General features: G+C 58.0%; 65 protein-coding genes. 37 read left to right on the forward strand and 28 right to left on the reverse strand.

Annotated elements, in window-relative coordinates; genetic code table 11:
* Nucleotides 1-967 precede the first annotated feature (967 nt).
* Nucleotides 968-1,336, forward strand: a complete 369-nt coding sequence (gene ybjM, locus GRH90_RS08965; RefSeq protein ID WP_162365601.1) for an inner membrane protein YbjM — start codon at nt 968-970, stop codon at nt 1,334-1,336.
* Nucleotides 1,337-1,423: 87 nt separating this feature from the next.
* Here ybjM and GRH90_RS08970 read toward each other — a convergent pair whose 3' ends face one another.
* Nucleotides 1,424-1,693: a GrxA family glutaredoxin gene (locus GRH90_RS08970; protein WP_162365602.1), complete on the reverse strand. Its 270-nt coding sequence runs from the start codon at nt 1,691-1,693 to the stop codon at nt 1,424-1,426.
* Nucleotides 1,694-1,937: 244 nt separating this feature from the next.
* Here GRH90_RS08970 and rimK point away from each other — a divergent pair, with 244 nt between their 5' ends.
* The 8 genes from rimK to rlmC all read left to right on the forward strand — a co-directional run bounded on the left by rimK (nt 1,938) and on the right by rlmC (nt 9,943).
* Nucleotides 1,938-2,840, forward strand: a complete 903-nt coding sequence (gene rimK, locus GRH90_RS08975) for a 30S ribosomal protein S6--L-glutamate ligase (protein WP_162365603.1) — start codon at nt 1,938-1,940, stop codon at nt 2,838-2,840.
* Between the two features lie 269 nt (nt 2,841-3,109).
* Nucleotides 3,110-3,589, forward strand: a complete 480-nt coding sequence (locus GRH90_RS08980; protein ID WP_162365604.1) for a type III secretion system chaperone family protein — start codon at nt 3,110-3,112, stop codon at nt 3,587-3,589.
* Between the two features lie 386 nt (nt 3,590-3,975).
* Nucleotides 3,976-5,088 (forward strand): spermidine/putrescine ABC transporter substrate-binding protein PotF, encoded by a 1,113-nt coding sequence (gene potF, locus GRH90_RS08985; protein WP_162365605.1) that lies wholly within the window; start codon nt 3,976-3,978, stop codon nt 5,086-5,088.
* Nucleotides 5,089-5,212: 124 nt separating this feature from the next.
* Nucleotides 5,213-6,346, forward strand: coding sequence for a putrescine ABC transporter ATP-binding subunit PotG (gene potG, locus GRH90_RS08990; RefSeq protein WP_162365606.1), 1,134 nt, complete (start codon nt 5,213-5,215; stop codon nt 6,344-6,346).
* Between the two features lie 14 nt (nt 6,347-6,360).
* Nucleotides 6,361-7,323: a putrescine ABC transporter permease PotH gene (gene potH / locus GRH90_RS08995; protein ID WP_281352741.1), complete on the forward strand. Its 963-nt coding sequence runs from the start codon at nt 6,361-6,363 to the stop codon at nt 7,321-7,323.
* The gene (gene potI / locus GRH90_RS09000; protein WP_162365607.1) at nt 7,320-8,165 is read left to right on the forward strand and encodes a putrescine ABC transporter permease PotI; all 846 of its coding nucleotides are present in this window, start codon (nt 7,320-7,322) and stop codon (nt 8,163-8,165) included. The genes potH and potI overlap by 4 nt, the downstream gene beginning before the upstream one ends.
* A gap of 71 nt (nt 8,166-8,236) precedes the next feature.
* Nucleotides 8,237-8,761 carry a YbjO family protein gene (locus GRH90_RS09005; protein ID WP_162365608.1) on the forward strand — a complete coding sequence of 175 codons (525 nt, stop codon included), beginning with the start codon at nt 8,237-8,239 and terminating at the stop codon, nt 8,759-8,761.
* Nucleotides 8,762-8,815: 54 nt separating this feature from the next.
* Nucleotides 8,816-9,943, forward strand: coding sequence for a 23S rRNA (uracil(747)-C(5))-methyltransferase RlmC (rlmC, locus tag GRH90_RS09010; RefSeq protein ID WP_162365609.1), 1,128 nt, complete (start codon nt 8,816-8,818; stop codon nt 9,941-9,943).
* Here rlmC and artM read toward each other — a convergent pair.
* The 6 genes from artM to GRH90_RS09040 all read right to left on the reverse strand — a co-directional run bounded on the left by artM (nt 9,940) and on the right by GRH90_RS09040 (nt 14,848).
* Nucleotides 9,940-10,608, reverse strand: coding sequence for an arginine ABC transporter permease ArtM (gene artM / locus GRH90_RS09015; RefSeq protein WP_162365610.1), 669 nt, complete (start codon nt 10,606-10,608; stop codon nt 9,940-9,942). The two genes, rlmC and artM, sit on opposite strands and share 4 nt — an antisense overlap.
* Nucleotides 10,608-11,324 (reverse strand): arginine ABC transporter permease ArtQ, encoded by a 717-nt coding sequence (artQ, locus tag GRH90_RS09020; protein ID WP_162365611.1) that lies wholly within the window; start codon nt 11,322-11,324, stop codon nt 10,608-10,610. Before artQ ends, artM begins: the two co-directional genes overlap by 1 nt.
* 11 nt (nt 11,325-11,335) lie before the next feature.
* Entirely contained in the window at nt 11,336-12,067 is a 732-nt protein-coding gene (artJ, locus tag GRH90_RS09025; protein WP_162365612.1) for an arginine ABC transporter substrate-binding protein, read from the reverse strand.
* A gap of 20 nt (nt 12,068-12,087) precedes the next feature.
* The gene (gene artP, locus GRH90_RS09030; RefSeq protein ID WP_178113079.1) at nt 12,088-12,816 is read right to left on the reverse strand and encodes an arginine ABC transporter ATP-binding protein ArtP; all 729 of its coding nucleotides are present in this window, start codon (nt 12,814-12,816) and stop codon (nt 12,088-12,090) included.
* Nucleotides 12,817-13,045: 229 nt separating this feature from the next.
* A complete protein-coding gene (locus GRH90_RS09035; protein ID WP_162365614.1) occupies nt 13,046-13,597 on the reverse strand; it encodes a lipoprotein in 552 nt (183 codons plus the stop codon).
* 180 nt (nt 13,598-13,777) lie between these two features.
* A complete protein-coding gene (locus tag GRH90_RS09040; RefSeq protein ID WP_162365615.1) occupies nt 13,778-14,848 on the reverse strand; it encodes a hypothetical protein in 1,071 nt (356 codons plus the stop codon).
* A gap of 283 nt (nt 14,849-15,131) precedes the next feature.
* On the opposite strand from GRH90_RS09040, the gene GRH90_RS09045 reads away from it, so the two are divergent.
* Complete coding sequence (locus tag GRH90_RS09045; RefSeq protein WP_162365616.1) at nt 15,132-15,956, forward strand: N-acetylmuramoyl-L-alanine amidase; 825 nt, start codon at nt 15,132-15,134, stop codon at nt 15,954-15,956.
* Here the strand turns inward: GRH90_RS09045 and ltaE are convergent.
* The 5 genes from ltaE to cspD form a co-directional block, all read right to left on the reverse strand.
* Nucleotides 15,918-16,970, reverse strand: coding sequence for a low-specificity L-threonine aldolase (gene ltaE / locus GRH90_RS09050; RefSeq protein WP_162365617.1), 1,053 nt, complete (start codon nt 16,968-16,970; stop codon nt 15,918-15,920). The genes GRH90_RS09045 and ltaE overlap by 39 nt on opposite strands.
* An 89-nt stretch (nt 16,971-17,059) precedes the next feature.
* Nucleotides 17,060-18,781, reverse strand: a complete 1,722-nt coding sequence (poxB, locus tag GRH90_RS09055) for a ubiquinone-dependent pyruvate dehydrogenase (protein WP_162365618.1) — start codon at nt 18,779-18,781, stop codon at nt 17,060-17,062.
* A gap of 96 nt (nt 18,782-18,877) precedes the next feature.
* Nucleotides 18,878-19,777, reverse strand: a complete 900-nt coding sequence (locus GRH90_RS09060; protein WP_162365619.1) for a LysO family transporter — start codon at nt 19,775-19,777, stop codon at nt 18,878-18,880.
* Between the two features lie 170 nt (nt 19,778-19,947).
* A complete protein-coding gene (locus GRH90_RS09065; protein ID WP_162365620.1) occupies nt 19,948-20,898 on the reverse strand; it encodes a VirK/YbjX family protein in 951 nt (316 codons plus the stop codon).
* A gap of 352 nt (nt 20,899-21,250) precedes the next feature.
* On the reverse strand, nt 21,251-21,472 hold the full coding sequence (cspD, locus tag GRH90_RS09070) for a cold shock-like protein CspD (RefSeq protein WP_162365621.1): 222 nt from the start codon (nt 21,470-21,472) through the stop codon (nt 21,251-21,253).
* Between the two features lie 367 nt (nt 21,473-21,839).
* On the opposite strand from cspD, the gene clpS reads away from it, so the two are divergent.
* Complete coding sequence (clpS, locus tag GRH90_RS09075) at nt 21,840-22,160, forward strand: ATP-dependent Clp protease adapter ClpS (protein WP_162365622.1); 321 nt, start codon at nt 21,840-21,842, stop codon at nt 22,158-22,160.
* A 27-nt stretch (nt 22,161-22,187) separates the two neighbouring features.
* A complete protein-coding gene (gene clpA, locus GRH90_RS09080) occupies nt 22,188-24,461 on the forward strand; it encodes an ATP-dependent Clp protease ATP-binding subunit ClpA (RefSeq protein ID WP_162365623.1) in 2,274 nt (757 codons plus the stop codon).
* Between the two features lie 221 nt (nt 24,462-24,682).
* Here the strand turns inward: clpA and infA are convergent, their stop codons facing one another.
* The 6 genes from infA to trxB all read right to left on the reverse strand — a co-directional run bounded on the left by infA (nt 24,683) and on the right by trxB (nt 31,267).
* The gene (infA, locus tag GRH90_RS09085) at nt 24,683-24,901 is read right to left on the reverse strand and encodes a translation initiation factor IF-1 (protein ID WP_002211347.1); all 219 of its coding nucleotides are present in this window, start codon (nt 24,899-24,901) and stop codon (nt 24,683-24,685) included.
* 92 nt (nt 24,902-24,993) lie between these two features.
* Entirely contained in the window at nt 24,994-25,722 is a 729-nt protein-coding gene (gene aat / locus GRH90_RS09090) for a leucyl/phenylalanyl-tRNA--protein transferase (RefSeq protein WP_162365624.1), read from the reverse strand.
* A gap of 44 nt (nt 25,723-25,766) precedes the next feature.
* Nucleotides 25,767-27,494 carry a heme ABC transporter ATP-binding protein/permease CydC gene (gene cydC / locus GRH90_RS09095; protein ID WP_162365625.1) on the reverse strand — a complete coding sequence of 576 codons (1,728 nt, stop codon included), beginning with the start codon at nt 27,492-27,494 and terminating at the stop codon, nt 25,767-25,769.
* A gap of 2 nt (nt 27,495-27,496) precedes the next feature.
* Nucleotides 27,497-29,260 carry a heme ABC transporter permease/ATP-binding protein CydD gene (gene cydD, locus GRH90_RS09100; RefSeq protein WP_162365626.1) on the reverse strand — a complete coding sequence of 588 codons (1,764 nt, stop codon included), beginning with the start codon at nt 29,258-29,260 and terminating at the stop codon, nt 27,497-27,499.
* Nucleotides 29,261-29,454: 194 nt separating this feature from the next.
* Nucleotides 29,455-30,201 (reverse strand): SDR family oxidoreductase, encoded by a 747-nt coding sequence (locus tag GRH90_RS09105; RefSeq protein WP_162365627.1) that lies wholly within the window; start codon nt 30,199-30,201, stop codon nt 29,455-29,457.
* A 97-nt stretch (nt 30,202-30,298) separates the two neighbouring features.
* The gene (gene trxB / locus GRH90_RS09110; RefSeq protein WP_162365628.1) at nt 30,299-31,267 is read right to left on the reverse strand and encodes a thioredoxin-disulfide reductase; all 969 of its coding nucleotides are present in this window, start codon (nt 31,265-31,267) and stop codon (nt 30,299-30,301) included.
* Nucleotides 31,268-31,696: 429 nt separating this feature from the next.
* On the opposite strand from trxB, the gene lrp reads away from it, so the two are divergent.
* The 6 genes from lrp to GRH90_RS09140 all read left to right on the forward strand — a co-directional run bounded on the left by lrp (nt 31,697) and on the right by GRH90_RS09140 (nt 40,729).
* A complete protein-coding gene (gene lrp / locus GRH90_RS09115) occupies nt 31,697-32,191 on the forward strand; it encodes a leucine-responsive transcriptional regulator Lrp (protein ID WP_005287608.1) in 495 nt (164 codons plus the stop codon).
* Nucleotides 32,192-32,332: 141 nt separating this feature from the next.
* Complete coding sequence (locus tag GRH90_RS09120) at nt 32,333-35,755, forward strand: DNA translocase FtsK 4TM domain-containing protein (protein ID WP_162365629.1); 3,423 nt, start codon at nt 32,333-32,335, stop codon at nt 35,753-35,755.
* Nucleotides 35,756-35,944: 189 nt separating this feature from the next.
* Nucleotides 35,945-36,556: an outer membrane lipoprotein periplasmic chaperone LolA gene (lolA, locus tag GRH90_RS09125; RefSeq protein WP_162365630.1), complete on the forward strand. Its 612-nt coding sequence runs from the start codon at nt 35,945-35,947 to the stop codon at nt 36,554-36,556.
* Nucleotides 36,557-36,563: 7 nt separating this feature from the next.
* Entirely contained in the window at nt 36,564-37,907 is a 1,344-nt protein-coding gene (locus GRH90_RS09130; RefSeq protein WP_162365631.1) for a replication-associated recombination protein A, read from the forward strand.
* Between the two features lie 109 nt (nt 37,908-38,016).
* The gene (serS, locus tag GRH90_RS09135) at nt 38,017-39,309 is read left to right on the forward strand and encodes a serine--tRNA ligase (RefSeq protein ID WP_162365632.1); all 1,293 of its coding nucleotides are present in this window, start codon (nt 38,017-38,019) and stop codon (nt 39,307-39,309) included.
* A gap of 274 nt (nt 39,310-39,583) precedes the next feature.
* Entirely contained in the window at nt 39,584-40,729 is a 1,146-nt protein-coding gene (locus GRH90_RS09140; protein ID WP_162365633.1) for an MFS transporter, read from the forward strand.
* 418 nt (nt 40,730-41,147) lie between these two features.
* Here the strand turns inward: GRH90_RS09140 and GRH90_RS09145 are convergent, their stop codons facing one another.
* The 5 genes from GRH90_RS09145 to ycaO all read right to left on the reverse strand — a co-directional run bounded on the left by GRH90_RS09145 (nt 41,148) and on the right by ycaO (nt 49,572).
* The gene (locus GRH90_RS09145; protein WP_162365634.1) at nt 41,148-42,893 is read right to left on the reverse strand and encodes an ABC transporter ATP-binding protein/permease; all 1,746 of its coding nucleotides are present in this window, start codon (nt 42,891-42,893) and stop codon (nt 41,148-41,150) included.
* A gap of 328 nt (nt 42,894-43,221) precedes the next feature.
* Nucleotides 43,222-43,962 carry a pyruvate formate lyase 1-activating protein gene (gene pflA, locus GRH90_RS09150; protein WP_162365635.1) on the reverse strand — a complete coding sequence of 247 codons (741 nt, stop codon included), beginning with the start codon at nt 43,960-43,962 and terminating at the stop codon, nt 43,222-43,224.
* 173 nt (nt 43,963-44,135) lie between these two features.
* Nucleotides 44,136-46,418, reverse strand: a complete 2,283-nt coding sequence (gene pflB / locus GRH90_RS09155; protein WP_162365636.1) for a formate C-acetyltransferase — start codon at nt 46,416-46,418, stop codon at nt 44,136-44,138.
* Nucleotides 46,419-46,480: 62 nt separating this feature from the next.
* Nucleotides 46,481-47,338 carry a formate transporter FocA gene (gene focA, locus GRH90_RS09160; protein ID WP_162365637.1) on the reverse strand — a complete coding sequence of 286 codons (858 nt, stop codon included), beginning with the start codon at nt 47,336-47,338 and terminating at the stop codon, nt 46,481-46,483.
* A gap of 470 nt (nt 47,339-47,808) precedes the next feature.
* Nucleotides 47,809-49,572 (reverse strand): 30S ribosomal protein S12 methylthiotransferase accessory factor YcaO, encoded by a 1,764-nt coding sequence (ycaO, locus tag GRH90_RS09165; protein WP_162365638.1) that lies wholly within the window; start codon nt 49,570-49,572, stop codon nt 47,809-47,811.
* 249 nt (nt 49,573-49,821) lie between these two features.
* Here ycaO and serC point away from each other — a divergent pair, with 249 nt between their 5' ends.
* From serC to GRH90_RS09220, 11 genes are all read left to right on the forward strand, one after another.
* Nucleotides 49,822-50,907 carry a 3-phosphoserine/phosphohydroxythreonine transaminase gene (serC, locus tag GRH90_RS09170; RefSeq protein WP_162365639.1) on the forward strand — a complete coding sequence of 362 codons (1,086 nt, stop codon included), beginning with the start codon at nt 49,822-49,824 and terminating at the stop codon, nt 50,905-50,907.
* 130 nt (nt 50,908-51,037) lie between these two features.
* Nucleotides 51,038-52,327 carry a 3-phosphoshikimate 1-carboxyvinyltransferase gene (gene aroA / locus GRH90_RS09175; RefSeq protein WP_162365640.1) on the forward strand — a complete coding sequence of 430 codons (1,290 nt, stop codon included), beginning with the start codon at nt 51,038-51,040 and terminating at the stop codon, nt 52,325-52,327.
* Between the two features lie 181 nt (nt 52,328-52,508).
* Complete coding sequence (cmk, locus tag GRH90_RS09180) at nt 52,509-53,192, forward strand: (d)CMP kinase (protein WP_162365641.1); 684 nt, start codon at nt 52,509-52,511, stop codon at nt 53,190-53,192.
* 111 nt (nt 53,193-53,303) lie between these two features.
* Complete coding sequence (gene rpsA, locus GRH90_RS09185) at nt 53,304-54,986, forward strand: 30S ribosomal protein S1 (RefSeq protein ID WP_162365642.1); 1,683 nt, start codon at nt 53,304-53,306, stop codon at nt 54,984-54,986.
* Between the two features lie 93 nt (nt 54,987-55,079).
* Nucleotides 55,080-55,367 (forward strand): integration host factor subunit beta, encoded by a 288-nt coding sequence (ihfB, locus tag GRH90_RS09190; RefSeq protein WP_162365643.1) that lies wholly within the window; start codon nt 55,080-55,082, stop codon nt 55,365-55,367.
* A 292-nt stretch (nt 55,368-55,659) separates the two neighbouring features.
* Nucleotides 55,660-58,008, forward strand: coding sequence for a ComEC family protein (locus GRH90_RS09195; RefSeq protein WP_312857177.1), 2,349 nt, complete (start codon nt 55,660-55,662; stop codon nt 58,006-58,008).
* Nucleotides 58,009-58,046: 38 nt separating this feature from the next.
* Nucleotides 58,047-59,798 (forward strand): lipid A ABC transporter ATP-binding protein/permease MsbA, encoded by a 1,752-nt coding sequence (msbA, locus tag GRH90_RS09200; protein WP_162365644.1) that lies wholly within the window; start codon nt 58,047-58,049, stop codon nt 59,796-59,798.
* A complete protein-coding gene (gene lpxK, locus GRH90_RS09205; protein ID WP_162365645.1) occupies nt 59,791-60,837 on the forward strand; it encodes a tetraacyldisaccharide 4'-kinase in 1,047 nt (348 codons plus the stop codon). Before msbA ends, lpxK begins: the two co-directional genes overlap by 8 nt.
* Before the next feature lie 360 nt (nt 60,838-61,197).
* A complete protein-coding gene (locus GRH90_RS09210; RefSeq protein WP_162365646.1) occupies nt 61,198-61,380 on the forward strand; it encodes a Trm112 family protein in 183 nt (60 codons plus the stop codon).
* A complete protein-coding gene (gene kdsB / locus GRH90_RS09215; RefSeq protein ID WP_162365647.1) occupies nt 61,377-62,132 on the forward strand; it encodes a 3-deoxy-manno-octulosonate cytidylyltransferase in 756 nt (251 codons plus the stop codon). The genes GRH90_RS09210 and kdsB overlap by 4 nt, the downstream gene beginning before the upstream one ends.
* A 299-nt stretch (nt 62,133-62,431) precedes the next feature.
* A complete protein-coding gene (locus GRH90_RS09220; protein WP_162365648.1) occupies nt 62,432-63,325 on the forward strand; it encodes a YcbJ family phosphotransferase in 894 nt (297 codons plus the stop codon).
* Nucleotides 63,326-63,352: 27 nt separating this feature from the next.
* Here the strand turns inward: GRH90_RS09220 and elyC are convergent, their stop codons facing one another.
* Complete coding sequence (gene elyC, locus GRH90_RS09225; RefSeq protein WP_162365649.1) at nt 63,353-64,150, reverse strand: envelope biogenesis factor ElyC; 798 nt, start codon at nt 64,148-64,150, stop codon at nt 63,353-63,355.
* A 152-nt stretch (nt 64,151-64,302) separates the two neighbouring features.
* On the opposite strand from elyC, the gene cmoM reads away from it, so the two are divergent.
* The 7 genes from cmoM (at nt 64,303) to GRH90_RS09260 (ending at nt 75,132) form a co-directional block, all read left to right on the forward strand.
* Entirely contained in the window at nt 64,303-65,085 is a 783-nt protein-coding gene (gene cmoM / locus GRH90_RS09230; RefSeq protein WP_162365650.1) for a tRNA uridine 5-oxyacetic acid(34) methyltransferase CmoM, read from the forward strand.
* Complete coding sequence (gene mukF, locus GRH90_RS09235; protein WP_162365651.1) at nt 65,082-66,404, forward strand: chromosome partition protein MukF; 1,323 nt, start codon at nt 65,082-65,084, stop codon at nt 66,402-66,404. Before cmoM ends, mukF begins: the two co-directional genes overlap by 4 nt.
* The gene (mukE, locus tag GRH90_RS09240; RefSeq protein ID WP_162365652.1) at nt 66,385-67,116 is read left to right on the forward strand and encodes a chromosome partition protein MukE; all 732 of its coding nucleotides are present in this window, start codon (nt 66,385-66,387) and stop codon (nt 67,114-67,116) included. The genes mukF and mukE overlap by 20 nt, the downstream gene beginning before the upstream one ends.
* Complete coding sequence (gene mukB / locus GRH90_RS09245; protein WP_162365653.1) at nt 67,113-71,567, forward strand: chromosome partition protein MukB; 4,455 nt, start codon at nt 67,113-67,115, stop codon at nt 71,565-71,567. The genes mukE and mukB overlap by 4 nt, the downstream gene beginning before the upstream one ends.
* A 342-nt stretch (nt 71,568-71,909) precedes the next feature.
* On the forward strand, nt 71,910-73,709 hold the full coding sequence (locus GRH90_RS09250; RefSeq protein WP_162365654.1) for a L,D-transpeptidase LdtD: 1,800 nt from the start codon (nt 71,910-71,912) through the stop codon (nt 73,707-73,709).
* 183 nt (nt 73,710-73,892) lie between these two features.
* Nucleotides 73,893-74,441, forward strand: a complete 549-nt coding sequence (gene mepK / locus GRH90_RS09255) for a peptidoglycan L,D-endopeptidase MepK (protein WP_162365655.1) — start codon at nt 73,893-73,895, stop codon at nt 74,439-74,441.
* 61 nt (nt 74,442-74,502) lie between these two features.
* Nucleotides 74,503-75,132, forward strand: a complete 630-nt coding sequence (locus GRH90_RS09260) for an MBL fold metallo-hydrolase (RefSeq protein ID WP_162365656.1) — start codon at nt 74,503-74,505, stop codon at nt 75,130-75,132.
* A gap of 39 nt (nt 75,133-75,171) precedes the next feature.
* Here GRH90_RS09260 and GRH90_RS09265 read toward each other — a convergent pair whose 3' ends face one another.
* From GRH90_RS09265 to pncB, 4 genes are all read right to left on the reverse strand, one after another.
* Nucleotides 75,172-76,362 (reverse strand): amino acid aminotransferase, encoded by a 1,191-nt coding sequence (locus GRH90_RS09265; RefSeq protein ID WP_162365657.1) that lies wholly within the window; start codon nt 76,360-76,362, stop codon nt 75,172-75,174.
* 228 nt (nt 76,363-76,590) lie between these two features.
* Nucleotides 76,591-77,709: a porin OmpF gene (ompF, locus tag GRH90_RS09270; RefSeq protein ID WP_162365658.1), complete on the reverse strand. Its 1,119-nt coding sequence runs from the start codon at nt 77,707-77,709 to the stop codon at nt 76,591-76,593.
* Between the two features lie 300 nt (nt 77,710-78,009).
* Nucleotides 78,010-79,410: an asparagine--tRNA ligase gene (gene asnS, locus GRH90_RS09275; protein WP_162365659.1), complete on the reverse strand. Its 1,401-nt coding sequence runs from the start codon at nt 79,408-79,410 to the stop codon at nt 78,010-78,012.
* 212 nt (nt 79,411-79,622) lie between these two features.
* Nucleotides 79,623-80,828, reverse strand: a complete 1,206-nt coding sequence (gene pncB, locus GRH90_RS09280) for a nicotinate phosphoribosyltransferase (protein ID WP_162365660.1) — start codon at nt 80,826-80,828, stop codon at nt 79,623-79,625.
* Between the two features lie 306 nt (nt 80,829-81,134).
* Between pncB and pepN the strand changes: the two genes are divergently transcribed.
* Nucleotides 81,135-83,747: an aminopeptidase N gene (gene pepN, locus GRH90_RS09285; RefSeq protein WP_162365661.1), complete on the forward strand. Its 2,613-nt coding sequence runs from the start codon at nt 81,135-81,137 to the stop codon at nt 83,745-83,747.
* Nucleotides 83,748-84,476: the final 729 nt, after the last annotated feature.

Consider the following 84,476-nt stretch of genomic DNA (forward strand, 5'->3'; position numbering starts at 1 on the left):
GGTTTATCGGCCCATACCGGCCATAACGGTAACGGAAGGCCGCTATTGAACTGCGTTGAAGGGGGAATTTCGGCGGCGGGTCCGGACACTTTGGACAATAAAAAACCCGAAAGTCTTGAACCTAAAAGGCGGGACGATCGGGCTCCTCAATTTGGGGACATCAAAGAAAAGCAGTGGCACTAATTCAGACTGCGGGTATAAGGGAAAGTTCTGCGTAACATCAAAAAAATTTCTTATATCGGCTTCCGGCCATGCGGCGCCCGGGCGGCGCTTTATCAAACAGGCGGCGCGACGCCCCGCCTGGCGTCGATCCGTGGATGATTGCCCGGTAGCGGACCGGGTGTCGGGTCGTTCCGGCGTCTTCACCTATGAACAAGATTAATGTTATATGCGTGGCGAAACCGCCGTCACCATAGGAAAAAACTGAAATTGAACATTGTCGCCGTCGCGCGGGCAATATAAATCCTCCGCTCCGACTCCGTTAAGTTTTTGGCTTAAACCATGCCCCCGCAGCGGGAATAATTATTTTTACTAGAAAAACTCCTGTTTAATGACTGGGTTGAGTCAAATCCGGCTTTATTTTTCGACTTTTGGGACGCGATTTCCATCCCACAATTAATAACAAAGTTTCATCCATACTTAACAACTTAGCCACGTTAATATTCATGGGTGATAACTTTATTGCTACCAGCAACTATTTGATAATTATGAGTTTATAAAGTATATTTGGCCGGAGATAACCCGAGTTGATACCCCTATTGCCAGCAGGAAACCGTGCCGGGATTTGAATCGCTTATGGCCTTAGCCTCTGTTGTTGCTCCACCCAATGCCCACTGGGAAATAATCGTTATTTTATTCCAGTAAGTATTTTTTTTGGCCATGGAGAGGTCCTGATGACGTAAATCATCGGGCAATGATGGATTTTCCTCGCGGAATTTTGTCACAGCGTTAATTATGGGAGGCAAAAATGGCATTTTACCGGCAGTGGGCTGGAACCATAAGCAGTGCTGTACTGTTTGGCGTCATCTTTGCCTGCCAGATGGGCGGCTTCGCGGTGATGAACGAGGAGAATCACGGCGCGGCCTTGGGGCTGCTGCTGTTTTTGCTGCCCGGCCTGGTAGGGAGCCTGCTGACGCACGCGAATAAAATCATCAGGCCGATTTTCGGCGCCTTGCTCGCCTCGCCGCTCTGCCTGCTGTTGTTTTATCTCGGACATGGTTTGTCCATCAGCTTATGGTATCAGCTCGCCTATGTGCTGAGCGCGGTGTTCTGGTGCGCGTGCGGGGCGTTGGGATGCTATTTTGCCGGCGTCATGTTCAAGGGCGCGGCGCATTGACGACGGCGCCTTAACGTAGCCGGCGACGCAAAAATAAAGCCAGCTCAGGCTGGCTTATGACGGGTAGGACAACCGACAACCGCCGGATTATTGCTGTTGGTAAAGGCTGAGGTTTTCTTTAGCGTAAGCTTCAAAATCCGTGCAACCGCCGATATGGACCTGATCGACAAAAATCTGCGGCACGGTTTCAACGGGTTTGCCAACGGTTTTAGACAGATCGGCCTTTGAGATGCCTTCCGCATGGATATCGACATAACGGTAGGAGAAATCGTCCCGTTCGGCGGTCAGTTTTTCAGCCAGTTCTTTAGCGCGCACACAATAAGGACAGCCCGGACGTCCGAAAATGACAGCAAACATATACACTCCTTAACGCATGAAAGTGGAATCGAAACGAATTTATGTACTCTGTTACGCTTCTTGTTGATGACTACTATGCCTGTGACCTGCGTCAAAAAAAAGCAGAAATTACCTTTCGGTCCAATGCCCCCCGCCTATCTTTTTTGCCGCGCGCGATCCGCATTCCGGGCGCTAAACTTTTCTCGACCAGCGCCGACGGGCGGATTATTATGAGCCGGTCCACCATGACCAGGCAGGGTAAAGCGTGAAAATAGCCATTTTATCCCGGGACGGCACACTGTTTTCTTGCAAGCGATTGCGGGAAGCGGCCGAGTCCCGTCGCCATAGCGTGGATGTTATCGATCCGCTGTCCTGTTACATGAACATTAACTGTGACGCGCCTTCCATCCATTACCGCGGCAAGCGCCTGTCCCATTATGATGCGGTTATTCCGCGTATCGGCACCGCCATCACCTTTTATGGCACCGCGGTATTACGCCAGTTTGAAATGCTCGGCAGCTATCCGCTGAACGATTCGTCCGCCATCACCCGCGCCAGGGATAAGCTGCATTCATTACAGCTGCTGGCAAAAGAAGGGATAGATCTGCCGGTCACCGGTTTTGCCGATTCCCCCGACGATACCGGCGATCTGATTGCCATGGTGGGCGGGGCGCCTCTGGTGGTCAAGCTGGTGGAAGGCACCCAGGGCATCGGCGTGGTGCTGGCGGAAACCCAGCAGGCCGCCAAGAGTGTTATCGACGCCTTTCGCGGACTGAAAGCGCAATTCCTGGTGCAGGAATATATCCAGGAGGCGGAGGGCCGCGATATCCGCTGCCTGGTGGTGGGAAACCGGGTGGTGGCGGCTATCGAACGCCAGGCCGGGGCGGGCGAGTTTCGCTCCAATCTGCACCGGGGCGGTTCGGCGCGCAAAATCGCCATTACGCCCCGGGAACGGGCGGTGGCCATCAAAGCGGTAACCACCCTGGGGCTTCATGTGGCCGGCGTCGATATCCTGCGGGCGGAGCGCGGACCGCTGGTGATGGAGGTCAACGCCTCGCCGGGCCTGGAAGGCGTGGAAACCGCCACCGGCATCGATATTGCCGGCATGATGATCGAATATATCGAACAGCACGGCCAGAAAGCGTTAAAACGGGTCAATTCACTGTAAGTCCACCGTTGCCCCGGCAAAACGAATATTTTCAGATTTTGCCCGGTCGGGCCGATATTAGCCTTAACTATGGCGACGTGCCTGGCAGCTATCCATTAAAAATCAATACGATGATATTGGCCGTCCCGCGCCAGGGCAGCGGCGGGAGCGCCCGCGCCGGAAAGCCGGCCGATAGTTAAAATAATTTCCTGCGTTTGTCCATGGCGCCTTTGCCGATTATTCCGTAAGCTATGCCCCGTTTCGCATTTTACACTTAGAGGTTGGCCTTCATGGATTCACTTGTTGTCCCGGATCTGGACATCCTGAGACGCTGGCTGGAAAAGCTCAGTCTTTCGTTTTTTGAGTGTGACTCCTGTCAGGCGTTGCATCTGCCGCATATGCAAAATTTTGACGGTATCTTTGATGCTAAAGTTGATCTGGTTGACAATGTCATCTTGTTTTCCGCCCTGGCAGAGGTGCGTCCGACCGCGCTGATTGCGCTGGTGGGGGATTTGAGCCAGATAAACGCCAGTTCGCTGACGGTAAAGGCTTTTATCGATATCCAGGACGATAACCTGCCCAAGCTGGTAGCCTGCCAGGCATTGTGCATCGAGGTGGGGGTGACCTTCGGTCAGTTCAAGCATTTCATGCAGCAGTCCGAAGAACAGATCTCCATGCTGATCCTGGAAGCGCGCGCCAATGATTTACTGTTTATTGACGGAGAAGAACAGCCCGCCGAGCAAAAACATACCCTCCCGGTGATCCATTGACAGGCTGCCGCCCGCCCCGGGCGGCGCCATGCTCATCACGACGTGGCACCCGCCGTCATTTATGCTGTTGTTGTGCCTGTTCGAGCGAAGATCCTTTGTGGTTTAAGCATTGCATACCAGATTAGATAGCTAATTAGTGAATAATTAATCGATTAAAGCCATTTTTTTTGCGGATCGCTGGCGTAGCCCTTGCGCTGCGGTTATGCTTGCGAGGCTGCGCTTGAACCGTTGAGTAACCGTCTATTTAGCGTTATATCCTCCGGTGTGTCCGCGGGAGACGGTTATCAACGGTGCCGCCGACGGCCGCTGCGCTTATTCAAGCACTGTATACCGGCGACGCTATACAGAAATATCTTTTATTGACTGGGATTTGGAGGAAGCAACGGATGTTCACCCAACGTAAAAAATGGCTGTCGGGTGTAGTCGCCGGCTTGCTGATGGCCGCGTCTGTCACCGCATCGGGCGCGGAACAAAAAACGCTGCATGTTTATAACTGGTCGGATTATATCGCGCCGAATACGGTGCCGGATTTTGAAAAACAAACCGGCATCAAAGTGGTCTATGATGTTTTCGATTCCAATGAAGTGCTGGAAGGTAAACTGATGGCCGGCAGCACCGGCTTTGACGTGGTAGTGCCTTCCGCCAGTTTCCTTGAGCGCCAGTTAACCGCCGGGGTATTCCAGCCGCTGGATAAAAGCAAACTGCCGAATTATAAAAACCTGGATCCGGAACTGCTGAAACTTATCAGCCAGCACGATCCCGATAACAAATATGCGGTTCCTTATATGTGGGCCACTACCGGCATTGCTTATAACGTCGATAAAGTAAAAGCCATATTAGGCCAGGATGCGCCGGTGAACAGCTGGGATCTGGTGTTAAAACCGGAAAACCTGGCGAAACTGAAAAGCTGCGGCGTCTCGTTCCTGGATGCGCCGGCGGAGATTTTCGCCACCGTCCTGAATTACCTCGGTAAAGATCCTAACAGCGCCAATGCCGCCGATTACACCGGTCCGGCCACCGATCTGCTGTTAAAATTACGTCCCAGCATCCGTTATTTTCATTCTTCGCAATATATCAACGACTTGGCCAATGGCGACATTTGCGTGGCGATCGGTTGGGCCGGCGACGTGATGCAGGCGGCAAATCGCGCTAAAGAAGCGAAGAACGGCGTCAATATTGCCTATAGTATTCCCAAAGAAGGGGCACTGGCGTTTTTTGACGTGTTGGCTATTCCGGCCGATGCCAAAAATACCGACCAGGCCTATCAGTTCCTGAATTATCTGATGGATCCGCAGGTTATTGCCCAGGTCAGCAACCAGATTTTTTATGCCAACGGTAATAAAGCGGCCACGCCGCTGGTCAGTGAAGAGGTACGTAATAATCCCGGCATTTATCCGCCGCCCGATGTGCGTGCCAAACTGTTCACGCTTAAAGTCCAGCCACCTCAAATCGACCGGGTTATCACCCGCGCCTGGACCAAGGTGAAAAGCGGCAAATAATCCTTTTGCCGCCGGCTTAAAATCATCCTAACCAACAGGCGGTCCAATACCGCCTGTTATGCTATTTCAGAGACGCAATCCGAGGGTGGATTGTCCGTTTCGCCAGTTCCGGAGAGTGATGTCAGTGAACGAAGCAACACCCCGCCCACAGCCCAAAAACCAGAAAATGGTGACGCCATTACTGGAGATCCGCAATTTGACCAAAACGTTCGACGGCCAGTCGGCGGTCGATGATGTCAGCTTGACGATCTATAAAGGGGAAATGTTCGCTTTATTGGGGGCGTCCGGCTGTGGTAAATCCACGCTGTTACGAATGCTGGCGGGATTTGAACAACCGACCCATGGCCAAATCGTGCTCGACGGCCAGGATTTATCCCATATGCCGCCTTATCAGCGGCCCATCAATATGATGTTCCAGTCCTACGCGCTTTTCCCGCATATGACGGTGGAACAGAATATTGCCTTCGGACTGAAGCAGGATAAACTGCCGCGCGCCGAGATTAAGCAGCGCGTGGCGGAAATGCTGGCGATGGTGCATATGCAGGAGTTCGCCGCCCGCAAGCCCCATCAGCTCTCCGGCGGGCAGCGCCAGCGCGTCGCCCTGGCTCGCAGCCTGGCTAAACGGCCGAAATTGCTGCTGCTCGACGAGCCTATGGGCGCGCTGGATAAAAAGCTGCGCGACCGCATGCAGCTCGAGGTGGTGGATATCCTGGAACGCGTCGGGGTGACCTGCGTCATGGTCACCCACGATCAGGAAGAAGCCATGACCATGGCCGGACGCATCGCCATTATGAATCGGGGCAAGTTTGTGCAAATCGGCGAGCCGGAAGAAATTTACGAGCATCCCAACAGCTGCTTCAGCGCCGAATTCATCGGCTCGGTGAATATGTTCGACGGCCTGCTGGTGGAGCGCCACGATGACGCGCTGATTATCCAAAGTCCCGGCCTGCTGCACCCGCTGCAGGTGAACTCCGATGTCTCGGTGGTCGACGGCGTGCCGGTGCATGTGGCGCTGCGCCCGGAAAAAATCATGTTGTGCGATGAGGTGCCGGCGGACGGCTTTAACTTTGCCGTCGGCGAGGTGGTGAACATTGCCTACCTCGGCGATCTCTCCATTTACCATGTGCTGCTGCAAAGCGGCCAGACCATCAGCGCGCAGTTGCAAAATGCGCACCGTTACCGCAAAGGCACGCCGACCTGGGGAGATGAAGTGCGTCTCTGTTGGGATGCGGACAGCTGCGTGGTGCTGACGGTATAGGCGGAGGAAATATCATGTCTGTAGCTGATGACAAATTGCCGCCCCGGCCGGCAGCCGGCCCGGTCAAGACCCCGCGCTGGCTAACCCGGCTGCAAATGCGCCATGGCCGCAAGGCGGTGATTTTTTTGCCTTACCTGTGGCTGCTGCTGCTGTTTATGCTGCCGTTCCTTATCGTCTTCAAGATAAGCCTGGCGGAGATGGCCCGCGCAATCCCGCCTTATACCGATCTGGTCAGCTGGATGGACGGTAAGCTGGATATTTCGCTGAACCTGGCCAACTTTTCGCAGCTGCTGGACGATCCGTTGTATATCGAGGCCTATTTGCAATCACTGCAGGTGGCGGCGATCTCGACCTTTTTCTGCCTGCTGATCGGTTACCCGATGGCCTGGGCGGTGGCGCACAGCAAGTCCTCGACGCGCAATATCCTGCTGTTGCTGGTGATCCTGCCGTCCTGGACCTCATTTTTGATTCGGGTCTACGCCTGGATGGGGATCCTGAAAAATAACGGTATTCTTAATAATGTCCTGCTCTGGCTCGGCGTTATCGATCGGCCTTTGGTTATCCTGCATACCAACCTGGCGGTGTATATCGGCGTGGTATATGCCTATCTGCCGTTTATGATCCTGCCGATTTACACCGCGCTGACCCGGCTGGATTATTCGCTGGTGGAGGCGTCGCTGGATCTCGGCGCCCGCCCGCTGAAAACTTTTTTCCAGGTGATCGTTCCCTTGACCAAAGGCGGCATTATCGCCGGCTCGATGCTGGTGTTTATCCCGGCGGTGGGCGAGTACGTGATCCCGGAACTGCTTGGCGGCCCCGACAGCATTATGATCGGGCGGATCTTATGGCAGGAATTTTTCAATAACCGTGATTGGCCGGTGGCGTCGGCGGTAGCGGTCATCATGCTGCTGCTGCTGATCGTGCCGATCATGTGGTTCCATAAACATCAGAACAAAACCCTGGGGGATCGGGCATGAATACGTTACCTGTCGTGCGCTCTCCCTGGCGCATCGCGATTTTGATTGCCGGTTTTACCTTTTTGTACGCGCCGATGCTGATGCTGGTCATCTATTCGTTCAACAGCTCGAAACTGGTGACGGTGTGGGCCGGATGGTCGACGCAGTGGTACGGGGTGCTGATCAATGACCAGGCGATGCTTGGCGCCGTGTCCTTAAGCCTGACGCTGGCGGCCGCCACCGCCACCATGGCGGTGATCCTCGGTACCCTGGCGGCGGTGGTGATCGTGCGTTTCGGCCGGTTTCGCGGCTCAAACGGCTTTGCCTTTATGCTGACCGCACCGCTGGTGATGCCGGATGTGATCACCGGCCTGTCGCTGCTGCTGCTGTTCGTGGCCATGGGCCACGCCATCGGTTGGCCGGCGGAGCGCGGTATGTTTACCATCTGGCTGGCGCACGTGACGTTTTGTACCGCCTACGTGGCGGTGGTGGTGAATTCCAGGCTGCGCGAGCTGGATGAATCCATCGAGGAAGCCGCTCTGGATCTCGGCGCCACGCCCATTAAGGTGTTTTTTATTATCACCCTGCCGATGATCGCGCCGGCGATTGTGTCCGGCTGGCTGCTGGCTTTTACCCTGTCGCTGGACGATTTGGTGATTGCCAGTTTTGTCGCGGGGCCGGGATCCACCACCTTGCCGATGCTGGTGTTCTCAAGCGTGCGGATGGGGGTAAATCCGGAGATCAATGCCCTGGCCACCATTATCCTGGGGGTGGTGGGTTTTATCGGCCTGATCGCCTGGTGGCTGATGGCCCGCGGCGAAAAACAGCGCCAGCGGGACCGTCAGCGGGCGGCCCGTGGCTGATTGCGCCGATAACTGCTAGTCTTTATCCGTGCGTCGCCGTTTAACGCGGCGTGATAACAAGGAGAAAGGCCATGTCGGATATCCTGAGGGGCGTCAATACGGACCGAATGCCTTTGCGCCTGCTGAAGCGAATCGCGGCGGAACGGGCGCGCTGGCGCGGCAACACGCCGGTGGCGGTGCTGATTGCCGGTATCGCCATCATCGCCACCCGCTGCATGGGCATGCTGATGTTAACCAATAACCTGGGAGTGGAAGGACTACGCAGTTTTATTGATACCAGCAGCCGCTCATGGGATTTGACGCTGCTGTTCCTGGCAAGCCTGGCGGTGCTGTTTGCGGAATTACGCTGCGGTTTCGCGGTAATGCGCGGGTATGCCTGGGCACGCTGGTGCTTCGTCGCATGCCAGGTCCTCAGCGCCGGTTATTTATTCCTGGCCACCTGGAACGGTTTTTACCCTGAAATGTTCGCCCTGTCGGGCGATAGCGCGATGGAGATTTCCAGCGAGCTGTTGATGCATAAACTGCCGGATATCCTGATCGTGCTGCTGCTGTTTGCGCCACTCTCCAGCCGGCGGTTTTTTCTACGCGGCCGGTGATTTTTAACCGCGACCGATGGTACAATGCGCGCCCGTTTAACCGGCCACAATTATATGTATTGCGAACTTTTCAGCGCCGATCGTTGCCATTCCTGCCAATGGCTGGATAAGCCCTATCCGCGACAGCTGGCGGACAAACAGGCTGCGCTTGCCGGGTTATTGTCCGCAATGCCGGTGGAACAATGGCTGGCGCCCGTCGCCTCATTGGAAACGGCGTTTCGCAATAAAGCCAAAATGGTGGTCAGCGGCAGCGTCGAGCGGCCGCTGCTGGGGATTGTGGCGCGCAACGGGCAACCGCTGGACCTGTGCGCCTGTCCGCTTTATCCCCCGACTTTCGGCGCGGTATTCGACGTGCTTAAGGTGTTTATCGCCCGTGCCGGCCTGACGCCTTATAACGTGGCGCGCCGGCGGGGCGAGTTAAAATTCCTGCTGCTGACGGAAAGCCACCACAACGGCGCGATGATGCTGCGCTTCGTGCTGCGCTCGGACACCAAGCTGGCCGCGCTGCGCGCCCAGCTGCCCTGGCTGCGGGCGCGATTGCCCCAGCTGCGGGTGATATCGGTAAATCTCCAGCCGGTGCATATGGCCATACTGGAAGGCGACACCGAAATTATCCTGACCGATGAAACCGCGCTGGCGGAACGGCTTAACGATGTGCCGCTGTTTATCCGTCCGCGCGGCTTTTTCCAGACCAATCCGGCGATCGCCGCCCGCCTGTACGCCACCGCCCGCCGGTGGGTGGGCGAGTTGGCCATAACCAGCCTGTGGGATCTGTTTTGCGGGGTGGGGGGCTTTGGTTTGCACTGCGCGGGTCCGGATATTCGCCTGACCGGTATTGAAATCAGCGCCGAGGCCATCGCCAGCGCGCGGCAGTCGGCACAGCTGATGGGGTTGGGCCAGGTGGCGTTCCAGGCGCTGGATTCCACCCGGTTCGCGCGCTCGCGCGACGACGTGCCCGACCTGGTGCTGGTCAATCCCCCCCGGCGCGGCATCGGAGCGGAGTTATGCGACTACCTGGACGGCATGGCGCCGCCCTATATTCTCTACTCCAGCTGCCAGGCGGAAAGCCTGGCCAGGGACCTGCTAACCTTGCCGGCGTATCGCATCGTCAAGGCGCAGCTGTTTGATATGTTTGCGCACACCGCCCATTATGAAACGCTGGTATTGCTTAAACGCGCTTAGCCGCGTCGTTCGAATCGCAGCGCCCGGTGTTCGATCAACCGCATCAGCAGGGTCAGCACGCCGTTGACGCACAGATAGATAATGCCCGCGGCGCCAAACACCATCACATCATAGGTGCGGCCATACATGAGCTGCCCGTGCCCCATGATATCCATCAGGGTAATGGTGTAGGCCAGCGAGGTGCTTTTGAATACCAGCACCACTTCGTTGGAGTAGGACGACAGCGCCCGCTTGATGGCGAACGGCATCAATATGCGCAGGGATTGCAGGCGCGACATGCCGAGCGCCGCGCAGGACTGCCATTGTCCGGCGGGGATGGCGCGCATGGCGCCGGTGAACAGCTGGGTGCTGTAGGCGGCGCTGTTGAGCGCCAGCGCCACCATGGCGCACAGCCAGGGCTGCGAGACCAGCGCCCATAACCACGGAATGGCGCGCAGGGCGGCAAATTGTCCCGGCCCGTAATAAATCAAAAAAATCTGCACCAGCAGCGGCGTGCCGGTAAACAGGGTGATGTAGATTTTGATCAGCGGCGTCAGGATCGGCGTTTTCAGGCTGATCACCAGGGTAAACAACAGCGCCAGCAGCAGGGCTATCCAGATGGCGCACAGCGTCAGCGTCAGGCTGGTGGGCAGCCCCTTGAGCAGTTCGGGCAGGTAGGCCAGCATCAGGACGCCCCCGTTTCAAAGCGGGTGGAACGACGTTCGAACATCCGCAGGATGACCTGGCTGAGCAGGGTGATGACCAGATATACCGCCGCGGCTATCAGATACCAGGTAAACGGCTGCTGGGTAAAACTGACAATGCTTTTGGTTTGCAGCATTAAATCATTAACGCTTATCAATGAGACCAGCGCGGTGTCCTTTAATAGCACCAGCCATTGGTTACCCAGGCCGGGCAACGCGTGGCGCCACATCTGCGGCATCACCAGGCGGAAAAAAACCGTGCTTTTTTTCATGCCCAGCGCCTGGCCTGACTCCCACTGCCCCTGCGGGATGGCTTTCAGCGCGCCGCGCAGCGTTTGCGACGCATAGGCGGCGTAGAGCAATGCCAGGGCAATGACGCCGCAGACAAAAGGACTGATGTTAAAATTATCGACCGGCAGGCGCACCGGGATGCGCACCAGGTAAAGATCGAGGCTAAAGCCGTCGGCAAGCGAAACCAGCAGCTGTGATGCGCCGAAATAAATAAACAGCACCACCAGTATTTCCGGCAGGCCGCGCAATAGCGTCACCACGCCGGTGCCGAGCAGCCCCAGCCACTTCCAGCGGGAGGATTCCCAGCCGGCAAAACACATGGCCAGGAACAGGCCGGCCACCAGCGCGCATAACGCCAGCCCGACGGTGGTCCCGGCGGCGCTGGCTATAGGTTGAAATTGATTCATGGAGGGCGCGATTACTGCTTAAACCATTTCTGGAAGATAGCCTGGTAGGTGCCGTCTTGTTTGACTTTATCCAACGCGGTATTGAACCGCTCGCGCAGTTCGTTATTATTCAGCCGCATGGCGATGCCCAGCCCGGTGCCGAAATAGGCTTTATCGGCGATCTTATCGCCCACGGTGGCCAGGTCGGCGTCTTTCTTCAGCCATTCATTGACCACGGCGGTGTCGCCGAAGACGGCGTCCAGACGGCCGTTTTTCAGATCCAGAATGGCATTCTGGTAGCTATCGTAAGGCACGGCGGTGATTTCCGGATGTTTATCCAGCAGGAATTTCTGGTGCGTCGATCCGTTTTGCATGCCGACACGTTTGTCCTTCAGGCCGGCAAGATCGGTGAATTTACCTTTTTGCGCCACGAAAATAGCGGAGTTTTCATAATACGGCTGGCTAAAGGTCACCTGCTGCAAACGTTCCGGGGTAATATCCATACCGGAGACAACCGCGTCGAAACGGCGGAACTTGAGGCTTGGGATCAGGCTGTCGAAGGCCTGGTTGGTGAAGGTGCATTCCGCCTGCATTTGTTTGCACAGCGCGTTGGCCAGATCGATATCAAAACCCTGGATTTTGTTATCGGCATCGACAAATTCAAACGGAGGGTAGGATGCCTCGGTGGCGAAGCGAATAGTCCCGGCCGCGCCGGCGGAAGCCGTCATCCCGGCCAGCACTGCGGCTAATATCAGTTTTTTCATTTTTTTTAATCCACAATTAATTAATGCGACAAATAGTGAGCAAATGCCTCGGTGCGGGGCTTGGCGAAATGCGACGCATCGCCTTGTTCCACAATGTGACCGTTTTCCATATACACAATGCGACTGGCAGTCTTGCGCGCTACCTCAACTTCGTGCGTCACGATCACCTGCGTGATGCCGGTTTCGGCCAGCTCGCGGATGATGCTGACGATTTGTGCGGTAATTTCCGGGTCCAACGCTGCGGTCGGCTCATCAAATAACAAGACCTGCGGCTCCATCATCAGCGCCCGCGCTATCGCTACCCGCTGCTGCTGCCCGCCGGACAGATGCAGAGGGAAACGATCGGCGAAATCGGTTAAACGCAGGCGATCGAGCAGTTTATCCGCCCGGGCATTGGCCAGCGTGCGCGACAGGGCCAGCACCCGGCAGGGCGCCTCGATCAAATTCTGGCGCACGGTTAAATGCGGCCAGAGATTATATTGCTGGAATACCATGCCGACGTTCTGGCGCAGTTCCCGGATGGCTTTTTCGCCCGGCGCCTGTTTAAAATCAAACTGGTTGCCGGCGATGGTCAATCGACCGGCGCGCGGCATCTCCAACAGGTTGAGTACCCGCAGTAATGAACTTTTACCCGCGCCGCTTGGGCCGAGCAGCACCAGCGTTTCACCCGCCGGGCAGTCAAGGGTGATATCGAACAGCGCCTGGTTGGCGCCATAAAAACAGTCAATGCGGTTTAGTTGAATACTCATGCGAAGAAACTGAATAACCATTAAGGCGGCAGATGTTAACGTCGACAGCCGGTCGATGCAATCTGCCGTGATTAAAATTTACATTTAGGGGGGTAATGATATCATGAACAGCACAAAACGTCATTGCTCAAGGCCCAATCGCCGCGATGTGCTGAATATTCACCTAAACAGGCCGTGGACATAGCGCCCGGTGTTGTTGCCGGCAGCCGGTCCTGCTGCCGGCGGGTTGCTAGCGTTCTTCCAGCGTCTGGCGCAGGGTGCCGGCCGGGGCGGGGGAGGCCCTGCCCAGGTAGCGCACGTCGTCCAGTACCCAGCAGGCGCCTTCGCGGATCATCAGCACTTCATCCTGCCAATGCGCGGCCTGGCCGTCGTCGCCCTGGCTGCGCGACAGGTCGACGCGCAGCGGAATATTTTTCGCATCGGTATTCAGGATGCGCGATGCGCTGCTGACGTCGGCCGAGGTCGGGCCTTCGGCCTTGCTGCTGAAGATATCCCCGGCCGGCAGGGCGGTCAGTTTGGCCTGTGCCTTGCGGTCGGCGGTCAGCACCTGGAACAGCCGTTCGCTGAGATAGGGCCGGTATTGCGCCAGCTGCGCGGGGCTTGGTTTTCCCTGCACAGGTTGCGCCAGACGCAGATTGTAGAATGCCTGGGCCACCTGGTCCGGTCCACCGTCGACGCAGGGAGCGCTGCGCGTGCCAATATCCTTGAACGCCGGTTCTACCCGGGTACAGGCGCCGATTAACAGGGCCAGCGGCAATAGGGCATAAAGCTTATTTTTCATTATTTACCTTCATAAGAGAAGTTGGCGGTCAGTCAGTATCATCGAGTATAGTTAAAAATCATATGGTTGTGTCATAGTTGGCACGTTTGGCTACAGCCCCGATGATCAAATATGGCAGAACGCGTTTCCCATGGTGATGCGCCATGGGAGTAACTGCCCCTGGACAGCCCATGGACCGGTTTATCGGAGCATGGCGTCGAGGAACCGGCGACGCGCCTTATTGCCCGATTCCCGGCCGGGGCTGTTGTCCGCGCGCGCAGTAGGTTTCTCCAGTTTTGGCAAACCGGATTGCCCATGTCCCGGCAAGCCGGGTTTCCCTGGCGCCGATAAAAAAGATTTATCCAGGGCCTGCAAATACTTATCGCTTTCCTCAAGGATTCTTTCGGGCGAGGGCATATCTTTAAATATCCTGCTGTAGACCTTATTGCTCGCCTGCCAGATATATATTTTATCATTGACCCTTTTAGGATGGGTGCTGTCCATGCCTGGATGGTAAAAGTACTCAAAAACGGCTTTGTAAATCGTAGGGTTGGCCAGAATATGTATGTCGTTTTTATGCTCCGCCCGGCTGTCTAATCCAAGGATTTTATATATTTCATTGCTCCATATCTCTTTAGGCCCATCCTTGGTTAAGGTGGGTTTGCAATTCTCAGAATATATCTTGAATATTTTAACTCCTTGCGGTTGATTTATGAAATCATCAATTCTTTTATTGATTAATGCGCCAATGTAGGTTCTTGATTCCTGGCGTTTCCACTCGTTGAATGCCTTCTCGTCATTTTTTATGGTCTTGAGATGCTTATTTAACAGGTCTTCATGCACTTTCCTGATATGGAAGTCATTGACGGCAATGGTAAGTTTAGAACGCCGGTTCTGCGCCGCGCTAAGCGTTTTCTGGTAATCCGCAAAACTATTTTCCGGCAACAGCGGGGAGAAAACTTCAGTGATGCTATTTCTCACCTGGCGATAATTATCGGCCATGCGGCCCATGCATTTTTTTAATAATGACCGTTTTTCATTATGGGCAAGGCCTGGCGCTGAGGTAAAGGGACCCGCCACGCGATCTGGATTTTCTGTGAGATCGTAATTATAATTTTTTGAAGTGTTTCCCAATTTGACGCCGGCATCACTTACCGCCGTTATTTTATCAAAAAAACGGCGGTAAGACATGCCGCCGGAAATAGTGGGATGAAAGGATATAATCCCGTAGGCCATGGTCGTTCTTAATGAAATATCAATATTTTTAAACATGCTAAAGCCTTCCTTATGGGTAAGGGGCGCTATTATCATGCACGGCGTTTAATCAAATCATAAACAGGATCACCTGCCTGATGGCGCCTGTCCGTTGTTGCGGCAAAAAAACTGGCGCGGGTGGATAATCGATGATTAACATCCGGCTTCATCAGGCTGCATTGCCCACGCATGCTATTACAGGCATTATAGGGTGAAACCTCCAATAAGCGATGGAATTATGGGCAGCGGGATGCCGGGATATTCGGCCGGCAAAATGACGGCAAGGGCGTCATGGTGGTTGATGGGCCTGTTATGTGTAAGTTGTGCCGGCCGGCAGGCGGTAAAACCACCGGACGCGCAGGCGGCTTACCGTATCGACAGTTCCCGCCGGGCGAGCGGCGCCGATGAACGGGTGCAGTTTTTAGTGATTCATTATACCGCCGAAGATTTCGCCTCGTCGCTGACCACCCTAACCGCCGAACAGGTCAGCGCCCATTATTTAATTCCGGCGCAATCAGCCGATGGCCGGGAGATGCCCACGGCGCTGCAATTGGTCGACGAATCCCGCCGCGCCTGGCATGCGGGCGAGAGCTTTTGGCGCGGACGCACGCATCTCAACGATACGTCCGTCGGTATTGAAATAGAAAACCAGGGTTACTACCGTACCCTGACGGGATATCGCGCGACGCCTTATCCGTCCGGACAGATAGCCCTGGTCATCGCCCTGAGCCGGGACATTATCCGCCGTTATCATCTCCAGCCGGGCAACGTGGTGGGGCACAGCGATATCGCCTGGCGACGCAAACAGGACCCCGGTCCGTTATTCCCCTGGCAACAATTGGCGGCGGCCGGTGTCGGCGTCTGGCCGGATAAACAGCGGGTAGGCTATTACCTTGGCGGGCGCGACCCCTGCTCCCCGGTGGCCATGGCGGGCATTATGACGCGGATGGCGGATTACGGTTACGATGTGTCGCCGCAGATGCCGGCGGCGTTACAGCAAAAAGCGCTGGCGGCGTTCCAAATGCATTTTCGGCCTCATGATTTCCGCGGCCTGGCGGACGCGGAAACCGAGGCTATCCTGGATGCGTTACTGGAAATACACGCCGGTGAGCGGGGCGCCGGATAATTGAGCATGATGCTGCAGGAAGGCTTGCCAGCAGCTCACCACTTTTTCCAGGTCCGCGCGACTGACATTTAAATGGGTGACCAGACGGGTCACCGCGCCGGCGGCAATCACAATGTCATGCCGTTTCATCCAGGGACCGAGCTTGGCGGCTAATTCCGCCGGTTGGCGGATAAACAGCATATTGGTCTGCGCGCCCGGGGCCATGATCTCGACCCCCAGCGCGGATAACCGTTGCTCCAGCCATTGGGCGTTGTCATGATCATCACGCAGCCGCTGTACGTTATGCTCCAGCGCATAGCGGCCGGCGGCCGCCAGGATGCCGGACTGGCGCATACCGCCGCCCACCATTTTGCGCCAGCGCCTGGCTTGCAGGATATAGTCCGCGTTGCCGCACAATAGCGAACCCACCGGCGCTCCCAGCCCTTTTGACAAACAGATGGTCAGGGTATCGCAGTATTGCGTAATGTCGCTCAGCGGAATTTGCAGTGCCGCCACCGCGTTAAAAATGCGCGCGCCGTCGATATGCAGCGCCAGGTGATGGTCGCGGGTGAACTGCCAGGCCTTGCGCAGATATTCCTGCGGCAGCACTTTGCCGTTATGGGTATTTTCCAGGCTTAACAGCCGGGTGCGGGCAAAATGGAAGTCATCCGGCTTGATGGCCGCCGCCACTTTATCCAGCGGCAGGGTGCCGTCGGCATCGGCGTCCAGCGGCTGTGGCTGGATGCTGCCCAGCACCGCGGCGCCGCCGGCCTCGAAGCGGTAATTATGCGCCTGCTGGCCGACGATATACTCTTCCCCACGCTGGCAGTGGGCCAGCAAGGCCACCAGGTTGGCCTGGGTGCCGCTGGGGAAAAACAGCGCCGCATCTTTCGCGCTGAGCCGTGCGCCATCTGCTTCCAGCGCCGCCACGGTGGGATCATCGCCATAAACATCATCGCCGACCTCGGCTTGCGCCATCAGCCGGCGCATGGCGTCGCTTGGCAAGGTCACGGTATCACTGCGTAGATCAATCATGCTCACTCCGTTACGTTCTAGATACGGGCGTTAAAGGACCTGCGCCGCCCGGCGCAGGTGTTCCCGATACGGGCGGAAAATGCCGGGCCTTAGCGCAGCCAGTTGGTTTTTGCCAACTCTACCACTTCATCGCCGCGGCCGTTGATAATGGCCCGCAGCATATACAGGCTAAAGCCTTTCGCCTGCTCGAATTTAATCTGCGGCGGCATGGCCAGCTCTTCCTTGGCGGTGATGACATCCACCACCACCGGCCCATCGGTGGCAAAAGCGTCTTCCAGCGCGGCGTTCAGATCGGTGGATTTCTCCACACGGATGCCTTTGATGCCGGCGGCGCGGGCAATAGCGGCAAAATCAGGATTTTGCAGGTCGGTGCCGTCGGTCAGGTAGCCGCCGGCCTTCATTTCCATCGCCACGAAACCTAGCACGCTATTGTTAAAAATCACGATCTTGACCGGCAATTTCATTTGCGCCATGGATAAAAAATCGCCCATCAGCATGGTGAAACCGCCGTCGCCGCACAGGGCGACTACCTGGCGCTTTGGATACGCCGCCTGCGCGCCCAAGGCCTGGGGCATGGCGTTAGCCATGGAGCCATGGTTAAACGATCCGATAAGACGACGTTGGCCGTTCATTTCCAGGTAGCGGGCAGCCCATACGGTAGGCGTGCCCACATCGCAGGTGAAAATGGCGTCGCGAGCCGCCTGGCGGCTTACCTGCTGTGCCACGTACTGTGGGTGAATGGGCTGGTTGTCGTTGGGTTTGGCCAGCGCGTCGAGATCACGCCGCGTCTCGTGATAGTGCTCCAGCGCCTGATCGAGATGATGGCGGCCGGTTTTTTCCTTGAGACGCGGCAACAGGACCGCCAGGGTGGACTTAACATCGCCCACCAGCGCCATATTTACCGCGCAATGGGCGCCAAGGCTGCCCGGGTCGATATCAATCTGGATAATATTGGCGTTGGTGGGATAAAAGGCGCGGTAGGGGAAACGGGTCCCCAGCAGGACCAGCGTGTCGGCGTTCATCATGGCATGATAGCCGGAGGAGAAGCCAATCAGGCCGGTCATGCCGACGTCGTAGGGATTGTCCCACTCCAGATGCTCCTTACCCCTGAGCGCATGGACGATCGGCGCCTTCAGCAGCCCGGCCAGCTCGACCACCTCGTCATGGGCGTCGGCACAGCCGCAGCCGCACATCAGGGTGATGTTTTCCGCCTGGTCCAGCACCGCGGCCAGCTTTTCCAATTCTCCCACCGGCGGTACGCTTAAGGACGGCTGTGGGGTATACCAGACCGGCTTATCGTCTTCCGGCGCCGGTTTCAGCGCCACGTCGCCGGGCAATACAATCACCGAGACGCCGCGGTTGAGGATGGCCTTGCGCATGGCGATGCCCAGCACCTGTGGAAGCTGTTCCGGATTGGATATCAGTTCGCAATAGTGGCTGCACTCGCGGAACAGCTCCTCGGGGTGGGTTTCCTGGAAGTAGCCGCTGCCGATTTCGCTGGAGGGAATATGGGCGGCGATGGCCAGCACCGGCACCTGGTTGCGATGGCAGTCATATAAACCGTTGATCAAATGCAGGTTGCCCGGCCCGCAGGAACCGGCGCAAACCGCCAGCTGCCCGGTAACATGGGCTTCCGCGCCCGCGGCGAAAGCGGCCACCTCTTCATGGCGGGTGCCCATCCATTGAATGGTGCCCATGCGATTGAGGCTGTCGCTTAAGCCGTTGAGAGAGTCGCCGGTGACCCCCCAGATACGCTTGACGCCGGCTTGCTCAAGGGTTTTGGCAATCGATGACGCAACGGTTTGTTTCATGGCTTTCCCCCTTAAAATGAGTCAGGACTAAGATAAAAAGTTCCCATGCCGGTAAAGCTTAGTCCTTTTGAACGGGGATTGGCAGTGCCTGGAGCGTCAGGCTGAAAACAGCGCGATAAGGATTGGCGCCAGCAGGCTCAGTAAAAAGCCGTGGACAATGGCCGCCGGCACCACCTCCAGGCCGCCGCTGCGTTGCAGTACCGGCAAGGTGAAATCCATCGACGTGGCGCCGCACAATCCCAGGGCGACGCTGCGGCTGCGGCGCATGAGTCCCGGGATCAGCATGATGGCCAGCAGTTCGCGCACCAAATCGTTAAAGAAGGCGGCGCTGCCCACCACCGGTCCAAACGCGTCGGTCATTAGAATACCCGACAGCGAGTACCAGCCGAACGCCGACGCCATGGCCAGGCCGGTAGCGATTGGCAATCCCAGGATGAGTGCCGTAACCGCGCCGCCCATCAGCGCGCTGGCCGCCACCACCAGCGCGATGATGGTGCCGCGCCGGTTCAGGATAATTTGCCGCAGCGTCATGCCGCCGTTGCGCAGCTGGATGCCCACCAGCAGCAGCAGCAGGATCAGGGCGAATTCGCTGGCTCGCGAGGCGACGCTAAGCCAGTGCCACTGCGTCAGGCCGATAAGGAACCCGGCGACCACCACCAGGCAGAGCTTAAAAGAATCCATGGCCATGCGCAGCCGGGAAGGGAGCGCGTCCTGATGGGTCGGTGCCGGCCAGGGGCAACGTTTTTCCAGCCACCACAGCGCGATGCCGTTGACCGTCAGGATGCAAACGGCGCTGACGCCGGCGTACCAGGCAATCAACAGCAGATTGGCGGTCAGATTATCCAGGAATGCCAGGCTGATGCCCATGAAGAACAGGATGATATAAACCATGGCGCTTAGCAGGCGATTGACCGCCCGCATTACGCCCTGGCGCAGAGGCGGCAAGGCATAGCCCAGCACCAGAGGGATGAGGATAATTAACAGGCCGGAATACATAACGAGGACACATCCTTTTGCAGGGCGTAAAAAAGCTGCCTTAAACTAACGAAAACCGGGATTCCTGTAAAGCCGGCGTGAACGTATCCCGGTTTATGCCTGTACTCCTTTTTTGTTGACGTTCAAGACGTTAATTTCCCCCGGTATCGACCTGTGGGCGGAAACGGCGGTTATGCCTGGCCGAAATGCGCGTTTATTTGCCGGGTAAGCTGATCCAGTACGTCATAGCGGCGGCGGTATTCGGCGCGTTTTTTACTGGGCAATGTCTCAATGGGCTTACGGGGAATGCTTAAAGGCAGTTGGAAATAGCCCTGTTCCTGGCATTGGCCGTTCAGCGATAACCAGAAGCTATCGTAATCCGCATGCAGGAACCGCTTATTTTTATAAAAATAGCGCCGCCCCTGGTACATATGGGTACGGTTGCCGACGGCGAGGATCCGGGGGATGCCCAGGTTTGCCGCCAGCAGCATGACCGCCTCGAGCACCAGCCGTTTAGGGAACAGGCCGTGGCAGGACTTGGTGGCCAGGTGTATCGACTCATGGGGCACCTGCCGCGTGGCGCCCTGCAGGCCGCCGATAAACAGGGTAGCCCCCTGTTCCGGGGTGATGGCAAAGGTCATTTCGGCCAGCATCAGGCCCCGATCGTCGGTAAACAGCACGGTGGTCTCGCCTTCGCGGTTCAGGTTGTCCAGCGAGTCGAGGCGCAGATAAAAACGCTGGCCGTTCCTGGCGTCGAGCTCCGCGAGGGTAAAACCCGCGCGCGCCAGGTGTCCGTTGAGCAGCGGCTTGGGGAAATATTTCTGGATATAATCGTAGTGATACATCAGGGCCGCGAGCTGCTGCCGATGGTTCATGTTGGCCGCCAGGTAGGGGCGATGCAGCTTGCACGGCAGGCCGGGCTGAGAAGCCAGCATTTGCGGCAGCAGCGGGGAATGGGCCAGATGCTCCAGCCAGGGAGCGGAGTAGCGCAAGGTGCAGCAATAACGGAGCATAAACTTGCAGCGATAGAACGCGCGTTGCCATGCCATTCCCGGCATCAGCCTGCCGCGAAACAGGGCGAGCGCCAATTGCCAACCGGTTAACGAATCCGGTTTTTCCAGACTGGATGCAAGCTGTGACATGTCAATATGCCTTGGTTTAGACAAAAATCTATTTCACCAAGGTGTAGTTAAACAGCAGTTCAATATAAATTCGGGATAAACCAGAGATAATAAGATGTTTACTGTTGGTTTATATTAGCGGTAGCGAGGATCGTTTTGCGCGGCCTCAACCGCTGGCAAGCCCGCTCGGGGGCAACGGCCAGGCATGGGTAAACAAGTAAGCAAGATAGTGATTGCCGCGCGTATAATTATGCTTGCGTCTTAAAAGAAAAATGTTATACCTTGAGTATGCAGGGACCGGCGGCAGAAAAAAATGCCAGCAATTCACTGGCATTTCACTAGCATCATTAGGCATTAATCGCGAGGCGAGTCATCAGGCAACAGTCTCGGTTTCAACAGGCACAATCAGACTCGCGTGGTTCCCCTTGGGACCTTGATGAACATCGAATCTGACAATTTGCCCGGCTTTGAGCGTGCGATAACCGTCCATTTGGATTGTTGAGTAATGCGCAAATATATCCTCGCCGCCGCTTTCAGGACAGATAAACCCAAAACCTTTGGCGTTATTGAACCATTTAACTTTACCCGTCTCCATGCTTCTACATCCCTCGCAACCGAATCTTATATGTGATGAGGATTGTTGACGTCGTAAGCCTGATTGGTCAAAACAGCAGCGGCTTACGCAAGTACACTCTAGAGGATAGCAAGCGCAGGTCAAGAGGATGCTGGAGGAGTTGGCGGATGACATTTCTAAACTTTGAAGCAGGTAACGCTATTGACGCTTTTTTGACAAAATCTCAAGGTGCCGGCTGCGATCAAACTCCTATTATTATTATAGGTTATAGCAGGCAGCGGTTTTGAACATCTAATGGTAGACTGATTATCATGATGGGGTTGCGCCACCGGGAGCCAAGCGGTCGCAACGATATATCAAGAAAGAGAAACGTACCGACGGAAAGACGATGGGCAACACAAGTGAAAGGCCGGGCGAGCAGAATTTTGCCGAGGACCTATTGAAAGATGCGGTAAAACCCCCATCAATGTATAAAGTTATACTTATCAATGATGACTACACTCCGATGGAATTTGTCATTGACGTGCTGCAAAAGTTCTTTTCTTATGATGTTGAACGTGCAACGCAACTGATGCTTACGGTTCATTATCAGGGCAAGGCTATCTGCGGAGTCTATACCGCCGAAGTCGCTGAAACCAAGGCCGCCCATGTTAATCGTTATGCCCGCGAAAATGAGCATCCGTTGCTTTGTACGCTGGAAAAGGCCTGAACGGGCAATCAATTTGGGGAGGTGCCAATGCTCAATCAAGAACTGGAACTCAGTTTAAATATGGCTTTCGCCAGAGCGCGTGAGCACCGGCATGAGTTTATGACCGTGGAACATTTGCTGCTGGCGCTGCTCAGCAACCCTTCGGCGCGGGAAGCGCTTGAGGCGTGCACGGTCGACCTGGTGGCGTTACGCCAGGAGCTCGAAGCATTCATCGAACAGACCACACCTACCTTACCGACCAGTGATGAAGAGCGCGATACGCAGCCCACGCTCAGTTTCCAGCGCGTATTGCAGCGCGCGGTATTCCACGTCCAGTCCTCCGGGCGCAGCGAAGTCTCGGGAGCCAACGTCCTGGTCGCCATCTTTAGCGAACAGGAGTCGCAGGCGGCTTATCTGCTGCGTAAGCATGATGTCAGCCGGCTTGACGTAGTGAACTTCATCTCCCACGGTACCCGTAAAGATGAAACGCAGGCACCCGGCCCTGAAAATCCGGTTAACGAAGAGCAGGCAGGCGGGGAGGAGCGTATGGAAAACTTCACTACCAATCTTAACCAACTCGCCCGTGTGGGTGGGATCGATCCCCTGATTGGCCGTGAGCGGGAGCTGGAACGTACCGTGCAGGTATTATGCCGTCGCCGTAAAAACAATCCGCTGCTGGTGGGTGAGTCCGGCGTCGGTAAAACGGCCATTGCCGAAGGGCTGGCCTGGCGTATCGTGCAGGGCGACGTGCCGGAAGTTATCGCGGATTGCACCATTTATTCCCTGGATATCGGGTCGCTGCTGGCCGGCACCAAATACCGCGGTGACTTCGAGAAGCGTTTCAAAGCGCTGCTCAAGCAGCTCGAGTCGGATAAGAACAGTATCCTGTTTATCGATGAAATCCACACCATCATCGGTGCCGGCGCCGCCTCCGGCGGGCAGGTCGATGCGGCTAACCTGATTAAACCGCTGCTCTCAAGCGGCAAGATCCGGGTGATGGGTTCCACGACGTACCAGGAATTCAGTAATATTTTTGAAAAGGATCGCGCGCTGGCGCGTCGTTTCCAGAAAATTGATATTACCGAGCCGTCGGTGGAAGAAACGGTGCAGATTTTGACCGGCCTCAAACCCAAATATGAAGCCCACCATGACGTGCGTTACACCGCCAAGGCGGTGCGCGCGGCGGTTGAACTGGCGGTAAAATATATTAACGATCGCCACCTGCCCGACAAGGCGATTGACGTTATCGACGAAGCCGGCGCCCGCAGCCGCCTGATGCCGGTGAGCAAACGCAAGAAGACCGTTAACGTGGCCGACATCGAATCGGTGGTGGCCAGGATCGCGCGTATCCCGGAAAAAACCGTGTCGTCCAGCGATCGCGATGTGCTGAAGCATCTGAACGAACGCCTGAAAATGCTGGTGTTCGGACAGGATAAGGCCATCGAGGCGCTCACCGAGGCGATCAAGATGAGCCGCGCCGGACTGGGCCAAGATCACAAGCCGGTAGGCTCCTTCCTGTTCGCGGGTCCGACGGGGGTGGGTAAAACCGAAGTCACGGTACAGCTGGCGAAAGCGCTGGATATTGAATTACTGCGCTTTGATATGTCCGAATATATGGAGCGCCACACGGTCAGCCGCCTGATTGGCGCGCCTCCGGGATATGTGGGCTACGACCAGGGCGGCCTGTTGACCGACGCGGTCCTCAAGCATCCGCACTCTGTCCTGCTGCTTGATGAAATCGAGAAGGCGCATCCGGATGTCTTTAACCTGCTGCTGCAGGTGATGGACAACGGTACCCTGACCGATAACAACGGCCGTAAGGCGGACTTCCGCAACGTGATTGTGGTCATGACCACCAATGCCGGGGTGCAGGAAACGACGCGCCAGTCCATCGGCATGATCCAGCAGGATAACAGTACGGACGCCATGGGCGAGATCAAGAAGATCTTTACCCCGGAATTCCGTAACCGCCTGGACAACGTGATTTGGTTTAATCACCTGGCGCCGGAAATCATCCAACTGGTGGTGGACAAATTTATCGTGGAACTGCAGGCGCAGCTGGACGCCAAGGGTGTTTCGCTGGAGGTCAGCGACGAGGCCCGCGACTGGCTATCCGCCAAGGGCTACGACAAGGCGATGGGCGCCCGGCCGATGGCCAGGGTGATGCAGGAAAACCTGAAGAAACCTTTGGCCAACGAACTGCTGTTCGGTTCACTGGTCGACGGCGGCTCCGTGACCGTAGAGCTGGACAAAGACAAAAAGCAGCTTAACTACCACTTCCTCAGCGCGCAAAAACGCAAGGCGGAAGGCGTGGTCCACTAAACCCGGATCCGCCGGTGGCTGGCACAGTAAAAAGGCGATGCTTAGCATCGCCTTTTTTATTAGCCACGGCGTAACGGCATGGTGCCTGCCTACGTCATGCACCGGGCCGTTTTGCGGCACCGGTGGGTTTCATTTTTATGTTATCTGTGCGGTGTCATCTATCGCACGGCATATCATGTGCGGCAAACGCCCGGACGGCGGAGATCAGCGGAGGAAGCCTATCAGCGGCTACGGAAGACAATGCGGCCTTTGCTCAGGTCGTACGGGGTCAGCTCTACAGTGACTTTGTCGCCCGTCAGGATGCGGATATAGTTTTTACGCATTTTACCGGAGATATGAGCGGTTACCACGTGCCCGTTTTCCAATTCCACACGGAACATGGTGTTAGGCAATGTATCCAGTACCGTGCCTTGCATTTCAATATTGTCTTCTTTGGCCATCGAATCCTCTAGGTTTAAATACCATAGTTTTTAACCGGCAAGATAATGCCGAAAAACCCTCATTATGTAAAGAAGTGATGAAGAACGCCGCATCATTCACAGCGATCGGGGTCGCTGTCAACGCTCACGGCAGAGAGGGTTTGCGGTTGCCAGCAATCGGGTGCCAGCGTTAAAGGTTGTAACTGACTCAGCAGGGTCAGATAGTCGCGCCGCGGGATTTCCCGTGCGCCTAACGAGGCCGTGTGTGAGTTCAATACCTGACAGTCTATCAGTTTTCCCCCTTGTTGCCTAAAGAAACGGCAAAAAGTCAGCAATGCCGCCTTGGAGGCATTATCCCGGCGGCTGAACATGGATTCACCGCAGAACAGCGCGCCCTGCGACACCCCGTACATGCCGCCGACCAGCTCATCCCCTTGCCAGACTTCCACCGAGTGCGCCTGGCCGAGCGCATGCAGCCGGCGGTAGGCCAGTTCAACCTCCGGCCCAATCCAGGTTCCCGCCATGCCCCGTTCCGCGCAGGCGGCAATCACCTCGGCGAACGCCTGGTTCAGCGTAACGCGGAAGGGGCTGCGCCTGAAAAAACGTTTCAGGCTACGGCTGATATGGAATTCCTCCGGATACAGCACCGCCCGGGGGTCGGGCGACCACCATAAAATAGCGTCGCCGGGCGAATACCAGGGAAAGATACCCATATGATAAGCGGTCAGCAGCCGCTCCGGCGACAAATCCCCGCCGAAGGCCAACAGTCCGTTGGGATCATGCAGCGCGGACGTCGGCGGGGGAAACCGCAGTGAATCCGGAGACAGCCTGTATAGTCGCATGGCGTTGATTTTCTTGTTCCCCTAACCCTTCCGTATAGCGGTAATTATACGCCACCCGGGGAATGATAACGAAAATAACGGCCTTTTCCCGCCATCAGCGCCGGGTGAGTCCCCTGTTCGGCAATTCCGCCCTTATCCATGACATAGATTTTATCCATCATGTCAAGGCCCTGCAGCCGGTGGGTGATGATAATGACCGTCTTGCCGCGGCCCAGTTGGTGTAGAACATCGAGGATCCGTCGTTCGGTGGCGGCGTCCAGTCCTTCGGTCGGTTCGTCAAGCAACAGCAGGGGGGCGTCGTGAAGCAGGGCGCGGGCGATGCCGATCCGCCGTTGTTCACCGCCGGACAACTGCCGTCCGCCTTCGCCCAGCCAGGCGTCGAGGCCCTCTTTTTCCCGCAACTTATCCAGCCCCATCCGCGCGAGCATAGAGTCCAGCCGCGCGTCGTCCGCCTTAGGCGCGCCCAGCAGCAGATTGTCGCGCAACGTGGCGTTGAAGATATGGACCCGCTGGGGCACCACGCTCATCATGGCGCGCAGCGCCGGTTCGCTCCATAACGTAAGCGGCCGGCCGTTTAACAGGATTTGTCCGCGATCGACGTCCCAGGCGCGGGTCAGCAGTTGCAGCAGGGTGGATTTACCGCTGCCGGTATGGCCCAGTATGGCGATATGCTCCCCGGCGTCTACCCGCAGCGACAAATCGGTGACCGCCGGCTGCGGCTGGTCGGGATAGCTGAAGCCGATGTTGCCTATCTCCAGGGCGGCATCGCCGCCGGCCGCCGGACCGGTGTCCGGGAAGGTGACCGCCGGCGCGCGGTTGATGATATCGGCGATGCGCCCGGCGGAGGCAATGACCTGGCCGAGATGCTGGAAGGCGCCGGCCACGGGGCCCAGCGCTTCAAACGCCGCCAGCGCGGTAAAGACAAAGAGCGCGATCGGCGCGCCGGGATGGCGATCGCCGCCGATGCCGTCGGCGGCAAGCCATAAAATAAGGGTCGCCGCCAGGCCGGTCACCAGCATCAGTAGCCCTTGGGCCATGGCGGTGAGGTTGGCCTGCCGCTGCTGGCGTTGCTGCCAGTGCCGCTCGGTATCGTCCAATTGCCCGCGATAGCGCGCGGCGGCGGCGTAGACCGTCAGTTCCGCATTGCCCTGCAGCCAGGTGGCCAGGTGCTGCCGGTAAAGGGCGCGCAGCCGGGTTAGATCTTCTCCCAGCGGTTTGCCCGCCCGATAGAACAGGGGAGGGATAACCAGCAATACCGCCAGCATGATACCGCCCAGCGTCAGGGCCAGGGAGACGTCGAGCAGGCATAACCCGAGGGTGACCACCAGGATCACCACCAAAGCGCCTAGCAGGGGCGACAGCACCCGTAGATAGAGATGATCAAGGGTATCGACATCCGCCACCAGCCGGTTAAGCAGTTCCGCCTGGCGGAAACGGTCAATCACGCCGGGAGACAGCGGCAGGATCTTCTGGAACGTATAAATACGCAGATGCTGCAAAACGCGGAAGGTGGCGTCATGGCTCACCACCCGTTCCGCCCATCGGCCCGCGGTGCGGGTGATGGCGGCGCCGCGCACTCCGGCGGCCGGCAGCATATAGTTAAAACTGTACAATCCCGCCGCGCCGGCCAGCGCCGAACCGGCCAGGAACCAGCCGGACAGGCTCAGCAGGCCGATGCTGGCCAGCAGCGTGACGATAGCCAGCGCCATGCCCAGGACCATCTGCCAGGCGTGGCGGCGATAGAGGGCCAGGAAGGGTAATAATACGCGCATAATCAGAGCTCTCCGCGACGATGGGCCAACAGGTCGGCAAAGGGGCCGGGTAAGGCCGCCAACTGCGCATAGCGTCCCTGCTGCACGATTTGGCCGCTCCCCATCACCCAGATATCATCGAAGTCGCGGATGTCCCCCAACTGGTGCGTGACCAGCACCGTGGTGTGGCGGCGGGACGCGCGGTCCAGCGCGGCGGTGACCAACCCTTCGCTATGGGCGTCCAGGCTGGCGGTCGGCTCGTCGAGCAGCATCAGCGACGGTGATTGCAGCAGCGCGCGCGCCAGCGCGACGCGCTGCGCCTGGCCTACCGACAACCGCGCGGCGTTGTCGCCAAGCGGGGTATCCAGCCCCAGCGGCAGCAGCGGCAGAAACTCGCTGACATAGGCCTGCTCGATAGCCTGCGCCAGGGCGGATTCATCCGCGTCGGGCGAGCCGAGCAGGATATTATCCCTGAGCGTTGGCGCTGGCAGGAAGGGGTTCTGGCTGATCCAGCTTAGCTGCCGGCGCCAGTGCGGCGGCGACAGGTCGCGCAGCTCGTGGCCATTGATGCGCAACGAACCCCGGTAGGGCAGAAATCCCAGCAGCACATTTAGCAACGAGCTTTTGCCGGCCCCGCTTTGGCCGACTATCGCCAGGCGCCGGCCGGCGTTCAGGGTAAAATTCAGCGGGCCGGCAAGCGCGGTACCGTCCGGCGCCATGACCACCAGCTGTTCGGCGCTGATGCCGATGGGCCCGAAGTCCGGGGTCTCGGTACCCGCGCCCTGCAGTTGGATATCGGCGTCCAGGAAGGTGACCAGCGATTCCGCCGCGCCCACCGCCTGGGCCTTGGCATGGTAGAAGGCGCCTAAATCCCGCAGCGGCTGGAAAAATTCCGGCGCCAGGATCAATACCAGGAAGCCGGCAAACAAGGTGACGCCGTTGCCGTAGCTGCCGAAGTGCAGCTCGCCCAGATAGGAGAAGCCAAAATATACCGCCACCACCGCGATGGAAATCGAGGCAAAGAACTCCAGCACGCCGGAGGAAAGAAACGCCAGCCGCAGGACCTCCATGGTCCGCAGGCGAAAATCGTTGGTGGAGCGGCGGATATGATCGGTTTCCGCCTGCGCCCGATCGAACAGCCGCAGCGTATCCAGGCCGCGCAGCCGGTCGAGGAAATACCCCGACAGCCGCGCCAGCGCCAGGAAATTGCGCCGGTTGGCGTCGGCGGCGCCCATCCCGACCAGCGCCATGAACAGCGGGATCAGCGGCGCGGTGCAAAACAAAATCAGCCCGGCCATCCAGTTCACCGGGAACACCACGATCAAAATCAGCAGCGGCACCAGGCCCGCCAGATACATCTGCGGCAGATAGCGCGCATAATAATCCTGCATATCCTCAATCTGCTCAAGCAGCAGGCTGCTCCAGCTGCCGGCGGGCTTGCCCTGGATCCAGGCCGGTCCGAGCAGCTCCAGCCGATCCAGCACCTGGCGGCGAATTTCCCGCCTGAGAGCCTGCCCGGCGATAAACCCGACCCGCTCGCGCAGCCAGCCCGCCAGCGCGCGCGCGATGAACAGCGCCGCCATGGCGATAAACCACCCCGCCAGCGTCGCGCGCGGCTGCTGCTCGATTATCAGCGCCTGCAGCAGATGGGCCAGCACCCAGGCCTGGGCGACGATCACCAGGCCGCTCAGCAGGCCCAGCAATAAGGAGAGGCGAAGCCAGCGCTTCACCAGCGCGCTTTGCGATTTAAGCCAGCGGACAAGCACTTGCTGTCGGTTTTTATTCATTGAAGACAATTTCAGCCGGTGTGGTTTGCATGTAAGGCGAAAATCCCACTTTGGGACGCTAAAGGCCGGAAAACAACCTGCGTGGTCCGGCGTGCCGACATATTACCCTGTTGAGGCGGAGGTGAAAATAATAATGGCAACTATCGTGCGGTTATCGGCCGCCGCCCCAGACGGCGGACGGACCGCGACCATGGCTACTTTCCGCCGGCCAGATCCATAAAGTTTCCCGTGACATAAGACGCTTCATCAGACATCAGCCATGCAATGGCCTGCGCCACTTCCCCGGGTTGTCCGCCGCGTTGCATTGGCAACGTATCCTTGATGCGGTCAACCCGGCCGGGCTCGCCGCCGTCGGCATGCATATCGGTGTAGATAAATCCGGGTCGAACGCCGTTGACCCTGATGCCCTGCGCCGCCACTTCCCTGGCAAGCCCGATGGTCAGCGTGTCCAGCGCGCCTTTTGACGCGGCGTAATCGATGTATTCGTGCGGCGAGCCCAGCCGCGCCGCCGCCGATGAAACGTTCACAATGGCTCCACCCTGGCCGCCATGGCGCAGGGACATGCGTTTCACCGCTTCCCTGGCGCACAGGAAACTGCCGGTTACATTGGTGGCGAAAATCGCATTCAGGCGTGCGGCGGTCAGTTGTTCGATAGTGGCCTGGGGTTTGAGGATCGCGGCATTGTTTACCAGTCCGGTCATCGCCCCCAACTCGCGATCGATGCGCTGAAATAGCGCGTTTACCTGTTGTTCGTCCGCAATATCCGCCTGCACGGCCATGGCTCGCACGCCCAGGCGGCGAAGCGTTTCCACCACCTCCAGGGCCTGGTCCTCGCGGCTACGGTATGCGATGCAGATATCATGCCCGCGCTGCGCCAGGCAAATAGCGCTGGCGCGGCCGATGCCGCGCGACCCGCCGGTAATCAAGGTGACTTTTTGCATAGTGCAGGTTTCCGTTCCCGGTGGTGTAAAAAAGGCGGCCGGTGGCCGCCTCCGCGATTGCTGATAAACCCGCGCAGATGTTAAGGCGGATTTGTCGTCACCGATCGTTTACCGGCGCCAGCCCGTCCAGGTAACGTTCGGCGTCCAGCGCCGCCATGCACCCGGTGCCGGCGGAGGTTATGGCCTGGCGATAGATATGATCCATCACGTCGCCCGCGGCGAATACGCCGGGAATGCTGGTTTGGGTGGCGTTGCCGCCAATACCGGACTGTACGCGGATATAGCCGTTTTCCAGCTCAAGCTGATGGCCGAAAATCGCGGTATTGGGATGATGGCCGATGGCGATAAATACCCCGGCAACCTCCAGCGGCTCGATGTCGCCGGTGACGACATTTTTCAACCGCACGCCGGTTACGCCCATTTCGTCGCCCACCACTTCCTCCAGGGTCCGGCCGGTATGCAGCACGATATTGCCGCTGCCGACCTTCTCCATCAGCCGGTCGATCAGGATTTTTTCCGACCGGAAAATATCGCGTCGATGGATCAGATGCACCTCGGCGGCGATGTTGGACAGATAGAGCGCTTCTTCCACGGCGGTATTGCCGCCGCCGACCACCGCGACCTTCTGCTGGCGATAAAAGAAGCCGTCGCAGGTGGCGCAGGCGGAGACGCCCTTGCCTTTATAGGCCTCTTCGGAAGGCAGGCCGAGATAGCGCGCCGAAGCGCCGGTGGCGATAATCAGCGCGTCGCAGGTGAATTCGCCGGTGTCGCCGGTTAAGCGAAACGGACGGCTTTGCAGGTCGACCTGGTTAATATGATCAAAGATGATTTCGGTATTGAACTTGGCGGCGTGGGCGTACATGCGCTCCATAAGCAGGGGACCGGTCAGTCCTTCCGGGTCGCCCGGCCAGTTCTCGACCTCGGTGGTGGTGGTGAGCTGGCCGCCCTGTTCCATGCCGGTGACCAGCACCGGATGCAGGTTGGCGCGGGCAGCATAGACCGCCGCGGTATAACCCGCCGGCCCGGACCCCAGGATAAGCAATTTACTGTGTTTCGCCGTTGACATGTTTTCCTCGTTTAACCGCGCAAATCTTGACTCGTCGATTGTAAGAAAATAACCAGACTCTGAACAGTATGCAAAGAGTTGTTAACGATTTTTATCATCGCTATGGACTATCGATAGGCGGACTTTACCATTAAATAGGACATAATCGGGTTAAAAAGTGCCCTTAAGGCCCTGGCATCGCGCCGCCGTGGGAATTAATCGGCATGTTGTTCTGATTTTTGTCGTTTTACTTTGACAATCCGCTGCGCTTTTGCGAAAACATCAGGGTAGGGAAAAATTATGCGTTGGGTTTGGACAGGCAGTAAGCAAGGCAGTTGAAACAGTCGGCCCTAAAATAAAACAGACAACGGGTCTTAAAACAAACCCTGATACATTGAAGTCGGCAGGGGTGTGGCAAGCGCAGGGAAGGTCTTAAGAGAGACAATAATAATGGTAGACAATAAAAAACGCCCGGGAAAGGATCTCGATCGTATTGACCGCAATATCCTTAATGAGCTGCAAAAGGATGGGCGGATATCAAACGTCGAACTTTCTAAACGGGTTGGTTTATCTCCGACTCCTTGTCTGGAACGTGTGCGCCGTCTTGAGCGGCAGGGTTTCATTCAAGGGTATACCGCTTTACTTAATCCACATTACCTGGACGCGTCTTTACTGGTGTTTGTAGAGATTACCCTCAACCGGGGGGCGCCCGATGTGTTTGAGCAATTCAATACCGCCGTGCAAAAGCTGGAAGAAATTCAGGAATGCCATTTGGTTTCGGGCGATTTCGACTATCTGCTGAAGACGCGGGTGCCCGATATGTCGGCCTATCGTAAACTGCTTGGCGAGACGCTGCTGCGTTTACCGGGCGTGAACGATACCCGTACCTATGTGGTCATGGAAGAAGTGAAACAGAGCAACCGGCTGGTGATTAAGACACGCTAAGTCATAACACAGGTGCAAAATCCGCGTTTTATGGTTACACTCCTGTGCATTCATACAGTTTCAGCGCCGGGCGACATGGTCGGCGCTGTTATTAAGCTATTATATCGGTTATACCGGCATAGATAACCTGGAGAGCCTTTCTTGAGCCAGGAATATACAGAAGATAAAGAAGTTGAATTAAAAACGCTCAGCAGCAGCCGCCGGTTACTCGAGGCTGTTCTGATTGTCATGGCTATTTTTGCCCTCTATTTAATGATTTCCCTGGTCAGTTTCAATCCTTCCGACCCCAGTTGGTCGCAAACTGCCTGGCATGGTCCTATCCATAACCTGGGTGGCGGCGTCGGCGCGTGGTTTGCCGATACGCTGTTTTTCACCTTCGGCGTACTGGCCTACGCGCTGCCGCCGATTATGCTGATCTTCTGCTGGACGTCGTTCCGCCAGCGCGAAGAGCAGGATTACGTGGATTATTTTGCCCTGTCGTTGCGGCTGATCGGCTCCCTGGCGCTGATCCTGACCTCCTGCGGCCTGGCCGCGCTGAATATCGACGACCTGTATTACTTCGCTTCCGGCGGCGTTATCGGCAGCCTGCTCAGCAATGCGATGCTGCCCTGGTTCAACGGTATCGGCGCCACCCTGACCCTGCTGTGCGTCTGGGCCTCGGGCCTCACCCTGTTTACCGGCTGGTCCTGGCTGACCATTGCTGAAAAAATCGGCGGCGTGGTCATGGGCGGCCTGACCTTTATGTCGAACCGCTCGCGGCGCGACGACGAGCAGGGCTATGACGACCATTACGATGACGATGACCTCGATATCGCCGGAGAAGACGACGCCGATCGGCCGGACGCGACGGATGCCCTTGACCCGCTGCTGGCGACGCCCGGCTTAACCGCCAAGCCGCAGGCTGGAACGGCCGCGGCGCCTATCGGTGCGGTCGCGGGGCTGGCCGCCTCGTCCGCCCATGCGGAAACCGCCGAACAGTCCGGCGAACAGCTGGCCGCCTCGCAGCCCGGCGCGCCGTCGCCTGGGCCCGTAACGCCGGTGGCCTCCCCAGCCGCCGGTCCGGCGCCTGAGGCCGCCTACTCGCAGCAGTCCGCCGCGCAAGAGGCGCCGGCGCCGGCCGCGCAGCCCCTTCCGCAGTATCGTTTCGAACTGCCCGGCGAACAGCCGGTGCCTTCCCATGACGATTATCCTGAGGAGGAAGATGACGGCCCGCGTATGGGTAACTGGCAGCTTGACGGCGAAGAGGCGCATACGCCCTATGACTTCAGCGTGGCGCAACGCAGCAGCGGGCAACTGCCCGGCGCCGCGCCCGCCTATGACGCCGCCGCGCTGACCTTTATGCCGGCGTTCAGCGCCACCGGCGATGAAAATCCGCAGGTTAAGCAGGGCATTGGACCCGAACTGCCGCGTCCCAATCCGGTGCGCATCCCGACCCGCAGGGAACTTGCCTCGTATGGCATCAAGCTGCCGTCGCAACGCAACGCCGCCGGGCATTCATCCGCGCCGCTGTCCGATGAAGAACAGGCGGCCGCCCAGCAGGCGGCGCTGCATCAGGAGTTCCAGCGGCAGCAGGAACAGCGCTATGGCGAAAACGATACCGACGGCGATGATGAGGAAGCCCGGCAACAGCAGCGTCTGGCCGAGGAATTCCAGCGCCGGCAGGAGATGCGTTATGTGGCGGGCGACGAGGAACAGCCTTCCCCTGGTTCCCCGCCGGTTTCACCCCCGCCCGGTACCGACGCGCGTCCGGTGTTTGGCGCCGCGCCGCCGGCGGACCCGGGGGACGACGCTTGCGTCGAACCGCCGTTCGCCCCGCCCGCGCGGCATGGGCAGGGATTCGACGCCGGTGCGCAAACGACCGCCGGTTATGCCCCGGACGGACGGGCGGATGACCTGTCCGACGACGATGGCATGCCTGACGAATACGCCCGGCCGCCGGCGTCGCACGAGCCTTTCGCCGCCGAAGCGCCCGACCTCCGGCCCGCCGTCGCGCGGCCGGTGGTCCAGCACGCTGCGCCGGCCATGGACAGCCTGATCCATCCTTTCCTGATGCGCAATGAGCAGCCGCTGCATAAACCCACCACGCCGCTGCCGACGCTGGATTTATTGACCTCGCCGCCGGTAGAGGACGAGCCGGTGGATATGTTTGCGCTTGAGCAGACCGCACGGCTGGTCGAGGCCCGCCTGGCCGATTATCGGGTCAAGGCCGATGTGGTCGGCATTTCTCCCGGCCCGGTTATCACCCGCTTTGAGCTGGATCTGGCGCCGGGCGTGAAAGCGGCGCGCATCTCCAATTTGTCGCGGGATCTGGCGCGTTCCCTGTCGGCGGTGGCGGTGCGGGTAGTCGAAGTGATCCCCGGCAAGCCGTATGTCGGCTTGGAATTGCCCAACAAGCGTCGCCAGACGGTATACCTGCGCGAAGTGCTCGATTGCGAGAAATTCCGCGAGACCGTCTCGCCGCTGGCCATCGTGCTGGGCAAGGATATTGCCGGCCAGCCGGTGATAGCCGATCTGGCAAAAATGCCCCATCTGCTGGTTGCCGGCACCACCGGCTCGGGTAAATCCGTGGGGGTCAACGCCATGATCCTCAGCATGCTGTATAAAGCGACGCCGGAAGAGGTGCGCTTTATTATGATTGACCCGAAAATGCTGGAATTATCAGTCTACGAAGGCATCCCCCATCTGCTGACCGAAGTGGTCACCGATATGAAAGACGCCGCCAACGCGCTGCGCTGGTGCGTGGGCGAGATGGAACGCCGCTATAAGCTGATGTCGGCGCTTGGGGTACGTAACCTGGCCGGTTATAACGAACGTATCGAGCAGGCTATCGCCATGGGCCGCCCGGTACCGGATCCGTTCTGGAAACCGGGCGACGGCATGGCCGATTCGCCGCCGATGCTGGAGAAATTGCCTTATATCGTGGTGCTGGTGGACGAGTTCGCCGATCTGATGATGGCGGTAGGCAAAAAGGTGGAGGAGCTGATTGCCCGCCTGGCCCAGAAGGCCCGCGCCGCCGGTATCCACCTGGTGCTGGCGACCCAGCGTCCGTCGGTGGATGTGATCACCGGTTTAATCAAAGCCAATATCCCGACCCGGATCGCCTTTACCGTGTCCAGTAAGATCGACTCCCGCACCATTCTCGATCAATCGGGGGCGGAATCGCTGCTCGGCATGGGCGATATGCTGTACCTGGCGCCCAACTCCTCGATACCGGTACGAGTGCACGGCGCCTTTGTGCGCGATCAGGAAGTCCACGCGGTGGTCAGCGATTGGAAAGCCCGCGGCCGGCCGCAGTATATCGACAGCATTACCAGCGCCGGTGAGGAAGGCGAACCCGGGATCGGCAGTCTGGACGACGATAATGAGCTCGACCCGCTATTTGATCAGGTCGTGCAGTTTGTGGTCGATAAGCGCCGCGCCTCCATATCCGGCGTGCAACGCCAGTTCCGCATCGGCTATAACCGCGCCGCCAGGATCATTGAACAAATGGAAATACAGGGTATCGTCAGCTCGCAGGGCCATAACGGCAACCGCGAAGTCCTGGCTCCGCCTCCTGCAGGCTGACCCACGGCGGCGCGGGGCGCTGATGCCCTGTGTGCCGTAAAGCCTAAGATGGCAGGTTTTCAGAGGATTGGCCTATGCCTTCCCGCCATTGTTCCGATAAAGTTAAACCTACCAGGGGGCCGTCCGTTAGCGGGTTCATGTGCCGCCGGCCCGGACGCCGCGCCCTTCATTTTCCAAGGAATGCTTATAATGAATAAAAGGTTAATTGCCGCCTGCCTGTTTAGCGCCGTGGCCGCCGCTCCGGCATTTGCCGATGATGCCGGCGCGCTGCAAACCCGCCTGAACCAGGTCAACAGTTTCCACGCCAGTTTTACCCAGAAAGTGACCAGCGCCGACGGCGGCGCGGTGCAGGAAGGGGAAGGCGAACTGTGGGTCAAACGTCCTAATCTGTTTAACTGGCATATGACCACGCCGGACGAAAGCCTGCTGATTTCCGACGGTAAAACATTATGGTTCTATAACCCGTTTGTGGAGCAGGCGACCGCCACCTGGCTGAAAAATGCCACCGGCAATACGCCGTTTATGCTGATAACCCGCAACAGTCCGGACGACTGGCGGCAGTATAACGTCAAGCAAAACAACGACAGGTTTGAGCTGACGCCGAAAACCGCCAGCGGCAACCTGAAGCAATTCACCATCAACGTCAGCGCCAGCGGCACCATCAACGGCTTTACCGCCGTGGAGCAGGACGGGCAGCGCAGCGCCTATCAGCTGAAAAGCCAGAATAACGGCCAGATTGACGCCGCCAAATTCCGTTTTACCCCTCCTAAGGGCGTGACGCTGGACGATCAGCGCCAGTGAGGTAAAAATGAGCAATATGTCGCTTGATTTTTCCCATAACGAATTCCAGCCGCTGGCCGCGCGCATGCGTCCCAGGACACTGGAAGAGTATGTCGGGCAGCAGCATCTGCTGGCGCCGGGCAAACCGCTGCCGCGGGCCATCCAGAACGGGCAACTGCACTCGATGATCCTGTGGGGGCCGCCCGGCACCGGGAAAACCACGCTGGCGGAGCTTATTGCGCGTTATGGCAACGCCGATGTCGAGCGTATCTCGGCGGTGACCTCCGGCATCAAGGAAATCCGTGAGGCGATTGAGCGCGCCCGCCACAATCGCGATGCCGGCCGGCGCACCATATTGTTCGTCGATGAAGTGCACCGCTTTAACAAAAGCCAGCAGGACGCATTCTTGCCGCACGTGGAGGAGGGCACCATCACCCTGATTGGCGCCACCACCGAAAACCCCTCGTTCGAGCTTAACTCCGCGCTGCTTTCACGCGCCAAGGTTTATTTGCTTAAGGCGCTTACCGCCGGGGATATCGAACAGGTGCTGACCCAGGCCATGACCGATAAAGAGCGCGGTTACGGCGGCCAGAATATCGTGCTGCCGGAAGAGACCCGCCGGCTGCTGGCGGAATGGGTGAACGGCGATGCCCGCCGCGCGCTCAACAGCCTGGAAATGATGGCGGATATGGCGGAAACTGACGCCCAGGGCAAACGAGTGCTGACGCCGCTGCTGCTCAAGGAGATTTCCGGTGAACGCAACGCCCGTTTCGATAACAAAGGCGACCGCTATTATGATTTGATTTCGGCGCTGCATAAATCGGTGCGCGGCTCAGCGCCGGACGCGGCGTTGTACTGGTACGCGCGGATTATCACCGCCGGCGGCGATCCGCTCTATGTGGCGCGCCGCCTGCTGGCTATCGCCTCGGAAGATGTGGGCAACGCCGATCCGCGCGGCATGCAGGTGGCGCTGGCGGCTTGGGATTGTTTCACCCGCGTCGGCCCGGCGGAAGGCGAGCGGGCCATTGCCCAGGCGATTGTCTACCTGGCCTGCGCGCCAAAAAGCAACGCGGTTTATACCGCCTTTAAAGCCGCCATGCACGATGCCCGGGAAAACGCCGATTATGATGTGCCCGAGCATTTGCGCAACGCCCCCACTAAACTGATGAAAGAGATGGGACTGGGCGCCGAATACCGCTACGCCCATGACGAACCGAACGCCTATGCCGCCGGGGAAGACTATTTTCCCGAGCAGATGGCCCGGACCCGCTACTACTATCCAAGCCCGCGCGGACTGGAAGGAAAAATTGGCGAAAAGCTCGCCTGGCTTAGCGCCCAGGATCAAAATAGCCCAACAAAACGCTACCGATAAACAGGCTGTTGCGGTAAGGTTAGCGCTAGAAAATCCGTTGCCGCGATAGTCTCCGACGGCGTCGCGAAGTCATAAACATCAATCTGATAACAACAAGCACAGGACTAGCATGCTCGATCCCAATCTACTGCGCAATGAGCTAGACGCAGTTGCCGAGAAACTGGCTCGCAGACATTTTACGCTGGATGTCGATACGCTGCGCAAACACGAAGAACGGCGTAAGGTGTTGCAGGTCGAAACCGAAACCCTGCAGGCCGAGCGTAATTCCCGATCCAAACTGATTGGCGCGGCAAAAGCCCGTGGCGAGGATATCGAGCCGCTGCGCCAGGAAGTCAGCAGGTTGGGCGATCGCCTTGAGGCGGCCAAATCCGAACTGGATATTTTACAAGCCGCCATCCGCGACGTGGCCCTGTCGTTGCCCAATATCCCTGACGATCGGGTGCCAAGCGGCAAGGATGAAACCGAAAACGAAGAGATCAGCCGCTGGGGCGAGCCGCGCCATTACGATTTTGCCGTCCGCGATCACGTCTCCCTCGGTGAAATGGCCGGCGGACTGGATTTTGCCGCCGCGGTCAAGCTGACCGGCGCGCGTTTTGTGGTCATGAAAGGCCAGATTGCCCGCCTGCACCGCGCGCTAACGCAGTTTATGCTCGACCTGCATACCGAACAGCACGGCTACCAGGAAAACTACGTCCCTTACCTGGTGAACCATGCGTCGCTGTACGGCACCGGCCAACTGCCGAAATTCTCCGAGGACCTGTTTCATACCAAACCCCTGGGCGAAGAAGCCGACACCAGCGCCTATGCCCTGATCCCCACGGCGGAAGTGCCGCTGACCAACCTGGTGCGCGACGAGATCATCGACGAAGACCAGTTGCCGCTGAAGATGACCGCCCATACCCCGTGTTTCCGCTCCGAGGCCGGTTCCTACGGCCGCGATACCCGCGGTTTGATCCGGATGCACCAGTTTGACAAAGTCGAGCTGGTGCAGGTGGTGAAACCGGAAGACTCCATGCGCGCGCTGGAAGAGCTGACAGGCCATGCCGAGAAGGTGCTGCAACTGCTCAACCTGCCGTATCGCAAGATCCTGCTGTGTACCGGCGACATGGGCTTCGGTTCATGCAAGACCTACGATCTGGAAGTCTGGCTGCCGGCACAGGATACCTATCGGGAAATTTCCTCGTGCTCGAATATGGGCGATTTCCAGGCGCGGCGCATGCAGGCGCGTTACCGCGGCAAAGTGGATAAAAAACCCGTGTTGGTGCATACCCTGAACGGCTCCGGCCTGGCGGTGGGGCGCACGCTGGTGGCGGTAATGGAAAACTGCCAGCTGGCCGACGGGCGCATTGAAATCCCGGCGGTGCTGGTCCCTTATATGAAGGGGTTGACCCATATCGGTTGACCGTCCGGTCAATACGTAGTGTGGGCCCGGCGTTTGCGGGCCTACCGCGCCATGGGTACCCGGGCGGCCTGAGGCGGCCGCTTCGACCCCATTGCGCGCCCTCCTTTTAACACGTCTTGCCTACGCCCAGCGATCGCGTGCCTCTCCTGTCATTAGACCGCCAAGCGCCTGAGCGCAAACAAAAAATGCTGGCGGTTATTTAGCCTGATTGACTTTTTTTACCGTAGTGGCATGATGCGCGCAATTCCTGCGCGTTGAGTCCGGTTTACCTATCATGTCCGTCTATTCTCGTCCGGTGGTAATGTTACTCACCGGGTTGTTGTCATTGACGATTTCCATCGCGGTATTAAATACGCTGGTCCCGTTGTGGCTGTCCCATGAGTCCATGCCCACCTGGCAAATCGGGCTGGTCGGCTCATCCTATTTTACCGGTAACCTGCTGGGCACCCTGTTGGCCGGAGCGCTAATCAAGACGGTGGGTTTTAACCGCAGCTACCAGTATTCATGCCTGCTGTTTGCCGTCGCTACCCTGGGGCTCGGGCTCTCCGTCGGCTTTGGCGGCTGGGTGATGTTCCGTTTCCTGGCCGGCATCGCCTGCGCGCTGATTTGGGTGGTGGTGGAAAGCGCCCTGATGCGCAGCGGCACCCCGCACACCCGCGGCCAGCTGCTGGCGGCGTATATGATGGTGTATTATATGGGTACGGTGATTGGCCAACTGCTGCTCAGCGGCGTTTCCACCGTCTTAATGTCGGTATTGCCCTGGGCGACCACGCTGATGATCGTGGCGGTGCTGCCACTGTTGTTCAACCGTATCGACGCGCAGGGCACCGAGGCGCCGCGTATCGCCATCTGGCCGATGTTGCGCCGTCGCAATGCCCGCCTGGGCATCAACGGCTGTATCATCTCGGGCGTGGTGCTGGGGTCGCTGTACGGCCTGCTGCCGCTCTATCTGTCCCACCTTGGACTCAGCGACGGCAACGTGGGGTACTGGATGGCGCTGCTGGTCAGCGCGGGTATTCTCGGCCAGTGGCCCATCGGCCGGCTGGCCGATCGCTATGGCCGCCTGATGATCCTGCGGATACAGATATTTATGGTGATTATCGGCAGCCTGTCGATGCTCAGCCACGCGGCCATGGCGCCGGCGCTGTTCCTGCTCGGCTGCTCGGGCTTTACCCTCTATCCGGTGGCGATGTCATGGGCCTGCGAGAAGGTCAGCCCGGATGAACTGGTGGCGATGAACCAGGCATTACTGCTGAGCTATACGCTAGGCAGCCTGCTGGGGCCGAGCACCACCGCACTGCTGATGCAACGCTATTCCGATCGCCTGCTGTTCGTAATGATTGCGGTAGTGGCGCTGGTCTACCTGGCGATGCTGCTGCGCAAACCAGACCAGCATCAAACCCCGGTGGCCACCGCCTGAAATGAACAAGCCCCCATTCGGGGCCTTCAGATTGTTGAGAAACTCGCCCGTTGGCTTTGCGTTCCGGCGTAATATGTTAAAGGGTTTCGATACTATGGCTGTCTCATGGATGATTTAGCGCAGGGGCTGGCGGTAAGGTTTATGTCGCCTTGGTGGAGGTTTTGCTTGCGGTAGGCTTTATGTCGCCCCGGTGGGAGTTTGACTTGCGGTAGGCTTTATGTCGCCCCGGCGAGGGTTTCGCTTGCAACACGTTTGGCGGATATATGTATTGCCCGGCGCGAGCAAGCGACAAGGAGGGTGTTTCGCGACACCCCAACTCCCACCGAGGCGACATAACCTTACCGCAAGCTAAAACTTCCACCAAGGAAACATAAGGAAGAAGATGAGGTTGCCAACAGTCTGAGGCCCTCAACTGCCCTTAACTGCCCTGCGGCAACGGACTCAGTTTGAGCACCGCGCTGTCCATATCCTCGCGGCGTTCGAAGCGCCAGCAGCGGGTATGGTAACGGGCAACGCTGTTACGGTGGGCTACGCTGACCAGCGTAACGCCCGGCAACGACTCCGTCAGCAGGCGGTACATCAGTTGCTCGGTCTCGTCGTCCAGCGCGCTGGTGGCCTCGTCCAGGAACAGGATATCCGGTTTGATCAATAACGCGCGGGCAAACGCCAGCCGCTGCTGCTCGCCGGGCGACAGCCAGTGGCTCCAGTTGGCCTGCTGATGCAGCATCGGCTGCAAATGGCCCAGACGGCACAGATCCAGCATCGAACGCATCTGTTCCTCGGTAAAGCGATCAGGCGCTTCCGGATAGCATAACGCCTCGAGCAGATTACCGATGGGGATATAGCTGCGCTGCGGTAAAAATAATATCCGCTTGCCCGACTGCAGGCCGATATCACCGGCGCCGTACGGCCAGATGCCGGCAATGGCGCGCAGCAGGGTAGACTTGCCGCAGCCGGACGGTCCGGCGATCAACACCCGGTCGCCGGGCGCGATGGACCGGGTGGCGGCCTGAAACAGCACGCGGCCCGAGGGAATACATAGACTCAGCCCGGTAAGCTCCAGCGCGGCATCCGTGACATCCTGGCGCCTGATGGCGGTTTTCTGGCTGCTGTGCCGTTCCACGGCGGCGTTAAAACCCGCCAGACGGTTAATGCAGGCCTTCCAATTAGCCAACTGGTTAAACGCATCGATAAACCATGACAGCGCGCCCTGGATTTCGCCAAACGCCGATGAAATCTGCATCAGCGTACCCAACTGGATGGCACCGGAAAAATAGCGCGGCGCCGCCACCAGAATGGGGAAGATAATGGCGAACTGGCCGTAGAAATTACTGGCCACATTCAGCCGCCGGCTCACGCGCATAATCGACCACCAGTTGGCGCGGATGGATTCAAACTTGTTATCCAGCAGCTTTGCCTCCCTCGGCTCGCCCTGGTAAAGCGCAATGGCGTCGTTATTCTCGCGAATACGAATCAGGCCAAAACGGAAATTAGCCTCAAATTTTTCCTGCTCGAAGCCTAGGCGCACCAATGGCCGGCCCACATACCAGATCAGCAGCGATCCCAGGCCGGCATATAATATGGCGAACCACACCATATAACCCGGTACGGTAAACTGATGCCCGCTCAGGGTAAACGACAGCGGCCCGCTTACCGACCATAAAATGGAAATAAAGGAAACAAAGGTCACCACGCTTGAGAGCAGGCCCAACGTCAGCGACAGCGTGCCGCTGGTGAGCGCGTTCAGGTCTTCGGCGATGCGCTGATCCGGGTTATCGACGGTTTGCTGTTGCTCGGTATGGTAGTAGGCGTGATGCTGCAGCCATTTATCCATATATTGACGGGTCATCCAGCGCCGCCAATACATCTGCAGCCCCTGCGTCAGGTAAATTTTATAAATGGATATCAGGATAAATAATAATGCCAGCCAGGTGAACCTGATCAGCTGACTTTTGAATACCGCAAAATTTTTATTCTGCAGGGCATCATAGAACACCCGGTTCCATTCGTTGAACAAAACGCTGATATAGACGGTGGACAATGAGAGGATAATAATAACCGCCAGCATTCCCCAGGCTCGCCATTTTTCCTCGGAACGCCAAAACGGCTTAATCAACTGCCAAATTTCCCGCCAGCGCGCGGCTTTGATGGGTGTTGCTTTCATAGGTGACGTGTCATTTCATTGCTCAAAAATATAATAATACGTCATAAGAGATCAGTTCTCTAAAACTAATGAGCCTGTTTGGTAAGTAAAGGTGTAACAACTCCTGTCGTGCAAAATGATGACCTTACATAAGCCATTACCTTAATGGACATCACGGCGAGGAGGGCAACACAGTATTAGCGCAAAGCAGGCACGGTCTGGAGCGATAACGGGGAAAGAGGACAAGGCGCGAACGCCCGGCCCGGAGGGCCCTGTAGCCCCGTACGGCCGCTGGCGGGCGGGCCGGCGGCCGATGGTATTCACCGGGAGCGGAAGGGGAATTACATTGTCAATACATCACTTTGTGACCATAGCCGGCCAGGATATCCTTGACGCGCTCCATGGTTTCCGTGGACGGCGGTTTGACCCCGTCGAGCTTGTACTCTTCGCCCATGGCAATCCATTTATGTTTACCCAGCTCATGATAAGGCAGCAGCTCGATTTTTTCGATATTGGCCATGTCCTTGGTAAACTCGCCGAGCATGTGCACCGATTTATCGTCGTCCGACCAGCCCGGCACCACCACATAACGGAGCCAGGTGCGCTTGTTGATCTTTTGCAGATACCGGGCGAAATCCAGCGTACGATGGTTTGACACGCCTACCAGGTTCTGGTGGATATCGTCGTTCATTTCTTTGATATCCAGCATCACCAGGTCGGTGACGTCAAGCAGTTCGTCAATCACCGGATCGTAGCGCCGGACATAACCGTTGGTATCCAGGCAGGTGGTAATGCCTTCGGCATGGCACGCGCGAAACCAGTCGCGCACGAATTCCGCCTGCAGTATGGCTTCGCCGCCGGAGGCGGTAACGCCGCCGCCGGACGCGTTCATAAAATGCCGGTAGGCCACCGTTTCCTTCATGATTTCTTCTACCGTGATTTCCTTGCCGGCATGGGTATCCCAGGTGTCCCGGTTATGGCAGTAGAGACAGCGCATCAGGCAGCCCTGGAAAAAAATGATAAAACGAATGCCGGGGCCGTCGACGGTACCACAGGATTCAAACGAATGGATGCGGCCAAGAACTGACATTGCGGGGTTTTCTCCATCTTTTGCGGGAAATATGTTTTGGTTGCCGGCCCTATATCGATAGCCGGCAGCCAAAGCAAATTGACCAAAACGGGCAACAGGCCTGGCGAAGGTGATTAAAAAGGCCCCACTTTCGTGGAGCCTTTATTTTACGCCTTTTCAGACGGTGAGGGAAATTACATTGACGCGGTGAAGGTACGGGTAATAACGTCCTTCTGCTGTTCTTTGGTCAATGAGTTGAAGCGTACCGCATAGCCGGACACACGGATGGTCAGGTTAGGGTAATCTTCGGGATGTTCCATGGCCTGCACCAGCATTTCACGGTTCATCACGTTGACGTTCAGATGCTGACCGCCTTCGACGCCGGCTTCATGATGGAAGTAACCGTCCATCAGGCCGGCCAGGTTGGCTTTACGTACATCTTCGTCTTTACCCAGTGCCTTCGGCACGATGGAGAAGGTGTAGGAAATACCGTCTTTAGCGTAGGCAAACGGCAGTTTGGCAACCGAAGTCAAAGAAGCGACGGCGCCTTTCTGGTCACGACCGTGCATCGGGTTGGCACCAGGTCCGAACGGCGCGCCTGAACGGCGTCCGTCAGGGGTGTTGCCGGTCTTCTTGCCATAGACCACATTCGAGGTAATGGTCAGGATCGACTGGGTCGGAACGGCGTTACGATAGGTCGGCAGTTTCTGGATTTTCTTCATGAAACGTTCAACCAGGTCGCAGGCGATATCATCGACGCGCGAGTCGTTGTTACCGAACTGCGGGTATTCGCCTTCGATATCGAAGTCAACGGCCATGCCGTCGGCGTCACGAACCGGTTTAACCTTGGCGTACTTGATGGCGGACAGGGAGTCGGCGGCAACGGACAAGCCGGCGATGCCACAGGCCATGGTACGGTATACGTCACGGTCGTGCAGCGCCATCAGCGCGGCTTCGTAGCTATACTTGTCATGCATATAATGGATGACGTTCAGCGCGGTGACATACTGTTTAGCCAGCCAGTCCATGAAATGGTCCATGCTGCTTAGCACGGTATCATAGTCAAGCACGGCATCCATGATCGGCGCGGTTTTCGGGCCGACCTGGATTTTGGCTTTTTCGTCCATGCCGCCGTTGATTGCGTACAGGACCATTTTAGCCAGGTTGGCGCGGGCGCCGAAGAACTGCATTTGTTTACCGACCACCATCGGGCTTACGCAACAGGCAATAGCGTAATCGTCGTTGTTGAAATCGGGACGCATCAGGTCATCGTTTTCATACTGGACGGAAGACGTATCGATGGACACCTTGGCGGTGAACTTTTTCCAGCTGATCGGCAGCTTTTCCGACCACAGGATGGTCATGTTCGGTTCAGGCGCCGGTCCCATGGTGTACAGGGTGTTCAGGAAACGGAAGCTGTTTTTGGAAACCAGCGTACGTCCGTCAACGCCCATGCCGCCCAGGGATTCAGTTGCCCAAATCGGATCGCCGGAGAACAGTTCATCATATTCAGGCGTACGCAGGAAACGTACCATACGCAGTTTCATGACCAGGTGGTCAATCAATTCCTGCGCTTGTTCTTCCGTGATCTTGCCGGCTTTCAGGTCGCGTTCGATAAAGATATCAAGGAACGTCGAGGTACGGCCGAAGGACATGGCGGCGCCGTTCTGGGATTTAACCGCGGCCAGGTAGCCGAAGTAAGTCCACTGTACGGCTTGCTGTGCGGACGTTGCCGGGCCGGAGATGTCGCAACCATATTTGGCGGCCATTTCCTTGATTTGCGCCAGGGCGCGATGCTGTTCGGCGATTTCTTCACGCAGACGGATAGTCGCTTCCAGATCTTCGCCGTTTTCCATTTTGCTTTGCAAAGAGGTGAACTGGGCGAATTTATCCTTCATCAGATAATCGATGCCGTACAGCGCGACACGGCGGTAGTCGCCGATGATGCGGCCGCGGCCGTAGGCGTCGGGCAAACCGGTCAGGGCGCCGGTTTTACGGCATTTCAGGATGTCGGGAGTATAGACATCAAACACGCCCTGGTTATGGGTCTTGCGGTATTCGGTGAAGATTTTCTTGATTTCCGGATCCAGTTCGCGGTCATACGCTTTGCAGGAGCTTTCAACCATCTTGATGCCGCCGAACGGGATAAGCGCGCGTTTCAACGGAGCATCAGTCTGCAGACCGACGATTTTTTCCAGGTCTTTAGCGATATAACCGGCGTCATGGGACGTAATGGTGGCGGCAACATCCGTATCGAAATCAACCGGCGCATGAGTGCGGTTTTCGATTTTGATGCCGTCCAATACCTTGCTCCACAGTTCAGTGGTGGCGGGAGTAGCCCCGGCCAGGAAGGCTTCATTGCCTTCATACGGAGTATAGTTTTTCTGGATAAAGTCACGGACATTGACTTCATTCTGCCAGTCGCCTTTGCTAAAACCTTCCCAAGCAGTGGCTAGTTTTGTGTTCAGATCGGTCATTTTATACCTACCTTCTAATGTGGATTTCTTAAAACCCGGCTTTACGGGGGGTGCCAGCCAACTTAATGCTGATGCCCACCGCGCAGATAAATCATCCAGTACGTCAATCCTACCAGTAAACCTCCGCCGATAATGTTGCCGATGGTAACCGGTATTAAATTATCGATGATAAAGTTGCTAATAGTCAGATGCGAGAACTGTTCAGGCGCCAACCCAACGGCCTGCCAGAATTCCGGCGTGGCGAAATGCCTAATCACGATGCCCAGCGGGATCATAAACATGTTGGCGATGCTATGTTCAAAACCGCTGGCGACAAACATGGCGACCGGGAAAATCATGGCGAACATTTTATCCATCAGGCTGCGGCCGGAATAACTCATCCACACCGCCAGGCAGACCATCAGGTTAGCCAGGATCCCCAGGCATACCGCTTCAATAAAAGTATGGTGTAATTTGTGATCGGCCGTCTGCAGGACATTCAGTCCCCAGCCGCCGTTCGCCACCATATGCTCACCGGAGAACCAGATCAGGGCCACGAAAAACAGCGCGCCCACCAGATTGCCGATATAGACATTAATCCAATTACGAATCAGCTGTCCCCAGGTGATGCGTCCGCTGGCCTTGGCCACCATGATCAGCACCGTCGAGGTAAACAGGTCGGCGCCGCACACCACGACCAGCATCAATCCCAATGAAAAACAAATCCCGCCGATAAGTTTTGCCATGCCGTACGGCATGGTGCCGGCACCGGTGGTTGCTGTAATATAGAACGCAAAAGCGATGGAGATAAAAACGCCGGCGGTGATGGCCGAAAAAAATGTTTTTGATGGTTGCTTGGTAGCTTTATAGACACCGGCCTCTTCAGCAACTTTCGCCATGGCATCGGGTAGTTTCAGGTCAAAAGGGTTGTCAGACTTCACACAAACTCTCTCGTTGGATTAATTAACGACCTAATTCTAACAAACCAGTATAGAGCAAAAATTGATATAGATCATAATGGCCCAAACTTAATACCCCTTGACAGGCCCTGAAACGGAACGGATTAATTATAATCTATTGATAATTATAATAAAAATAAATTTTAATTATTGCACGAAGATTTGAAGACCACATTTTTTGTACATTTTACGTCGTTATGTAATAGCTATTAATGTGGGGTATTTGTTTCAAAGGGCCAGAATATTCTGCCTGATTTCACCTTTATGAAACATTAGCGCCAATTTGGCTACGTTGGTAAAGACGCTATTTTATTACCGATACTTTATTATTTTTTGTGGAACCATTATGCGCTAATGACATAAAAAAAGCAGGGTTATATTGCCACCCGACCGCGCGGCGGGACGTAATCCGCGCAGGCCGGCGTGGCGGCGGTATTATACCCGCCGGTGGGTTATGCCTGTTGCCAATAGCGGCGCTTGGCCGCCTGCAGCTTGTCATATGCGGCGAGCAGGGCGCGATGGGCGGGCAGGGCGCGCAGGTCGCTATCGATATCGAACAGACCCTGGAAGCAGTTCTCCCCGTTCAGCGCGGCCCGGGCATTGTCAAGCGTGGCCCGGCCGTACATCCGCGCGAACGCGGCGAAATACTGCGCCGGTTCGCGGTCCGGCTCCTGGGCCAGCAACAGCAGGCTGTGCAGGCAGCGGTAAAAATTCTCACGCTCGGGTGTAAAGACCGACGCGTTGAAGTCCCGGGTCCATTCGGTCCACATCAGCGCCTGCTCCAGATCGCCGCCCGCCAGCGCCAGCATGACCTTGAGCTCGCCAACCCGCAGGGTAAACCAGCCGTTGTCCTTGCCGGTCGCCAGCCCCAGCAGTTCCCTGACGCGGGTGAAATCATCCAGGCCTTCGTCGTCCAGTCGTTCGATCAGCGCCAGATATTGCTCCTTGGGCCACCGGCTGCCGGGCAGGCTGGTCAGGGTGGCGCGCAGGTGGGCGGCCATGGTGTTATTGGCCAGCAGCAAATCCTCCACCGGATAGATGTCCGACATGCCGGGCACCAGGATCCGGCAGGCATACACCTCCAGGTGCTGGTAATCGGCGATATAAACCTCGGCGCGCAGGCGCTGGAAAATACCCATCAGGGTAGTGAATTCGTCGCCGGTGCTGCCGCTGAAATCCCAATCGGCAAAGTCGTAATCGGCGTCCTGCTTAAACAGATCCCAGGAAATCAGGCCGCTGGAGTCGATAAAATGGGTCTCCAGGTTGGTCTGCTCGGCCACTTCCTCGTCGTCAAAGGTCGGCGGGGTGAACACATCCAGATCTTTCAGGCTGCGGCCTTGCAATAATTCGGTCACCGTGCGCTCCAGCGCCACGCCGAAATCCGGATGCGCGCCAAAAGAGGCGAAACAGGTACCGTTGGCGGGATTAAACAGCACCACGCAGATGACGGGGTATAATCCGCCCAGCGACGCGTCATAGGCCAGGATGGGAAAACCTTCCGCCTCCAGGCGGTCGATGGCCTCGACCACGCCGGGGTAACGCGCCAGCACCGCCGGCGGGATGGCCGGCAGGCTTATTGATTCGGCGATAATCCGGTTCTTGATATGGCGCTCGAACACTTCCGATAGCGCCTGCACCCGCGCTTCATTGGCGGTATTGCCCGCCGACATGCCGTTGGAGACATAGAGGTTGCCGATGATATTTATCGGAATATATACCGTCCCCCGGTCGGACTGGCGCTCAAACGGCAGGGCGCAGATGCCCCGCGCGGCATTGCCCGATTGCAGGTCTACCAGCGCGGCGGCGGTCAGTTCCTGGTCCGGATCGTAAAACGCCAGCAGGCGATCGTCGAGAATGCCCGCGGGCAACCGGCCGTCGGCGGGCGGCGCGAACCATTCCTCGTTGGGATAATGCACGAAGTCGCCGTTGGCGATGCTGTCGCCGAGATAAAAATCGGCAAAAAAGTAGTTGGTGGACAGCCGCTCGAAATATTCGCCCAGCGCCGAGGCCAGCGCGGCCTTTTTGCTGGCGCCTTTACCGTTGGTAAAACACAGCGGACAGTCGCGATCGCGAATATGCACCGACCAGACATGGGGGACCGGGTTCAGCCAGGAGGCCTCTTCAATATTAAACCCCAGCGCGCCAAGCTGTTGATAAAAGCGGGCGATGGAATCCTCTAGGGCGGCGTCTTTACCGGGAATAAATGTTAATGACATGCAGGCTCTCTTTATTATTGTCTTGAAAGGCCCATAATACGGTGTTTTCTATGCCGGCTCCACGTATTATCCCGATCGCGCCGCGGGCGTTGGGCAATTTTACCCCCGGTTGCGCCGCTGCCGCCGGGCGCGGGCGCGGGGGCTGAAATTGCTGAAGATAATCAATAACCGTTGCGACGTCCGGATGTGAGTGATAAAAACGATAGAATTGTTATTCACAAATTTTTTTAGCCAACGTGGTGAGTGGAAATGAATCAGGTGTTTAATTTTAGCGCCGGTCCGGCAATGATTCCGGTGGAAGTCTTGCGGCGCGCGGAGCAGGAACTGCGCAACTGGCATGGGTTGGGAACGTCGGTGATGGAGATCAGCCATCGCAGTAAAGAGTTTATCGAGGTGGCCAAGGAGTCCGAACAGGATCTGCGCGACCTGCTGAACATTCCCGAAAACTATAAAGTGCTGTTCAGTCACGGCGGCGCGCGGGCGCAGTTTGCCGCGGTGCCGCTTAACCTGTTGGGCGACAGCGCCAGCGCCGACTATATCGACGGCGGTTACTGGGCGCACAGCGCCGTTAGCGAAGCGCAAAAATATTGCGATCCGAAGGTGATTGACGTCAAAACCCGCATTGACGGCCTGCGCGCGGTAAAACCCATGGGCGAATGGGCCCTGTCTGCCGACAGCGCCTACGTGCATTACTGTCCGAACGAAACCATCGACGGCCTGGCCATCGATGAACTGCCTGATTTCGGCGACAAGGTGGTGGTGGCTGATTATTCCTCCACTATTTTGTCACGTCCGCTGGACGTCAGCCGTTTTGGCGTGATCTACGCCGGCGCGCAGAAAAATATCGGACCGGCCGGCCTGACGCTGGTGATTGTGCGTGACGATCTGCTGGGCAAGGCGCGGCGTGAACTGCCGTCGGTGCTGGATTACCAGGTGCTGGCGGAAAATGACTCGATGTTCAATACGCCGCCGACCTTTGCCTGGTATCTGTCCGGCCTGGTGTTTAAATGGCTGAAGGAGCAGGGCGGTTTGGTGGAAATGGACAAACGCAACCAGGCCAAGGCGGATACGCTGTATCAGTACATCGATAACAGCGGCTTCTATCGCAACGATGTCTCCCCGGCCAACCGTTCGCGCATGAACGTGCCCTTTTTGCTGGCGGACGCCGCGCTGGATAAACTGTTCCTGGATGAATCGTACGCGGCGGGCCTGCATGCGCTGAAAGGCCATCGCGTGGTGGGCGGGATGCGCGCTTCCCTGTATAACGCCATGCCGCTGGCGGGCGTCGAGGCGCTGGTGTCCTTTATGGACGGGTTTGCCCGGCGTCACGGCTAATTCCTCCTCCCTTAGGGGGGCACGCCTTGCCGAGCCATCGGTGACCCTTTCCCCGTGACCCTGGCGTAAAAGCCGGGGTCACTGCTGTTATATTATTATATTGTTCTATTTGCTGGAGAACGCGTTTCACATGCAGGAATCCCTGACCCTACAACCGGTGGCACATATCGATGGCACCATTAATCTTCCCGGCTCGAAAAGCGTCTCGAACCGGGCGCTGCTGCTGGCGGCCCTGGCCGACGGCACGACGCGCCTGACCAATCTGCTCGACAGCGACGATGTGCGCCATATGCTCGATGCGCTGGTCGCGCTCGGGGTCACCTGCCGCTTAAGCGCCGATCGCCGGCAGTGCGAGATCGACGGCCTGGGGCGGGCCTTCACCGCGCCGGAGCCGCTTTCGCTGTTCCTCGGCAACGCCGGCACCGCCATGCGCCCCCTGGCCGCCGTACTGTGCCTGGGCCGGCATGATATTACCCTGACCGGCGAACCGCGCATGAAAGAGCGACCCATCGGCCATCTGGTGGATGCCCTGCGCCAGGGCGGCGCGGATATCGACTACCTGGAGCAGGAAAACTACCCGCCGCTGCGCCTGCGCGGCGGCTTTCGCGGCGGCGATATTACCGTTGACGGCAGCGTGTCCAGCCAGTTCCTGACCGCCTTGCTGATGGCGGCGCCGCTGGCCGCCGGGGATACGGTAATCCGCATCAAAGGCGAACTGGTCTCCAAGCCGTATATAGATATCACCCTGGCGCTGATGGCCAGCTTCGGCATCCAGGTGCGCCATGACAATTACCGGGTGTTTTACCTGCAAGGCGGCCGGGGTTACCGATCGCCGGGCGATTACCTGGTGGAGGGCGACGCCTCGTCCGCCTCGTATTTCCTGGCGGCGGCGGCCATCAGGGGCGGCACGGTGCGGGTCACCGGTATCGGCAAGAACAGTGTGCAGGGCGACATCCGCTTTGCCGACGTGCTGGAACGCATGGGCGCGATCGTTCGCTGGGGCGATGATTTTATCGAATGCAGCCGGGGCGAGCTGCGCGCCATCGATATGGATATGAACCATATTCCCGACGCCGCCATGACCATCGCCACCACCGCGCTGTTTGCCAGCGGCGGCACCACCACGCTGCGCAACATCTATAACTGGCGCGTCAAGGAAACCGACCGGCTGGCGGCCATGGCCGCCGAACTGCGCAAAGTGGGCGCCGACGTGGTGGAGGGCGAGGACTATATTGCCATTACGCCGCCGTCCAGGCTGCGATCCGCCGACATCGGCACCTATAACGATCACCGCATGGCCATGTGCTTCTCGCTCGTGGCGCTTTCCGATACCCCGGTGACCATCCTCGATCCGCAATGCACCAATAAAACCTTTCCGGATTATTTCCAGCAGCTGGCCGCCATCAGCACCCTTGCGTAATCCGTTTTTCCCCCCCGTTCACCGGCGGTTTACCGCGCCGGTGAATGAAAATGCCGCGGAGATGTCTTAATTTCACGTTCCTGGCGCCGAAGGGTAACCTTTGTTCCTTATGATGCGTATAATGCATCACAGTAAATTTTTTATTATGGAACCAGAATCAGACCGCTGAGAGGAGAAAACAATGACGGCAGTAGTCCCGGTGATCACCATCGACGGACCGAGCGGTGCAGGGAAAGGCACGCTGTGTAAAGCATTGGCGGAAGCGTTAGGCTGGCATCTGCTGGATTCAGGGGCGATTTACCGCGTACTGGCGCTGGCGGCGTTGCATCACCAGGTCGACATCAACGCCGAAGGGGCGCTGGTGCCGCTGGCGGCGCACCTGGACGTGCGCTTCAAGGTCCAGGCGGGCGAGCTGGAAATCATCCTCGAGGGCGAGGACGTCAGCGGTGAAATCCGTAATGAGAACGTGGGCAACACCGCTTCCAAGATTGCCGCGTTTCCCCGGGTGCGCGAGGCGCTGCTGCGCCGGCAGCGGGCATTTCGCGAGGCGCCCGGCCTGATTGCCGACGGGCGCGATATGGGCACCGTGGTGTTTGCCGAGGCGCCGGTGAAGATTTTTCTCGACGCGTCGTCGGAAGAAAGAGCGCACCGCCGCATGCGGCAGTTGCAGGAAAAGGGCTTTAGTGTTAACTTTGAACGCCTTTTATCCGAGATAAAGGAAAGGGACGAACGCGACAGGAGTCGCCCGGTGGCGCCGCTGGTTCCGGCATCAGATGCTCTGGTACTGGATTCCACCCGCATGACTATCGACGAAGTGATAGCTCAGGCGTTGGCGCACTCACGGCGTATACTGGCGTTGTCGTAGCTTTAGAAACAACTACCCCGTTGCAGGGACTGGCAATGGGGCGTGTATAACAACCCCATCGAGCAGGATGCCGGATGGACGTTAATCAAAAACACCTGAAGATTATCAAATATGACAGAATCTTTTGCTCAACTCTTTGAAGAATCCCTGAAAGAAATCGAAACCCGTCCTGGTTCCATCGTGCGCGGTACCGTTGTTTCCATTGATAAAGACGTAGTACTGGTTGACGCCGGTCTGAAATCTGAATCCGCCATTCCTATCGAGCAGTTTAAAAATGCCCAGGGCGAGCTGGAAATCAAGGTTGGCGATCAGGTCGACGTCGCGCTTGACGCGGTGGAAGACGGTTTCGGTGAGACCCTGCTGTCTCGCGAAAAAGCCAAGCGCCATGAAGCCTGGCTGATGCTGGAAAAAGCCTACGAAGAAGCCGCGACCGTTACCGGCATCATCAACGGCAAAGTGAAGGGCGGTTTCACCGTCGAACTGAACGGCATTCGTGCGTTCCTGCCGGGTTCGCTGGTTGACGTACGTCCGGTACGCGATACCCTGCATCTGGAAGGCAAAGAGCTTGAGTTTAAAGTTATCAAGCTGGACCAGAAACGTAACAACGTGGTGGTTTCCCGTCGTGCGGTGATTGAATCCGAAAACAGCGCGGAACGCGATCAGCTGCTGGAAAACCTGCAGGAAGGCATGGAAGTTAAGGGTATCGTCAAGAACCTTACCGACTATGGCGCGTTTGTTGACCTGGGCGGCGTAGATGGCTTGCTGCATATTACCGATATGGCCTGGAAGCGTGTTAAGCATCCGAGCGAAATCGTGAATGTCGGCGATGAAATCACCGTTAAAGTCCTGAAATTCGACCGTGAACGTACCCGCGTCTCCCTGGGCCTGAAACAGCTCGGCGAAGATCCTTGGGTGGCTATCGCCAAACGTTACCCGGAAGGCACCCGCCTGACCGGTCGCGTGACCAACCTGACCGATTACGGCTGCTTCGTTGAAATCGAGGAAGGCGTTGAAGGCCTGGTTCACGTTTCCGAAATGGATTGGACCAACAAAAATATCCATCCGTCCAAGGTTGTCAACGTGGGCGACGTGGTTGAAGTCATGGTTCTGGATATCGACGAAGAACGTCGCCGTATCTCCCTGGGCCTGAAACAGTGTAAAGCCAACCCATGGCAGCAGTTCGCCGAAACCCATAACAAGGGTGACCGCGTCGAAGGCAAGATCAAGTCAATCACTGACTTTGGTATCTTCATCGGCCTGGAAGGCGGCATCGACGGCCTGGTTCATCTGTCCGACATTTCCTGGAACGTTGCCGGTGAAGAAGCCGTGCGCGAATACAAGAAAGGCGACGAAATCGCGGCCGTGGTCCTGCAGGTTGACGCGGAACGCGAACGTATTTCACTGGGCGTGAAGCAACTGGCTGAAGATCCGTTTAATAACTACCTGTCTTTGAACAAGAAAGGTACCATTGTTACCGGTAAAGTTACTGCAGTTGACGCGAAAGGTGCTACAGTTGAATTAGCTGGCGGCGTTGAAGGTTACCTGCGTGCTTCCGAAGCCTCGCGTGACCGCATTGAAGACGCTACCCTGGTTCTGAACGTGGGCGACGACGTTGAAGCCAAATTCACCGGCGTCGATCGTAAAAACCGCGTTGTCAGCCTGTCCGTTCGTGCTAAGGATGAAGCTGATGAGAAAGATGCTATCGCCACTGTGAACAGCACCAACAAGCAGGAAGATACCAGCAACTTCTCCAGTGCAATGGCTGAAGCGTTCAAGGCAGCTAAAGGCGAATAATAATGGGGGGGCGGCGTTATGGCCGCTCCCGGACGGTAGCTAAGTTGGGTCGTGCCCCCGCCTTGACTGTGGGAACACGCACTTGGAGGAACTATGACCAAGTCTGAACTTATTGAAAGACTAGCTGGACAGCACGCTCATATCCCGGCAAAAATCGTCGAGGATGCTGTGAAAGAGATGCTCGAACATATGGCGACCACACTCGCCAGCGGTGAGCGCATTGAAATCCGTGGTTTCGGCAGTTTTTCACTTCACTACCGTGCGCCGCGTGTCGGACGCAACCCGAAAACCGGGGATAAGGTTGAATTGGAAGGCAAATATGTCCCCCATTTCAAGCCAGGCAAAGAGCTGCGTGACCGCGCCAATATTTATGGCGCATAACGCCGCGTTGCGTTAATGCGCGGACGTTATAGCCAGTCGCAATAAAGACACCTTCGGGTGTCTTTTTTTTGTCTTCACGCCAGCGGCGGCGAAAATTCCGTCGGCTGCCCGACTGCCGACAGGCCGTCCCGGAACGCCTTAAGCGGGGGGGGGGGGTTAGGCCACAGGCCGCACCCTGTGTCCGCCAGGGCAAATTGCGTGTCCGCCCGCAGCCCGCCGCACTTGTCTGTAATCCCCTCTCATTATTTCGAAGCGATATCGACAAATCCACAACCGGCGGTGGCGGCAGTCGATGGCGCGGATAACAATCGGCGCTAACGCCTTGCTGCCAGGATTGATCGCCGATGATTGCCGGATCCACGAACTGATGCCGTTATCCATAAACCATGTTGCGTTATGCGCGATTGCCGGCATCCTGCCCTTGGGCTTTTTGCCCGCATTGCCGGCGGCCACTACGCTATATGGCATCGTGCTGGCCGGCTGGTTATTGTGGTTGACGCGCGCGCCGGGCTGCCGTTTAGCCGCCATAACCCTGGCCGCTTTCGCCTGGGGATGCCTTTGCGCCACGCAAATACTGCAGCAAACGTCGGTGTTATCGCAGCCCCGGGCTATCGTGCGCGCGCATATCGTCAGTATCCACCACGCGGACAGCACCCGGTCGCGCGCGGTGATCAAGATCACCCAAGCGGGGGGCGCGCGGGTCTTCCCGCCGGTATATGCCGCGGTGAGTTGGCAATCACTGCCTGAGCGCTGGTGCGCCGGGCAGCGGTGGAAAATGATGATAAAACTGCGGCCTCAGCACAGCCGGCTCAATGAGGGCGGTTTCGACAGCCAGCGCTGGGCCGTTGCCAACCACCAGCCGCTGGTGGGGCGGGTGATCAAAGCCAAGGTGGAGGATGCGCGCTGCGGCCTGCGGCAACGGCTGATCGACAGCGCCGCCGGCCGGTTCACCGATCTGAGCTGGCCAGCCATTTTACTGGCGCTGGCGTTTGGCGAAAGCCGGGGCATGCCCGAGGAACTGCGCCTGCTGTTACAGCAAACCGGTACCGCCCATCTTATGGCCATTTCCGGCCTGCATATTTCGCTGGCGGCCCTGTTCGGCTGGCTGGTGGCGCGCGGCGGTCAATTTTTCCTGCCCCTGCGTTTAGTGAGCCCGGTATTACCGCTGGCGGTAAGCTGGCTGAGCGCGGCGGGTTATGTCTGGATTTCCGGCGTTAACTTCCCGGCGGTGCGTGCGCTGCTGGCGCTGTCGCTGTGGATCCTGCTGCGTATGCGCGGCGTGCACTGCGGCGCCTGGCAGGTCTGGCTATGGTGCGTGGCGCTCATCCTGGTTACCGATCCGCTCAGCGTCCTGTCCAGCAGCCTGTGGTTATCATGCCTGGCGGTGGCGGCGCTGGTTTTCTGGTTTCAGTGGGCGCCCCTGCCGCCGCGTTTTCAATCCGGACTGCGCTGGGCGTGGCTGCGCTGGCTGCACCTGCAGTGCGGCATGACCCTGCTGCTGCTGCCGCTGCAATGGGGATTGTTCCATGGCGTCAATCCGCTGTCGCTGCCGGCCAATCTGTGGGCGGTGCCGCTGGTGTCTTTTATTACCACTCCCCTGATCCTGGCGGCGATTTGCCTCGGCATGCTGCCGGCGGTCAGCCGGCTGCTGTGGTATCTGGCCGATCAATCGCTGACGCTGGTATTCTGGCCGCTGGCGCCGTTACAGCAGGGGTGGCGCGAACTGGCGGAAACCGGCATCCTGTGCAGCATCGGCGGCTGGCTGGCGGTCATTATCTGGCGCTTCGGCTGGTGGCATACCTATCGGCTGAACATCGTGGTGCTGGCCGCGCTGCTGCTTGCTCCACGGGATAGGGCGGATCGGCCGCGCTGGCGGGTGGATATGCTTGATGTCGGCCATGGGTTGGCGGTGTCGGTGGAGCGTGACGGCAAAGCGCTGTTATATGACACCGGCGCCGGCTGGCAGGGCGGTGATATCGGCAAAGCCGAGATCGTGCCCTATCTTGCGTGGCGCGGTTTAACGCCGGAGGGTATTTTCCTCAGTCACAGCCACCAGGATCATATCGGCGGGCTGGGCACCCTTAAACGGTTGTTTCCCGGGGTGCCGGTATCGAGTTCCTATCGCAGCCCCGGACATCTTCCCTGCCTTCGCGGACAGCAATGGCACTGGCAGGGGCTGCGGTTCAGCGTGCTGTGGCCGCCGGGCCAGGTCAAAAAAGCCGGTAACGACGATTCATGCGTCATCAAGATCGAAGACGGCACGTTTAGCATATTGTTAACCGGCGATATCGAGGCACCGGCCGAGCGGGCCTTGCTCAAGACAGCGCGGGCGCGGCTGCGCGCCGATATCCTGCAGGTGCCGCATCACGGCAGCAAAACCTCCTCCACTCGCGCATTTTTACGCGCGGTGCGTCCCACTGCGGCGCTGGCGTCGGCCGGCCGCTTTAGCCCGTGGCGCCTGCCCGCGCCGGCAATCAGGGAGCGCTACCGCCGGGAAGGCGTAACCTGGCACGATACCGCTCGTTCCGGCCAGGTCAGTATCCATTTTTATGACACGCATTGGATGATAAAAGGGTATCGGGAACAAATTATGCCACGCTGGTATCACCAGTGGTTTGGCGTCCAAGCCGATAATGAGTAGAATGGTCGGCTATTTAGGACTAAGCGCTGGTTAATTGCATGCTCAATGATAAAGATCTCTCCACCTGGCAGACGTTTCGTCGCCTATGGCCGATGATCTCCCCTTTTAAGGCGGGCCTGATAGTTTCCGCCATCGCCCTGATCCTCAACGCCGCCAGTGATACCCTGATGCTGTCGTTGCTCAAGCCGCTGCTGGACGAAGGCTTTGGCAAAAGCAATAACAGCATCCTGGTATGGATGCCGCTGGCCGTTATCGGCCTGATGGTGGTGCGGGGAACAACCGGTTTTGTTTCCAGCTATTGTGTGTCATGGGTATCGGGCAAAGTGGTCATGCAAATGCGCCGCCGGTTATTCAGCCATATGATGGGCATGCCGGTGTCCTTTTTCGATCAGCAATCCACCGGCACCCTGTTGTCGCGTATTACCTATGATTCGGAACAGGTGGCGTCATCGTCGTCCAGCGCGCTGATTACCGTTATCCGCGAAACCGCCTCGATCATCGGCCTGTTTATCATGATGTTCTATTACAGCTGGCAGCTGTCGCTGATCCTGGTGGTTATCGCGCCCATCGTTTCCATTGCTATCCGGCAGGTGTCAAAACGCTTTCGCAATATCAGCAAGAATATGCAAAACACCATGGGACAGGTCACCACCAGCGCCGAGCAGATGCTGAAGGGCCACAAGGAAGTGCTGATCTTTGGCGGCCAGAAGGTTGAGAACGAGCGCTTTAACCAGGTCAGCAACCGTATGCGCCAGCAGGGCATGAAAATGGTTTCCGCCTCGTCGGTGTCCGACCCGGTGATCCAGTTTATCGCGTCCCTGGCCCTGGCGTTTGTCCTCTATGCCGCCAGCTTCCCGAGCGTCATGCAAAACCTGACCGCCGGCACCATCACCGTGGTGTTCTCGTCCATGATTGCGCTGATGCGCCCGCTGAAATCGCTGACCAACGTTAACTCCCAGTTCCAGCGGGGCATGGCCGCCTGCCAGACCCTGTTCGCCATCCTTGATATGGAACAAGAGCAGGACACCGGCACCCTGGCGATCGACCGCGCCGAAGGCAACGTCGAATTCCGTGATGTGACCTTCTTTTATCCCGGCAAGGAAACGCCGTCGCTTGAGCATATCAGCCTGACCATCCCGGCCGGCAAGACGGTGGCGCTGGTCGGACGCTCCGGGTCCGGCAAATCCACCATCGCCAATTTGCTGACCCGGTTTTACGATGTGCAGCAGGGCGCGGTGTTGCTGGACGGTCACGATCTAAGGGAATATACCCTCTCCTCGCTGCGCGATCAGGTGGCGCTGGTATCGCAAAATGTGCATTTATTTAACGATACCATTGCCAACAATATCGCTTATGCCCGCAAGGACCGCTTTTCGCGCGATGAAGTTGAAAACGCGGCCCGCATGGCGTACGCCATGGATTTTATCGCCAAAATGGATAAAGGGCTGGATACGGTGATCGGCGAAAACGGCGTACTGCTCTCCGGCGGACAGCGGCAGCGCATCGCAATCGCCCGCGCGTTGCTGCGCGATTGCCCGATACTGGTCCTGGACGAAGCCACCTCGGCGCTGGATACCGAATCGGAACGCGCCATCCAGAAGGCGCTTGACGCCCTGCAGAAAAACCGCACCTCGCTGGTGATTGCCCATAGGCTGTCGACCATCGAAAAAGCGGATGAAATCCTGGTGGTCGAAGACGGACGCATCGTGGAGCGCGGGTCGCATCAGGACCTGCTGGCGCGGAAAGGCGCTTATGCCCAATTACACCGGATGCAGTTCGGTAATGATTGATCGCATCTGGTTCGGCGGATCCCGGCTGTTTTGGCTGCTGCTGCCGCTGTCCTGGATCTATGGCCTGGCAAGCCTGCTAATCAAGCTCGGCTATCGCCTGGGATGGCGCAAGATATACCGGTTTCCGGTGCCGGTGGTGGTGGTGGGCAACCTGACCGCCGGCGGTAACGGCAAAACGCCTGTGGTGTTATGGCTGGTCGAGCAGCTGCAGCGGCGCGGCTGGCGGGTAGGCGTGGTATCCCGCGGTTACGGCGGGCGCGCCGAACGCTACCCGCTGCTGCTGGACGACACGACCACCAGCCGGCAGGCGGGGGATGAGCCGGTGCTGATTTTCCAGCGCACCCGCGCCGCGGTGGCCGTGGCGCCTAAGCGCGCGCAGGCGGTGGCGGCGTTGCTCGAACGGCAGCCGCTGGATGTCATCATTACCGATGACGGCCTGCAGCACCATGCGCTGGCGCGCGACATCGAATGGGTGGTGGTGGACGGCCACCGACGTTTCGGCAACGGCTGGTGGCTGCCAGCCGGTCCGATGCGCGAGCGGGCGGGCCGTTTAGACAGCGTCTCCGCGGTGATCGTCAACGGCGGCGATGCGTTGCCGGGGGAAGTGCCCATGCGTCTGGTGCCGGGAGACGCGGTCAATTTAACCAGCGGCGACACCCGGCCGGCTGGACAGTTGCCCGCCGTGGTGGCCATGGCGGGCATCGGTCATCCGCCGCGTTTTTTCGCCACGCTGCGCGCCCTTGGGGTGGTTGCCGAACGTGAGGTTCCCTTCGGCGATCATCAGGCTTATCGCGCGGAACAGCTGATACCGCTGGCTTTGCCGCACCAAACGCTGTTGATGACGGAAAAAGACGCGGTGAAGTGCCATGCCTTCGCCCAGGCAAACTGGTGGTATCTGCCGGTAAACGCCCAGTTGCCGGAGCAGGAGACGTCAAGGCTGCTGGCGCCGATAGAACAGGCCATTAAAACTTTCGGCGCAAAGAGCGGGACAATCGCCGCCGGCCTCGCGGCGGATAACGATGTAACGACGCGGGGCTAGCTCCGGCGGCAGGTTTTAGTCCCGCGGAAAAACAATCGGCCCGGTCATCAACGATGATCGGGCCGAGAGAGCGATGTATTTTTTTGCTTAGCGGCTAAAATTAGCGAACAGAGCAATAATTTTATTTAATGTTTTCATGGCAGGCTTGTCTCTTAAATATTTAAAGTGTGATGTAGCTCACAAAAAATAGTACGCCGTTCCTGTTCGGTTATCAACTCTATTTTACACAAATGTTAATAGCTTTCGTCAATCGCTGTGAAGCCAATTGCAGCTTGTCGCCGTAACCATTCCCGCCCACTATCGCATTATGCTATTCTCTGGCCCATCGACGCATCGCAGGGTGTGTATGCTGGAGGAAACATGGATCATCGTTTATTGGAAATCGTGGCGTGCCCGGTCTGTAACGGCAAGCTGTATTTTAATAAAGAAAAACAGGAACTCATCTGTAAATCGGACGCCCTGGCGTATCCGGTTCGGGACGGTATCCCGGTATTACTGGAGAGCGAGGCCCGCGCGCTGACGCTGGACGAGACAAATCAATGAGTTTCGTGGCTATTATCCCCGCGCGATTTGCCTCGAGCCGCCTGCCGGGCAAACCCCTGGCGGACATTGACGGCAAGCCCATGGTGGTGCACGTGATGGAGCGCGCGCAGGAGTCCGGCGCTGACCGGGTTATCGTGGCAACCGACCACCCGGGCGTGGTGGACGCCGTGCGCCAGGCGGGCGGCGAGGTGTGCATGACGCGCCCCGATCACCACTCCGGCACCGAACGGCTGGCGGAAGTCATCGATCGCTACCAATTCCCCGATGACCAGATCGTGGTCAATGTCCAGGGTGACGAGCCGCTGATTCCCCCGGTCATTGTACGGCAGGTTGCCGATAACCTGGCGCATTGCCAGGCGGGCATGGCGACGCTTGCGGTACCCATCGCCACCGCCGAGGAAGCCTTTAATCCCAACGCGGTAAAGGTGGTGATGGACGCGCAGGGTTTCGCGCTTTATTTTTCCCGCGCCGCCATACCCTGGGAACGGGAACGATTTACCCATTCCCGGGAATCGATCGGCGACACCTTTTTGCGCCATATCGGCATCTATGCCTACCGCGCCGGTTTTATCCGCCGTTACGTGGGCTGGCAGCCCAGCCAGCTGGAGCAGATTGAAATGCTCGAGCAACTACGGGTACTATGGTACGGAGAAAAGATTCATGTCGCGGTGGCCAGGGAAGTGCCGGGCATCGGCGTCGATACCCCGGAGGAGCTGGCGCGGGTCCGCGAGCTGATGCGCTGCAATCGCTGATTTAACGCAGGCATGGCCGGCGGCCTGCCATGCTGAACCCGGCCGGCGCCAGTGCCGGCCGGCAATGCCGGGCACTGGCGGACCCGCCGCAACCCGCTCCGCGCGGCCGGCCTCCGTCGCGCGCGATGTTATCCCCGCCGCGGCATGTTCCGCCCGCCGAAAACCGGCAGGCGCGAAGCCACCGCGTTTTTTTCCCGCTAAAGCTTGATCTGAAACGAAGAAGTTTGCCGATGAAGCCAGCATGATGACCCGTGTTTGATATTTACACGTTGCCTATCCAATTAAAGGTTGAGTCTGTCATGGAACAATTGAAAGCCGAGCTAAGCGCAGTGTTGGGCGAATCGCTGAGCCGCTTGGAGCGGATCAGCGAACAGCCTTATGCGCACCTTTATGCTATGTATGATAAGGAAGGACATCCGCTTTCATTGCTGGCGAAAAGTTATATCTGCCAGGGCATCGCGCAGCAGGAGGCCTATAAGCTATCCATGCTGGCCCGCGAGGGCGAGGTCAGGCTGCCGACGGTCTACGGCCTGGTGGTCACCCAGCAGGCGCCTTATAAAGAGCTGCTGCTGATGGAGCGCCTGCGCGGCGTATCTGCGGAAGCCCCCACCCGCACGCCGCAGCGCTGGCGCCTGCTTCAAGATCAAATCGTCGAAAGCGTGCTGGCCTGGCACCGTATCGACAGTCACGGTTTGGTCGGCACGGTGGACAGCACACAGGAAAATACCTGGCCCAACTGGTACGCGCAGCGCATCGAGGTCATCTGGTCGACGCTGCTGAAAGTCTCCGCGCCGCTGTTGACCTATCAGGATCGTAATCTGCTGTTCCGCACCCGCCAAAGCCGTGACAGGCTGTTTGCCGATTATCAGGAAAACTGCGTGCTGGTGCACGGCAATCTGACGCTGCGCAGCATGCTCAAGGATCAGCGCACCGACCAACTGCTCGCCATGCTCAATCCCGGCACCATGCTGTGGGCGCCGCGCGAGTATGACCTGTTCCGCCTGTGCGAAGACGGCATGGCCACGGATCTGCTCTACCATTACCTGAGCAAGGCGCCGGTGTCGGAGGCGTTCCTTTACCGGCGCTGGTTATACGGTATCTGGGAGGCGGCGGCGCGTTATATCCATACCGGGTTACTGGACCGCACGGTATTTGATCTGGCCGCCCCCGAGCTGGTCCCCTGGCTTGATTAGGCGGGCAGGACGCCGGCGTCGACGGCCTTACTGCGATGAAGACGGCTCAGGGCTCTGATCCGCCGCGCCGCCGGTAATTTTCTGCCAGGCGCGGCCCAGGGTTTCATACCAGGCGCGATCGGCGTGCCCCAGCCAGAGCGGGGATGGCATAACCTTTTCCCAAAGATTGAGCGGACTGTCGATGGCCAGCTGGTTGGCCGGGGCGGGGATCGGCGCGAGCCCCTGCGCCCGGAAAAACCCCATGGCGCGCGGCAGATGATTGGCCGACGTCACCAGCAGGAACGGCGCCTTGCCCACCAGCGCGCCCACGCTCGCCGCTTCCTGGCGGGTGTCGCGCGGCTGGTCCAGCACGATAATATCCCCCGCCGGCACCCCGAGGCTTTGCGCCACTTCCGACGCCGTCTCGGCGCTGCTGACCGGGTTGCCGCCCGCCGCCGCGCCGGTAAACACTATTTTAGCGCCGGGGTGCCCACGGTAAAGACGGATGCCTTCGGCCACCCGCGGCAGGCTGTTATTGATCAGATTGGAGCTGGGTGCCCACGACGGATTAAACGTATAGCCGCCGCCCAGCACCACCACATAGGCGATGCCCGGTTGACGCCCGCGATAGGTGGGATAGGTCGCCTCCATCGGGGCCAGCAGCCTGTCGGCCACCGGCTGCAGGCTTAATAGCAGCAAACATAACCAGCTCAGGGTCACTATGCCTTTACCGGTTCGCTGCCAGCGCGTCAGCCACAGCAGCAGCAGGCCCGCTCCCATGAGCAAAATCAGCAGCGGCAGCGGCAATAACAGCCCGCCGACGATTTTTTTAAGGGCAAAAAGCATCGGAAAACGCTCCAATTGGACGAAATGTAATCAACCAGGCGCGATCCGGCGCCAGAAAGATTCATTCTAAGTCAGCCTGTGACAAAATAGTCGATTCACGGCAGGTTTATGGTAAAAACGCCTTTTCCGTCGCCGTGCCCGGAGCATCGATTATGCAGGACCGCAATTTTGACGATATCGCTGAAAAATTCGCGCGCAATATTTACGGCACGACCAAAGGGCAAATCCGCCAGGCGGTGGTCTGGCAGGATGTAGAGGGCTTACTGACGCGCCTGCCCGGACGCCCGCTGTATATCCTTGACGCCGGCGGCGGCGAAGGGCGCATGGCGTGCCAACTGGCGGCGCTGGGACACCGGGTGCTGTTGTGCGATCTCTCGGCGGGCATGATTGAGCGGGCACGGCAAGCGGCGCAGCGGCACTCTGTGATAGAGCACATGCAATTTGTGCAAAGCGCCGCGCAGGATATCGCTTCCCATTTGGAAAGGCCGGCCGATCTGATATTGTTGCATGCGGTATTGGAATGGGTCGCCCAACCGCGCGAATTGTTGCAGGGGCTGTATGATTGCCTGGCCCCGGGTGGCGCTCTGTCGTTAATGTTTTACAATAAGCACGGTCTGGTGATGCGCAATATGATCCTGGGCAATATTGAATTTGTGGCGGCCGGGATGCCGAAACGGAAAAAACGCTCCCTGATGCCGCTCTATCCCTGCGATCCCGGACAGGTATTCGGCTGGCTGGCCGATATGGGCATGACGTTCAGCGGCAAAAGCGGCGTGCGGGTGTTTCATGACTATCTGCAGAACAAGCAGCAGCAACAGGATGATTTTCCTGCCTTATTGGCGATGGAGCAACGTTATTGCCGACAGGAACCCTTTATCAGCATGGGGCGCTACATCCACGTCATGGCGCATAAACCCCTGAAGGATGAATTATGAGTGAATTTTCCCAGACTGTACCGGAACTGGTCGCCTGGGCCCGGAAAAATGACTTCTCGCTGTCGCTGCCTATCGAGCGGCTTGCTTTTGTGCTGGCTATCGCCACCCTTAACAGCGAGCGCATGGACGGCGAAATGAGCGAAGGCGAGCTGGTGGATGCCTTTCGTCACGTCTGCAAGGGGTTTGAACAGACCCAGGAGACGGTGGCGGTGCGGGCCAACAATGCCATCAACGATCTAGTGCGCCAGCGTCTGCTCAACCGTTTTGTCAGCGAACTGGCCGACGGCAACGCCATCTATCGCCTGACGCCGCTGGGTATCGGCATCAGCGACTACTATATTCGTCAGCGTGAATTCTCCACCCTGCGTCTGTCGGTGCAGTTGTCCATCGTGGCCCAGGAACTGCAGCGGGCGGCCGAGGCGGCTGAGGAGGATGGCGATGAGTTTCACTGGCACCGCAATGTGTTCGCCCCGCTGAAGTATTCGGTGGCGGAAATATTCGACAGCATCGATATGACCCAGCGCATCATGGACGAACAGCAGCAGTCGGTGAAGGACGACATCGCGGCCCTGCTCAACCAGGACTGGCGCGCCGCCATCGCCAACTGTGAATTACTGCTGTCGGAAACCTCCGGCACCCTGCGCGAATTGCAGGATACACTGGAGGCGGCGGGGGATAAACTGCAGGCCAACCTGTTGCGCATCCAGGATGCGACCCTCGGCCATCAGCAGCTGACCTTTATCGACAAGCTGGTTTTCGATTTGCAGAATAAGCTCGACCGCATCACCAGTTGGGGACAGCAGGCGATAGACTTGTGGATCGGTTACGATCGCCACGTGCACCGTTTTATCCGTACCGCCATCGATATGGATAAGAACCGGGTATTTGCCCAGCGACTGCGCCAGTCGGTACAGAACTATTTTGATCATCCCTGGGCGCTCACCTACGCCAACGCCGACCGTCTGCTGGACATGCGCGACGAAGAGCTGATGCTGCGCAGCGAAGAGGTCACCGGCGAACTACCGCCGGATATGGAATACGAAGAATTCAATGAAATCCGCGAGCAGCTGACCGCCATGATCGACGAGGCGCTGGCACAGTATAAACAGCAGCATCTGCCGCTGGATCTCGGCCGGGTCATGCGTGATTACCTGGCCCGGTTTCCGCGCGCGCGCCATTTTGACGTCGCGCGTATTTTAGTTGATCAGGCGGTGCGTCTGGGTGTCGCCGGATCGGACTTTTCCGGATTGCCGCCACAATGGCAGGCAATCAACGATTACGGTGCTAAGGTACAGGCCCATGTCATCGATAAGTATTGAAGAAACCATGCCGGTCAAGCTGGCAAAAGCCCTGTCGAACCCGATATTCCCGGCGCTCGACAGCGCGTTACGCTCCGGTCGCCATATCGGCGTCGAAGAGCTGGATAATCATGCGTTCCTGATGGATTTCCAGGAAGAGCTTGAGAGCTTTTATCGCCGCTATAATGTGGAGCTGGTGCGCGCGCCGGAAGGATTTTTTTATCTGCGGCCGCGTTCCACCACGCTGATCCCGCGTTCGGTGCTGTCCGAGCTGGATATGATGGTGGGTAAAATCCTGTGTTATCTTTATCTCAGCCCCGAACGCCTGGCCCATGAGGGTATATTCACCCAGCAGGAACTCTATGATGAGCTGCTTGGCCTGGCGGATGAAAACAAACTGCTTAAGCTGGTCAACCAGCGCTCAACCGGCTCCGATCTCGACCGGCAAAAGCTGCAGGAAAAAGTGCGCACGTCGCTTAACCGCCTGCGCCGGCTGGGCATGGTGTGGTTTATGGGCAACGATGCCTCGAAGTTTCGCATTACCGAGTCGGTATTCCGCTTCGGCGCCGACGTGCGCAGCGGTGACGATGCGCGCGAAGCGCAGCTGCGCATGATTCGCGACGGCGAGGCGATGCCTATCGAACAGGCCTTATCGCTTAATGACGAGCAGGATGACGATAATGGCAATCTTAATGACGGATCGTCGGAAAGCGCCGAGGATGAACTGGCATGATTGAACGTGGTAAATTTCGCTCACTGACATTGGTTAACTGGAACGGTTTTTTTGCCCGGACCTTCGATCTGGACGGCTTGGTGACCACCCTGTCCGGCGGCAACGGCGCGGGGAAATCCACCACCATGGCGGCCTTTATCACCGCCCTGATCCCCGATCTTACGCTGCTGCATTTCCGTAACACCACCGAAGCCGGCGCCACCAGCGGTTCCCGCGACAAGGGGCTGCACGGCAAGCTGCGCGCCGGCGTCTGTTACGCCGCCCTGGACGTGGTCAATTCACGCCACCAGCGGGTGCTGGTCGGCGTGCGGTTGCAGCAAATCGCCGGGCGCGACCGCAAAGTCGATATCAAACCCTTTATGATCCAGGGGCTGCCCGTCGCGGTGCAGCCGACGGAAATCCTGACCGAGGCGGTTGGCGAGCGCCAGGCGCGGGTGCTGAGCCTGCAGGAGCTCAAGGAGCGGGTGGAGGAGACGGAAGGCGTGCAGTTCAAGGTCTTCAACTCCATTACCGACTATCACTCCCTGATGTTCGATTTGGGCGTTATTCCACGCCGCCTGCGCTCGGCCGCCGATCGCAGCAAATATTACCGGCTGATTGAAGCCTCGCTGTACGGCGGCATTTCCAGCGCCATTACCCGTTCGCTGCGCGATTACCTGCTGCCGGAGAACGGCGGCGTGCGCAAGGCGTTCCAGGATATGGAAGCGGCGCTGCGCGAAAACCGCATGACCCTGGAGGCGATACGGGTTACCCAGTCCGATCGCGATCTGTTCAAGCACCTGATTTCCGAAGCCACGTCCTATGTGGCGGCGGACTATATGCGCCATGCCAACGAACGGCGCATCCATCTTGATCAGGCGCTGACCCTGCGCCGCGATCTGCTCGGCAGCCGCAAACAGCTGGCGGTGGAGCAGTTCCGCCATGTGGACATGGCCCGCGAACTGGAGGAAACCACCGGCAGCGAATCGGATCTGGAGACGGATTACCAGGCGGCCAGCGACCATTTGAACCTGGTGCAGACCGCCATGCGCCAGCAGGATAAAATCACCCGCTATCGCGACGATATCGACGAGCTGACCTGCCGGCTGGAAGAACAAAACGAAGTGGTGGCCGAGGCCCAGGACCTCCACCAGGACAACGAGGCGCGCGCCGAAGCCGCCGAGCTGGAAGTGGACGAACTGAAAAGCCAGCTGGCGGATTACCAGCAGGCGCTGGACGTGCAACAAACGCGCGCCATCCAGTACCAGCAGGCATTGCAGGCGCTCGAACGCGCCCGCGAGCTGTGCGGCCTGTCCGAACTAAGCGCAGACGGCGCCGAGCGGGAGCTGGACCTTTTCCAGGCCCGGGAGCAGGAAGCCACCGACGTCCTGCTCGGACTGGAACAGAAACTGAGCGTGGCGCAGGCGGCGCGCGGGCAGTTTGAACAAGCCTTCAAACTGGTGACTCAGGTCGCCGGCCAGGTTGCGCGCAGTGAAGCCTGGCAGACCGCCCGTGAGCTGCTGCGCGACGCCGCGTCATTGCAGCATCAGGCCGACCGGCTGCAGCCGTTGCGCAGCCAGCTCGACGAACTGGAGCAACGCCTGCGCGAACAGCAGGAAGCCCAGCGCCTGCTGGCGGAATTCGGCAAACGTACCGGCGCCGAATACCAGCCGGAAGATCTGGACGCGGCGCAGCAAGAGCTGGAAGCGCGGGTCGAAACGTTGTCGGCCAGCGTCTCCGAGGCCGGGGAGCGGCGCATGGGATTGCGCCAGGAGCTGGATCAGATCCTGCAGCGGCTGCAGCGGCTGACGCAGCGCGCGCCGGCCTGGCTGGCGGCGCAGGACGCGTTGACCGCGCTTGAGGAACAAAGCGGCGAGACGTTGGAAAGCGGCTCGCAGGTCACCGAGGTTATGCAGCAGTTGCTGGAGCGCGAGCGCGAGACCACCGTGGAGCGCGATGAGGTCGCGGGCCGCAAGCGCGCGCTGGAAGACCAGATTGAGCGGCTGAGCCATCCGGGCGGCGGCGAGGATCCGCGCCTGGCCGCCCTGGCGGAACGGTTTGGCGGCGTGCTGTTATCGGAAATCTATGACGACGTCACCTTTGACGACGCCCCTTATTTCTCGGCATTGTACGGTCCGTCGCGCCACGCCATCGTGGTACCGGATTTGTCGCGCATCCGCGATCAGCTGGACGGCCTGGACGAGTGCCCCGACGATCTCTACCTGATCGAGGGCGACCCGCAGTCCTTTGATGACAGCGTATTCGGCATCGAAGAGCTGGAAAGGGCGGTCTTGGTGAAAGTGGCCGATCGCCAGTGGCGGTACTCCCGGTTCCCGGCGGTGCCGCTGTTTGGGCGCGCGGCGCGCGAGAATCGCCTTGAGATCCTGAACGAAGAGCGCGACGCGCTGGCGGAACGTTATGCCACCCTGTCGTTTGATGTGCAAAAAATACAGCGTTTGCACCAGGCTTTCGGACGCTTTGTCGGCGCCCATCTGGCCGTGGCGTTTGAAGACGATCCCGAGGCGGAAATCCGCGGCATGGGCAGCCGGCGCGGCGAGCTGGAACGCCTGCTGAGCGATCATGAAGGCCAGAACCAGCAGCAGCGCCAGCAGTACGAGCAGGCGCGCGAGGGATTGGGCCTGCTGAACCGCCTGATACCGCGTATCAGCCTGCTGGGCGACGATACGCTGGCGGATCGCCTCGAAACCGTACGGGCGGAATGGGAAGATGCCCAGGACGCGGTGCGTTATCTGCAACGCCATCGCGACGCCTTGGATCAGCTGGAGCCGCTGTTGGCGGTATTGCAAAGCGATCCCGAGCAGCACGAACAGCTGCAGGCGGATTACCAGCAGGCGCAGCAGGCGCAGCGCCAGGCCAAGCAGCAGGCGTTTGCCCTGACCGAGGTGGTGCAGCGCCGCGCTCATTTCAGCTATTCCGATTCCGCCGGCATGCTGACGGAAAACTCGGATCTCAACGACAAGCTGCGCCAGCGGCTGGAGCAGGCGGAAGCCGAGCGCAGCCGGGCGCGTGACGCATTGCGCCAGCATCAGGCGCAGCTGACCCAACTGACCCAGGTGCTGGCCTCGCTGAAGAGCGCCTACGACGCCAAACGCGATATGTTCGCCGAGCTCACGCAGGAATTGCAGGATATCGGCGTACAGGCCGACGCCAGCGCCGAGGCCCGCGCCAAGGAGCGCCGCGACCAGTTGCACGCTTCCCTGAGCCAGAACCGCAGCCGGCGCAACCAGTTGGAGAAACAGCTGACCTTCTGTGAAACCGAAATGGACGCCCTGCAGAAAAAGCTGAACAAGCTGGAGCGCGAATATCACCAGGTACGTGAACAGGTGGTGACGGCCAAGGCCGGCTGGTGCGCGGTCATGCGCCTGGTGCGGGATAACGGCGTCGAACGCCGGCTGCACCGCCGCGAACTGGCCTATCTGGAGGCGGAAGAACTGCGTTCCATGTCCGATAAGGCCCTGGGCGCACTGCGCCTGGCGGTGGCGGATAACGAACATTTGCGCGATGTGCTCAGGCTGTCGGAAGATCCGAAACGTCCGGAGAAAAAAATCCAGTTCTTTATCGCCGTCTACCAGCATCTGCGCGAGCGCATCCGCCAGGATATTATCCGTACCGACGACCCGGTGGACGCCATCGAACAGATGGAGATCGAGCTGGGCCGCCTGACCGAGGAATTAACCGCCCGCGAGCAGAAGCTGGCCATCAGTTCCAAAAGCGTGGCGAATATCATTCGCAAGACCATCCAGCGCGAGCAAAACCGTATCCGCATGCTTAACCAGGGGCTGCAGGCGGTAAGCTTCGGCCAGGTGAAAAGCGTGCGGTTGAATGTGAACGTGCGCGAGGCCCACGCCACCCTGCTCGACGTGCTGAGCGAACAGCAGGAACAGCATCAGGATCTGTTCAGCAGCAACCGGCTGACCTTCTCCGAAGCGTTGGCGAAACTGTACCAGCGGCTGAATCCGCATATCGACATGGGACAGCGCACGCCGCAGACCATCGGCGAAGAGCTGCTGGACTATCGCAACTACCTGGAAATGGAAGTGGAGGTCAACCGCGGCGCCGACGGCTGGCTGCGCGCCGAGAGCGGGGCGTTGTCGACCGGCGAGGCCATCGGCACCGGCATGTCGATCCTGGTGATGGTGGTGCAGAGCTGGGAAGAAGAGTCCAGCCGCCTGCGCGGCAAGGATATTTCACCCTGCCGGCTGCTATTCCTGGATGAGGCGGCGCGTCTTGACGCCAAATCCATCGCCACGCTGTTTGAACTGTGCGACCGGCTGCAGATGCAGTTGATTATCGCCGCGCCGGAAAACATCAGTCCGGAAAAGGGCACTACCTATAAGCTGGTGCGTAAGGTGTTCAATAACCAGGAACATGTGCATGTGGTGGGGCTGCGCGGCTTTGGCGCGGATATCCCGCCGGTGCCCGCGGCCGTCCCGGCGCAGGAAGCCTCCTGAGGCGTGAGCTCCCTTTAACGCGCCGAATTTAAGCGTGGTGCCGGCGGGCGTGCCATGCCATGGGGCGCCCTGGCGGGCAGAAAAACCATGCCCGCTTCGACCCCATCGGCATGCCCTCCCTTTAACACGCCGGATATAAGGCCGGTGTAGTGCTGAAATTCCTGTCGCCTTCAGGGCGGTTTTTTTTGCCGCGGCGGCATAACGGGCGAAGCGGCTAAATGATTACACTTTTCGCCACATACCGACAGCGCAGAGTTGGCTTTCTGCTTATATACTAAGGTAAAGTTGGGTGTAAAAAATAAGACGAAAATAATTAACAATTCTGCAAACAGGGGACAAGGGATGTTACTGACCAATTCTGTGTTATGGCGACGTACGCTTATCGGTTGTCTGCTGGTATCGAGCCTGATACCGCTGATGGCCGCCCGGGCGCAGGTGGCCACAGCCCCTATCATGCCGGATACCAAGACGCTGGGGCACAGCCATGCCGCACTGGCGGCGGTGCTGCCCGCCGGCATCAAGCCTTATTACGCATCCGAGTTGACCGCGCTGTATGCCGCCCGGCACAACCAGCCCTTGTGGCAGGACAGGGACGCCATCCAGCAGTTCCAGCAACAGCTGGCCGAACTGGCGTTATCCGGGGTCCAGCCGCAGTTTATCACCTGGGCGCAGTGGCTCACCAATCCTGATATCAGCGCAATGGCGCGGGACGTGATATTGTCCGACGCCATGCTGGGGTATCTGCAGTTTGTCACCGGAGTTGAGCAAAACGGCGAGAACTGGCTCTACAACGGCAAGCCTTACCGCCTGGCATCGCCGCCGGCATTGGCGGTCGAGCACTGGCAGCATGCGGTTAACGACGGCAGTATCCTGCGCTTCGTGGCCGGGCTGGCGCCGCAACATCCGCAATACCTGAAAATGCGCCAGGCGTTAAAAACCATGATGACGGATAATCATCCCTGGCCGCAGCTGAACGGCAGCGAAAGCCTGCGCCCCGGCCAGTTAAGCGATGATATTCCGGCCCTGCGCGAAATATTACGCCGCAGCGGCATGATAAGCCCGGCGCCCGCCACGCCGTTGCCCACCGCCGACAACATGCCGGCGGACGTGCGCACCCCGCCTCCGGTAACGGCCGCGCAGCAATCGGCGGTGGTCAGCCCGGCCGCCGATTCGCTCAGGCCGTCCGCCTCCACCTCCGATCCGGCGGTGGTGGCCACGGTCGACCCGCAGGATAAAGTTTTCACTCCGGATCTGGTCGATGCGGTAAAACGTTTCCAGAGCTGGCAGGGATTGACCGCTGACGGCGTTATCGGCCGCCAGACCAGGGATTGGCTCAATGTTTCGCCGCAAACCCGGGTGACGCTGCTGGCGCTGAATATCCAGCGCCTGCGCCTGCTTAACAACCGTATCAACACCGGCATCCAGGTGAATATTCCCAACTTTTCGCTGGTCTATTACCAGCAGGGCGCCGAAGTGCTGTCCTCGCGGGTGATCGTCGGCCGGCCGAGCCGCAAGACACCGCTGATGCGCAGCGCGCTCAGCAGCGTGGTGCTTAATCCGCCGTGGAATGTGCCTACCTCCCTGGTGCGCCAGGATATCGTGCCCAAGGCGATGCACGATCCGGGCTACCTGCAGCGTAACGGCTTTACCGTGCTGTCGGGCTGGAGCAGCGACGCCGAGGTTATCGACCCCGGCACCCTGGACTGGGGCATGATAACGCCGACCCATTTTCCTTTCCGGCTGCGCCAGAACCCGGGCGTCAACAACGCCCTGGGGCGTTATAAATTTAATATGCCCAGCTCGGACGCCATCTATCTGCATGACACCCCGAACCATAATCTGTTCCTTAGCGATATGCGCGCGCTAAGCTCGGGCTGCGTGCGGGTGAATAAAGCGTCCGATCTGGCCAATATGCTGTTGCAGGATGCCGGCTGGGGCGATAGCCGGGTCAGCGCCACGCTTAAGCAGGGCAATACCACCTATGTGCCGATTCGTCATCAAATACCGGTAAACCTGTTTTATCTTACCGCCTGGGTGGCGGATGACGGAAAACCCCAATTTCGTACAGATATTTACAATTATGATTCCACCATAAAAGTTGGGGTCAAAAGCCTGGCCAATGCGCAGCGGCTGCTGCAATAAGCCGCTGAACGAATGAGAATTATTTATCATCGGGTCGGCATCGATCCGGCGGCGTAATTTGTGAGTCTTTGCAAAACTTGACATTGCGTTGGTTGACTGCGCCAATCACTGCGGTTATGGTTCCCGACGGTGCGCTTATGTGCAATTCGTTTGTTTCCCCTACGCCGATTGGTTATTTCGCTCATGGATCATATAAATCATCACCGCCGCAAACTCTTGACCTTAAGCTGTGCCGCCATGGGTATCGCCTTGCTGCCCAGCACATCTTTCGCCATGCTTTCCACGCCCCGGCCGCGGATTCTTTCGCTGAATAACCTGAATACCGGCGAAACGTTAAAAGCCGAATTTTTTAACGGTAAAGGGTATAATGCCGGGGAGCTGTCGCGGCTTAATCATTTTTTCCGTGATTACCGCGCCAATAAGGTGACGAGTATCGATCCGCGCTTGTTTGATCATATTTATCGCCTGCAAACGATGCTCGACACCAACAAGCCGGTGCAATTGATTTCAGGTTATCGTTCGGTGGACACCAATAATGAACTGCGCGCGCACAGTTCCGGGGTGGCCAAGCACAGCTACCATACGCTGGGTAAAGCGATGGATTTTCATATTGAAGGCGTGCAGCTGGGCAACGTCCGCAAGGCGGCGATGAAAATGCGGATGGGCGGGGTAGGTTATTATCCCAGCAGTAACTTTGTCCATATTGATACCGGTCCGGTAAGAGCCTGGTGAATGTGTTTTCGCCCGGCCCGGGTTCCGTGCGGCAGGCGATAACAGAGTATTATGGAGAGTTATGAAATACCACATTGTGCCGGTTACCGCCTTCAGCCAGAACTGTTCACTGGTTTGGTGCGAGAAAACCGGTGAAGCGGCGCTGGTCGATCCCGGCGGCGACGCGGCAAGGCTTATCGCGGCGGTGGCGGAAAAACCCGTAACGATAAAACAGATCCTGCTAACCCACGGCCATCTTGACCATGTTGGCGCCGCCGCCGAGCTTGCGGCGCACTATGGCGTGCCCATCGTCGGGCCGCAGCGCGAAGATCTTTTTTTACTGGCGGGACTGCCGGAGCAAAGTCGGATGTTCGGCCTGGACGACTGCCCGCCGCTTACCCCGGATCGCTGGCTGGAGGAAGGGGAGGAGGTATTGGTCGGCGAAGAGCGTTTTGCCATCCTGCACTGCCCGGGGCATACCCCGGGACATATCGTGTTTTATAACGCCGCCGCGCATTTTATCCTGATGGGCGATGTGCTGTTTTACGGCGGCGTCGGCCGCAGTGATTTCCCGCGCGGCAACCATCGGGATCTGATCGATTCCATCCGCACCAAGCTGCTGCCCCTGGGCGACGATATTGACTTTCTGCCCGGCCATGGCCCTATGTCCACCCTCGGCCATGAACGCCTGACCAACCCCTTCCTGCGATAAAAAAACCGCCGTTTAGGCGGTTTTATAGGTATTGATGAATTAAAGCACCGCCACTATGGCTTCGCACAGCTGCGCCATATTCTCGGTGGTCATGCCCGCCACGTTAACCCGGCCGGAATTTACCGCGTAGACGCCGAACTCGCTGCGCAGCCGCAGTACCTGCTCCTTGGTCAAGCCGCTGAACGAGAACATGCCGTTTTGCGTATTGATAAACTCGAAATCCTGCTGGGCGCCTTTATCGCGCAGGGTACTGACGAACAGCTGGCGCATGCGCCGTATGCGCTGGCGCATTTCAGTCAGTTCCTGCTCCCATAACGCCTTCAGCGCCTCATTGCCTAAAATGGTGGCGACGATGGCGGCGCCGTGGGCCGGCGGGTTGGAGTAGTTGGCGCGGATACAGGATTTCAGCTGGCTGAATATTTTGTCGGCGGTTTCGGCATCCGTCCCCACCAGGGTACAGGCGCCGACGCGTTCGTTATATAGTCCGAAGTTTTTTGAATAAGAACTGGCAATAATCATTTCCGCATGATTATCGGCAAAAATACGCAGGCCCTGCGCGTCCTCTTCCAGCCCACGGGCAAAACCCTGGTAGGCGAAATCAAACAGCGGCAGCCAGCCTTTGCTGTGCGACAGCTCGGCCAGGGCATGCCACTGGGCCTCTGTCGGGTCGATGCCGGTGGGATTATGGCAGCAGCCGTGGAACAGCACCACGTCGCCGGCCTCGGCCTGCTCAAGGCTTGCCAGCATGCCGTCGAAGTCCAGCGAGTGTTCGGCGGCGTCGTAATAGTTATAGTCCGCCGTCTCCAGGCCGACCGCGGCGAAGATATTTTTATGGTTCGGCCAGGTCGGGGTGCTGATCCATACACGCCGGGTGGCGGTGTTTTTTGCCAGGAAATCGGCGGCAACTCGCAGCCCGCCGGTGCCGCCGGGCGTTTGCGCGGTGCGGGCGCGGTTAGCGGCAATCACCGCGCTGTCCGACCCGAACAGCAGCGTTTGCGTACAGTGGCCGAAGGCGGGCAAACCGTCGATGCCCAGGTAATTTTTAGTGACTTCGTTTTCCAGCAGCAACTGCTCGGCTTTTTTGACGCTGGTCAGTACCGGCGTCTGGCCGGTTTCGTCTTTATAGACGCCGATGCCCAGGTTGATTTTATTCAGGCGATCGTCGGCGCGAAAAATGTCAAGCAAACCAAGAATAGGATCGGCGGCAGCCAGTGGGATATGTTCAAACATTGTGAAGGGTTCCAGAAGGTAACTTAAGGTGAGCACAGAGTGTTATCAGGTTACCGCCAGAAGCACGCTTTGCCAACAGTCTGGGGAAAAAATCGCTGTGACGCCGCAAGGGAATTTGCCAGAAAACAGCGAAAAAAAATATTGCGGGATTTCGCCAATAAAAAAGGCAGGGTATAAACCCTGCCTCTTCTTTCCATACTTACCGCGGCTAAGCGCGGCAGCGCCGACTTAGAACTGGTAAACCAGGCCCAGTGCAACGGTGTCGTCGGTAGGCAGGCCCAGTTTGTTGTCATCATCGATACGGTTGATGATGTAGTCAACATAGGTGGACATGTTTTTGTTGAAGTAGTAGGTAGCGCCGACTTCGTAGTACTTGATCAGGTCAACGTCGCCAATGCCGTTATCAACATCTTTGGCTTTGGACTGGCCGTAAGCGATGGACGGACGCAGACCGAAGTCGAACTGATACTGGGCAACCAACAGGATGTCCTGGGTTTTGTTGGCAAAACCGGTCGCGTCGGTAGCAACGCCGTTCAGGTTAGCGGTGCCGCTGAAGTAGGTCGCGTTACGGGTTTCGCCGTAGGTAGCCGCCAGGTAGATATTGTTGGCGTCATATTTAACAGACGTTGCCCATTGTTCAGCGCGTTCGCCGTTGCCGTATACGGTATCGGTATTTTGTTCGTTGGTGCGGTCAGATGACGCATAAGCACCTACGATACCCAGGCCGATCGGGGAAACGTAAGATACTGAACCACCGTAGCCGTCGCCGTTAGCGCGGCGATAGTCATCGGTACGCTCGTTTTTACCCTGGTATTGCAGGGCAAAGTCCAGGCCATCGGCCAGGCCGAAGAAGTTGGTGTTACGATAGGTAGCCACGCCGGTGGTGCGGCCAACCATGAAGTTGTCGGTGTATGCGGTATCACCACCGAATTCCGGCAGCATATCGGTCCAGCCCAGTGCGTCATACACTACGCCGTAGTTACGGCCGTAATCGAATGAACCGTAGTCGCCGAATTTCAAGCCGGCAAAGCCCAGACGGGTTTTGTTACCGGATTGCGCGTCGGAACCGCCTTCAGTGTGGTTGGCGTTGAACTGGTATTCCCACTGGCCGTAACCGGTCAGCTGGTCGTTAATCTGGGTTTCGCCTTTAAAGCCAAGACGAGCATAGGTCTGGTCGCCGTCGCCGGCAAAGCTGTTGTCGTTGTCATCGGAGAAGTAATGCAGGCCGACAGCTTTACCATACAAATCCAGCTTGTTGCCGTCTTTATTATAAACTTCGGCTGCGTTTGCCGCGCCCGCAGCCAACAAGGCCGGAATTACCACTGCAAGAAGATTGCGCTTCATCATTATTACTACCCTCATTGGTGTTATTCGGACACCTGCCACTGCCGCTAATATTTCTAGATGAAACATTATTGAGAGTTTGGTGTCTTCCTGTGTCTGCACGCAGTGTTCCATTCGTGGACCTGTTAATCCACATGGAAAATGCTACAAAGGTCGCAATAATGTTTCAGTGGGAAACGGTGTGTTTCAAAATGTAAATTTCACGGAACTTTGTGAGAGAACTCAAACTTTGAAAAGATAAAGGCCAGCATAGCTGGCCTTTACATCTTATATATATGTTTTTCTTATATTTTAAGAAGAAATTTAGAAGTTCGCGTTGCGCGGGCTTCTGGGGAAGGGGATTACATCACGAATATTTTGCATTCCTGTGACATAAACGATCAAACGTTCAAAGCCGAGTCCGAAACCGGAATGCGGCACGGTGCCGTAACGGCGAAGATCACGATACCACCAGTAATCCTCTTTGTTCAAACCCATTTCAGCCAAACGGTCATCAAGCCGGTCCAGGCGCTCTTCACGCTGCGAACCGCCGATGATTTCGCCGATGCCCGGCGCCAGCACGTCCATGGCGGCAACCGTTTGGCCATCGTCGTTCTGGCGCATATAAAACGCCTTGATATCCTTAGGATAATTCTTAACCACCACCGGCGCTTTAAAATGTTTCTCCGCCAGGTAACGCTCATGTTCGGACGACAGATCTATCCCCCAGGACACCGGATTTTCGAAGCTCTGGCCCGAGGCGATTAGAATTTCCACCGCTTCGGTATAATCGACCTGGGCGAAATCGGATGAAACAAACTGCTCCAAACGGGTGATGGCTTCTTTATCGACCCGCTCGGCAAAAAATTTCATATCATCGGCGCGTTCGGTCAGTACCGCCTGGAACACATATTTCAGCAAGTCCTCGGCCAGGCCGGCGATATCATCCAGGCTGGCGAAGGCCACTTCCGGCTCCATCATCCAGAATTCGGCCAGGTGGCGCGTGGTATTGGAGTTTTCGGCGCGGAAGGTCGGGCCGAAGGTGTAGACCCTGGAGAGCGCGCAGGCATAGGTTTCGGCGTTCAGCTGGCCGGAGACGGTAAGAAACGCTTCCTTGCCGAAGAAGTCCTGCTCGAAATTTACCTTGCCCTGTGGGGTGCGCGGCAGGTTTTCCAGATCCAGGGTGGAGACCCGGAACATTTCACCGGCGCCCTCGGCGTCGGAAGCGGTGATAAGCGGCGTGGAAAGCCAGAAAAAACCGCGTTCATCCATAAAGCGGTGGATAGCCTGGGCCAGCGTGTGGCGTACCCGGGCAACGGCGCCGATCATATTGGTGCGCGGGCGCAGATGCGCCACTTCACGCAGGTATTCCACACTATGTCGTTTAGCCGCCATCGGGTAGGTGTCGGGATCGTCCACCCAGCCCAATACCTCAACCTTGTCCGCCTGGATTTCAAAGCGCTGGCCGCCGCCCTGGGATTCCGCCACCCGGCCGGTGACCGCCACCGAGCAGCCGGTGGTCAGGCGCAGAATATCGGTCTTGTAATTAGGCAGAGTATTATTTATGACAGCCTGTAACGGATCAAAGCAGGAACCGTCATAGACGGCGAGAAAGGAGATACCGGCTTTAGAATCTCTCCGGGTACGCACCCAACCATATACAGTGACTTCACTGTCAGCCGGTATGCGCCCATGCAGTACGTCGACTACAGGCACTACGCTCATAAATGACTCTCTTAACTCATTGTGATGTGGGATTAGGCATTATCGCCGCGGCGAAAGCTGTAATATGTTACTTGGCGGAAGGAAGGACACAAGCGAAAATCTTCGTTTTGACGACATATTTCGCGTTCAGGCGCAAACAAAAGCCCGGCAACCGGGGAAGGGCGTTGCAATAAACGCGCCGGACGGGCATCCGGCGCGGGATAGGGGCAATATCAGCTGGCTTTTTTTACCAGCGGTAAATCGAACGCCTTGCGCAATTCCCTGACGAACTCCTGGTCCTGGCACATGCTTTTACCAGGACTGTCGGAGAGTTTAGCCACCGGTTTGCCGTTGCATTCCACCAGCTTAATCACGATGTTCAGGGGCCGGACGCCCGGGATATCGCACGTCAGGCGGGTGCCGATGCCGAATACCAGGTTAATGCGCTGCCAGAAATGGCGATAAAGGACCAGCGCCTTATCAAAATCGAGGCTGTCGGAAAATACCAGAGTCTTGGTCATCGGATCGATGCCCAGCTTGCGGTAATGGGCAATGGCCTTTTCGCCCCATTCCATGGGGTCGCCGGAATCATGGCGCAGTCCCTGGTAACGCGTGGCGAATTGTGCGCCAAAATCGCGCAGGAACGCATCCATGGTAATACAATCGGTCAGCGCGATGCCCAGCCGATCGGGATATTCATCCAGCCAGGCCCGCAGCGCGGCGCGTTGGCTGTTGGCCAGCACCGGGCTTATCTGCTGGTGGGCCTGGAACCATTCATGGGCCTGGGTGCCCACCGGCGTTAACGACAGCCGTCGGGCCAAATCGTAGTTACTGGTGCCGATAAGATTGGGAAAGTCACGCTGCAGTTCGCCGACCACGTCGAACTGTACCTGGCGCGAGAAGCGCCGGCGGGTGCCGAAATCCATCAGTTTGAAACGGGAAATATCCACGTCCCGGCTGCTGTCGCGAAAATGCCGCAATTTTTGCCGTAGCTGCGTCAGCGCCATCTCGCGAATGTTAAACGGCTGACGCCGGCGATGGACCACTTCGCTTATCACCGCCAGCAACGGCACTTCCCACAGGATCACTTCCCGCCAGGGGCCGGTGATGCGGATATCGAGCTTGCCGTTGTGATCGCGCACCCGCACCTGGCGCGGGTCGAACCTGAATTCGCGCAGCCAGGCCAGGTAATCCTGATGGAAAAACGGCAGGTCGGAGAGAAAGGAAAATTCCTCGTCGCTCAGCGCCAGGTCGCGCATCAGGTCGATTTGCGCGCTGATATCGGCGGCATATTCACCCAACATATCGTCGCCGCGGCAGCGAAACTCGGCGGTACCGGTAACATCATGGTAACGATGATAAACCGCCTGCTGCATGTGCAGTTTGTAGGCATCTGTGTCGAGTATCGACGTTAAAATCGGGTCTATGGCTAAATTCATGGCGCGTTACAGCATCCTCTTACGACACATATATACAGTCGTATAAATGGCGTTACGACTGAAGTGTACCCGGCTTGTCCTGTAAGTGTAGTCACATCAAATCATAAATGGCGCTGTAACGTCGAGGCTTAAACGTGCCGTCCCGGATGAAACAACGGTATATAAGCTTGTGAATTTTCTCGTTGGCCTTTTTTCATCCGCCCGCGCGCGCATTTTAACGGACCGCGCCGCTTAACAATGGCAACATGGTCTTAACAGGAATAGACTTATCACAGAGAAATCAATGACGATGCCAAAAGGTTAACTATGACTCAACAGCCGCTAGCAAAATACCGCCATGATTATCGTGCGCCGGATTATACCATTACCGATATCAGCCTGGAATTTGATCTTAACGCCGACACCACCACGGTAACGGCGGTCAGTAACGTTGTCGGGCAGGGACCGGCGGGAGCGCCGCTGATATTGAACGGCGAAGAGCTGGAGCTGCTGGCCATCAGCATCGACGGCCAGCCGTGGCCGCATTACCGCCAGGAAGGTCCGCTGCTGGTGATTGAACAACTGCCCGGCGCGTTCACCTTAACCATCATTAATGTGATTCATCCGGCGCGGAACTCGGCGCTGGAAGGGTTGTATCTATCCGGTGACGCCCTGTGTACCCAGTGCGAGGCGGAAGGGTTCCGCCATATTACCTATTACCTGGACCGTCCCGACGTGCTGGCGCGTTTTACCACCCGCATTACCGCCGACAAGACGCGCTATCCCTACCTGCTGTCCAACGGCAACCGTATTGACGGTGGTGAAATGGCCGACGGACGCCACTGGGTAGTCTGGCAGGATCCCTTCCCCAAGCCTTGCTATCTGTTTGCCCTGGTGGCCGGCGATTTTGATGTGCTGCGCGATAGTTTTACCACCCGTTCCGGCCGCGAGGTGGCGCTGGAGCTGTTTGTCGATCGCGGCAACCTGGATCGCGCCGACTGGGCCATGACATCGCTGAAACAGTCCATGCGCTGGGATGAAACCCGCTTCGGCCTGGAGTACGATCTCGATATCTTCATGATAGTCGCCGTTGACTTCTTTAATATGGGCGCCATGGAAAATAAAGGGTTGAATGTCTTTAACTCCAAATATGTGCTGGCCAGGGCGGAGACCGCCACCGATGTGGATTACCTGAATATCGAGCGGGTGATCGGCCATGAGTATTTCCATAACTGGACCGGCAACCGTATTACCTGCCGGGATTGGTTCCAGCTTAGCCTGAAGGAAGGACTGACGGTATTCCGCGACCAGGAGTTCAGCGCCGATCTGGGTTCGCGCCCGGTTAACCGTATCGGCAACGTGCGCGTGATGCGCGGCTCGCAGTTTGCCGAGGACGCAAGCCCGATGGCCCACCCGATTCGTCCCGATAAGGTTATCGAGATGAATAACTTCTATACCGTGACGGTGTATGAGAAGGGCGCGGAAGTAATCCGAATGCTGCATACCCTGTTGGGCGAAGAGAAGTTCCAGGCCGGAATGCGCCTGTATGTTGAGCGCCATGACGGCAGCGCCGCCACCTGCGATGATTTTGTCGACGCGATGGAACAGGCCTCTGGCATCGACCTGGCCCAGTTCCGCCGCTGGTATAGCCAGTCCGGTACGCCGGTGCTGTCGGTGCGTGATGATTACAATCCCGAGCTGGGGCAATATCAGCTGCACGTCAGCCAGATGACCCCGCCGACCGCCGACCAGATCGAGAAACTGCCGCTGCATATTCCGCTCGATATCGAGCTTTATGATGTCGAGGGCCGGGTTATTCCTTTACGGCGCGACGGCCAGGCGGTCGATAATGTGCTTAATATTACCGACTCGGTGCAGACCTTTATTTTTGACGAGGTGCCGTCGCTGCCGGTGCCGTCGCTGCTGCGCGGTTTCTCCGCGCCGGTTAAACTCGATTATCCGTACAGCGATCAGCAGCTTACCCTGCTGATGCGTTTTGCCACCGACCAATTTTCCCGCTGGGATGCCGCGCAGAGCCTGTTGTCGATCTATATTCGCCTGAGTGTCGCGCGCGTCACCCAGGGACAGCCGCTGACCCTGCCGCTGCACGTCGCCGATGCCTTCCGCGGCGTGTTGCTCGATGCCAATCTCGATCCGGCGCTGGCGGCGCAGATCCTGACGCTGCCCAGTGAGAACGAGATGGCCGAATTATTCAGCATTATCGATCCGGCGGCGATTCACGAGGTGCACCAGGCGTTGATTCGTTGCCTGGCGACGGAACTGGCCGATGAGCTGCTGGCGGTGTACCTGGCGAACAAGACGCCGGTGTATCGCGTCGAGCACGAGGATATCGGCAAGCGCGCGCTGCGCAATATTTGCCTGTTTTACCTGGCGTTCGGCGAGCACGACCGGGCCGTCAGGATGGCCACCGCGCAATATCACGCGGCGGACAATATGACCGATGCGCTGGCGGCGATTTCCGCCGCGGTGGCGGCGCGGTTGCCGTGCCAGGCGACGCTGCTGGCCGAGTTTGACGAGCGCTGGCATCATGACGGCCTGGTGATGGACAAATGGTTTACCCTGCAGGCCGCCAGTCCGGCCGGCGATGTGCTCGCCCAGGTGAAGTCCTTGTTGAACCATCGTTCCTTCAGCCTGAATAATCCGAACCGCATCCGGGCGCTGATCGGCGCGTTCAGCGCCGGGAATCCGTCGGCGTTCCATGCCGCCGACGGCAGCGGCTACCGGTTCCTGGTGGAGATCCTGACCGAGCTGAACACGCGTAATCCGCAGGTGGCGTCAAGGCTTATCGAGCCGCTGATTCGGCTGCGGCGCTACGATGAGGCGCGTCAGGCATTGATGCGCAAGGCGTTGGCAACGTTGCAGGCATTGCCGAACCTGTCCGGGGATTTGTACGAAAAAATCACCAAGGCGTTGGGTTAGCCCGCTTGCGGTGGGCTTGATGTCGCCTCGGTGACGGTTTCGCTTGCGGTGGGCTTGATGTCGCCTCGGTGATGGTTTCGCTTGCGGTGGGCTTTATGTCGTCTCGGTGATGGTTTCGCTTGCGGTGGGCTTTATGTCGCCTCGGTGATGGTTTCGCTTGCGGTGGGCTTTATGTCGCCTCGGTGATGGTTTTGCTTGCGGTGGGCTTTATGTTGCCTCGGTGGGGATTTCGCTTGCGGTGGGCTTTATGTTGCCTCGGTGACGGTTTCGCTTGCCATGCGTTAGGTTGTTATATGTAATGCCGGGTGCCGGCAAGCGACAAGGAGGGCGTTTTCGCGACGCCCTCCTTGACCTCCGCGCGTCCGGCAGGTCGTGCGCCGCTGCGCGGTCCCCTGCATCGCGGCATCCCGGCTTTTGGACCGCCCGGGATGCGCTCCCGGCGCAACCCGGGCTTGCGCCGCTCCCGGCGGCTCATCCAGCCGTGATTTGCTCCGCCGGCGCACTCTATGCCGGCACAAGGTCAACACCATGGTCTGCAGGAGAAGGTGTTTTTTGTTTGTTGATAGGAATATGCATATACCGGGAAAAAAAACGGCGGTAATTTTTGGCTAAAGGCTAAAGGCTAAAGGCTAAAGGCTAAAGGCTAAAGGCTAAAGGCTAAAGGCTAAAGGCTAAAGGCTAAAGGCTAAAGGCTAAAGGCTAAAGGCTAAAGGCTAAAGGCTAAAGGCT

Source organism: Acerihabitans arboris, assembly GCF_010131535.1.
Classification (GTDB): domain Bacteria; phylum Pseudomonadota; class Gammaproteobacteria; order Enterobacterales; family Enterobacteriaceae; genus Acerihabitans; species Acerihabitans arboris.

Coding starts and splice junctions, on each gene's coding strand:
- ybjM (WP_162365601.1), top strand. CDS start 968: ATGGCATTTTACCGGCAGTGGGCTGGAACCATAAGCAGTGCTGTACTG.
- GRH90_RS08970 (WP_162365602.1), bottom strand. CDS start 1,693: ATGTTTGCTGTCATTTTCGGACGTCCGGGCTGTCCTTATTGTGTGCGC.
- GRH90_RS08980 (WP_162365604.1), top strand. CDS start 3,110: ATGGATTCACTTGTTGTCCCGGATCTGGACATCCTGAGACGCTGGCTG.
- potF (WP_162365605.1), top strand. CDS start 3,976: ATGTTCACCCAACGTAAAAAATGGCTGTCGGGTGTAGTCGCCGGCTTG.
- potH (WP_281352741.1), top strand. CDS start 6,361: ATGTCTGTAGCTGATGACAAATTGCCGCCCCGGCCGGCAGCCGGCCCG.
- potI (WP_162365607.1), top strand. CDS start 7,320: ATGAATACGTTACCTGTCGTGCGCTCTCCCTGGCGCATCGCGATTTTG.
- GRH90_RS09005 (WP_162365608.1), top strand. CDS start 8,237: ATGTCGGATATCCTGAGGGGCGTCAATACGGACCGAATGCCTTTGCGC.
- rlmC (WP_162365609.1), top strand. CDS start 8,816: ATGTATTGCGAACTTTTCAGCGCCGATCGTTGCCATTCCTGCCAATGG.
- artM (WP_162365610.1), bottom strand. CDS start 10,608: ATGCTGGCCTACCTGCCCGAACTGCTCAAGGGGCTGCCCACCAGCCTG.
- artQ (WP_162365611.1), bottom strand. CDS start 11,324: ATGAATCAATTTCAACCTATAGCCAGCGCCGCCGGGACCACCGTCGGG.
- artJ (WP_162365612.1), bottom strand. CDS start 12,067: ATGAAAAAACTGATATTAGCCGCAGTGCTGGCCGGGATGACGGCTTCC.
- artP (WP_178113079.1), bottom strand. CDS start 12,816: ATGAGTATTCAACTAAACCGCATTGACTGTTTTTATGGCGCCAACCAG.
- GRH90_RS09035 (WP_162365614.1), bottom strand. CDS start 13,597: ATGAAAAATAAGCTTTATGCCCTATTGCCGCTGGCCCTGTTAATCGGC.
- GRH90_RS09040 (WP_162365615.1), bottom strand. CDS start 14,848: ATGTTTAAAAATATTGATATTTCATTAAGAACGACCATGGCCTACGGG.
- GRH90_RS09045 (WP_162365616.1), top strand. CDS start 15,132: ATGGGCCTGTTATGTGTAAGTTGTGCCGGCCGGCAGGCGGTAAAACCA.
- ltaE (WP_162365617.1), bottom strand. CDS start 16,970: ATGATTGATCTACGCAGTGATACCGTGACCTTGCCAAGCGACGCCATG.
- poxB (WP_162365618.1), bottom strand. CDS start 18,781: ATGAAACAAACCGTTGCGTCATCGATTGCCAAAACCCTTGAGCAAGCC.
- GRH90_RS09060 (WP_162365619.1), bottom strand. CDS start 19,777: ATGTATTCCGGCCTGTTAATTATCCTCATCCCTCTGGTGCTGGGCTAT.
- GRH90_RS09065 (WP_162365620.1), bottom strand. CDS start 20,898: ATGTCACAGCTTGCATCCAGTCTGGAAAAACCGGATTCGTTAACCGGT.
- cspD (WP_162365621.1), bottom strand. CDS start 21,472: ATGGAGACGGGTAAAGTTAAATGGTTCAATAACGCCAAAGGTTTTGGG.
- clpS (WP_162365622.1), top strand. CDS start 21,840: ATGGGCAACACAAGTGAAAGGCCGGGCGAGCAGAATTTTGCCGAGGAC.
- clpA (WP_162365623.1), top strand. CDS start 22,188: ATGCTCAATCAAGAACTGGAACTCAGTTTAAATATGGCTTTCGCCAGA.
- infA (WP_002211347.1), bottom strand. CDS start 24,901: ATGGCCAAAGAAGACAATATTGAAATGCAAGGCACGGTACTGGATACA.
- aat (WP_162365624.1), bottom strand. CDS start 25,722: ATGCGACTATACAGGCTGTCTCCGGATTCACTGCGGTTTCCCCCGCCG.
- cydC (WP_162365625.1), bottom strand. CDS start 27,494: ATGCGCGTATTATTACCCTTCCTGGCCCTCTATCGCCGCCACGCCTGG.
- cydD (WP_162365626.1), bottom strand. CDS start 29,260: ATGAATAAAAACCGACAGCAAGTGCTTGTCCGCTGGCTTAAATCGCAA.
- GRH90_RS09105 (WP_162365627.1), bottom strand. CDS start 30,201: ATGCAAAAAGTCACCTTGATTACCGGCGGGTCGCGCGGCATCGGCCGC.
- trxB (WP_162365628.1), bottom strand. CDS start 31,267: ATGTCAACGGCGAAACACAGTAAATTGCTTATCCTGGGGTCCGGGCCG.
- lrp (WP_005287608.1), top strand. CDS start 31,697: ATGGTAGACAATAAAAAACGCCCGGGAAAGGATCTCGATCGTATTGAC.
- lolA (WP_162365630.1), top strand. CDS start 35,945: ATGAATAAAAGGTTAATTGCCGCCTGCCTGTTTAGCGCCGTGGCCGCC.
- GRH90_RS09130 (WP_162365631.1), top strand. CDS start 36,564: ATGAGCAATATGTCGCTTGATTTTTCCCATAACGAATTCCAGCCGCTG.
- serS (WP_162365632.1), top strand. CDS start 38,017: ATGCTCGATCCCAATCTACTGCGCAATGAGCTAGACGCAGTTGCCGAG.
- GRH90_RS09140 (WP_162365633.1), top strand. CDS start 39,584: ATGTCCGTCTATTCTCGTCCGGTGGTAATGTTACTCACCGGGTTGTTG.
- GRH90_RS09145 (WP_162365634.1), bottom strand. CDS start 42,893: ATGAAAGCAACACCCATCAAAGCCGCGCGCTGGCGGGAAATTTGGCAG.
- pflA (WP_162365635.1), bottom strand. CDS start 43,962: ATGTCAGTTCTTGGCCGCATCCATTCGTTTGAATCCTGTGGTACCGTC.
- pflB (WP_162365636.1), bottom strand. CDS start 46,418: ATGACCGATCTGAACACAAAACTAGCCACTGCTTGGGAAGGTTTTAGC.
- ycaO (WP_162365638.1), bottom strand. CDS start 49,572: ATGTCATTAACATTTATTCCCGGTAAAGACGCCGCCCTAGAGGATTCC.
- serC (WP_162365639.1), top strand. CDS start 49,822: ATGAATCAGGTGTTTAATTTTAGCGCCGGTCCGGCAATGATTCCGGTG.
- aroA (WP_162365640.1), top strand. CDS start 51,038: ATGCAGGAATCCCTGACCCTACAACCGGTGGCACATATCGATGGCACC.
- cmk (WP_162365641.1), top strand. CDS start 52,509: ATGACGGCAGTAGTCCCGGTGATCACCATCGACGGACCGAGCGGTGCA.
- rpsA (WP_162365642.1), top strand. CDS start 53,304: ATGACAGAATCTTTTGCTCAACTCTTTGAAGAATCCCTGAAAGAAATC.
- ihfB (WP_162365643.1), top strand. CDS start 55,080: ATGACCAAGTCTGAACTTATTGAAAGACTAGCTGGACAGCACGCTCAT.
- GRH90_RS09195 (WP_312857177.1), top strand. CDS start 55,660: ATGGCGCGGATAACAATCGGCGCTAACGCCTTGCTGCCAGGATTGATC.
- msbA (WP_162365644.1), top strand. CDS start 58,047: ATGCTCAATGATAAAGATCTCTCCACCTGGCAGACGTTTCGTCGCCTA.
- lpxK (WP_162365645.1), top strand. CDS start 59,791: ATGATTGATCGCATCTGGTTCGGCGGATCCCGGCTGTTTTGGCTGCTG.
- GRH90_RS09210 (WP_162365646.1), top strand. CDS start 61,198: ATGGATCATCGTTTATTGGAAATCGTGGCGTGCCCGGTCTGTAACGGC.
- kdsB (WP_162365647.1), top strand. CDS start 61,377: ATGAGTTTCGTGGCTATTATCCCCGCGCGATTTGCCTCGAGCCGCCTG.
- GRH90_RS09220 (WP_162365648.1), top strand. CDS start 62,432: ATGGAACAATTGAAAGCCGAGCTAAGCGCAGTGTTGGGCGAATCGCTG.
- elyC (WP_162365649.1), bottom strand. CDS start 64,150: ATGCTTTTTGCCCTTAAAAAAATCGTCGGCGGGCTGTTATTGCCGCTG.
- cmoM (WP_162365650.1), top strand. CDS start 64,303: ATGCAGGACCGCAATTTTGACGATATCGCTGAAAAATTCGCGCGCAAT.
- mukF (WP_162365651.1), top strand. CDS start 65,082: ATGAGTGAATTTTCCCAGACTGTACCGGAACTGGTCGCCTGGGCCCGG.
- mukE (WP_162365652.1), top strand. CDS start 66,385: ATGTCATCGATAAGTATTGAAGAAACCATGCCGGTCAAGCTGGCAAAA.
- mukB (WP_162365653.1), top strand. CDS start 67,113: ATGATTGAACGTGGTAAATTTCGCTCACTGACATTGGTTAACTGGAAC.
- GRH90_RS09250 (WP_162365654.1), top strand. CDS start 71,910: ATGTTACTGACCAATTCTGTGTTATGGCGACGTACGCTTATCGGTTGT.
- mepK (WP_162365655.1), top strand. CDS start 73,893: ATGGATCATATAAATCATCACCGCCGCAAACTCTTGACCTTAAGCTGT.
- GRH90_RS09260 (WP_162365656.1), top strand. CDS start 74,503: ATGAAATACCACATTGTGCCGGTTACCGCCTTCAGCCAGAACTGTTCA.
- GRH90_RS09265 (WP_162365657.1), bottom strand. CDS start 76,362: ATGTTTGAACATATCCCACTGGCTGCCGCCGATCCTATTCTTGGTTTG.
- ompF (WP_162365658.1), bottom strand. CDS start 77,709: ATGATGAAGCGCAATCTTCTTGCAGTGGTAATTCCGGCCTTGTTGGCT.
- asnS (WP_162365659.1), bottom strand. CDS start 79,410: ATGAGCGTAGTGCCTGTAGTCGACGTACTGCATGGGCGCATACCGGCT.
- pncB (WP_162365660.1), bottom strand. CDS start 80,828: ATGAATTTAGCCATAGACCCGATTTTAACGTCGATACTCGACACAGAT.
- pepN (WP_162365661.1), top strand. CDS start 81,135: ATGACTCAACAGCCGCTAGCAAAATACCGCCATGATTATCGTGCGCCG.